Raw genomic sequence first — 114,517 nt, forward strand, 5'->3', positions numbered from 1 at the left:
CGCGCCGCGTCTCGTCAAACTGCAGGCTATTCACTGAAAGGGCGCCAATGTCGGGCAGTAGCCCAAGAGTGTGACGCTCCCATACCTCCGAAGGCCCCGCGATATCAGTATCCACGGCATGAATGCGATACACCGGCGCGTAGTCATCCCGTTCGTCCTCGAACGGACAGTCAAGCACCCAGCGCTTTGATGCGCTATCGGTTACCAGCATCATTCGCGGCAGGTCATGGAATCCGCGATACGCCAGGATGCGGTACTGCCCAGGAAGAAGAACCATCGGAACTCTCGGCAAATTCGCGGTTCAGCGGCCGCGTCCGAACAGTACACCCCGCTTCGCCAGCGACGCCACCCGACGGCTGACCAGCGCGTGCAGCTCCGCCAGTTCCGACGCCCGGCCAGCCGTCATGTTCCCGCCAAACAGCACCCGTGACAACGCCGCCTCGTCGCTGTCGTCCGGGTGCTGCCACCGGTCCCGGTACACCTTCTGGCACACCAGCCAGGCCTGCCGCAGCCCCCCACCGGGCAACGGACGGACCACGCGCTCGTAGACGTGCCAGAACTGGTACTCGGCCTGCAGGTCGATCACAGGCGTCACGGACGGCGCCTGCCGGGGCCGTCCCGGGCCCCGGATGTCGAACAACGGTGATCGCGGGTTGTACTGAGCCATGCCGACAGCATGACCCAGCAACATTGTGGGAACCTTGCGTCGCCGCCAGAAAATCCCTGTTGATTGCGCAAGGCGTGTTTCTGGCAGGGGTCAGCTATCCACGCATGGCGTGGATCTACTCAGAAGGTCATCGAGGTACTGAACATCAGCTGCCGTGGCGCGCTGCGCTGCAGGGTCTGGTAATCCCCAGAGAACGACGAGCCGGCGATGGTGGCGGTGCCGATGTTGTGGCGGTTGAACAGGTTGCTCACGTCCAGCCGCAGCTCCAGGCCGGGCACGGCGCTGTCTGCACCGAAGCGGTAGGCGGCATAGGTGTTGACCTGCCAGAAGGTCGGCACGCGGATGTCGTTCTCGTAGGTGAAAGGCTGGCGCAGGTACGAGGTGCTGGTTGCACCAAAGCGCCAGTCACCGAAGTGCGCGGACAGGTCGCTGACCAGCGAGATCTGCGGGTAGCCCGGCTGGGCATTGCCCTTGATCGGGTACACCGTGTCGCCCACCACGAAATCACTGTCGTAGTACGAACGGGCTACGGCCACGCCCTGATAGAACTGCAGGTGGTCGGTCAGGTCGGCGGTGATGCCGAGGTCGGCACCGATCACATGCATCTTCGGCATCAGCCGCACGGTGTTGATCTGCGCGAACTGGGTACCGATGGCGGCCGACAGCAGGCGGTTGCGGATGTCGTTGTAGAACACGTCGCCGGTGATCGTCAGCCGATCGAAGCGATGCGACGCGCCTACGGTGAGGTTCCAGTTCTTCTCCGGGCGCAGCGTGCCGGCCACACGGTCGAACTCTTCCTGGTCGGTGATGGTCCATGCCGAGGCGGTGTAGCCGATGTTGCCGCGCTGGGCCACGCGGTAGCCGTTCATGGTGTTGGCCAGGTCGATGAAGGCGTCGGTGGATTCGGTCGGGCTCCAGAACAGCGAGACGTGCGGCAGGAAGTTGCTCTTCGCGCGCAGCGTGCCGTTCACCGGCCGGTCCTTGGCATCACCGAGGCCGCCACCGCGGGTGAGGAAGTCCACGGCCTTGAAGCCGACACCCAGCTTCAGCGTGTCGTTCAGCACGATGTCGTCCTGCAGGTAGAACTGGCGCGAGCGGGTCACCCAGCTCGATGCGTTGTCGGTCTTGAACGCGGGGCCGTACACGTCGAACGGGCCGGTGGCCTTCAGCGGCGGGCCCTCGCCCAGCAGCGGCTGCTGGTACCACTCGGTCTTGGCCGCGGCCTTGCTCTTCTCCTGCCAGAAACCGGCAGTGAAGGTGTGCGCGCCGGTCTCGAACTGCAGGTTGACCATGCCGCCCAGGCGGTTGAGGCGCGGCGTCTGTACCTGTTCGGAGAACGGTGCGCCGTTGGGCGACGGTACGGTCGGGTCGGTCAGCGTGGCCTGGGTGTGGCTGTTGGCGTTGTACAGCCGCACGTTGCCACTCAGCGCCGGGGTGATCTGGAAGCGATGGTTGATCGACGACACGCGGTCGCGGGTGGTCTGGCCGGTGTCGTACGGAATCAGTTCGGACAGCTCACTGCAGGTGTAGGCGCCGCAGGATTTGTCCGCGTTTTCCGGCGAGGCCACGTACCACGCCCACGCATAATCGGGATAGAAGATGTCGGCCTTCCAGCCCAGCTTGCGGATCATGTCGAAGGAGATGTTGTTGTAGCCCCAGACCTTGGCCTTGCTGTCGGACAGGAACACGGTGACATCGCCCCAGGCGACGTCCTGCTGCAGCTTCAGGTCGCCGCGCAGGAAGTTCTGCGTGCCCTCGCCCTGGTACTTGTCGGCGGACACGCGCTGCAGGTCGACCAGCACTTTCGGGCCATGCTCACCGAGCTGGCCGCTCTGCCCGGACACGGTGGTGACCAGCGTGTTGTTGCTGCCCACGCCCTGCTTCACGCGCAGGCTGGGCGTGTCCTGCAGCTCGCGCAGGCGGTATTCCAGGCTGCCGCCGTTGACGCTGCTGGAGAACACGCTGACCGGTGCGCCGCCAGGGCTGACCGTGATCGCGCCGATACCATCGGGCACGCCCACGTTCACCACGCTGGTGCCGGTGAGCGAGAGGAAGCCGTTGTCGTTCAGCGGCACGCCTTCGAAGGTGATGCCCATTTCGTTCATGCGGAAGCCGCGCACGAACAGGCTGGTGGCGGAGATATCCAGGCCCAGCCCGTCGGTGGCGGTGTAGCTGGCGCCCGGTACCTGCTTCAGCATGGCCAGGCCGTTGTTGCCGGTGACCATCGCGTCGAGGTCTTCGGCCTTGATGATGTAGCGGTTGGGGCCGATCACCTGGGTCGGTGCCACGGCCGCACCGCGCGGTGTGGCGATGACCTGCAGGGCGTTGAGTGTAGTGGGCGTGTCGTGCGCGGCATCGTGCGTTTCCGCGGCGTACGCAGGTGCGGTGGTGGCCGCGATGATGGCCAGGGCGAGGCGCGTCGTGGGTGGGGTGTTCATGGGCAGATCCAGGATGTAGGGAGAGAGCGGCGCAGGTGCACGGCCAGCGCGTTGCAGCACCGGTGTCGGCGCCCTGGCTGGCGATGCGATTGCGTTGGGGGTGACGGCGCAGTGCGCGCCGGTCAGTGGCAGAGGAGGACGATCCTCTGCCTCAGAATTCGATGGCGTGATTTCGACGTGCGAAATTCTTGCATCGCGCTGCCGCATCCGCCATTGCGCGGTGGTACAGCGCGAATGGCGATAGGGATGGGTGGGTTATACGTGGGTATAGCCCCGGCGTGGTCGGGGCCGACCTTGGTCGGCGCTTGCCGTCTGCGTGTGCCAACCAAGGTTGGCACCTACCGGGGCGGATGAGGTTGGCAGCTACCTGGACAGCTGACCGCGCGGTTACTGCAGGACGAAGCGCTCGATCGCCCGCGCCACACCTTCATCGGCGTTGCTGGTGGTTTCAAACCGCGCCACCGCCTTCACAGCATCAATGGCATTGCCCATCGCCACGCTGGTACCGGCGTACTGCAGCATGGTCAGGTCGTTTTCCTGGTCACCGATGGCCATCACGTTGGCGCGATCGATGCCCAGGTGCTCGGCCAGCTTCTGCAGGCTCGGGCCCTTGCCGGCGCGGCGGTCGAACACTTCCAGGAAGAACGGCGCGCTCTTAAGCACCGCGAAACGCTCGGTCAGTTCGCTGGGCAGGCGCGCGATGGCGGCATCCAGCACGTCGGGCGCGTCGATCATCATCAGCTTGATGAAGGACATCGACGGGTCCATGTCTTCCACGCGGCGGTAGGACAGCGGCATCCGTGAAAGATGCGAGTCGGCCACGGTGTAATAGCTGATGTCCTGGTTGGGCGTGTACATGCGCTGGCTGTCCAGCGCCTGGAAGTGCACGCCCACTTCGCGGGCCACCTGCTCGCAGAACAGGAAGTCGTCGAAGCTGAGCGGATACTCGACCACGGTTTCGCGCGTGCCGATGCGTTGCACCAGGCCGCCATTGCAGGCGATGCAGTAGTCGTCGTCGCCGGTGATGCCCAGCTCGTGCAGGAACGGTGCCAGGCCGGGAACCGGGCGGCCACTGGTCAGCACGATGTGCACCCCCAGCGCGCGCGCCTGCGCGATGGCCTGCTTGGCCCGGGCGGTGAGCGTGTGGCTGGGGTCCAGCAGGGTGCCATCCATGTCGATGGCGACCAGTTCGATGGTCGATTGCCTGCGGCCCATGTCCATTGCGTTCAACTCGTGCGGGGCACGCCAGTTTACCCCCTCATGCCCGGTTCACCTCTTTGCCCACGTTGGCCGGGATACTGCGGGAGCCTGTGCGTCCCCCACCGCAGGACGGCCCGCTGACCGCCCTTCCCTGGAGAACCTTGCGACGCATGACCTACCGTGCCCCCGAAACCAACGACAGTGCGCCTCTGGCCCAGCAGATCGAGCAGATGATCGACGAGCTGCCCGGCGAGCAGGTCAGCGTCGGCACCCTGCTCAGTGCGCTGGGCGATGAAGGCCTGCTGCTGATCGTGATCCTGCTCTCGGCCATCTTCATCATTCCGGTGTCGATTCCCGGGCTGAGCACCGTGTTCGGCGCCTCGATCCTGCTCATCGGCCTGAGCCGGGTGCGCAACCGCCCGCTGTGGGTGCCGCAGAAGCTGGCGCGCCGCGAGATCGCCGCCGACAAGCTGAAGGCCAACCTGGGCCGTGCGCTGAAGTGGGTGCACCGCATGGAGCGGCTGTCGCGGCCGATGCGGCTGGCGGTGATGGTGCGCTCGAAGAAGATGATGCGCCTGAACAACCTGATGCTGGTGTTCGCGACCCTGCTGCTGATGGCGCCCGCCGGACCGATTCCTTTCAGCAACACGCTGCCGGCGCTGGCGCTGATGGCCTTTGCAATCGGCTTCATCCAGCGCGATGGCGCGGCGGTGGCGGCCGGTTACGGCTTCGTGGTGGCCACGGTGGTGTATTTCGGCGTGCTGCTGGGCGGCGTCGGGTTTGCTGCCGAGTCGGTGTTCAGCGGGTTCCGCAGCAGTACTGCGGAACTGTAGAGCCGAGCCCATGCTCGGCTTACGCGCGCACCGCGCGGGTTTCCGTGCACCGAACGAAGAGCAGCCGAGCATAGGCTCGGCTCTACAGAACTACTTGGCCGACACCCGCCACACCACGTCGCCCACGTCGTCGGCGACCAGCAGCGCGCCCTCTGCATCCATGGCCATCCCCACCGGCGCACCCATCAGCGTCTTCTCGTCCTTCGAGGCGAAGCCGCTGACCACGGTCTGTGGCCGCCCGGTCGGCTTGCCGTCCTTGAACGGTACGTAGACCACTTCGTAGCCACTTAGTGGCGAACGGTCCCAGCTGCCGTGTTCGCCGATGAAGGCACCGCCGTGGTACTGCGCCGGCAGTGCCTGGCCGGTGTAGAACAGCAGGCCCAGCGGCGCCACGTGCGAGCCGATGGCGTAGTCCGGCACGATCGCCTTGGCCACCAGGTCCGGCCGCTGCGGCTGCACGCGCTCGTCCACGTGCTGGCCGTAGTAGCTGTAGGGCCAGCCGTAGAAGCCATCTTCCTTCACCGAGGTCAAGTAATCAGGCACCAGGTCGGCACCGATCTCGTCGCGCTCGTTCGCCACCGCCCACAGCTTCCCGGTGCTCGGCTCCCAATCCAGGCCGGTGGGATTGCGGATGCCCGAGGCGAAAATGCGGCTGCCACGGGTGGCCACGTCCACTTCCAGCACCACCGCGCGACGGTATTCCACGGCCAGGCCGTTCTCGGTGATGTTGCTGTTGGAGCCCACGCCTACGTACAGCTTGCTGCCGTCGCGGCTGGCCAGCAGCTCCTTGGTCCAGTGATGGTTGATGGTGCTGGGCAGGTCGGTGAACTCGCGACCCTTGTCGGTCATGCGGGTTTCGCCGGGCACGTAGTGGAACTGCACGATGTTGCCGGTGTTGGCCACGTACAACGTGTCACCGATGAGCTGGATGCCGAACGGCGAATGCAGGCCCTCGATGTAGACGTGCTGGGTCCAGGTGTTCGTTCCCGGCGTGCGGCGCAGCAGGGTAACCCGGTTGCCACCCTTGCCGGCCTTGCCCGAGCGCGCCTTCACCTTGCCAGCGATCCACTGCTTGGGTGTGGTCACCGGTTCTTCGCCGGGGCCGTTGCCTTCCACCACCAGCACATCGCCGTTGGGCAGGGTCAACAGCCGGCGCGGATGCAGCAGGTTGGCGGCGATGCGCTCGATCTTCAGGCCCTCGGCCACCGTGGGCGACTGGCCGTCGGCCCAACCCACGCCACGGGGCACCTGCATCGGCGGCATCAGGAAATTCTTCGGCGCCGGCAGCGGCGGCTTTGCGCCGGACTGGTCGGCGGGGTGATATTCGGCCTTGCCCGCGCAGGCCGAAAGGGTGACGGCCAGTGCCAGCGCGGCCACGGTGGGCAGGATGTGCTTAGCCATGACGACCTCCCTGCAGCACCGGCGGCTGCAGTGACAGCAGGATCAGGCCCAGGGCGATCAAGGCCACGGTCAGCGCCGACAGGATCGTACCCGGCACTGCAACGGCATAAGCATCGCGGCTGTGCACGAAGGCGTTCCAGATGGCCAGCACCACTGCGACCAGATTGAGGAAGAAGTCGATGCGATCGATGCGGGTGGCCGTGCCGTTGCGGCGCCAGACCGTGAACAGGTTGATCAGGCGCGGAATGATGGCGATCAGCAGGCCGAAGGTGATCAGCCAGGCGGCGGCCTTGCCCCACATCACCTCGGCGCTGTTGAGATAGATCGCGTCGAAGATCAGTGCGCCGACGAAGAAGCCGAAAGGTATCGGGTTCAACAGGCTGAACAGCGTGGTGCCAAGGCCGCGATGGGCCTGGGCGAGCGGATTGACCATCATCGTGCTCCGACGCGGAAGGGTGCACGGGCTGTAGTAGCACAGCCGGATGTGAGGGCGCGCGATGACACTGCTTGTGTAGAGCCGAGCCCATGCTCGGCTGCTTTACACACGGGACCGTCCGATCAACCGAGCATGGGCTCGGCTCTACAGGAACGCGCAGTCGTCATTACCCCGCGGCATAAGCGTTTGTGACGCAATCGGCACATCTGCAGATTGGGTGTGTGAAGAGGTAGGGGGTTGTTCGTTGTGTCGCGTTTGGCTCGTTGCGATGGGGCAGTTCCGCCCCGCCGTCCTGCCATGCCGATTCACAACAGAAGGATTCGTGTATGAAGCGACACACGCAACGCTCCGCGCCACCGCGCTCCGCGCGCCTGGCCCTTGCCACTGCCCTGGTGCTGGGCAGCCTGGCCGTCACCGCCCAGGCCCAGCAGGCCGATCCGCTGGCCGGGCGTCAGTGGCATCTGCTCAACACCGGGCAGGCTGTACTGGGCGATACCCTGCCGGTGGCCGGCAACGATCTCAACGTGGATGGCCTGTTCCGCAATGGCATCCGTGGCCAGGGCGTCACCATCGCCATCGTCGATGACGGCCTGCAGATCGCCCACCCGGACCTGGCTGCCAACGTCGCGGCGGTCGCGGGCAAGAATTTCGCCAACCAGAGCAACAACCCTTCACCGTCCAATCCGGACCGCGACAATCACGGCACCATGGTCGGCGGCATCGCCGGTGCGGTGGGCGCCAACAACCTGGGCGTGCGCGGCGTGGCCTCGGCGGCCACACTCAAGGGCTTCAATTTCCTGGCATCCAATGCCCAGGGCAATTCGAACTCCAACATCGAGTACTCGTGGTGGGACGGCGCCGAAGTGGCCGACGTGGGGGTCTTCAACAACAGCTGGGGCTCCAGCCCGGGCAACCCCAACCTGCCGTTGGCCTACAGCCAGAACGACATCACCGCCTATGAGCAGGCCATGTCCGGCACCCGTGGCGGGCGCGGTGGCATCTACGTGAAAGCCGCCGGCAACAACCACAACAACGGCGCACGCTCGGATGGCACCGACATCTGCTCGGCAGACACCAAGAACCGCAACACGGGCTGCATTCCGGCCGGCCGCGATCCGCGCAACAACCTGTTCAACGTGATCACTGTTGCCGCCGTGCGCGCCGATGGCGTGCGCTCGTCCTACTCGTCCACCGGCTCGGCGCTGTGGGTGTCCGGCTTCGGCGGCGAGAATGGCTGGCAGCGGCAGGTCGTGCCGGGGCAGCTGGCGATCCGCTACGATCCGGCCATCCTCACCACCGACGTCACCGGCTGCGCGCAGGGCAGCAACAAGAATACGAGCCTGCGCAACACATTGGACGGCGACCAGTCCGCCATCGACAGCACCTGCAACTACACCGGCAAGATGAACGGTACCTCGGCGGCCACGCCGATGGTGTCGGGCGTGGCGGCACTGCTGCTGGAAACCAATCCAAACCTGTCCTACCGCGATGTGAAGTACATCCTGGCCACCACCGCCACCCGCAATGACCCGAACCGGGCGGCGGTCACGCACTCCGATGGCCGCGTGCTGGTGCCGGGTTGGACGGTGAATGCCGCCGGCCGCGCCTACAGCAACTGGTACGGCTTCGGCGTGGTCAACGCCGCCCGTGCAGTAGAGGTCGCCGAGAACTTCCAGTCGCTGGGTGCATTGGTGGACAGCGGCTGGCGCAACACGACGCGCACCGTAGCCATCGGCAATACCTCGGCCGCTGCTGCTCGCCTGACCTTCCAGCTGGCCAATGGCGCGCGCAACATCGAAAGCGTGCAGCTCGGCTTCCGGGTCAATCACAGCAATACCCGCCAGCTGCAGTTCGTGCTGGTCTCGCCCAGTGGCACGCGCAGCGTGGTGCAGCCGGCATTCACCGCGATCGGCTCTGGCCTCAATGGTGTCCAGCGCAACTTCACCAACTGGGACCTGCTGTCCAGCAATGCCTTCCTGGATGAGAACGCCACGGGCACCTGGACGCTGGAAGTCACCGACCTGGGGCAGGCCGCGAACGCTGCATCGCGTGGCAACCTCGAATTCTTCAAGATCCGCGTTCTGGGGCACTGATGATGAAGACGACCATTCTGTTGAGCACCCTCGCCCTCGCGGCGATGACCACCACCGCCTGGGCACAGAGTTCGGGCCAGACACCTCCGGCGAAGACCTTGTCGACCGTAGACACGCAGCAGTTGAAGGCGGAGGCCACCGGCCGTTCGTTCAATGTGGGCGGCGCGCGCTTCCAGCTGGCGCCGTCGGCAACCGTGCAGCCGGCCAGCGGCGGCCAGTTCCGGATCACGACCGGGGCTGATGCCAGGGCGGCGGCCGTCGGTACCCGCAGCAAGCGGTCCACCGATGCGTCTACCGGTGTGGTCGCACGTGCAGATGCCGGCGCCAGCAAGTTTGCGGCCGCTGTCTCCAACGATGGCGCGCCGGTAGTGGCGACCTCGCGGGTCAAGGTGTTCTTCACCGATGCGGCCTCGGCCCAGCGTGCGGCCACCGCCACCGGCGGCACCGTGGTGAAGGTATCCAAGGCCTCGGGCCGCGCGATTGTGGAGTACCCGTCGGTGAACGCGGCGCTGGATGCGACCACCAAGCTGCTGTCGACCGCCGGCATCAAGGCGGCCGAGCCGGACGTGGTGCAGTGGGAAGAAACCAAGTAAGGCGTTGAGTGGTGCCCCCGGCCGGTTGGCTCTCCTGGCCGGCCGGGGGATGGGTGTGGGGGGATGTGCCGACCAACGGTCGGCACCCACGTGTCGACCAAGGTCGACACCTACCGGGGCAGCGTGCGCGACGAACAGGCGGCATCAGCCGCGCATGGCCCGGGATTACCGGGCGGCGAGTGTGTCGCTGTGCTTGCGGCTGCAGCTGGCCAGTGCGTCGTTGCCGGCGGCTGGATGAGCGGGCTCCAGCAGCAGGCGCTGCACGTCGGAGAACAGCTTGTCCACCGGCATGCCATAGGGCGCGAACAGGCGCAGTCGGCCCTGGCGGTCGAACACGTAGCCACCGGCGATGTGGCTCATGGTGTAGGTCTCCGGCACCTGGCCGGGTTCCTTCTCGTAGAACGCCTTGAAGTCGCTGGCCATCGCGGCCAACTGCGCTTCGTTGCCGACCAGTGCGATCGCCTTGGGGTCGAAGGCTTCCACATAGGTGCGCGCAACCTCCGGCGTATCACGCGCCGGATCGACGCTGACGAACACCACCTGCAGCTGGTCGGCATCCTTGCCCATCAGGTGCTTCACCTGGCTCAACTCGACCATGGTGGTCGGGCACACATCCGGGCAGCTGGTGAAACCGAAGAACAGGTAGGTCACCTGCCCCTGCAGGTCCTTCGGGCCACGCACGGTGCCGTGGCTGTCGGGCATCGACCACTGCTGGCCAAGTTCTTCGCAGGCGATGTCCTTGGAGTAGAAGTCCATGCGCGACTGCGCACTGCAGCCAGCCAGCAGGCCGATGGCCAGGCCTGCCAGCAGCGGCAGGCGGAAACGGGGAGAGAACAACGAACGGACAACAGCAGCAGGACGCTTCACGGGTACCACCAACGCAGATGCGGGCGGGGTCTCGGTCAGGCCTGCCCTTGGGGGAAAAGAGGACTGAGGTGCCGGGGTGATCGCGCGATCCGTGCCGATCACCCCGGCCACGGTCAGTTGATCATCATGTGGTAGTGCATGCTCCAGATGATCCATACCGACAGCGCGACGATGATGAACAGGATCACCAGGGTGAACACGAAGCTGGCCAGGTTCCAGCCACCTTCGGACTTGCGGTCCATGTGCAGGAAGTAGACCAGCTGCACCAGGATCTGCGCCACCGCGAAGCCGACCAGCAGGAACAGCGTGAGCGGCCGCGACAGCACCGGGTTCATCACCAGTGCGAACGGCACCACGGTCAGCAGCGCACACAGCACGAAGCCGATCAGGTAGGACTTGGTGGAGCCGTGCGCATTGCCGGCGCGCGAAGTTTCGACGTGGGCCATGTCAGAAGGCTCCGATCAGGTAGACGAAAGTGAAGACGCAGATCCACACCAGGTCCAGGAAGTGCCAGAACAGGCTCAGGCACGACACGCGGGTGATGTTGGTCGGGGTCAGGCCACGGCGGTAGACCTGGTGCATGACCACCGCCATCCAGATCAGGCCGCTGGCCACGTGCAGGCCGTGGGTGGCGACCAGCGCGAAGAACGCCGACAGGTAGGCACTGGTGCTGGGGCCTGCGCCTTCGTGGATCAGGTGCGAGAACTCATAGATCTCCATGCCGATGAACGAGGCACCGAGCACGAAGGTCACGCCCAGCCAGCGCAGCACCGCCGAGGTGTCGTGGCGGTGCATCGCCAGTACGGCCTGGCCGTAGGTGATGCTGGAGACCAGCAGCAGGAAGGTCTCGGCCATCACGAACGGCAGCGAGAACAGCTCCTTGCCGGTGGGGCCGCCGGCGTAGGCGGTGCTGAGCACCGCGTACGAGGCGAACAGCGAACCGAACAGCACCAGGTCGGACATGAGGTAGACCCACATGCCGAACACCTTCATGCCGCCCTGCTCGTGGCTGTGGTCGTGTTCGTGGTGGTCCTCGTGTGCCTGCGTGCCGGTGGCCAGCTCGGGGCGGGTCAACAGGTTCATGCGCGTACCTCCTTCAGCTTGGCAAGGTTGGCCGCTTCAGTGCGCGCCACCTCTTCGGAACTGACGTAGTAGTCCACGTCCTCGTCGTAGGACCGCACGATCAGGGTCACGATCATCGCGATGAAGCTGGCCGCGGCCATCCACCAGATGTGCCAGACCAGGGCGAAGCACAGCACCAGGATCCAGATGTTGAGGATCAGCGGCACGCCGGTGTTCTTCGGCATGTGGATCGGTGCGTACTTCTTCGGCGGCGGCGGCAGGCCGCGCTTCTTCGCTTCGTGGAAGGCGTCCAGCTCATCGGCCTTGGGCACCACCGCGAAGTTGTAGAACGGTGGCGGCGACGGCGTGGCCCATTCCAGCGTGCGCGCATTCCACGGGTCGCCGGTCAGGTCCAGGTTGCGCTTGCGGTCGCGAACGCTCACGTAGATCTGCACCAGCATCAGGATGATGCCCGCGAACACGAACAGCGCGCCGATGAAGGCGGCGATCAGGTACGGCGTCCACGCCGGGTTGTCGTACTGGTTCATGCGACGGGTCATGCCCATGAAGCCCAGCATGTACAGCGGCATGAAGGCCAGGTAGAAGCCGATCACCCAGCAGGCGAACGACCACTTGCCCAGGCGCTCGTTGAGGGTGAAGCCGAACACCTTCGGGAACCAGTAGGCGAAGCCGGCCAGGTAGCCGAACAGCGCGCCGCCGATGATGGTGTTGTGGAAGTGCGCGACCAGGAACAGGCTGTTGTGCAGCAGGAAGTCCGCGCCCGGGATAGCCAGCAGCACGCCGGTCATGCCACCGATGGTGAAGGTGACCAGGAAGGCGATGGTCCACAGCATCGGCACGCTGAACTCGACGCGGCCGCCATACATGGTGAACAGCCAGGTGAAGATCTTCACGCCGGTGGGAATGGCGATGATCATCGTCATGATGCCGAAGAAGGCATTGACGCTGGCACCGGAACCCATGGTGAAGAAGTGGTGCAGCCAGACGATGAACGACAGGATGCCGATCGCCAGCGTGGCGCCGACCATCGACTTGTAGCCGAACAGCTTCTTGCGCGCGAACGTGGCAGTCACTTCAGAGAAGATGCCGAACGCCGGCAGCACCAGGATGTACACCTCCGGATGGCCCCAGGCCCACACCAGGTTCACGTACATCATCGGGTTGCCACCCAACGTGTTGGTGTAGAAGTTGAAGTCCAGGTAGCGGTCCAGGGTGAGCGCGCCCAGCGCCACGGTCAGGATCGGGAAGGCGGCGATGATGATCACGCTGGTGACCAGCACGGCCCAGGTGAACACCGGCATCTTCATCAACGTCATGCCCGGCGCACGCATGCGCAGGATGGTGATGAACAGGTTGACGCCGGTCAGCAACGTACCGATGCCGGACGCCTGCAAGGCCCAGATGTAGTAGTCGACACCCACGCCTGGACTGAACTCGATGCCCGACAGCGGCGGATAGGCGACCCAGCCGGTCATGGCGAATTCGCCGACGCCCAGCGAGATCATCATCAGCGCTGCGCCGACCACGAAGATCCAGAAGCTGAAGGCGTTGAGGAACGGGAACGCCATGTCGCGCGCGCCGATCTGCAGCGGCACGATGATGTTCATCAGGCCGACCACGAACGGGGTGGCCACGAAGAAGATCATGATCACGCCGTGTGCGGTGAAGATCTGGTCGTAGTGCTCGGGCGGCAGGAAACCATCACTGCCTGGTCCGGCCGCGGCCAGCTGCGCGCGCATCATCAGCGCATCGGCGAAGCCGCGCACCAGCATGACCAGCGCCACCACCACGTACATGATGCCGATCTTCTTGTGGTCCACGGTGGTGAACCAGTCACGCCACAGCGGGCCCCACAGCTTGAAGTACGTCACCGCGCCGAGCAGCGCGAGGCCACCCAGCACCATGGCCGCCAATGTGACCACGACGATCGGCTCGTGCAGCGGCACGGCCTCCCACGTCAATTTACCCAACATGTTCGTTACTCCTGGGAAACCTGGGCACCGCCGGCAGCGCCCGCCGGGGTAGCAGCTGCGGTGTTCTCACCGACGCCGATGAACTGGTCGATGACCTTCTTGAACAGCAGCGGTTCAACACTGGAGAAGTGCTGCACCGGTGCGTTCTTCGACGGCGCGGCCAGCGCCTTGAACTGCGTGAAGCTGAGCGCGTCGGGCGCGCTGCGCACTTCGGCCACCCAGCGCTCGAAGTCTTCGTTGCTGCTGGCAGTGGCGATGAACTTCATGTTCGAGAAGCCATGCCCGCTGTAGTTGCCGGACATGCCACGGAACTGGCCGGGCTCGTTGGCGATCAGGTGCAGCTGCGTGCGCATGCCGGCCATCGCGTAGATCTGCCCACCCAGCTGCGGGATGAAGAAGGTATTCATCGTCGAGTTGGAGGTGATGTTGAATGCCAGCGGACGATTGGCCGGGAAGTTGAGCTGGTTGACCGTGGCGATGCCCAGGTCCGGGTACACGAACACCCACTTCCAGTCGGTGGCGATCACGTCCACGTGCAGCGGTTCGCCAGCCACGTCCAGCGGCTTGTACGGGTCCAGTTCGTGGGTCGACTTCCACACGATCACCGCCAGCACCGCGATGATGATCAGCGGCACGCCCCAGACCACGATCTCCACCTTGGTGGAGTGCGACCAGTCCGGCGTGTATTTCGCTTTGGTGTTGCCGGCGCGGTAGCGCCACGCGAACACGAAGGTCAGCACGATGGCCGGTATCACCACGATCAGCATCAGGCCGATGCAGATCAGGATCAGGTCGCGCTGGGCGAGCCCGACCATGCCCTTCGAATCCAGCAGCACCCAGTCACAGCCCGACAGGCCGACGCAGGCCAGGGCGACCAGCGCCAGGCGGATGCGGTTCCAGCAGATATTCATTGGAGGTCAACCCTGTTGAAGAAGCGCGCTTGACCGGCTCGCCTGCGCGCAGCGCCCGGGCGTGGAGCGGCTACACTGTGGGTACGAGGTCGCCTACAAGCAGGCGAACCAGTCCAATCAAGCCCATACAAGATACAGCATTGTATGGACTTGTGCATCTGCACGTATGGAAAAATCTGATCGATGACGCCACCTGCCGCCGGCCGCCGCCTGAAACACCCCAATCGCACCTGGGTCCGCCCCTTCCGCGAGGGCGCCGGCCCGCTGTACCTGCAGATTGCCCAGCAGGTGCGCGAGGCAGTGGATGACGGCGTGCTGCGCCCGGGCGACCGCCTGCCGCCGCAGCGCGACCTGGCCCAGCAGGTGGGTGTGGACCTGACCACGGTCACCCGCGCCTTTGCCGAACTGCGCCAGGCCGGCCTGCTCGACGCGCAGGGCGCGGGCGGCACCTTCATCGCGCTGTCGGCCGGCAACCGCAGCACCTCGGTCGACCTGAGCATGAACATCCCGCCGCTGCTGGGCAGCGCGCACTTTGCACAGGGCATGGAGGCCGGTTTCCAGCACGTGGGCCAGCAGCTGGGCCAGGGCGAACTGATGAGCTACCACGTTGGCGCCGGCACCCGCGAGGACCGCGCCGCCGCCGTACAGTGGCTGTCACCGATGCTGGGTACGGTCGGCACCGACCAGGTAGTGATCTGCCCCGGCGCGCAGACTGCACTGTGTGCGCTGATCCTGGCCCGCACCCAGCCGGGCGAGCTGATCGCCGCCGAGCAGCTGACCTACCCGGGCCTGCTGGCGGCCGCGCGCGTGCTGCAGCGGGGCGTAGTGCCGGTGGCGATGGACGCCGAAGGCATGCTGCCCGATGCGCTGGAAGAAGCCTGCCAGCTGCGCCGCCCGCGCCTGCTGTATCTGGTGCCGACCATACAGAACCCGACCACGGCGACGATGTCGGCACAACGCCGGCAGGCCCTGCTGGCGGTTGCCAAGCGCCACGATCTGACCGTGATCGAAGACGATCCCTACTGGTTGCTGGCCGGGGACGCCGCGCCGCCGTTGGCCACCCATCGCGACGCCGGCTGCCCGGTCTACTACATCTCCACCCTGTCCAAGTGCCTGGCCCCGGGCCTGCGCACCGCTTACCTGGTGGTGCCGGCCGGCGAGCCGATGGAGCCAGTGCTGGACGCCCTGCGCGCGATCGCGCTGATGCCGACCCAGTCGATGGTGGCAGTAGCCTCGCAGTGGATCCGCAGCGGCCAGGCCCAGGACATGGTGCAGCGCTTCCAGCAGGAACTGCGCGAGCGCCAGGCCATTGCCGCGCAGTACCTGCCGTCCCGTGCCCAGGCGCATCCGGCCGGCCTGCATGTGTGGCTGCCGCTGCCGCCACGGCTTGACCAGTACCGGCTGATCCAGGCCGCGCAGGAACAGGGCCTGGGCATCGCCAGTTCCGACGCCTTCAGCGTGGAAGAACCGCCGCCGGGCAACGCCATCCGACTGTCGCTGGGCGGCGCGGTCGACCAGGGCGCGCTGGCCGGGGCGCTGGCCAAGCTGAACGAGATCCTGTCTGAAGCCCCCGAGGCCCGGCACAGCGCCATCGTCTGAGTCGTCCACGTGACACGACATCCATACAAGATGATATTTTGTATGCAATGTATGGATGAAGGGACGTGCATCGATGCGCGCCGAGAAACTGAAGTTCCACCTGGTGATGGCCGGGTGCGGCGGCTTTGTCGTACTGATGCTGGCCGCGCTGGCCTGGGTCTGCCTGCAGCCACAGACCGTGGACGTACAGGCCGCCGAACGCCATGCCATCGAGCAGTGCCTGCAGCGCAGCGAGGATCCGTCGCGTAGCGAGATCCAGCGTCGCGCGCAGGCCGACTCCTGCCGCGAGATGCGCAAGCAGTACGTGCACAAGTTTGGCGGGGACGCGTCCTGATGGGCGCAGCCGCGCCGCGTCGCCGCTGGCTGCTGCCGACGATGATCGCCCTCGCCTGCCTGTTCATGGCCGGCGTGGCGGCTGCGCTGTGGCAGTACTTCGGCTACAGCGCGCAGTCCACGTTCACCGAACAGGCCATCGTCTTCGACGACTCGCAGCTGCGCCTGCCGGCCGATCTGGCCGGAGATACCGGCCGCATCCGCGTGGTGCATTTCTGGGACCCGGCCTGCGGGGTGTGCAACCGCGAGACCGGTGCCCACCTGAGCTACCTGATCAGCATGTACCGCCGCGCCGGCATCGACTTCTACGCGATCCGTCGCCCTGGCACGCAGGGCGAACTGCCCGAGCCGCTGCGCAACAAGGTGATCAACCTGCCGTCCATCGACGGCATCGAGCACATCCCGGCCAGCCCTGCGGTGGCGATCTGGGACCGGCAGGGCCATCTGGCCTACGCCGGCCCGTACAGCATCGGCATGGTCTGCAACTCGGCCAACAGTTTCGTCGAACCGCTGCTGGACAGACTGGTGCGCGGCGAAACCGTGCGCCCCAAGGGACTGCTTGCCGTGGGCTGCTACTGCCCCTGGCAGGCCAAGCGCTGAGGACGCGCAATGACATCACTGACGCTGGCCGGTGCGACCGCCGCAAACAACAACGGCGGTCACCTGTCCGAACCGACCGATGGTTATGGACAGGCTCCCGCCGTTGGAAGCAACGATACGCCCCGACATGCTCCGTACATGCCGCGACCGGATGTCGCAGCCCGCGAATGGGTGCAGGACGTGCTCGCGCACAGCGGCCCGATCTATCTGCGCATCGTCAATTCACTGGAGCGCACGGTGCGCCGTGGTGGTCTGGCACCGGGACAGCGCCTGCCCTCGCAGCGCGCGTTGGCGCAGCAGCTGGGCATCGACCTGACCACGGTCACCCGCGCCTTCGATGAAGCACGCAAGCGTGGCCTGATCGAAGCGCGTGGACCACAGGGCAGCTTCATCGCACCGCCCAAGGCCGGCTTCGACCAGGTGGTGGACCTGAGCATGAACGTGCCGCCGGTGCCTGATGCCGACGCGCTGGCGGAGACGCTGCGTCGCGGCGCCGCCGCCGTGCTTGCGCGCAGCAACGCACCGAACCTGATGACCTATCACCTGGGGGGCGGCAACCCCACTGATCGCCATGCCGCGGCGCGCTGGCTGCAGCCGATGCTGGGCGTCGTGGCTGACAACTGCCTGCTGCTGACCGAAGGCGCACAGGTGGCGCTGGCCGCGATCCTGGTCAGCCAGGGCCGCGATGGCGATACGATCCTCTGCGATGCGCTGGTCTACCCGGGGCTGCTGCAGGCCGCGGGGGCGCTTGGCCGGCGGCTGGTTCCGGTGGAAGGCGACGAGCACGGCATGTGCCCCGAGGCGCTGGTGCGGCAGGCACGCGAAGGTGGCGCGCGGCTGGTCTATCTCAACCCCACCTGCCAGAACCCGACCGCACTGACATTGCCGTTGCAGCGGCGCGAAGCGCTGGCACGCATATTGGAAAGCGAGGGCCTGCTGGCGATCGAAGATGATCCGTACTGGCATCTTGCCGAAGAGGCACCGATACCGCTGGCAACGCTGGCACCGCGCCATGTGTTCTATGTGGCGACGCTGTCGAAGGTGATCAGCCCTGGCCTGCGCACCGCGTTCGTGCAGTGCCCGAGCGCTGCGCACGCCGAGGCAATGGCATCGGCCCTGCGCGCCACCCGGCTGATGGGGCACCCGTTGGTCTCAGCGCTGGCCAGCCAGCTGCTGCTGGATGGTTCGGCACAGTCACTGCTGGCGCAGGTGCGCACCGAGGCCCGCGAGCGCATGCGCATGGCGCGCTACCTGCTGGCGCCGTCGCTGCTGCTACGCGCCGAAGGCCTGCATGCCTGGTGTCGGGTGCCGGCACCATGGACCGACGCCACGCTGGTGCGTACCGCGCAGTTGCAGGGGCTGGCCATCGCTCCTTCATCGGCGTTTTGCCCGCCCGGGGTGCAGCGTCAGAACGGCGTGCGGTTGTCGCTGGGGCTGGCAGCGGATCGCCGGCAGCTGGAGAGCGCGTTGCGGCGGATTGACCGGTTGTTGTTGTCCGATGCGTTACCGGCGATCGAGCGGTAGCGCCGGGCCATGCCCGGCGAATCGTAGATCCACGCCATGCGTGGACAGGATGTGCCGACCCACGGTCGGCACCCACCAGACCGAGTGCCGGCCGCTGGCCGGCGCAAGATTCCCCGGCACGGTTGGAATGTGCCAACCAAGGTTGGCACCCACCAAAGCAGGGTGATGTGCCGACCAACGGTCGGCACCCACCAGGCTGGAGAAGAGCGGTAGCGCCGGGCCCTGCCCGGCGGAAGATTTCCCGCCACGCTCGAAATGTGCCAACCAAGGTTGGCACCTACCCAAGCAGGGTCAGGCCAGGGCGGAAAGGGCCTGCACCAGCGCATCCATCTGCTGCGGCCGGGTGAACACCGACGGCGTCACCCGCACGCAGGAGCCGGAGTCCAACCCGTCGCGATGGGTGGTGAACACGCGATGCTCGTCCAGCAGGCGCTTCTGCAGCGCCATGTTGTCTGCCACGCTGGTGCGCCCACGCAGACGGAAGCTGGCCAAGGCGCTGGCCAGCGCCGGATCGGGCGAAGACAGCACTTCGATGTGCGCCATCTGCCGCGCTGGCAGCGTCCAGCGCTCGCGCAGGTAGCGCAGGCGCGCCTGCTTGTTGGCCACGCCGATGCGCTGGTGCAGCGCGATCGCTTCCGGCAGTGCCAGGTAGGCGGCGAAGTTGACCGTGCCGGTGTGTACGCGGCTGCCCACGCGGCCGTCGTCGGTCTCGCCCATGTACGGGTCGAGGTCCGCAACGCGGCCCCTGCGCACGTACATCGCGCCGACGCCGACCGGCGCACCGATCCATTTGTGCAGGTTGATGCCAACGAAATCGGCCTTCAGCTGTGGCACCGCGTAGTCGATCTGGCCAAAGCCATGCGCCGCATCGACGATCACGTCGATACCCCGTGCGCGTGCACGCTCGGCGATCTCGGCCACCGGCAGCACCAGCCCATGGCGATGGCTGACCTGGGTCAGCAGCACCAGCTTCAGGCGCGGAAACTGCGCGAATGCGTCCTCATACGCCTGCAGGATCTGCGCGTGGTCGGGCACCGCCGGCAGCGCGATGCGCTCGACCTGCACGCCGCGACGCTGCTGCAGCCAGCGCATCGCGCCGATCATGCTGTCGTAGTCGATGTCGGCATACAGCACCTGGTCGCCGGGCTGCAGGCGGTTGTAGCCGCCAATCAACGCCAGCATCGCCTCGGTGGCGCCCCGAGTCAGTGCGATCTCATCCGCACCCACACCCAGCAGCTCGGCCACCTGCCGCTGTACTGCCAGGTACTGCGCCGGGAATTCACGGCGGCCGTACCAGGCGTTGCCACGGTTCACTTCAGCGGTGTGGCGCTGGTAACTGGCCAGCGTCTCAAGCCCCATCACGCCCCAGTAGCCGTTCTCCAGATGGTTCACTTCGTCGGTGATGTCGAAGTGGCTGGCCACGGCGGTCCAGTAGTTTTCATCGCGGGCCAGCACGTCCGGCGCCACGGTCGTTGCGGGAATCTGCATGGGTGCAGCGTAACGCGCGGCAGCCGTGGCGGGCAGTGAAGACAGTGCAGCTGCAGCCGGCAGCAAGGTGCCTGCACGCAGAAGGGAACGGCGGGCCGGGTCCATCAGAAGCTCAGCCGGTACTGCGCGTACAGATTGGCACCGTCGGTGTCGTACGGCGCGTTGCGCGAGTAGACCAGGCCGCGGCTGGCCTGGAACGTGGCCTCATCCGGGTAGCGGTCGAACACGTTGTCGGCACCCACGCGCAGGCTGTGATGTTCGTTGATGCGATAGCCAACAGCCAGGTCGAGGAAGCTCATCGCGCCGAAGCGCTGGTAGATGTCGCCCACTGCATTGCCGCTGGAGTCGGTCCAGGCACCGTAGTAGCGCATGCGCGCCATCAGCGACCAGGCGCCGATGTCCCAGCTGCCGGTCAGGCTGCCCTTGTGCTCGGGCAGGCGGTCTTCGAACAGCACGCGCTGGGTTTCGTTGGTCGCCACCGAGGTGCTGCCGTTGTCCACGCGGGTGCGGTTGTAGTTGTAGGCCAGGTTAGCGTCATGCGGCCTGCGCCGAGGTCGCGCAGGTAATTGCCGACCACGTCGACGCCGGTGGTGGTGGTGTCGAAGTCGTTGGTGAAGTAGTTCACCGAGGTATAGCCCAGCGGATTGGGCGTACCGGCCGGAATGGCGAAGCTGGCCGACTGGCTGAAGCGGTCGGTGAGCCTGATCTGGTAGACATCCACCGAACCGGACAGGCCCAGGTCGGTGCGCCAGGTCAGGCCCAGCGAGGCGGTGCGCGATTCTTCGGGCTTCAGCGGCCTGGCACCGAGCAGCTGCGCCAGTGGATCGTTCGGCGACAGGCGGCCACTGGTGAAGATCTGCAGGGTGCGCGTGTCCAGGCCCTGGGTGGTACTGGTGGTGTTGAGCTGCGCCGGCGTCGGTGCACGGAAGCCGGTGGACACGGTACCGCGCAGGGCTACGTCCGGCGTGATCGCGAAGCGCGCCGACAGCTTGCCGTCCAGCGTGCTGCCGAAGCTGGAGAAGTCCTCGTAGCGGCTGGCCGCACCGATGCTCCAGCGCTCGCCCAGCGGCACTTCCATATCCACGTAGGCGGCCTTGCTGCGCTGGCTCCACTGCCCGGCCTGGCTGGCGGAGAAGCCCGGTGCGCCATTGGAATTGGCTTCCAGGCCCGCGACCGCGCCCGGGCCCACCGCGTACGAGGCCGGATCACCGGCGCGCACCTGGTAGGTCTCCTGGCGGAACTCGCCGCCGAAGGCGACGTTGATCGGCTTGGACAGCGCGCCCACCTCCCACTCGTAGTTGACGTCAGCGTTGGCGTTCTTCTCGGTCTGGGTCAGGCGGCCGAGGTCGAACGCGGTCGGGCTGGCCGGACCCAGCGAGGCATTGATCGAGTTCTTCAGGCTGTAGTCGATGGCGTTGCGACCATACGAAGCACTGACATCCCAGCGCAGCTTCGGCGTGATCTCGCCACGCAGGCCGCCGACCAGCTGCAGATCGTTCTGGACGTTGCCGTACTGCGGGCTGAAGCCCACCGGGTACAGCGAACGCAGGTTCCAGCCCGGGAAGATCGACGTGGTGCGGTAGGCACCGGTGGTGGTGTCCGGGTTGCGCCAGTTGAAATCGCTGACGCCATCACTGTGGCTGTAAAGACCGAACGCGTACAGCTCCAGCGTCTCGCTGGCGTTGGCCTTCACGTTGAAGCCAACGCGGCGGCTTTCCAGGTCCGGCTGGCCCCAGCGCTGCACCGGGTTGGGCACGTCCAGCTCCGGATGGGCCGCCTGGAAGGCGATGGCATCGGGGCGCTGGCGGGTGCGCGAGGTGGCGTCGGAGTTGGACGACTCAGCGAACAGCACCAGGCTGCCATAGTCGCCCAGCGACCAGCCGGTGCGCGCACTGAAGTCGCGCGAGGCACCGTCCCCCTGCGCGTACTGCGAATAGCCGGCGGTGATCTCGGTGCCCGGACCATCCTCGAGGATGATGTTGATGACACCGGCGATGGCGTCCGAGCCGTACTGCGCAGACGCACCATCACGCAGTACTTCGATGCGCTTGATTGCACTGGTCGGAATCTGCGCCAGGTCGGCGGCCTGCGCGCCACGGTTGCCGAGCAGCGCGCTGCGGTGGAAGCGACGACCGTTGACCAGCACCAGGGTCTGGTCCGGCGACAGGCCACGCAGGGTGGCCGGGCGCACGAACACTTGGCCGTCCGCCATCGGCAGGCGCTGCACCACGAACGACGGCACCAGCTGGGCCAGCACATCCTTCAGGTCGGTGGATTCAACGGACGTGATGTCTTCCTTGGTGAACACGTCTACCGGCGCCAGCGTTTCGAACTGGGTGCGGTTGGAGGCACGGGTACCGGTGACCAGCATCGCATCGAGCTGGGTGGGCACGGCACGGCTACCGCCTGCGGCGTCGATCGCATCGGCCTCCGCTGCGATCGCGCCTCCTGCGCTGGCCATGGAAAGGGCAAGGAGGATGGAACGCGAAAGCTTCGAACGATGCACAGCAGGGCTCCGGGAGGACGCGACAGGGCCAGCACCTGTGCGGACACAACAGGCCTGGACAAGGCGCGCAGTCTCGGCCCGATGTGTGAAGGAGGCATGACGTCAGTACGACAGCTTGATGCCGCACAGGCGCAAGAACTGCTAAGCGCCGCGCCTGCCGATCCGCTACTGTGCCGGCATTGGATTCGGGGAAAGGCAGATGAGCGCGGCGGGCAAGGCGTTGTGGTACATCGAAACCCATGCGGACCGGCCATTGGCACTGGCCGATATCGCCGCTGCGGCGGGACTGTCACCCTTCCATCTTTCACGCCTGTTCCAGGCCCGCACCGGTACCTCGGTGGTGCGCTACCTGCGGGGACGGCGCCTGACCGCTGCCGCGCAACGATTGGCCAACGGTGCGGGCGACATCCTGCAGGTCGCGCTGGGGGCCGGCTATACCACCCATGCCGCGTTCACCCGCGCCTTCAGTGAACAGTTCGGGCAGACGCCCGAGCGGGTGCGCGAGCAGGGCACCGATGGACTGGCACTGGTGCAGGCGATCCGCGTGGACGATGCGCCGGCGCCCTGCGGTGAAGCGCCGCGGCTGCTCGACACGCCCGCTTTCCAGGTGGTGGGCATCGGCATGCGGCATACCCGCGACAGTGGCGGCGCGATTCCCGGCCAATGGGCGCAGCTCAACCGCGAATGGCCGACGCCCGCGCCGATCAGCTTCGGTGTGTGCTGCAACAGCGACAACGATGGCGGCTTCGATTACATCGCCGCACTGCCGGCAAGCGTGGTGCCGAGCGTGCCTGCGCACTGGCAAAGTGTGCACATTCCGCCGCGTCGCTATCTGGTGGCCTGGCACGGCGCGCACATCTCGACCATCCGCTCGACCTGGTTCTGGCTGCTGGATCATTATCTTCCTGCGTCCAACCTCAGCCTTGCCGATGCACCGGATCTGGAATGCTACGACGCCCGATTCGATGAGCACACCGGCAACGGCGGCGTGGAGATCTGGCTGCCAGTCGACGAACGTCCCAACTGACAAGGAACTGAAGATGCGCATGACGGTTGCTGTGCTGGGAATGATCCTCATGGTCTCCGCTGCCGTGGCCGATGCCAGCGAGACGCAGGCAGCCGGCGAGCGCCACGGCGCCACCACGGTGGCCAGCGCGGCTGTGCGCGATGCGCAGCACCACGACGCGCTGCGCTACACGGTCTGGTATCCAGCGCTGGCCGGCAGCCGGGAAACCGCCCTGACCATCGGCCCGCCCGACGCGCCGCTGTTCGACGTCGGACGTGCCGCGATGGAGGCTCCCGTCGCAGGTGATCGCCTGCCAACGCTGCTGCTCTCGCATGGCAACGGCGGCAGTGCGCGCATGATGGGCTGGCTGGGCACCTCGCTGGCGCGGGCCGGGTATCTGGTGATCGCGGTCGATCATCCTGGCAACAACGGTATTGACACGATGACCCTGCCCGGCAGCATCCTGAGCTGGTTGCGTGCGGATGACCTGCGCGCCGCCCTGGCGGCCGTGCGGGCCGATCCAGTGCTGGGCCCGCACGTCGATCCTGAACGCCTGGGTGTTGCCGGGTTCTCGGCCGGTGGCTACACGGCGCTGCTGGCCGCTGGCGCACGCCCCGACCTGCAACGACTGCTGGCGTTCTGCCGCGCGCATCCAGACGACGGCGTCTGCCGGCCCCAACAGGAAGCCGCCACTCATACGATGGAGGCGCGACAGGCCGCGGCAGCATCACCGGCATTGTCGCCGTGGGTCGCCCACGCCAACGACGCGCGCCCGATTCCCGGCGTGCGCGCGGTGTTCCTGCTGGCGCCGGCCATCGTGCAGGCATTCGCGCCGGAACAGCTTTCATCGCTGCGCCAGCCGGTGTCGATCGTACTGGGCGAGGCGGATGCGGTTGCGCCGCCGCAGAGCAATGGCGAGGCGGCGCAGGCGTTGATTCCGGGCGCGGTACTGATGCGCCTGCCGGAGGTGGGCCACTACGATTTCCTGGCCGCGTGTGCGCCTGCGGGCCTGCAGCGGCTGCCGGAGCTGTGCACCAGCAGGAAACCGAAGGTGGACACCCATGCGCAGGTGGTGGATGCAGCGGTGCGATTCTTCGCCGACGCGCTGCAGTAGTGGCCGTCGGGCAGGGCGCGGCGCTACAGTGGACGTGTTCAAGGAGGATCGATCATGCGCCTGCTGCACCTCACTCTGCCGGTATCCGATGTCGGCGCCGTCGCCGCGTACTTCCACGACGTGCTGCAGCAGCGCGTGGTCGGCAACCATGTGCACATCGGCTGGAGCACGATTGAACTGCAGCCCGCTGAAGGACGTCCGCTCGGTGGCGTGCACCTGGCGTTCAACGTGCCGGACAACCGCTTCGGCGAGGCGATGACCTGGTTGCGCGAACGCACGCCACTGCAGCGCAATCCGGCCGGACTGGACTACTTCGCGCTGGAGAGCAGCTGGCAGTCGCAGTCGGTGTACTTCACCGGCCCCGATGGCTTGATTCTGGAACTGATCGGCCGCCGCCGCTTGCCGGCCAGTGCGCATCAGGGCGCCTTCCACGGCAGCGAGCTGACCTGCCTGAGCGAGGTCGGCCTGCCCAGCCACGATGTCGACGCTGTGCGCGAACAGTCCAGCCTGCGGTTCGGCCTGCAACCGATCAGCCCGCCTTCGCCGCAGTTCGCGCCGATGGGCGACGACGAGGGCCTGCTGATCGTGGTCGCCGCGGATCGGCGCTGGTTCCCCGAGCAGAAGGACCTGCCCAATGCGCAGGGGCTGTTGCTGCAGGTCGGCGACGTGGCCGGCCCGGGCGTTGTGGAGGACGCGGCACTCGGCTGGCGGGTGCAGGCGACCTGATCTACCAGCTGCCCGACGCACCGCCTCCGCCGCTGCGGCCGCCGCCTCCGGACCAGCTGCTGGAGCTGCTCGACGACGCACTGCTGGATGACGAACTGGACGCGCTGCGTTCGCGGCGTGACGAAACCCGGCCACGTGCGCGCTCGCCCGGCAACATGGTGAACAACCCTACGAAGTACAGCAGCACGCCACACACACCTGACACAATCATCGCCAGCAGCCGTGGATCGTCACCTTCGGCACGATGGATCGCCAGCAACGCGCCCGCAGCATAACCGAGGGTCAACAGCACCAGCACCGTCATGCGCACGACGAAGCTGCTGCGATTCTTCTTCCAGCGTGCGCGACAGGCCTGCACCAGCAGGAACACCATCAGGGTGACAACACCCGCGGCGGCCTGCAGCAGCAGGTGCCGGGCCAGGCTCGGCGGCAGCTGGCCACGAAGCAGCGCCTGTACCAGCAAGACCATGCTGAGTGCCAGCATGCCGCACAGGACGATGCGCACCCCCTGGCTGCGACGCCAGCACCAGCCGAGCAGGGCCGCCACCGGCACGCCCAGCACCATCACAAAGCACAGGCCCGCCAGCAGGTGGCGTGGCAGCAGCAACGCCACGGACAGCACCCCTGCGGCAACCACCGCTGTCAGCAGCATCGGACGCCCCCAGGCCGGCAAGGTCAGCCAGCTCGGCCTCGGTGCCGACGCATTGGCGGCCAGTGCCTTGCGCCGCCGCTCCCGACGGCTGCCGCTGAAATCGTCCTCGGTCTTCGCTGGCGGGAGGGGCGGCGGCGAGCGCCACAGCCCGGCCAGGAAGCCGGCCAGCAGGGTCAACGCCACCACCGAGTCTGCGCGGCGCCAGTCCGCAGGCAGCACATTGCTGGCCGACGGCGCTTCCCATGCAGGCAGGTCCTCGCCTTCGATCAGCGCCACCATGATCGTCGTGCCATCAAGCACGCCCTGGTCGAAATCACCCTCACGGAAGCGCGGCACGATCGCATTGTCGATGATGCGAGCGGCGTACGCGTCCGGTAGCGCACCTTCCAGGCCATAGCCGGTCTGGATGCGTACGCGGCGGTCCTGCACCGCCACCAGCAACAGCACACCGTCGTCGACACCGGCGCGACCCAGCTGCCACTGATCGAACACCCGCTGTGCGTAGGCCTCGATGCCCTCGTTGCCCACGCTGGGTACCACCAGTACCTGCAGCTGCGCACCTTTCTGCACCTGCAGCTGCAGCGCCTGCCTGCGCAGGGTGGCGCGGGTTTCAGCGGACAGCGCGTTGGCAGTGTCCACCACGGGATCGTCCAGCGCCGGGACCGGGATTGCCGCCAGCGCCGCCATCGGCAGCAGGCACAGCAGCAACAACAGCCACCTCATGGCTGCAGTCCGCTGTCCTGCGCGCAGCATGCTCACGTACCCTGCCCTGCCTCGATCCGCGCATGCAGCGCCTGCAGCTGTGCCACCGCCTGGTTGAACACCTGCAGATCGGCATCCACCAGGGCCGCCCAGTCTGGCGCGTGCCCCAGCAGCTGCGCCACCTGCTCGTCCGGCGCGCGATCGAAGCCTTCGCCAAGCACGGCAAGATAACGCTCACGGAACCCGTCGGGGTCGCGCTGGTCCTGCACATACAGCTGCACGGCCAGCAGCCCCGCATACAGGTAGTTCACCAGATAGTTCGGGTCTTCATACATCAGGCGCTTGCCGATCCAGGTGTTGCGCAGCTGCGGGTAGCGCTCCGGTTGCTGGCCGAAGCGCGCCAGCACCTGCCCGGTCAGCGCGTCCAGATCATCGGCGGTGCCCAGCGTACCGGCGGCAACGCCCTGGTAGATCGACTGCTCCAGCTGCGCTTCCTCGGAGGAGGTGAACAGCTGCAGCACCATGTCGTCCAGCAGCGATTTCAGGTAATAGGCCTTGGCACGCGGGTCCTGTGCCTGCTGGTACAGCTGGTCGCGGAAGCGCAGCTCGTTGTAGATCGCGAACGCCTCGGTCAGCCACTGGCTGCCATTGCGCTGCAGCGGCGACGCATGACCGCGCTGCATCCACTCGCCATGCACGGCATGACCCGCTTCATGCGCGATTTCGACATCGCTTTCCAGATCGCCACGGCGCACGCCAACGAACAGCATTGCCGGCACACCGGGAGCGCTCACCGGGAACGCGTCCTGGCTGCGGTCACCGCGTTCGGTGGCCAGATCCATACGCTGGTTGGCCGGATCGAGCAGCGCGCGCAGTTCAGCGACGTACGCTGGCCCCAGATGCTGCATGGCATCGGCGGCGTTGTCGCGCAGCTGCGCCAGCGTCAGCACTGGTGGCGTGTAGCCGGCATCGGGCACCGTGGTATCCCAGATCTGCGGCGCATCGATGCCGGAACGTGCGGCGTGGCGCAGCAGCATGTCCTGGTAGGCGCGGCGATCCCCTGCGTGATGTTCGATGGCTACCAGCGTCGCATCCACTGCCGCTGTATCCAGGCCCATGCGCTGATAGCCGTGTGCCGGCGCCGAGCCATCGCCCTGCAGGCGTGCGGCGGCGTCATTCACCTGCACCAGCCCCAGCAGCACCGAAGCCATCGGCTCACGACGCGAGTGCAGCCCCTGCCAGTAGCCCTTCCAGCCTGCCTCGCGCAGGGCACGGTCGGGCTGCTGGGCCAGCGCCTGCTTGTCGCGCCCCGTGTCCCAGTGCCGGCCGCCGTGCTCGATCTGCGGGTACTCGGCGCTGCGCAGGATCTGCCCGCGCAGGCGCGCGAAGCTGTCCAGCGCCGGATCGGCCAGTGCCTCCACGGCCTCATCCAGCGCGGCGTTGGCCGGGGTGGCAGCTTCCTTCAGCGCGCGTGCGCGCAGGAAGCCATACGGTGCTGCCCACGCTGCATCTGCGGGTGCCTCGCGCAGTGCGGCGCGACCACTGCGAGCGATACGGCTGCACAGCCCCGCTGCCTGCTCCATCGCCTGTGCCGGGCGAAGATCGCGTGCGTTGCGGGCGGACTGCAGGTGCAGGTAGCCGAGATGACGCAGGCACTGCGCTTCCAGTACCTCGGCCTGCTGGAAGCGTTCCGCCGGTGCAAGGGCGGACGCCTGCTGCAGGGCCTCGACGCGCTTGCCCAAGGTGACACGCGCGGCCTGTTCGGCGGTGGTATTGGCGAAGTAGGCGCGGTCATCGGCATGCACCGACTGTGCCTGGGCGCCGCTGAAGTGGGCTATCGCCAATACGGCGACGACGGCGGCGGTGGTGGTGCGCTTCCTGAAAGCCTGCATCGGCGTCTCCCTGCCTGGACCAGGGATCGAGCCTAGCAGCCACTGGCCCGCCGCGCCTGTGCCGGATAAGGCCTCAGATCGACTCGTCTTCACGCTTGACCAGCGTCCAGCAAGGCGTCTGCGCGAAGGTATAGGTCTGCTGGTCGCTGCTGTCCGGCGTACGGATCTGCACCTGCCGCTGCCCATCGGCCAGGGGGCTGACCTGCATTTCACGGCCCTGCCCGGCCAACGCAGCAGGATCGGGCATTACCGGCCACTCGACATCGGCCAGCGCCAACCGGCTTTCCACCTTGCGCGGTTCCGGCTCGGCCTCCGCATCGATGTAGCTGTCCAGCAGTGGATCGGCAGTGGCCTTTTCCTGCAGCGTGATCTCGTTGCCGAAATGCTTCAGGAACGTATCGAATTCCGGGTAGGCGCATTCACTGCGGGCAGGGACCGGCGCGGACTCGACCGTTGCGGCGGTGGTTGCTGGCGCCGCGGGGGGAGCCGGCGTCGTGGCAGGCGCGGCGTCGGCGGGCATCGCCTGCGGCGCAGGCGTGCACCCCACCAAGCCGATGCCACACACGAGCATCAGCAGTGCAGCAGAAGGGTATCGACGCATGGGCTCATCCTGAATCCGGTCCGGTCGCTCCATGCTACCGCGCACCCTACAATTCCGGCATTCCGCCTGTCCGAGAGTCCTCATGCATCGCCTCCTGCTCCTGATCGGCCTGCTGCTGCCCGCCCTGTGGCCGGCCGTGGCGTTGGCCGTCGATGTCCACGAAGGCGACCTGCTGTTCGTCACTGCCGGCCGCAGCGGCCTGAGCGCGGCCATCGACGATGCCACCGGCACGCAGGGCGCACCCAGCTTCGATCACGTCGCCCTGGTCGCCTCGGCGCCGAAGGGCTGGGAGGTGCTGCACGCCGACGAGAAGGGATCACGCCGGCAATCGCTGACCGAGTTCCAGCAGGACGCCCAAGCCAAGCAGCGGCAGATCGTGGTCTATCGCCTGCGCGCGCCGCAGCAGGCGGCCATCAAGGATGCGGTCGCCACCGCGCGCACGATGCTGGGCAAGCCCTACAACACGTCGTATGTGTTGAACGAGGACAGCTATTACTGCTCGGACTTCATCGAGCGTGCGTTCCGTGCGCACCACGTGTTCGCATTGCAGCCGATGAATTTCCGCAACCCGCAGACCGGGCAGATCGCCCAGCACTGGGTCGATCTTTACCGCGGCATGGGCATGGACGTGCCGCAGGATCAGCCGGGCACCAATCCGAACGACATGTCGGCGGCGCCGGTGCTGCAGCGTATAGGCGTGCTGGAATAAGCAAAGCCCCGCACGGGGCGGGGCTTCGCCGGTCACGTTGCACGCGCAACGCGATCATTCTTCTTCGTCGTGGCCGCCCTGCTGCTGGTTCTGGTTGCGCTTCTGCTGTTCCTGCTGCTGTTGCTGCTGCTGGTCGCGGCCACGGCCCTGCTGCTGATCCTGCTGGTTCTGCTGGTTCTGCTGGCCCTGCTGCTTCTGGTTCGGGTTCTGGTTCTGCTGTGCCATGTCCGATCTCCAAAGCCACTCGCGGAATGCGGTGGACGTGGCCATCGTCTGCAGCGAATGGTTAATCACGCGTGGGTGGGCGGCTACATCTGTGTGTACGCCTGTGAATGAACGCGCAGAAGCCCTTGTGGCACAAGCGGCTGAAGGATTCATGCGGGTTCGGCATGTGCTCATGCCGACATCGGCGTTGCACGCATTCATGGCGCTCGCAGCCGGAAACACGCGCTGAACGAGGCTGGCTTCCCGGCTCACGCAGGGAAGCCAACGCTGCATTCAGGGCATCACCGGCGGCACGTACGCCAGGGTCATCCCCAGCAGCCACAACAGGCCCAGCACCAGCGGAATGTGCACCAGCAGCTGGATGAAGGTGAAGCCGACGATGTCGCGTGCCTTCAGCCCCAGCACGCCCAGCAGCGGCAGCATCCAGAACGGATTGATCAGGTTCGGCAGCGCTTCGGCCGCGTTGTAGACCTGCACCGCCCAGCCCAGGTGCGCCTTCAGTTCGTTGGCGGCCTGCATCACGTACGGCGCCTCGATGATCCACTTGCCACCACCGGAGGGCACGAAGAAGCCCAGCACGGCCGAATAGACGCCCATCACCAGCGCGAAGGTATCGGTGCTGGCCACGTGCACGAACAGGCTCGACAGCCGGTGCGCCAACGTCTGCCCATCGCCACCGACAGCGTGGGTGAGGATCATCGCGATGCCACCGTACAGCGGGAACTGGATCAGTACGCCGGTGGTACTCGGTACCGCCTTGGCCACCGCGTTGAGGAAGCTGCGCGGGCGCCAGTGCAGCAGCAGGCCCAGCGAAATGAACAGGAAGTTGTAGGTATTGAGGTTGGCGATGGCGGTGACCACCGGCTTGTTGGCGAACTCGTTGAACAGCCAACCGAACGCCAGCAACGAGAGCAGCACGGTCAGCAGCGGGCTGTATTCCAGCCACTCGCCCGGGCGCGTGCGTCGCTGCAGCGGCTCCGGCTCGGCCTGCGCGGCGCCGGGGAAGTCTTCAGCGGTGCGGGCACTGCCGGCGGCCGGTGCGGTCAGCCAGGCGATCAGCAGCGAAACCAGGATCAGCACTGAGGTCAGCGCGATCGACTGCCACAGGAAGATGGTTTCGGTGAACGGCAGTACGCCGGTGATCTCGACCAGCCCCGGCGGCATGCTGGCCGGGTTGGCCTGCAGCTGTGCAGCCGACGAACTCAGCCCCATCGCCCACACCGCGCCCAGCCCCAGATAGGCCGAAGCACCGGCCGCGCGGTAGTCCATGCGCAGCTCGGTGCGGCGTGCCAGCGCACGCACCAGCAGGCCGCCGAACACCAGCGAGAACCCCCAGCTGAGCAGCGAGGCCAGCATGCTGACCAGGCCCACGTACACCACCGCACCACGACCGGTGCGCGGCACCCGGGCCAGGAAGTCGATGAAGCGCGCGACCACCGGCGCGGTCGCCACGGCATAGCCACCGATGACCACGAAGGCCATCTGCATGGTGAAGGGAATCAGGCTCCAGAAGCCGTCGCCGAAGGCGCTGGCGGTGGCCTGGGGGGTCGAGCCGAAGCCCATCGCCGCCAGCGCGACGATGACCACGCCCAGCACCGCGAACACGTACGCATCGGGGAACCACTTTTCCGCCCAGGCGGCCGAGCGCAGTGCTGCGCGCGCCATCCAGCCGTCCTGTACTGCTGCCGTCGAGGCCATCGCCTACCCTCCCAGGTTCGATGGCCCGATTCTGGGCGGTGGGGTGCGGGCTGTCTGCCACCTATTGGTCGTAGGTGGCGGAAGGCCCGGCGCCGTGCGCCGCCGCCCGAGCATGGGCTCGGGCGCTACGGATATCCGGTTTCGGGGTTGCCACCTGTAGAGCCGAGCCCACGCTCGGCTGCGCGTCTCAGCGCAGCGCCAGATCCACGGCAATGCCGGCAAACAGCGCGGCACCCACCCAGTTGTTGTGCAGGAACGCCTTGAAGCAGGGGCCGCGCTCGCGGTTGCGGCAGATCCAGAATTCGTAGACCACCAGCACCGTGGCCACGGCCACGCCGGCCAGGTAGTAGCCGCCCAGCCCGCCGCGTACGCCCACCAGCGCCATGGTGGCCAGGAACAGCGCGTACAGCACGCCCTGGATGACCAGATCCAGGTCGCCGAACAGGATCGCGGTGGAGTGCGAGCCCATCTTCAGGTCGTCTTCGCGGTCGACCATGGCGTACCAGGTGTCGTAAGCGGTGGACCACAGGATGTTGCCGGCATACAGCAGCCAACCCAGCATCGGCACTTCGCCCTGCACGGCGGCGAACGCCATCGGGATGCCCCAGCCGAACGACATGCCCAGGTAGACCTGTGGGAGATGGGTGTAGCGCTTCAGGTACGGGTAGCTGGCGGCAAGGAACACGCCGATGAAGCTCAGGCCGATGGTCAGTCCGTTCAGGGTCAGTACCAGGCCGAACGCCACCAGCATCAGCACCGCGAACAACGCCAGCGCGGCGCGGCCACTGATCGCACCGGTGGCCAACGGGCGCGCCTTGGTGCGCTCCACGTGCGGGTCGAGCCAGCGGTCAGCGTAATCGTTGATGACGCAACCGGCCGAGCGGGTCAGCCACACACCGGCGGTGAACACGAACAGGGTCCACAGCGGCGGCAGGCCGCCTGCGGCCAGCCACAGCGCCCACCAGGTGGGCCACAGCAGCAGCAGCGTGCCGATCGGGCGATCAGCGCGCATCAGACTCCAGTAATGCCGCCAACGCGGCGTCGCCGGCGACTGCGGCGAAGTGAGGGGGGTATCAGCCATGGCGATAGGATACTCCTGCCCCTCCGGCAGGGCTTTGCCCATGGGGGGAGATTTGTTCGGCGAAACTGGATAGAATGCCCGTCCCGCATCGCCTCATGGCGCTGCGATGCCCGCCCCGGCACTGGCCGACGGCGCGGCGGTTCTACAACGCGCCCGTAGCTCAGCCGGATAGAGTAGTGGCTTCCGAAGCCATTGGTCGGGGGTTCGAATCCCTCCGGGCGCGCCATCTTCCCCTGTGTTGCCTGCACGCTGCCAGCCCGCGGTGGACGTTGCCGGTGCCTGGAACTGCGCGGTCCGCCGCATCACCAGCTAATTGCACTTGCCCGTCAATCCGGCTCCGGAACGAAGGGCAACGAGCGATGCTCGCAGCCCTGAAGATCGCGCACGACGATCGACAGCGTCTGCCCTTCGCGCACCGCACCGGCCATGAGGCCCCTCGCCTTGATACAGAAAGTTGCCCACCTTGTCGGGTGCCACTACCAGGCGAGCATCGGACGGTTCGACTTCTTCCAGGACCGCATTGAAGAGACGCCAGCCCCTCTCATCCGCACCCCGAATCTCTGTCGTTGCCGCGCGCGCGTGCAGGAGACGGTCCACACTTGCGAGAGGCAACTGTAGCTGCCGTGCTTCTTCGAGCTGATCTGAAACCGGCCGAGCGTCATATCCTTCACAACGGCAGTACCGAGGTACGTGATCGGGGCGTGCGGAGAACGTACAGCACCTGCCGAGTGCGATGCGCACGCGGCCAAGCCTGCGGTCAGGAAGGGAGTGATCAGCAGGATCATGGACTGGCACTCGGGGTATCACTGCCCTGTGCAGGCGCTGCAGCCACGTTCTTACTCGAAACACCCGGCCTGCGCGCATAGCTGCGATTGGGATCCAGCGTGGCACGGACGATCTGGCTTCGCGCGTGCCTGATCGCGCCGGGCAGCCAGCACAGCACCAGCACCAGCACCACCACACAGATCATTCCCAGCCGCGCCCATTCACCCGCGACACTGGCCCCGATCAGCGGCAATGCCGACACCAGGATGATGACCTGTGTGTACAGAAGATAGAGCGAGTACGTGCCCAACCGCGGATCTGAACGAAGCTCGACGCGACACCCTCGGCAGGACATCTTCGCTTGACGCTTTCGAGCAAATCGCAGCGGAAAGCGCTGCCCGCTAGTGCCACAAACTGGGCAGATGGAGGTCATCAGGCGCATCGGTAGAACCTCTTTTCAGAAAATTCCATCAGCAGGTTCCATCTGCGGCGTCGAACCTACGCACCACATCATCAAACCTCGGGTCCTGGCACATCATTTCCAGTGGTGTCCGATCTAGCTCATTTCCTGCGTGTGGGTCTGCATCGCACCAGAGGAGTTAGGCCGCTGCCGCGACGCTGCCATGTGCCACCGCGCTTGCCAGCGGCACAAGCTCCTTCTCTTTGGCCAATGCTACAAGCCGCTCAACCACTGCAATCCATGCCCCCGTCCGCAAGCACACCAACAGAGCACTCGCAAATGAAATTCCCACTTTCCTATTCCCACCTCAGACCCACTCACATAAGAATCTTCAAAGCGCCCCTGAGCACCCTCCGAAGACTTTGGCAGGCCTCTTATTCAGGCTCACAGCAACCACTCGATGCACTTGCTCCCCACAACTTCCCATTACCCCGTACAAGATGAGAATCCCATTGTCATTTATGTAGCCGACAAAACTCCCGCCTCCTACACCCGAGGCAGCTCTGACGAGATAAACAGCCTCCCCCTCTGCCGGCACTAACCCATTCAACTGTAGTGGCGCGAATTTCTCAGCAGCATCCGATGCTTGGATGATGCTCAAGTTCTGATCGAGCATCCACTGAGCAATCAACTTTTCGCTCTGCGAATTCAAGGTGGCCAAGCGGTCACTTCGAAGTATCGTCGAGTTCCCAGGAATGATCTCATCTGATGAAACATCCACCCAATCTGAGTTCCATTCAGTGTGTTTGATCTGGCTAGTACCACAGCCTCCCAGCAATGGAAGAAGCAGCGCAGCCACGCGTAGACTCACCATCATTTGCACCTCAACCGCTTCTTGATAGCGTCCCGAACCCTATCGTCTGGAACGCCAAGATGCTCTGCCATAATGTTTCCCTCCCACCCCGGAACGGGCTTGGTAGAACGAGATGGCGCCTGCGACACCACATCGTACATATCAAAACGACCATCGTACTTGAATTTCATCAAATGCCCTGCTTCGTGCGCAGCCGTCCACTCAGTGTTTCCTGCATACCATTTACCGACACTGCCTCCGGTTACGGTCGACACCCCCTTCCCCAGCGGAACCTCAACACGGTTTAACCGACCTTTCTCCGGCTGGCTAACAGTCACTGTAAATCCGGGCGCAGACCAGGTCGATTCAATTGCATTTATCATTTTGCTCAAAGTCTCAGGAGTAGCTCCCTCACCACTGAAGCGAATAGGGATGTCGATATGAACTCCACCATCCACGCAAGTGCAATTGGCCAGCAATCCGAGCGGATCAGCTGCCTGCACTGGATCGGCTGATACATAGGAGAAGGTGGACACCCCCCCGTCGAATCCAATCGGATCACTCTGCAAGTACCGCCCCACCGACGGGTCGTATTCCCGCTGGTAGTTGTAGAACAACCCGCTCGCATCCGTCGCCTGCTGGCCCGGGAAGCGCAGCGCCAGTTCGAACGCCACACCATCCCCGTCCGGGTCTGCACTCGGAATCTGGTTGCCGAATACTTCGCTCTTGTTGCTCCACTCCCACATCGTGACATCCCGCACCGGATCAATCACTACACGTGGCGTACCCAGATGATCCGGCTGGACGTAGGCCAGCTCCGGCACGCCGGTACTCGGCACATTGATCAGCGCCACCGGGTAGTTGTCCAGCCAGATGGCCTGCTGCTGCGCCTGGCCAGTGGCTGAGTAGTTGCCCAGCCACTGCCCTGCTTCGTCGTACAGCGTGATCTGGGCAGTTCCACCGGTCGGGGTGCGCAGCACGCGCTGCCCACGATGGTTGTAGGCGTAGCTTTCAAGTACGGCATTGCCCTGCTTCACCGCGTTCATGCGGTTGGCATCGTTGTAGGTGAAGGTCTTGCTGCCGATGCTGGTGGTGTTGCCCACAGCGTCATGGTTGCGCGCTTCGCCATCCACTGCGGTCAGCCGGTGGCTGGTTGCGGGATAAGTGTAGCTGGCGGTGCCTGCCGAGGTGGTCAGCGCAGTGCGATTGCCGGTGGCGTCGTAGGCATAGGTTTCAATCGGCGTGCCGGTCGTGCCGTCCTGGGTCTGGGTCAGGCGGCCTAGCGTGTCGTAGGCGTACTTGGCCAGCACCGTCGAGCCTGTGCCGTTCTTCAGTTCGGTGATCGAACCGACCGGGTCGTAGCCATAGCCCAGCGACAGGCCGCCTGCGGCCGGGTCATGCACCGCCTGCGGGCGATAGTCCAGATCCAGCGGACGCTGCAACTGGCGGCCATTGCCGTAGGTCCAGCCAGTGGCCGGGCCGAAGGCCGCGTAGGTCACGTTGTTCACCACGATCTGGCGCGCCTGGCCGGTTCGGGTCAGGCCGACCTGGCTGATGCGGCCCTGAATATCGCGCACGTAGTCGGCCACGGTGCCGTCGGGGTAGGTCAACGCGGTCAGGCGACCCGACTTGCTGTAGGCATAGCGCAGCGTGCTGGCGACACCATTAACGGTCTGCACCTTGCGGGTGACCTGCCCGAAGCGGTCATGGCAGTACTGGGTGCTGCCATTGGCATGCAGCACCTGCCCCAGACGCCCCTTGGCAAAGCGCTCGTCGGCGGCACAGGCCGCTGGCGCCACGTCGTAGTTGTAGCCCACGTCCAGATTGGGGTCCGGGTAGGCGATGCCGATCAGGCGGTTGAGCGCATCGTAGTGATAGGTGGCGGTGACGCCGCGCGCATCGGTGGCCGTCTTGCGGTTGCCAGCGGCGTCCACGGTGAAGCTGCTGGCGCCACTGTCCGGGCTGACCTGCCCGGTCAGGTCACCGAAACCGTTGTAGGCGTAGGTGGTATGCAGGCCCTTCGGGTCGGTGATCTGGGTGACCTGGTCCAGCGCGTTGTACTGACTGCGGATCTCCGCCGCGACGCCGCCGACGTCCTGCAGAGTCTGCGCCAGGCGGTTCAGCGGGTCGTACTGCTGGCTGGTCACGCGCTGCAGTGCGTCGGTCACCGTCTGCGGGTTTCCGTTCGCATCGTAGGCGAAGCCGGTGGCGTGATTGCCCGCGTCCTTCAGTGCGGTCAGCTGGCCGAGCGTGTTGAACGTCCGTGCCAGGGTACGGCGGAGGGTGCCGCTGGTATCCAGCGTGTCTTCCTTGAGGCGGTTGCCGGCGTTGTCCAACGCATAGTGGATCGTATTGCCGCTGCTGTCCGCAATGTCGGTCAGGCGCTGCGCTGCGTCGTAGACATAGGTGACGCTGCTGCCGTCAGGCTCGGTGACCTGTTGCACCTGGCCGGTCGGCCAGTAGCTGATCTGGGTAACCCGATTCTCGGCTGTGGTGGCACCGCGCACGGTGACCGAGGTTGGCCAGCCGCGGGCATGGTAGGTGTAGTCAGTGACCACGCCGTTGGCGTCCTTCACCGCCAACGGCCGTCCCAACGCGTCGTAGGCCAGGGTCTCAACCGTCTGGCCGAGCGCATTGGTCACACTGCGCAGATCGCCCTTGCGATAGCTGCAGGCACCATTGGCCGCGCATCCCGGGTCGTCCGCTGTGTAGTAGGCATAGGCGGAGACATCCGCCACATCGCTTCGCGGGCCATCCACACTGCGCAGCAGTCCCACCAGCGGGCACTCCGGCCCTTCGGCCTCGCAGTAGGTCTGCGTGGTGACGCGGGTGTCACCGGTCACCATGTCGCGCACGGTAATGGTGGTTGGCTGAAGGCGCGCATTGCGTGTGATGCGGATCTCACGGTTACCGACGGTCTGCTGCACCAGCCGATTGCTGTCCATGGCCACGCGCGTTTCGCTGATGCGCTGATCCGGAGTACCGACCGCTTCGGTGGTGGTGGTCACGCTGACGGCGCCTACGGCAGCATCGCTGGCCTCGGCATAGGCGTAGCTGGTGACGACACCACGGCGATCAGTCACCGACTGCAGCCGGCGCCGGAAATCGGTGCCCTCGGGCAGATAGGTGCGGCTTATGCTGCCGTTGCTCTCGGTGATGCCATTGACCTTGCGCGGAAGTCCACTGGAGCCGATGGCGGTCAAGGCGTAGGTGCTCTGCTTGCCCAGTGCGTCGGTGACGATGGTGGTTCCTGCCGGGGTGTACTCCAGGCGCACGCCATCAATGCCTACGTCGGCCTGACTGCAGTCACCGGAATGGCGGCTGCAGGTAACTCGCCCCTTGGCGTCATAGCCAAACCAGCTGTAGCGCCGGGTGTCTTCGGCGGTCACGCCCGTCAGGTAGCCCGGGAAGCGTGTGTCCTCATAGTGGTAAGTACGACTGGCGCCGTCTGCGTAGGTCGCAGTGGCCAGCTCGCCAGCAGGAGAGTACGTGTAGCTCACCACAGGCTGGCCGGCGACCACCAGGGCCGAGATCAGCGAATCGTCGCCCGGCGCGAGGTACTGGACATCAACGCGTCGACCGGTTGAATGGGTGATGCTGAGCAGGCGGCCGCGGCCGTCGTGTGCATAGGTCAGCGACGTTCCGTCTTCGAAATCGCGGCGCTGCATCAAGCCAGCGGCATCAAAATGAATGCGCTCTCCGGCACGTGAAAGTTGCCAGTTGGTGCCCTGCTGGACAGCGCGATCACCGCTTCCGTCCATGGCTTCGTAGCTTGCCCCCACTTTCTGGAACGCGGTCTGCCCGCCATCGGCGCCGATCAACCCAACTTTCAGTTCGGGGCTGGGAGGGAAGGTGGAATCGTCTACGCCTGCGGTAAGCCGCAGATTGTGGGAATGGGTCCAGCCCGTACCCAACGCGCCGCCCGCCGTGCTTGTCAGGGAATGATAGTGGCGTTGGAAGCTCACCCATCCAAAGTTGAAATCCGGCTCAGGCTGGGATTTATCGCCAGTGGTCGGATCACATGGGTTGCCAACAGGACATTGCTGCGGCGGCAGCGGCGTGCTTGTATAGGACAGCATGGGCGCCATGTGCGGCTCGTCCTGCTGGACCAGTGAGCACATCTGCAAGGCGTCATTCCACGTCAGGGACGGTCGATTCGGGCAAAGCGCCGTTCTGGCCCGGCGCACATGCTCCCACCCCACTATCGACGAGCATTGTTGAGTGCTCTGATGATAGAAGTTCAAGGTGTAATGGAAATCCTTCTCCTCGTTGGTGACACTACCGTCATCGCCCCTTCCAAGCCCAAGGAGCTCGACCCACGGATCCTCCGTGAGGGAAGTCGCCGGGCACTGCGGGTCGCTGACGCGGGTGGCGAGGATCACGCTCCGAATCTGATCTTCGGAAGAGTACTCCTGCCCTGAGTGGGTGTAGACCCAGTCGGTAGTAACGATCTTCTCGGGTTTCACCCGGTAATCGTAGATGACCTTCTTTCCAAGGACGCGTTGGCGTTTGACATGCCAATCGAAGGGTTTGTCCTCCTCGTACTGGGAAAAGAGCGACTTGATGTCCTTCTGCACCGCCGCTTCCGTGGCTCGCGGCTGGCCCATCGACAGGTAGCTTTCCCACTTCTTCTGCACCTCCTGCGCCTGCGCAGCCCCGGGAGCCAAGCTCGCCAGCGCAATCATCGCCAGTGCGGCACACGAAATGGACTTCAATCGCTTCAACATCCCTGTTCTCCTTCCTGGACGAACACTGCACCGGCGGGAACGAGAACGTGGGGCAGCTGCCTCACCACTTCATGCTTCGGATCGTCCCTGGTCCGGAATGCGGGCTGACCGCACGGGGAACGTTATCTCCGATGTGGTTTACACATTCAAGTCAGAAACTGTGGAATGCGTCGGATTTCAGAGTTTTCTGATAAAGCGGGCGGCCGACCGAACAGGCGGCCGGGCGTGGGCTGGGCACTGCAGGGGCCAATCCGCCACAAACAGCAACGCCGGGCAGTGCCCGGCGTCGGGTTCAAACCAGTCGAGCATGGCTCAACTCTACACAGAGCGGATCAGTACTTCCCATCAAACGCAAAAATCGGCTTGCGCTGCTTCCACGCACCAGCGGTGAAGTCCGGGAACTCCAACGTCTGGAAACCGTTGGCGATGGACTGCTCGCTCAGCGGCGTGATCGCACTCCAGGTCACCGCATCGTAGATGTCGATCGGCATCGGCGCCTTGGCCTTCAGCGCTTCCACAAACGCGTGGATGACGAACCAATCCATGCCACCGTGGCCGGCGCTGGCAGCGGTCTCGGCATTCTGCTTCCACAGCGGGTGCTCATACTCGTCCTGGTACTTCTTGAACTCTTCCCACTGGTGCGGCGGGCTGCGGCCTTCGATGTGGATCGAATGGTTTACATCCATCCACAGGCCCTTGGTGCCCTGCACGCGGAAGCCCATCGAGTACGGGCGCGGCAGCGAGGTGTCGTGCTGCAGCAGGATGGTCTCGCCGTTCTCGCAGGCCAGCGTGGTGGTGACGATATCGCCGAGCTTGAACTTCACCTTGGTGCTGGGGTGGGTGGTGCCACCACTCTTGGCCACGGTGTATTCGTGCAGGCCGCGTGCCTTGGTCGCGAACGCGTTGATGTGGGTGAAGCGGTTGCCGCGGTTGATGCCGGTGTACATCGCGCACGGGCCGATGCCGTGGCTGGGGTACAACTCGCCATTGCGCTCCACCGAATGCTCGGTGCGCCAGCGTGCTTCGCTCCAGCCCTCGGGGCCGAATTCCACGCCGCTGTCGTAGGGCTGGTTCGGGTCGCCGGAGTTGAACTTCACGCCGCGCAGATCGTGCTGGTAGCCGGCCTGCAGGTGCACCAGTTCGCCGAACAGGCCCTGCCGGACCATCTGCAGGGCGGCCATCACATCGCGGCGGTAGCAGACGTTTTCCAGCAGCATGTACGGGGTGCCGGTGGACAGCTGCGTCTTCAGCACGTCCCAGTGGTCCTGCAGGGTGATGCCGGCCACCACTTCACAGCCCACGGCCACGCCGGCCTGCATCGCGGCAATCGCCATCGGCGCGTGGTATTCCCACGGCGTGGCGATGATCACGCCATCGATGCCCTTCTGTTCCAGCAGGCGCTTCCACGCATTGGTGTCGCGGTCCTGACCATAGGTCTTCGGGGCAGGTTTGCCAGCCTTGGTCACCATCTCCACGGCGCGACCGAGCATGATCGGCTCGATATCGCACACGGCGACCACCTCGACATCGTCGCGGCGCACCAGTTCCTTCAGCAGCACCAGCCCGCGCATGCCGGTACCGATCATGGCCAGGCGCACCTTGCGCCCGCGTGCCCATACCGGGGTCTGCGGCAGCAGGCTGCTGGCGGCGACAGCGGCACTGGCCGCGATGAATTCCCTACGCTTCATGGCAAACATCTCTCCTCTTGGCAGCGTGCCGGCCGCAGCCGGCACGCCAGGTCACGCAAACGGAATTACTTGAACCGGTAGCCGATGGTCACACTGTAACCACGGCCGAAGATGGTTGCGTAGTCACTGGAGTCACCCAGGAAGCTGTTCGGATCGTAGAACGGCAGGCGATCGAACAGGTTCTTGACGGTGAAGCTCAGGTTCCACGCATCATCCGGGCGCCAGGTGACACTCATGTTGGCGGTCCACCACGACGGCGCACCGTCGCACTTGCTCTTCTGCAGGGCCAGGTAGCCGCCGGTGCAGGTTTCCTTGTTGTTGCTCACCTCATCAACCTGGTCGGTGGCCCACTTGGTGCCGCCCACGTAGTTGACGAACATGCTGGTGGTGACCTGCTTGTAGGTCCAGTCGGCATTGAGCGTGGCACGCAGGCGCGGGTTGTTGTAGTAGCCCACCACGTCGCCGTAGTACCAGCCGTTGGCTTCATCCATGTAGAAGCGGTTGCGGTTGGCGATGGTGGCAGCCAGGCCGATGTTCAGGTTGCCCCAGTCACCCAGCGAGAAGCGGCTGCGCGCATCGATGTCGAAGCCGTCGATCAGGGTCTTGCCACGGTTCTTGTACTGGCCCACCACGCTGGCCACGTTGCCGGCGGAGTAGCCCGGCAGCACCGACGGGCAGCTCACGCCACTGGCCGGGTCGGCACACATCGCCGCCAGCTGTGCCAGGTTGGCGCGGTCACTGTCGGTAATCGGCGAGCGCGACGAGGAGATGATGTCTTCCATGCGGCGGTAGTCCGGCGCGACGATTTCATTGTCGCGATAGATGAACCAGTAGTCGGCCGACACCGACAGCCAGGTCGCCGGCTCGTAGACGAAGCCGAGGGTGGCGATCTTCGCCTTCTCCGGCTTCAGGTTCTTGTTCGGCTGGGTCATGCGGGCCACAGTGCGGCTGCAATCGACGTTCAGCAGGTTCTTGCCCAGGTCGACATCGCCCGGACGCTGCGAGCGCAACAGCAGGTTGGCGATGGCGTTGGTCTCGTTGCAGCGCAGCTCGTCACGGTAACCACCCAGCTGTGCGAACACGCCGCCGTTACCGGATTCGGCCAGGCTCGGTGCACGGAAACCGGTGGAGTAGGTGCCACGCAGCATCAGCTGGTCGAACGCCTGGTACTTGAAGCCGATCTTCGGCGCGACGTTGGCGCTGAAGTTCGGGTACTTGTCCACGCGCACCGCCGCATCCAGTTCCAGCTTGTCGGTGATCGGTGCCACGGTCTCGGCAAACAGCGCGTAGGTGTTGCGCTTGCCGTCGAACCAGGAGCCGCCCTGCTGGGAGATCAGGCCGTTGGCCGCATCGGCGTTGCCCGGGGTGTAGAAGGTCTCGCGGCTGGCGTTGAAGCCGAACGCGGCGCGCATTTCACCGGCCGGCAGCTGGAACAGCGGGCCTTCAATCTTGCCGTCCAGGGTGTGCAGGCGGGTCCACGACTGGATGTCGAAGGTCGGGAACGCTTCACGGATCAATGCAGCGTTGGCTTCGCTGATCTCACCGAACTTGTATGCCGGGTGGTCGGAGATGATCACGCGGCCGGTGGTCGGATCGACCGCGTACGGGCCGAACGCCTTCTCGAAGCCCTTGATGTTGACGTTGATCGTCTGGTACGTGGTGGAGTGGGTACCGGCGCTGGCGAAGGCGGTCTCCCAGTTCCAGTCACCCCGGTTGCCACGCGCACCGGCCAGCACGCGGTAGCTCTTGTCGGTATTGCGCTGGCCGAAGTAGTTCGGGCCGGCATCCTGCAGCAGGTAGTTCAGGCCGACCACGCCGCCCATCATTGCCTTCATCTGCGGGCTGGCGTGGTTGTACTCGTTGTTCGGGCCCAGGAACGGGTACAGGAACTGGTTGACGGTGTTGCCGGTGTTGCGCGAGAACCAGCTGGTCGGGTTGCCGGTGGTGGTGCCGTAGGTGCGCGGCGTGCCGCCGTTGGCGCGCAGGTCGATGTCGGTGTAGGTCGCCTCGGCGAAGATCTCGGTGCTGTCACCCACCAGGAAGGTGCCGTTGAGGTAGGCGGTATTGCGCTCGGACTTGGCGCCGGCATCGATCTCGTTGTTCATCCAGGTTTCCCAGACGCAACGCGGGCCGGCCGCTTCACTGGTCAGCACGTTCTTGCAGCCGGGCGCAGCTTCCTGCACGCGGCGGCCGGTCACCGGATCGAAGGCGAAGTAGCTGCCCGGGTTGAACTCGCCCGGCTTGCTGCCCACGCCCAGGCGCAGGTTGTTGAGGTAGTTCGGATTGTTGACGTAGTACTGGTCGGGCCGCTTGTCGTAGAAGTCGCTCAGCGGAATCGCGTCGCGGCGGTACATGTTCACCGCGCCGTAGATGTTGAAGCGGTTTTCGGCCAGGTCACCGAAACCGGCGGTGATGCTGGCCTGGCGCTCGCCATAGGAGTCGATGCGCGAGGAGGTGTCGTTGGTGAAGCTGACCTCGGCGCCCTGGAAGTTGCGCTTGGTGATCACGTTGATCACACCGGCCACTGCGTCGGTGCCGTACACCGCCGAAGCGCCGTCGGTCAGCACTTCCATGCGTTCGATGGCCGCAGCCGGGATCGCGTCGATGTTGACGAACTGGGTCTGGAAGCCGGCCGGCGCGCCGTAGTACGACAGGCGACGGCCGTTCAGCAGCACCAGCGTGCCCTGCGCGCCCAGACCACGCAGGTTGGCCTGCGAGGCGCCGTCGGAACCGGTGAACAGCGAGCGCGCATCCTGCTGCGCCGGGCGTGCGGCCGGCAGGTTGTCGAGCACCTGCAGCAGCGTGCGCGCACCCATGTTCTGGATGTCCTGCTTGCTGATCACCTGCACCGGCGACGCGGTTTCCACGTCGGTGCGGCGGATGTTGGAGCCGGTGACCTCGATGCGGGCCAGGTCGGTGGCCTTGTCCTTGCTCTCCTGGGCGAAGGCAGGAACGGCGACCGACAGCAGCACGCCGGCAATGGCCAGCGACAGCGGAGCGATCGAACGACAGGGGGGGCGGTGGTGGCGGGCGGGCAACATCGGGGTTCTCTCCTGGCAGGGGTGCGGCGCGAATGGTGAGCGCGTGGGCGTTCGGCGGGCAAAACGCTCCCGGGCCACGGCCATGAGGGCCGTAGTCGGAATGGGCGGGGGAGGAGCGGTGTTACGAGGGGGTCATGGGGCGACGATGCTGGCGGAGTCGCCCTCCTGGCCGATCAGCACGGCGTTGGCCCAGTTGGCACAGACCTGGGCGGGTTGGCTGCCCTGCGCACCCAGCGTGCGCAGGCTCAGGCTGGAAAGGCCACGGATGTCCAGCTCCGGCTTGACCACGCCGGGTGCCTTCACCAGGCCGCTGTCGTACAGCAGGCGGTTGTCACCCCAGACCTGGAACTGCAGGCCACCGGCGTTGCGGCAGGCGTCGTCGATGCCGAGGTCGGCACGCAGCAGGTGCCAGCCGCCCTGCAGGCGCAGGTCGATGCGGCTGTTGGCGCCGACGCCCAGGCCACGGCGGAACTGCAGGCCGTTCATGCGCATGCCGGCATCGCCACGGAACGACTGGTCGGCGCGCACCTGGCTGGCCAGCGCGGCCGGCACCGGCAGCTCGGAGAGATAGCGCTGCCGGGCCGGTCGCTCCGGTTCCTGGTGTTCGAGAATGTGGAAGGTGGACAGTGCGATCGGGCCGACGTCGCGCGGCTGGAGCGCATCAAAGGCGCGGGCACTGCCCTGTGCGGCGGTGACCATCGGGTCGGTGCTGCTGGCACCGTCGCCTTCGGGGTTCTGCACGCTCAGCACGCGGAAGCGCAGCAGGCGGCCGGCGTGGGCCGGGAAGTCGATGCGCTGCACGCCTTCCTTCAGCTGCAGGCGGCCACGGGCGATCGGCTCGCCCCACTCGCCATTGCTGTCGCCCAGGTAGACCTCGTAGTCGCGTACCTGGCCGTGCTTCCAGTTCTTGTCGTTGCGTGGCGCGATGTCGATGCCATCGATCATCTTCCGCTCGCCGAAGCCCACCACCCATTCGTGGGCACCGGTGCGCACGGCCTGGTTGCGCACACTGCGGAACCAGGTAGCCGGATCGTCGTCGAAGGCATTTTCCAGCGCATGGCCAGGCTCTTCGGCCGGGCGGTTGACCACCAGCAGGCTGTCGGCCGGCAGTTCGCGGCCGAGTACGGGTGCTGCCGGATAGGTATCGTCGGCGACCGCCGCAGCCACCGCGAAGTCCAGCTGTAGCTGCAGCGGCTGGCGGATGTCCTGGGTGGCGGTGCGCACATGCAGCGTGCCGCGGCGTTCGGCGGCATCGAAGTACCATCCTTCAGCAGCAGCGTTGAACGCAGCGGCATCAGCCAGCGCCGGCAGCGCGCGGCCAGCGGCCTGCACCGCACGCGGCGCCTGGCGGCTGAGCACGCGCAGGCCGTAGCGGCGCTGCGGCAGCTGGCCGTTGTACTGGCCCTGCACCGCATCGATCTGCACCTGCACCGGGCCACTGCCCTGCGCCGGCGCCTGCACGCGGATCACCTGCGTGCTCGACTCGCCCTGCTGGTAGCGGCGCGTGTTGCCATCGTCTTCGTACAGCGTGTAGTGCGACTCGCCCTGCGGGTACAGGTCGAAGGTCACTTCATCGAGCGGCTTCTCACCGTCGAACAGCATCGATGGGTACATCGGCAGGATCGCTCCGGCACGCACGAACACCGGCAGCGTGGCCAGGTCCACCTGGCGGTCGAGCTGGCGGCCGTCGGCGCCAGCCTGCACGCGGCGGCCATCCCAGTAGTCGATCCAGCCGCCGGCCGGCAGGTGAATGTCGCGGCGCCAGCCACGGCTGGCGGCCTGGCTGCGGTACACCGGCGCCACCAGCAGATCGCGGCCGAGCAGGAACTGGTACTTGTAGGTTTCATCCTGCGCATGCGGATCGCGCGGGTTGTCCCACATCAGGCCACGCACCGGCGGCGCGCCGGTCTGCGCGGCCTCGTGCACCAGGCCGTACATGTACGGGGTCAGGCGCATCTTCAACTTCAGGTAATCGCGGTTGATGCTGCGGTAGGGCTCGTCGTACCACCACGGATGCTTGCGTGCGTTCGACGACCAGCCGCTCATGCCCATCAGTACCGGCGTGAACGCCTTCCACTGCAGGTCGCGGGTGAAGGTCTCGGCGCTGCCGCCGAAGATCGCATCCACGTCGCCGCTGGCGTAGGCCATGCCGGACAGGCCCGACCCGACCAGGGTCGGCACGTGCCAGCGGATGTAATCCCAGCTGCTGCTCTGGTCGCCGGTCCACGCGACGGCGTAGCGCTGGATGCCGGCCCAGCCCATCACCGTCCACAGGAACGGGCGCGAATCGGAATTGTCGAGGATGCCGTTGAACGCCTGGCGGTTGGCGTCCATCGCGAACTGGTAGCCCTTGCCGGTCCAGGCCACGTCCAGCTTCTGCACGCGGCTGCCGGCCTTGCCGACTTCCCAGGCGATCTTGTCGACACCGTTCTCGGTCCACAGGCCGGTGCGGAAGCCGTAACCGGCCAGCCCCTTCACGGTTTCCGGCAGCTGCTTGTAGCCACAGCCATAGCCATCGTTGGGCAGGATCCAGCCACCGGGCATGTCGTGGGCGCGGTACTGCTTGGCCACGCTGTCGATCACATCGGGGGTGGTGCCGGTCGGGCCGTCGCTCCAGCCTTCGGGCACGGTGCCGGGCTTCTTGCTGTTGTCGCCATCGTTGTAGCAATCGGCGTCGCCGTAGGACAGCGCCCAGCGCGCGACCATGTTCGGGCGGCCAGTCAGCTGGGTGTAGCGCTCGATCAGTTTCGGCAGGTCGGCGCCGACGAAGTAATAGGCATCGAAGCGGTCTTCGCGATGCAGCAGCGTGGCCTGGTCGCTCTGGCGCAGATCGTAGCTGCCATCGCTCCAGGTATTGCGCAGCATGCCCCAGCCACGGCTGCTCAGCAGCATCGGTGCTGGGCTGGGGCGGTCGCCCTCTTCCCAACCGCCGGAATAGGACACCTCCAGCTCGCGGCCCTTGAACTGGTAGCGGCCGTTCTGCTGGCCGCCACCGAAATAGCCTTCATCGGCCTGCGAGGACAGCACCTGCACGCTCTGCGCAGCATCCAGGTCCAGCGGCTGCAGTTCCTGCCACAGCGCGGTGGGCTGGCCGTTGTCCAGCCGTTCCAGGCGCATGCGCAGCGGCTGCCGCTGTACATGCAGCACCAGTGCATCAGTGCGCACGCGGATTTCCTGCGCGTCTTCTTCCAGCTGCGCCTGCACGTTCGCCTTGGGCTGCGGCAGCACGATCGGTGCAGCCTTGTCGCCGGCACCGGTCAGCGTGCCGTTGCGGCCAGCCTGCACGCGGATGATGTCGGTGGCCGGCAGTTCGATGCGGATGCGCGCGCCCTTGTCGGTCTGCAGGTCCCAGCCCTGCACGCCGTCGCGGCTGGCGCTGGCGGCAACCGAACGCAGGTTGCCCACCGGCTCGGCCTGGGCCGGCATGGACGCCAACATCAATGCCGGCAACAGGGCCAGCATCAGCGGCGAGCGACGAACGCAGATTTCCACACGGACTCCCAACCCGTTCACCGGGCGTTTCGAAAGCGGTTGGGCCGACTCTAGGGCAGCGATTCGAAAGATGTCAACAAATTGAAAGTAAAAAGGAAGATATATTCCATTGAAACGAAAGTTGGTGCATTGCAATACTTTGTGTAAGCGCTTGCAGTCGCCTGTTAAGCATTGTGCGATACGGCATTTGACCCATCCTTTCGTTTTCCTGGTCATGCCGCGACTGGGAAAGCCACTCGGCCATTTTCTTTCTTTTTACTTTCGATGTTTGACATTTCGAAAGAAAACACAGATGGTGCGCTGGCCCAACTGGAACCTCCGAATGGACGTCACCCTGCTTTCCGATGTGTCCGCCTGGCAGCGCCTTGGCGGAGCCGATACCGCAACCGAAATCGCCCAGCAGCCTGCGCTGTGGGAAGCACTCGCACAGGACCTGTCGCGTGCCCGCGACCGCCTGCAGGCCTTCCTCGGCGACAGCCTCAACGATCCCAACCAGCGCGTGCTGTTCACCGGCGCCGGCAGCTCCGGCTTCATCGCCGAGATGGTGGCCGATGCGATCAACGCGCAGTGGCCGGCCGAGGTGCGCGTGGTGCACACCACCAGCCTGCTGACCCATCCGGCGCTGTACCTGCAGCGCGACCGCCCCACCCTGCTGGTCTCGTTTGGCCGCAGTGGTTCCAGTCCGGAAAGCGTGGCCGCGGTGGACCGCGTGCGTGCCGATGTGGATGAGGCACGCTTCCTCGACATCACCTGCAACGCCGATGGCGAACTCGCCCGTCGTGGTGCCGGCCGTGCCGATACCTGCACGCTGCTGATGCCGTCGGCCAGCTGCGATCGCGCCTTCGCCATGACCAGCAGCCTGACCTGCATGCTGCTGGCCGCACTGACCGTGTTCGATCGTTCGCCGTGGGATGCGCGCGTGGCGCGCCTGAAGCAGATCGCCGCGCTGGCCCGCGAAGGCCAGGCGCAGTGGGATGCACCGGTGGCGGTGCTGGCGCAGCGCCCGTTCAACCGCATCATCTACCTCGGTAGCGGCCCGCTGGAAGCGCTGGCGCGCGAATGCGCGCTGAAGGTGCTGGAGCTGACCGCCGGCCGCGTGCTGGCGCTGGCCAACACACCGCTGGGCTTCCGCCATGGCCCGAAGTCGACGCTGGACGGCAACACCCTGGTGGTGGTGCTGCGCAGCGTGCAGCCGCTGGCGCGCCGCTACGAGCAGGACCTGCTGGAAGAACTGCGCCGCGACGGCGTGGCCGGCCAGGTGCTGGCGATCGGCCCGCATTCGGACATCGGCGCCGATGACGAATACACCCTCACCGTGCCGGCACTGGACGATCCGTGGCTGGCACCGGTGTGGCTGGGCTTCGCGCAGCTGTTCGCGCTGCAGCGCTCGGCCGCGCTGGGCCTGACCCCGGACAACCCGTTCCCGGACGGCACCGTCAACCGCGTCGTCAAGGGCGTCACCATCCACCATGGCTGAGCTGATCGCCCACGCCTGCTACGGCATCGACATCGGCGGCACCAAGATCGAGCTGGTGGCGTGCGATGCGGCGATGCAGGTCACCTGGCGCCGCCGCGTGGCCACCCCACAGGGTGACTACGACGGCTTCCTGAAGGCGGTGGTGGCGCTGGTGGCCGAGGCCGACGCGGCGCTGGGCCGCGGTGATGCCGCCATCGGCATCGCCCTGCCCGGCGTGCGCGACCGCCGCAGCGGCCGCCAGCTCAGCGCGAACGTGCCGGCACTGACCGGCCAATGCGTGGCGCAGGATCTGCAGGCACGCCTGCAACGCCCGCTGCACTTCGGCAACGACCTGCAGTGCTTTGCCCTGTCGGAAGCGCATGGCGGGGCCGCCGACGGCTACCCCAGCATGTTCGGCGCCATCCTCGGCACTGGTGCCGGCGGCGGCTTCTGCCTGCAGGGCCGCCTGCTATCCGGCTTCAACGGCCTGGCCGGCGAATGGGGCCACTGGAGCGTGCCCGGCCACCTGCTGCAGCGACATGGCCTGCCGCTGATCGACTGCGCCTGTGGCCTGCAGGGCTGCGTGGAGCGCTACGTGTCCGGCAGCGGGCTGGCAATGATCGAGCGCCACCTTGGTGGCAGTGCCGCGGACGCCAGCGCCGTGATCGCCCTGGCCGAAGCCGGCGATGTACATGCGCGCAAGGCGCTGGACATCCACCGCGATCTGCTTGGCCACAGCCTGGCCGCGCTGGTGCTGGCGCTGGACCCGCACGTGATCGTGCTCGGCGGTGGCCTCTCGCAGTACGCGCCGCTGTACCAGCAGCTGCCGGCGGCCATCGCCGCTCATCTGTTCAACGGCGTGCAGGTTCCGCCGATCGTGCCGCCGCGCTTCGGCGATGCTGGTGGCGCACGTGGTGCCGCCCTGCTCGCCTGCCAACCCTCGTTTTCCTGATTGACCGGAGCCTGACCATGTCCCCGTTGCAGACCCTGCTTGCCTCCCACCGCGCCGGTGCCAACGTCGGCCTGTACAGCGTCTGCTGCAGCAACGAGCAGGTGCTGCGTGCGGCCATGCACGTGGCGCTGGCGAACGGCACCGTGCTGCTGATCGAGGCCACCTCCAACCAGGTCGACCAGTTCGGCGGCTACACCGGGATGACTCCGCCGCAGTACCGCGATTACGTCAGCACGCTGGCCGATGAAGAAGGTTTCCCGCGCGAGCGGCTGATCCTGGGTGGCGACCACCTCGGCCCGAATGCCTGGCAGAAGCGCCCGGCTGCCGAAGCGATGACCCACGCGCGCGTGCTGATCGAAGCCTACGTCGCCGCCGGTTTCCACAAGATCCACCTCGATTGCAGCATGTCCTGCGCCGATGACCCGGTGCCGCTGCCCGACGCCATCGTCGCCGCGCGCTCGGCCGAGCTGGCCGAGATCGCCGAACGCACCGCCGCCGATCATGGCCTGCCGCCGCCGGTCTACGTGATCGGTACCGAAGTGCCGATTCCCGGTGGCGAAGCCTCGCTGGCCGAAGGCCTGCAGGTGACCACGCCCGCTGCTGCCGCGCAGACCCTGGCGATTCATCAGCAGGCGTTCGATACGCCGCAGCTGCGCGATGCGTGGCAGCGCGTGATCGCCATGGTGGTGCAACCGGGCGTGGACTTCGACCACAGCAGTGTGCACGAGTACGACCCGGCCGCCGCCAGCACGCTGGCCGCCTTCCTCGAACAGCAGCCGCGCATCGTGTTCGAAGCGCATTCCACCGACTACCAGCGCGAAAGTGGCCTGCACGCCTTGGTGCGCGACCACTTCGCCATCCTCAAGGTCGGCCCGGCGGCGACCTTCGCCTACCGCGAAGCGCTGTTCGCGCTGGCCGCGATCGAGGCCGAACTGCTGCCGGCCGCACAGTGCTCGCGCCTGCCGCAGGTGCTGGATGAAGTGATGGTGGCGCAGCCGAAGTACTGGCAGTCCTACTACCAGGGCGATGAGGCAGCGCTGCGCCTGCTGCGCAGCTATTCCTTCAGCGACCGCTGCCGCTACTACTGGGGCGAGCCGGCGCTGGTACAGGCGGTGCAGACCCTGTTCGCCAACCTGGAACAGCACGCGCCGCCGCTGGTACTGCTCAGCCAGTACCTGCCGGAGCAGTACCGCGCCGTGCGCGAGGGCACCCTGGCCAATACGCCTACCGCGCTGGCACGGCATCGCGTCGGCCTGTGCCTGGGCGAGTACGCCCGTGCGTGCAGCGCCAACCAGGCCGGAACCCGCACGCATCACGCAGACGCGGCTGCCGCCGTTGCTGCGAACGGCTAATCTCTACCTTTCCCCGCGACACCGAGAATGGCCATGCGCAACACCCGCTCCCGCCGGCAACAGATCCTGCAGCTGCTGATCGAGCACGGCTCGGTGCAGGTGGCCGATCTGGTCGAGCGCTTCGGCGTGTCGGCGGTGACCATCCGTGCCGACCTGACCCACTTCGAATCGCAAGGCCTGGCCAACCGTACCCACGGTGGCGCCACGCTGGTACGCACGCCGCCGCAGGAACAGGACATCCACGAAAAGGACGCACTGAACCTGCCGCTGAAGGAATCGATCGGCGCGTGTGCCGCGCGCCTGGTGCGGCCCGGTGACAACATCATCATCGACTCCGGCTCGACCACGATGACCCTGGCCCGTCACTTGCGCACCCAGCGCGACGTGACGGTGATGACCAATGGGTTGAACATCGCCTGGGAACTGGCCAACGCGCCCGGCATCAACGTGCTGCTGACCGGTGGACTGCTGCGCCAGCAGTCGTTGTCGCTGCAGGGCAGCCAGGCCGAAGCCAGCCTCAACTCCTACAGCTTCGACACCCTGTTCCTGGGCGTGGACGGCCTGGACCTGCAGTTCGGCCTGACCACCCACGATGAAGCCGAAGCCCGCCTCAACCACCGCATGGTCGAGCGCGCGCGCCGCATCGTGGTGCTGACCGACGCCTCCAAGTTCGGCCGCGTCAGCCTGCACCGCATCGCACTTCTCGATCAGATCCACGCCATCATCACCGACGCCGGCATCGACGACGCAACCCGTGAAGGGCTGCAGCGGCTGGGCATCGAGGTGATCATCGCCGAGCCCACTGCATGACCGACACCCGCACCCTGCATGGCCGCATCCTCACGCCGCTGGGTTGGCGGCGTGGCCACGTCCACTTCGATTCGCACATCCGCCAGCTGCAGGTGGACGACCACAGCGGCGCTGACGACCTGCAGCTGCCGGTGATCCTGCCCGGCTTCATCGACCTGCACGTGCATGGTGCGGCCGGCGTCGACCTGATGCAGGGCGGCGACGTGGCCCGCACCATTGCCCGCACCCACCTGCGCTTCGGTACCACCACACTGCTGGCGACCACCATGACCGCCGGCCTGGATGAGATCGAGCACGCGCTGCACGGCGTGGCCGCGACCATGGCAGCGCCCGATGCCGACGCCGCCTGCATTGCCGGCGTACATCTGGAAGGGCCGTTCATCAGCCCGCAGCGCCTGGGCGCACAACCCAACCGCACCATCGAGGCGACGCTGGCGCTGGTGCAGCAACTGCATGCACTTGCACCGATCCGGGTGATGACACTGGCGCCGGAAATCGGCGAGCACACCGCGCTGATTCCCGCGCTTTCGGCAATGGGCATCCGTGTGCAGCTTGGCCACAGCGCTGGCACTTACGAAGAAGGTGTGGCTGCGCTGCAGGCCGGGGCTTCCGGCTTCACCCATCTGTTCAACGGCATGACCGGCGTCGACCACTACCGGCCTGGCATCGCCGCGGCGGCGCTGGCACATGCGCAGTACGCCGAGATCATTCCCGACCTGCAGCACATCCATCCCGGCGTGATCCGCCTGGCCGCGCGCGCGATCCCGCGCCTGTATGCGGTGACCGACGCGACTGCCGCCACCGGCATGCCCGATGGCGAGTACGCCCTGGGCGAACAGCGCGTGCACAAGTGCGGCGGCTGCGTGCGCCTGGCCACCGGTTCGCTGGCCGGCAGCGCACTGACCATGGACCAGGCGCTGCGCAACCTGGTGCGTGTGGGACTGGAACTGGCCGATGCCTCGCATCGCGTGTCCACCTTCCCCGCCGATTACCTGGGCCTGGATGATCGCGGTCGCATTGCGCCCGACGCCCGTGCCGACCTGGTGGTACTGGATGCCGGATTGCGCCTGCAGCAGGTGGTGATCGGCGGGCGCGTCGTCGATCTGACCTGACGCAAGCGATGCGGCCCGGATGCCGCGCGGGCTCCCTGTAGAGCCGAGCCATGCTCGGCTCGCCGCGCGAAGCGCGGCATGGGGAACCTCGATATCGGAACGGAAAGCAGCCGAGCATGGCTCGGCTCTACAGAATGCACTCTGCGACGAACCGCCGCCGGGCCTGGCCCGGCGCTACCACAGGAACTGCCGATGACTGCAAGCACCGCCCCGCGCTGGCCCGTACGCTACCTGCTCTTCATCGGCGGCCTGGGGGGCCTGCTGTACGGCATCGACATCGGCATCATCGCCGGTGCCCTGCCCTATCTTGAAGCGACCGCCAGTCACGCCTGGCAGCTCAGCAGCCAGCAGCTCGGCTTCGTGGTGGCAGCCGTACTGCTGGGCAGCGTGCTGTCCTCGCTGTTCGCCGGCATGATCGCCGATCTGATTGGCCGCCGCGGCGCGATGCTGCTGGCCGGCCTGCTGTTCACCGCCTCGATTCCGATCATGGCACTGGCCTCCGGCTACACGCCGCTGCTGCTGGGACGCCTGCTGCAGGGCATCAGTGGCGGTCTGATCGGCGTCGTGATTCCGCTGTACCTGGCCGAAGTGCTCAGCCCCGAACGGCGCGGGCGCGGCGCGGCCATGTTCCAGCTGCTGCTGACCGTTGGCCTGGTGCTGGCAGCCCTGATCGGCCTGTACCACGCCCATGCCGTGGATGCCGCCGCCGAGGCCGTGCGCTCGCTGCCGGTCGCGCAGCAGGCGCAGGAACTGTTCACGGTGAAGGACCACGCCTGGCGCACCATCTTCTGGACCTGCCTGGCGCCCGGCCTGCTGTTCTGCGCCGGTATCTTCTGGCTGTCCGAATCACCACGCTGGCTGGTGCGCCGCGGCCGCATCGATGAAGCCCGCCGCAGCCTTCAGCGCGTCCTCCCCGCCGCAGACGTCGAGCCCACGCTGGCCCAGATCCAGGCGCCGGAATCGAGCAGCAGCGACGGCAAGCGCGATCCGCTGCTCAGCCGCCGCTACGTGGTGCCGTTCGTGCTCGCGTGCGTGGTGCTGGCCTGCACCCAGGCCACCGGCATCAACTCGGTGCTGGCCTACGCGGTCAACATCCTCAACCAGGCCGGCCTGTCCGGTTCGGTGGCCAACGGTGCCGACGTGGCGATCAAGCTGCTCAACGCGGTGATGACCGTGGTCGCGCTGCTGCTGGTCGACCGCAAGGGCCGCAAGTTCCTGCTGATGCTGGGCAGCGGTGGCATCTGCGTGGCCCTGCTGGCGGCGGCCACGCTGTTCTTCCAGGCCGAGCGCGGACGCGCCGATGTGCAGCCTCAGCTGCAGGCGGCGGTCAGCGGCGACGGCCTGCAGCTGGTGCTGGATGACGCGCAGTGGCAACGCCTGAGCAATGGCATCGACAGCCAGGGCCGACCGATGCAGCTGACCGTGTCGTACGCCTATGGTGATTTCACCAATGTGCGCGCCCTGCGCAGCGACAACCTGATTGATCGCGAACTGCGCATCGAGCGCACCGGCACCGTGCAGCCGGACAGCGTGATCGGTGCGTTCTTCCGCAAACTCCACCTGAATCCATTTGCCGACCCGGCCAGCGCCAGCCAGGCGCCATTGCGCATCGAGCAGGCCCGCATTGGCCCGGTGCCGCCACCGGCACACGGCTGGGCCGTGGCCACCTGCATCCTGGTGTTCGTCGCGTTCTTCGCCGTCGGCCCCGGCGTGTGCGTGTGGCTGGCACTGTCGGAGCTGATGCCGAACCGCATCCGTTCCAATGGCATGAGCATCGCGCTGCTGATCAACCAGTTCGTGTCCACCACCATCGCCGCCATCTTCCTGCCCACGGTGGGCCACTACGGCTACGCCAGCATGTTCGTGTTCTGGGCGGCGTGCACCTTTGTGTTCTTCCTGGTGGCCGCGTTCTGGCTACCGGAGACCAAGGGCAAGTCGCTGGAAGAGATCGAGGCACGGTTCGCCCGGTAGCGGTCGACCTTGGTCGACCTCCATGCGCAGCGTGGGGGTGTTGGCACGTCCGTCAGTCGCCCGTGATGTGCTTGGCCAGCGCCTGCGCCTCGGCAACGCTGGGCAACCCGCTCAGCATCATCGATTCGCCGAACGGTCCCTGCACCGTCGCCACCAACAGGACGCGGCCATCCACGCTGAGCGCCGCACGCTGACCGACCAGTGCTGCCGTGCCATCGTGGATGCGCTGGTGCGCTTCGGGCCGATAGCGGATCTGCAGGCCGGGCTGCTTGGCCTCGTCCAGTACGTAGCGCACATCGGCGATGTCGGCACTGCCGGCAATCGGCGGCTCGCGCAGGGCCAGGGTTTCGCCCTGCCACTGCACCGGTCTGCCCTTGCCGGCTGCATCGACCGCGCTCAGGCGCACATCCACGCCGGGGCGTGGCGCATGATCCTTGCATGCCAAGGCACCGGGTGTGGCGCCCGGCATGCATCCGGTCAGGGTCAACGCCACGCCCAGCAACAGGGGAAGCACAGCCCTCACTTCAGCTTCCGCAGCTTGAAGGCCACCAGTACCTGCAGCAGCCCATACAGCAAGCTGCCGATACCGATCCACAGCGTGGTCACCGCCACGCCCGCATAGGGATTTGCGGCAAACAGCAGGCCCAGCACCACCGCCAGCACGCCACTGAGGATCAGCAGCCACTCGCCCTGGATCTGCTTGCGCACGCGGATCGCGAACACGATGCGATAGATGCCGGCCACCAGCAGCCACGCGGCCAGGAACAGCACCAGCACGCTGGCGGTGGCCAGCGGGTTGATCACCGCAAGGATGCCGAAGCCCAGCGAGGCGATGGCATACAGCGCCAACCAGCCACGCGAGGCACCACTGCCGCCGCTGACCAGTGCGAACAGGCTGATGACGCCTTCAACGATGGCCATCACGCCCAGTGTCCACGCCAGTGCCATCGCTGCGGACAGCGGCCAGCCAATGGCAACGATGCCAAAACCCAGTGCGACGAGCCCGTACAGCAGCAGGATCCACCAGCTGCGCCCAACCGCCGACAACAAGGGAGACAAGGGGGAATTCATGGCCACTCCTTCGATCCGGAACCGGCCTCATCCTAGCCCCTGTGGATGAAGAGGGCGATCACGGCGCCCGCGCACAGACCCACACGCGCACCTCCCCAGCGCCGACCAGGCGCAACGTCTCGGCGACCTCCATCACCGTGCTGCCGGTGGTCATCACGTCATCGACCACGGTCAATCGCGTTGGCACGGAACCACGCACGTCGAACGCATCGAACAGGTTTTCCCTGCGCTGTTCGGCCGTGCGTTCGGACTGCGGCGCGGTGTGTCGACGCCGGTATAGCCCCTGCCAGACCGGCATCGGCAGCAACCGGCACAGTTCGGCGGCCTGGTTGTAGCCGCGCTGCCGCAGCCGACGGTTGTGAAGCGGCACCGGCACCAGCGGCGTGCACGACCACGGCGGCGGTGCGCGCTGCATCAGCTGCGCGAGCAGGCGTCCGGCGGCGAGATCCTGATGGAACTTGTAGCGGACCAGCAACTGGTCAACCGGCGGCAGGTACAGCAGGCTGGCATGCGTGGCGGCCTGTGGCGGCACCTCTTCGCGGCAGGTGCCGCAGACGATCAACGCGGTGTCCGGCAACGGCAGCGCGCAGCGCAGGCAGGCCCGGCCGGCCCAGGGCAGTCCGGCCAGGCAGGCATCGCAGAGATCGAGTCCATCGTGGCCCGGGTCACCGCAGACCAGGCAACGGAGCGGTAGCAGCACACGAAGTGCGGCCTGCACGTGGCGGCCCGGGTCGAAGAAGGCAGACATGCGCTTCAGCCTGACGGCGCCGTCAGTGCGTTGCCATCGGGGGGGCCCTCAACGAGCCGTAGGGGTTTTGTCGCCCACCCGCTGCCCCGATCACCTCACCGCGTTGGCGCAGGCTTCGCATCCACCCGGGTGCGATACACCATGTACGGCGCCTGCCGGCGATCAACGCCGCCATTGAATCCGGCCTGCCGATGCAGCTGGTTGGCAGTGAAGTACAAGTAGCCATCCGGCCCCATCGACAAGGTATCCGGCCACAGGATGCGCGGGTCGTGCACCACGGTCGTCCAGCGCCCCTGCGCATCACGGGCATGAATGGCGTTGTGCTCGTAGTCGCTGGCGTACAGCCGCCCGTTGGCATCCATCTCCATGCCATCGGAGGCGCCCTTCTCGCCGAGGTCAACGACCGCAGCAGCCAGCGCCGCCTCGCTCACCTTCGGGTCGCGCAACAGTGCGGTGGGCACGCTGTACAGATGGCGGCTGGACAGTGGCGTGTAGAACAGCGTACTTCCATCCGGCGAAAGCGCGATGCCATCGGCGGCAACGGTGAACGGTGCCGACGAACCGTCGGCCTTGCGCAACCGCATCTGCCGGCCCTCCACGATCGGCACGAACGCGGGATCGGCCGAGGTGGATACATGACCGATCAGACGCTTGGATGCCGCCCCCGTAGCGAGGTCGATGACGATGATGCCGCCAATGCCGCTCAGTGACGAGTCGGTCACGTAGGCCACGCCCTCGCGGCCGACACGGAAATCGAAGCGCACATCGTTGACGTAGGTGCGCGCGTCGATGACGTTGGCCGGGAACACCAGGGTCTTGGCCACGGTATTGGTGGCCAGATCGATCGCCACCAGCTTGGCGCCGCCGGCCTGCGGCGCTGAAAAGCCCGGTGCGGCGGTGTCCAGTACCCACAGCCGGCCCTGGCCATCGTCCACCACGCTCTGCACGCTGATGAAGTGTGCTGCCGGGTCGGGATCGTCCTTGCGGTTGATGCGCGCATCCGGATAGGGCACGGCACGGCCATCGCGCCACTCGGCCACACTGTAGGCCACTTCATCGCCCCAGCGCGGGAAGTTGACGAAGATCCGCCCGGTCCCGGACACCGCCACGCTGGTGGGCATCGCACCTTCGAAACACGCCACCGGCTCGATGACACCGACGCTGCGTTCGCTGGGAAGCACAGGCGTGCCTGCCAGCGCCAGCGCGGGGGAACTGGCCAGGGCCAGGACGGCAGCCGCCAGGCTGCGGATACGGCAGTTGATCATGGTTGCTCTCGATGCAGGTCCGGGTACAGCCCCGGTGTCGACGCATCTTCAGCGGCGCACCCGGCATCGGGTAGACGGTGCAACGGGGAATCAGCTTCACTGCAAAAGTGAAGATTTCGACCTGATTGATCCTGTTGATCAAGGTAATCAGTGATGCCTATCCGCTGGCTCTGCTTTCGGCACCATCAACAACTCCGCCAACCCACGGTAGATCGGCACCCGGCAGACCAGCCCGGACACGCCACGCGCGATCAGCACCGTGGCCAGGATCGGCAGCAGCAGATCACCACTGTCGGTCAGCTCCAGCGAGATCACCGCCGAAGTCAGTGGCGCCTGAGTGACGCCGGTGAGGTACGCACACATGCCCAGCAGCACGAACGCGCGCGGGTCCACGCCGGGCATCAGCACCGCCAGGTTGTGGCCCAGTCCCGCACCGACCGCCAGCGCGGGCGAGAACAAGCCTCCGGGAATACCGGCCACGTACGATGCGAGGTTGGCCAGCAGCTTCATCAACCCGAACTCGTGGCCGACCACCGCCTGCCCCTGCACCAGGCTGCGCGCCTGCTCGTAGCCGGTGCCGAACGCGCCTTCACCGAAGACCAGGGCGAGCAGTACCACCACCAGACCGCAGCCTGCGGCCAACAGAACCGGATGCCGCTGCCGCAGTTGCCCGAGCCAGCGCGGGCGGCCCGCCGCACTGGCCAGCACCGCACGCGCGAACAGGCCGCCCAGCAGGCCCGCCACCACGCCGCACAGCAGGATTGCCAGCCAGCCCTGGCCGAGCGGCAGGCGTGCGCTCACATGGCCGAAATAGGTGTAGTTGCCCAACAGGCCCAGCGACACCACGCCACCGACGATCACCGCAGTCAACAGGGTGCCGGAGAAGCGATGCTCGAAACGGCCGCTGAGCTCCTCGATGGCAAAGACGATACCGGCCAGCGGCGTGTTGAATGCCGCCGCGATGCCGGCCGCGCCACCGGCCAACAGGAAGTGCGAGAGTTCGCGCGGGTCCTTGAAGCCGAACCAGCGGCCGAACAGGTACATCAAGCTGGCGCCTACGTGCACAGTCGGGCCCTCGCGGCCCACCGAGGCGCCACCCAGCAGTGACAGCGAGGTCAGCAGCAGCTTGCCGGCCGAAACCGCGGGTGAAAGGTTGGTCTTCCGGAACGGCTCATCGGCCTTGTCCAACGCGGCGATGACCTGCGGAATGCCGCTGCCGCGCGTGGGCTTGAGCACACCGGCGGTCAACCAGGCCAGCAGCGCGAAGATGCCCGGCGTCAGCAGCAGGGCCCACCACGGCGAGTGCGACGTGATGCGCTGGAACAGATGGAACGCCGCGTCGCTGGCCTTGGCGAACAGGATCGCCACCAGCGCCACGGCCACGGCGCCGCCCCAGAGCGCGGCGCGGCGGCGCCAGGCTTCGCTGAGAACCAGCGCGGTGATGCGGCCGCGGAGGCGATGGAGATCGGTCATGAGTCAAAGTCTGCGCGCCAGCGCTTTGATTAGACAGCGGCCACTGTGGCCGAAGGCCTTGCAGGATGCGGTGAAATGCACGTATGCCGCCAGAAGAGCGTCCTGAACTCGGGCAGATGCAGCGATCTGCGAGATCTGATGCTCAGATCACCAAACGATGGAGAATGTGGGTCAGCGTCAGCTGAGAACAACCTTGGTTCGGCAACACACCATCCTCTCCCGGCGTGCCCACCTCGAATCCTTCCTCAACGTCCTCGTAGTACAGCAACCCGTCGGGCAGTTGTGCGACCGCCCAGACCCACTCAATCATGCCCAGCCTGTGCAACCGAACCGCATGGAATGGCACGCGCAGGGATTCGAAGGTGGCTCGTTGGACAGGTGAGCAATCCTGCAACTGCCGTGCGACCAGGGTTTCCAGTTCTTCCCGGGTGATCGGCTGCCAGTTGTCCGGATTGTCCATTGCAGCGCTGCCCGATTGAACGTGTGTGCTTGAGGTTACGTCCAACGCGCTGCGCGGGTCGATCCTGACGATGTTCGGGCCAAGCTCACCGCGCAGGCTGCCCCCGCTCCCGGCACGAGGACGGGGTTCGCCGCGGCAGCAGCGATGCCCGCAATCGATGCAGCGCCATGGCCATCGCTTGTATGGGATTCCATTTCAGTCACGGCAAAGTAAACCAAAACATCAAACTAAAAGTTGACAGCCCGTGCCCCCCCACCCACACTGCCGCCCTCGCTCCACTCGTACCCAAGGTCCCGCCATGGCTGCTGCCATCCGCCACGACTGGCAACACGACGAACTGCAGGCGCTGTTCGATCTGCCGTTCCCCGAGCTGCTGTTCCGCGCCGCAGCGGTCCATCGCGAGCACTTCGACCCGTCGCAGGTGCAGGTGTCCACGCTGCTGTCGGTGAAGACCGGCGGCTGCCCGGAAGACTGCGCGTACTGCCCGCAGGCGCAGCGCTACAGCACCGGGGTGAACGCGCAGAAGCTGATGGAGACCGACGCGGTGCTGGCCAAGGCACGCCAGGCCAAGGCCGCCGGTGCATCGCGCTTCTGCATGGGTGCCGCATGGCGTTCGCCGAAGGATCGAGACATTCCGAAGGTCGCGGCGATGATCGCCGGGGTGAAGGCACTGGGTCTGGAGACCTGCGCCACGCTGGGCATGCTCAGCGGCGAGCAGGCGCGTGCGCTGAAGGACGCCGGCCTGGACTACTACAACCACAACCTCGACACCGCGCCGGACTACTACGATTCGATCATCCACACGCGCCAGTACCAGGACCGCCTGGATACGCTGGAACACGTGCGCGATGCCGGCCTGAAGACCTGCTGCGGCGGCATCGTCGGCATGGGCGAGACGCGCGCGCAGCGCGTCGGCCTGCTGCTGGCGCTGGCCACGCTGCCGGCGCATCCGGATTCGGTGCCGATCAACAAGCTGGTGCAGGTGGCGGGTACGCCGCTGCATGGCAGCGCCGAACTGGACCCATTCGAGTTCGTGCGCATGATCGCGGTGGCCCGCATCGCCATGCCGCGCTCGATGGTGCGGCTGTCGGCCGGGCGCGAGGCGATGAGTGACGAACTGCAGGCGCTGTGTTTCCTGGCCGGCGCCAACTCCATCTTCTACGGCGACAAGCTGCTGACCACCGGCAACCCGGAAAGCGAGCGCGACCTGGCCCTGTTCGCTCGGCTGGGGTTGCAGCCGATGGCGGTGCAGGTGGATGCCGAAGGCCACGACCACGGCGGTACCGTGCACGCCGATATCAGTGCCGATACGCCCGGCTGTGGCTGCGCTCACGCGGCCTGAGACGGGCCGCAAGCAGGCGCCGCGGCAACGCGCTACCCTAGCCGCCCCGTCGACGCATTCAGCCACCATGGCCCGCCCCGACCTGACCGCCCGCCTCCACGCCCAGCGCGCTCTGCGCGATGCCCAAGGCCGTCGCCGCCCGCGACGCACGGTCACCCGTCGTGATGGCGTGCGCCTGGAAGTGGACGGCCAGTGGCTGACCGGCTTCTGCAGCAACGACTACCTGGGCCTGGCGCAGCAGTTCAGCGTGGTCAACGCGCTGCAGGACGCCGCTGCGCGCGAAGGCGCCGGTGCCGGTGCCTCGCACCTGGTCTGCGGCCATCATGCCTTGCATGAGGCGCTGGAACGCGAGGTGGCCGAGTGGCTGGGCTACCCGCGCGCACTGCTGTTCGGCAGTGGCTTCGCCGCCAATCTGGCGGTGCAGCAGGCACTGCTGAGCGAAGAGAACGATGTCTGCGTACAAGACAAGCTCAACCACGCCAGCCTGCTCGATGCGACCCGGTTGGCCGGTGCACGTCTGCGCCGCTATCCGCACCTGGATCCGGAAGGCGCAATGCGTCAGCTCAAGCACGCGCCCGATGGCGCGGCCATGCTGGCCACCGATGGTGTCTTCAGCATGGATGGCGACATCGCACCGCTGCGTGCATTGTCGCTTGTGGCACGCCTGCAGCAGGCGCTGTTCTATGTGGATGATGCGCACGGTGTCGGCGTGGTCGGTGATGGCCGTGGTGCCGTGGCCGCCGCCGGGCTGGGCGTGGACGACGTACCGCTGCAGCTGGTCACACTGGGCAAGGCACTGGGCGGTTCCGGTGCGCTGGTGCTGGGCCGCGACGACCTGATCGAGCATCTGGCCGAAACCGCGCGCCCGTACATCTACACCACCGCCGTGCCACCGGCGATGGCCGCTGCTGCGCTTGAAGCAGTGCGCCTGGCGCGCCGCGACCACTGGCGTCGCACAAAGCTGACCGACCTGATCGCGCTGTTCCGCACTGAAGCGCGTCGCCATGGCCTGGACCTGATGGCTTCGGAAACACCGATCCAGCCGCTGCTGTGCGGCGATGACCGCACCGCCGTGGCGATGTCCACGGCGCTGGAACAGGCCGGCTGGCTGGTCGGTGCAATCCGCCCGCCGACGGTGCCGGAAGGCAAGGCACGCCTGCGCGTGACACTGTCCGCGCTGCATACGCCGGAACAGGTGCGTGGCCTGGTGGAGGCCATCGCCAGCGCGCGCGATCGCGTGACCCTGGCCGTGCGTGAAGCCGCGCCACCGCCGCTGCCCGCTTTTGCCTGAGTTCCGTGTCGTTGCCCATGCATATTGACGTCACCGGCCGTGGGCCGGACCTGGTACTGATCCACGGCTGGGCCCTGCAGGGCGGTGTATTCGCGCCGCTGGTGCAGCGCCTGGCAGACCAGTTCACCCTGCACCTGGTCGACCTGCCCGGCCATGGCCACAGCCGCGACGACACCACGCCGCTGCGCCTGCCGTTCGTGGTCAGTGCCATTGCCGCGGCCACACCGCCGGCGGTGTGGTGCGGCTGGTCGCTGGGTGGCCTGTTCGCACTGCATGCGGCGGCCACGCTGCCGAAGGTCCGCGGCCTCGCGATGATCGCCGCCACGCCGCGCTTCGTGCGTGGCGAGGATTGGCCGCACGCGGTCGAACCGGCAGTATTCGAGCAGTTCGGGCGTGAGCTGGCGACCGACTTCGGCGGCACGCTGGAACGCTTCCTCGCGCTGGACGTGATGGGCTCGGCGCATGCCCGCGAGGAACTGCGCACCCTGCGCCAGCGCCTGGTCGAGCGCGGTGCGCCCACCGAACGCGCCCTGCTGGAAGGCCTGCGCCTGCTGGAGAGCACCGACCTGCGCGGGGCACTGCCGACGCTGGGCAAGCCCAGCCTGTGGATCGCCGGCCAGCGCGACCGCCTGGTGTCACCGGTCGCCATGGAGGCCGCTGCGGCGCTGGCCCCGGGTGCGCAGGCGCTGACCATCGCCCACGGCGGCCATGCGCCCTTCCTCGGCCATGCCGACGAAGTGGCTGCCGCCCTGCAACACTTCGTTGCCGGCCTGTCACCGGCCGATGGCGGACAATGAGCCCCCTCCGAATTCCGCAGGATTGACGCATGGATCTGGGTATCAACGGCCGCTGGGCACTGGTCTGCGGCGCAAGCAAGGGGCTGGGCCTGGGCTGCGCGCGTGCGCTCATACGCGAGGGCGTGAACGTGGTGATCGTGGCGCGTGGCGAGGCTGCACTGAAGGTCGCCGCCGACGAACTGCGTGCACTGCCCGGTGCCGGTGAGGTGCGCGCCGTCGCCGCCGACGTCACCACCGAGGCCGGCCGCACTGCGGCGCTGGCCGCCTGCCCGCAGGTGGACATCCTGGTCAACAATGCCGGTGGTCCGCCGCCCGGTGATTTCCGCAATTTCGAACGCGACGACTGGATTGCCGCGCTGGACGCCAACATGCTGGCGCCAATCGCGCTGATCCGCGCCACCGTCGACGCGATGATCGAGCGCGGCTTCGGCCGCATCGTCAACATCACCTCGTCGGCGGTGAAAGCCCCGATCGACATCCTGGCGTTGTCCAACGGCGCGCGCAGTGGCCTGACCGGTTTCGTCGCCGGCCTGGCGCGCCGCACGGTGGCCCACAACGTCACCATCAACAACCTGCTGCCCGGCCAGTTCGACACCGACCGCCTGCGCGCCAACTTCGCCCACAGTGCGGGCAAGGACGGCGATGCCGGCGAAGTCGCCGAACGCCGCCGCCAGCAGATTCCCGCCGGCCGCTTCGGCACGCCTGACGAATTCGGCGCCGCCTGCGCCTTCCTGTGCAGTGCACAGGCCGGTTACCTCACCGGACAGAACCTGCTGATCGACGGCGGCGCCTACCCCGGTACGTTCTAAGAGACTTTCGCAATGCCGTCCCACTTCGATGCCCGCCATGTCCGCCGCGCGTTCGCGCGTGCCGCCAGCAGCTATGACGCCGCCGCCGCCCTGCAGCGCGAGGTGCAGTCGCGGCTGATCGAATCGCTGGACTACCTGGAGGCACGCAAGCCCGAGGTGGTGCTGGACATCGGTGCCGGCACCGGCCACGCCAGCGCGTTGATGAAGAAGCGCTGGCCGAAGGCGCAGGTGATCGCGCTGGACGTGGCGCTGCCGATGCTGGACCAGGCCAAGCGCCAGGCCGGCTGGTGGAAGCCGTTCCAGCGCCTGTGCGGCGACGCCGCCGCATTGCCGTTGGCGGACAACAGCGTGGATGTGATCTTCAGCAACCTGTGCCTGCAGTGGGTGGACGACCTGCCGGCGGTGTTCGCAGGCTTCCGTCGCGTGCTCAAGCCCGGTGGCCTGCTGCTGTGTTCCACCTTCGGCCCGGAAACCCTGATCGAACTCAATGAGGCGTTTGCCGCCGCCGATGACCGCCCGCACGTGAGCCGCTTCGCGCAGATCGCCCAGTTCGGCGATGCGTTGATGATGGCGGGCTTCCGCGACCCGGTGCTGGACCGCGATCTGTTCACCCTGACCTACGACGACCTGCCCTCGTTGATGCGCGAACTGCGCGCGATGGGCGCGACCAACGCGCGGGTGGACCGCCGCCACACACTGACCGGGCGTAGCCGTTTCGCGGCGGCGGCAGCGGCGTATGAACCGATGCGGCGCGCCGACGGCAAGCTGCCCAGCAGCTGGGAAGTGATCTATGCCCATGCCTGGGCACCGGACCCCGGCGCACCAATCCGCGAAGGCGGGCATGACGTGGCCTCGGTGCCGGTGTCGGCGATTCCGATCCGACGCAAGCAGACCTGATCGAGCGACCGCAGGTCATGCGCCAACCACGGTCGGCGACTACCGATTCATGCACGGAACCCGCTCCGGTAGGTGCCGACCTTGGTCGGCACAGTGCCGGCGGCATCGCGATCTGACAGATTGTGCCGACCAAGGTCGGCACCCACCCAATGCAGGCTTCCGCCTCAGGTATTGGCCGGCGAACTCAGCGGCGGGCGCACCAGGTCGCGGTGGAAGAAGTAGATCTCCTGCACCAGGAAACGCCAGCTGGTGTGGAAGCTACGGAAGCGCGTGCTGGGCGTGGACGAGGCCAGCGCATCGATGCCCAGTGCCTTGCTCAGTCGCAGCGCGCGCGCCATGTGCAGCGGGTCGCTGACAATGATCACCCGGTGCAGGTCGCGCTGGTCCATCAGTCGCTTGGCTTCGACCAGGTTCTGCACGGTGTTGCGCGAAGCGGTCTCGATCAGGATCGCATCGTCCGGCACGCCATGCTTGAGCGCGTAGCGGCGCGCCACCTGCGATTCGGAGAAGCGCGCACCGGTGCCGCCATAGCCGCCGGTGAAGATCAGCAGCGGCGCGTACTGGGCCTCGTACAGGTCCAGTCCATGCCGGATACGTTCTTCGAACACCGGAGATGGCTTGGCGTCATAGGCGGCCGCACCCAGCACGATGATGGCATCGGCCTTGGCGGCCTGGTCGCGCTCGCCGACCCAGACGATCCAGGCAGTCACACCCAGCAGCCAGATCACCAGCAGGACAAACAGCCGCCACAGCCAGCCCAGCAGGCCGGTGCGAGGCCGATGCCGGTCGCGGCTCATGGCGCCCCCCAGCGCAACGCGGGCAGGTCGACGTTGCCGCCGGACAGCACCAGGCCCACGCGCAGGCCGGCAAAACGTTGCGGCTGTGCCAGCACCGCGGCCAGTACGGTGGCCGAGGATGGCTCGACCACCTGCTTGAGCACCTCCCACAGCAGGCGCATTGCGGCCATGGTCGCAGTGTCATCGACCACGATCACCTCGGCACCGGCCGCGCGCAGCAGTTCGAAATTGGGCGCGCCGATCAGGGTACGCAGTCCATCGCAGATCGTGTCCGGGGTGAACGCGCCCTGCCGCTCGCCAGCGGCCAGCGAGCGCGCGGTATCGTCGGCTCCGGCTGGCTCGGCCAGCACCAGGCGGGTCTGCGGGCTGGCGTGCTGCAGCGCCAGCGCAGTACCGCTGGCCAGGCCACCACCACCCACCGGCACTACCAGCACATCGAACGGGCCGTCGCTGTGCAGCAGTTCCAGGGCGGCAGTGCCCTGCCCGGCCATCACCGCCGGGTTCGTATAGGGATGCACCAGGGTCGCGCCGGTATCGGCCTGCACCCTGGCACAGGTGGCCTCACGGTCGGCAATGGTCGGCGGGCAGCGCCAGAGCGTCGCGCCATGGCGGGCAATATTGGCCAACTTCGCCGCCACCGCGCCTTCCGGCACCACCACATGACAGGGAATGCCACGCGTGCGCGCGGCCAGCGCCAAGGCGGCGCCATGATTGCCGGAGGAGTGGGTCACCACACCGGCACTGGCGCGATCGCCCTCCAGCGACCACACCGCGTTGCAGGCACCACGGAACTTGAATGCGCCACCGCGCTGCAGGTGCTCGGCCTTGAACGCCAGCTGTGCGCCGGCCAGCGCATCGAGCGTGCGCGAGCGCAGCACCGGCGTCACGCTGGCGTGCGGGGCGATCCTCGCTGCAGCAAGCAGGACGTCATCGGCGCGGGGCAACAGTGAATCGCTCATGACGCAAGATTAACGTATGGCTTCGCGCTGGCGACCGGGACACAGGTCATGCCAGCATGCAGCCCTACGCCTCCATTCATCCTGGCCGGCGGAATTAAGGGCCGATTCAACGCTGGCGCCCGAAGCTGACTGCACACCCGTCCTCTGGGGGGACCCACCATGAAAATGCGCCTGATGCTTGCCGGTGGCCTGCTGCTGGCCCTGACCGGCTGCACCACCTACGACTATGTCGGCGGCGGCCGCAGCGGCAGCTACTACCACGGTGCGCCGTCGGTGGAGTACCGCTACCCGGCCGGCTATCCCTACAACTACGGCCCCTACTACGGTGGCTATGGCGGCTACTACGGCGGCTACGGCAATCCGTATTACTCGCGCCCGATCTACCGCCCGCCGCACAACCATCGCCCGCCGCCGCGCCCGGGCAATGGTGGCGAGCACCGTCCGCCGCCGCCGTCGCGACCGTCGTACAACGGTGGTTCGCCGTGGCGGAACATGGACTCCATGCGCCGCCCGCCGCAGTCGAACGCGCAGCCGTCGGCGCCCCCGCCGCAGGCCCGTCCGGCACCGGCACCGAGTGCGCCGAGGATGAACGGTTCCCCCTGGCGCAACATGGATCGTGCGACGCAGCGCACAGTTGAGCGCTGAACCGTCTTGCATTTCACACGGTCTAAGCCGCACTCTACGCGGACAGTGACGGCCCGCGTCACAAAGTGACAAAAACGACACGGGCCGCCGCAAAAAGCTCTACGTCGATATCCGACAGGAACATCTGGATCCCCCCTGTTCCGGCCCTGTCGGATGTCGGCACCTCTGAAGGCAGACGGCCCCGCAATGCGGGGCCGTTTGTTTTGTCAGGTCGCCAACCGGCGAAGGCCCCAGCTTCAGTAGATCCACGCCATGCGTGGATGGCGCCTTCCCGACAGCCCCAAAAAAACAGGGCCGGACAGTCCCCCGACTGCCGGCCCTCTGCTCCCCCACCGTGCGCCTGTACCGGCCCCTGTTCCAATTCCGGTCACGGGCGCCTACGGCGCCAGCCACGATGGGTGCTATTGGGTTATCTGCAAAAATCCTGCCAACTTTAGGGCCGATTTCGCCGCCAACTGGCCGGCGCCGGCGTCCGGACCCCGAATGGCGCTAAAATCGCCACCCCGGCGGCGCCCCCGGCCGCGCCTGCCCCAAGCTGAACAGCCCCCATGAACCCGTCCTTCCATCGTTACGACGTCATCGTCATCGGCGGTGGCCACGCCGGCACCGAAGCCGCGCTGGCCGCGGCCCGCACCGGCGTGCGCACCCTGCTGCTGACCCACAACATCGAAACGGTGGGCGCGATGAGCTGCAACCCGGCTATCGGCGGCATCGGCAAGGGCCACCTGGTCAAGGAGATCGACGCCCTGGGCGGTGCGATGGCGCATGCCGCCGACCGCGCCGGCATCCAGTGGCGCACGCTCAACGCCTCCAAGGGCCCGGCCGTGCGCGCCACCCGCTGCCAGGCCGACCGCAACCTGTACCGCATGGCGATCCGCGCCATCGTCGAAGGCCAGGACAACCTGACGGTGTTCCAGGCCGCGGTCGATGACCTGGTCATCGAAGGCGATGCCGTGCGTGGGGTCATCACCCAGACCGGCCTGCGCTTCGACGCCGAGGCCGTGGTGCTGACCGCCGGCACCTTCCTGGCCGGCAAGATCCATGTCGGCCCGACCCAGTATGCCGCCGGCCGCATGGGCGACCCGCCGGCCACCACGCTGGCCGCGCGCCTGCGCGAGCGCCCGTTCCAGGTCGACCGCCTGAAGACCGGCACGCCGCCGCGCATCGATGGCCGCTCGCTGGACTACAGCGTGATGGACGAGCAGCCGGGTGACACGCCGCGCCCGGTGATGTCCTTCCTCGGCTCGGTGGACGAGCATCCGCAGCAGGTCAGCTGCTGGATCACCCACACCACCGAACAGACCCACCAGATCATCCGCGACGCGTTGCACCGCTCGCCGCTGTACAGCGGCCAGATCGAAGGCATCGGCCCGCGCTACTGCCCGTCCATCGAGGACAAGGTGGTGCGCTTCGCCGAAAAGGCCAGCCACCAGATCTTCGTCGAACCCGAAGGCCTGGGCATCGTCGAGATCTACCCCAACGGCATCTCCACCTCGCTGCCGTTCGACGTGCAGCTGGAGATGGTGCGCAGCATCCGCGGTTTCGGGAACGCGCACATCACCCGCCCCGGCTACGCCATCGAATACGACTTCTTCGATCCGCGCGGGCTGAAGGCCTCGCTGGAAACCAAGCTGGTCAACGGCCTGTTCTTCGCCGGCCAGATCAACGGTACCACCGGTTATGAAGAAGCCGCCGCGCAGGGCCTGCTGGCCGGCCTCAACGCCGCACGCCAGGTGCGCGGGCTGGACGGCTGGTGCCCGCGCCGCGACGAGGCGTACCTGGGCGTGCTGGTGGATGACCTGATCACCCACGGCACCAACGAGCCGTACCGCATGTTCACCAGCCGCGCCGAGTACCGCCTGCAGCTGCGCGAGGACAATGCCGACCAGCGCCTGACTCCGGCCGGCCGTGAGATGGGCCTGGTGGATGACCGCCGCTGGAACGCGTTCGAGACCAAGCAGGCCGCCGTCGCCGCCGAGCGCGCACGCCTGGGTGCACTGTGGGCAACCCCGGCCAATGCGCTGGGCCGCGAAGTGCAGGACACGCTGGGCGTGGCGGTCAGCCGCGAAACCAACGTGCTGGACCTGATCAAGCGCCCGGAGCTGGACTACGCGCAGCTGATGCAGGTGCCGTCGCTGGGCCCGGCGGTAGCCGACGCCAAAGTGGCCGAGCAGGTGGAAATCGGCGTGAAGTACGCCGGCTATCTGGATCGCCAGCGCGAGGAAATCGAGCGCCAGCAGCGGCACGAAGCTACGCCGATCGCTGAAGCCTTCGATTACGCGACGGTGCGCGGGCTGTCGGCCGAAGCACTGCAGAAGCTGGAGCGCGTACGCCCGCAGACCATCGGCCAGGCACAGCGGATTCCCGGCATGACGCCGGCGGCGATCTCGCTGCTGCTGGTGCATCTGGAACGCGCACGCCGCGGCCGCGTGGCGTAAGCGGTCGCACCTGCCTCTGGTGGGTGCCGACCTTGGTCGGCACATGAGTCTGCCTTGGTGGGTGCCGACCTTGGTCGGCACGGAAGCATGGAGTGTCGCGATCTGATGATCCGTGCCGACCAAGGTCGGCACCTACCAGAGCAGTTCGCGTTACCGCGCGTCCGCGCCACCACCCAGCACCTTGAACAAGGTCACCCGGTTGCCCGCCTCCTGCTGCTGCAACGCGATCAGGTCCTGCTGCGCGGCATACAGGTTGCGCTGTGCGTCCAGCGACTGCAGGTAGCCGTCCAGCCCGGTGCGGTAACGCGCATCGGCCAGCGTGTAGCTGCGCTGGCTGGCAGCGACCAGCGCGCGTTGCGCGTCCATCTGCGCGGTCAGGTGATCACGCGTGGCCAGCGCATCGGCCACTTCGCTGAAAGCCTGCTGGATCGCCTTCTCGTACTGCGCGACGCTGATGTCCTTGCCGATCTTCGAGGCATCCAGCGACGCCTTCAGTGCGCCGGCATGGAAGATCGGAGCGGTGATACTGGGCGCGAACGACCAGCCACGGGTACCAGCCGAGAACAGCGTCGACAACGCGGTGGAGCTGTGGCCGTAGTTGGCAGTCAATGTCAGCGTCGGGAAGAACGCGGCGCGCGCGGCGCCTATATCGGCATTGGCCGCCTGCAGCGCGTGTTCGGCGGACAACACGTCCGGGCGCTGCAGCAGCACGCTTGAGGGCAGGTCGGCCGGCAACGGCGCCAGTGCCACGCTGCCCTCCAGCGCCTGCGCGGTCGGCAGCAGGGCCGGGTCCAGCGGCGCCCCCACCAACAGCTGCAATGCATCGCGATCCTGCGCCTGCTGCGTCTGCAGCTTGGCAAGCGCGCCGCGCGCGGCTTCCACGCTGGTCTGCACCTGCGACAGGTCCAGCCCCGAGGCCAGCCCCTGCGCATGGCGGGCCTCGGTGCGCTGCAGGGTCTGCTGCTGGCTGTCCAGGGTCTGTTGCGTGAATGCCAGCGACTGCCCATCGGCGGCCAGCGCCAGCCACGCCGTCGCCACTTCGGCGACCAGACTGGTGCGCGCCGCACGCTGGTTCTCGGCACTGGCCAGCCAGTTCTGCAGGGCTTCGCTCTTCAGGCTGCGGATGCGCCCGAACAGGTCCAGCTCCCAGCTGCTGATGCCGACCTGCAGCGCGTCGGACTCGGTCACCTGGGTGGCCCCGGTCTCACTGTTGGCGTCACTGACCCGCGAACGGGTGACGCTGCCGCTGGCATCCACCGACGGCAGCAGCGCCGCACGCTGGATGCGGTACTGCGCCCGCTCCTTCTCCACCTGCAGCACGGCCACGCGCAGGTCGCGGTTGTTCTGCAGCGCCAGCGCGATCACCTGCTGCAGGCGTGGTTCCAGGAACACCTCACGCCATGCCGGCATCGCCGGCGCAGGATCAGCCTCGCCGGTGGCCGCATTGCCGAACTGCACCGGCACCTGTGCCCCGGGCCGCTGGTAATGCGGCGCCATGCTCACGCAGCCACCGAGCACGGTGGTCATCGTCGCGGCCGCCAGGGCGCGCAGCAGCATCGGCTTCATGGGTGTGCCTCCGGGACAGTGGCTTCGGTCGGTGCGCGGCCCGGGAACATGCGGCGAACCAACAGGTAGAACAACGGCACGAAGAACATGCCCAGCACCATCGAGGCGACCGTGCCGCCGGCCACGCCGGTACCCAGCGATCGGCGCGCGGCTGAACCGGCACCGGTGGCGAACACCAGCGGCAGCACGCCCATCAGGAAGGCCAGCGAGGTCATCACGATCGGCCGCAGCCGCAGGTAGACCGCCTGCAGGATCGCCTCGCGGGTGCTCTTGCCCTGCTGTTCGAGGATGCGCGCGAACTCGACGATCAGGATGCCGTTCTTGGCCGCCAGGCCAATCGTGGTCAACAGGCCGACCTGGAAGTACACGTCGTTGTTGAGGCCGCGCAGGTTCATCATCAGCACCGCACCGAACACGCCTACCGGCACCGCCAGCATCACCGCGAACGGCACCGCCCAGCTTTCATACAGCGCGGCCAGGCACAGGAACACGAACAGCAGCGAGATGGCGTACAGCATCGGCGCCTGGTTGCCCGACAGCTGTTCCTGGTAGGCCATGTCCGACCACGCGTGGCTGAAGCCTTCCGGCAGCGTATCGGCCAGGCGCGCGATCTCGGCCATCGCCTCGCCGGAGCTGACGCCCGGCGCCGGCTGGCCGGTGATCTCCATCGCCGAGATGCCGTTGTAGCGCTGCAGCGCGGCCGGTGCGCTGGACCAGTGCGCGCTGACCAGCGATGACAGCGGCACCATCTGCCCAGCCTGGTTGCGCACGCTCCAGCGCTCGATGTCCTGCGGCTGCATTCGTGCTTCGGCAGCGCCTTGGATGAACACCTTCTTGATGCGGCCCTTGTAGATGAAGTTGTTGACGAAGTCGCCGCCCAGCGCCGCGTTCAAGGTGTCATTGATGTCCTGCGGATTCACGCCCATCGCCTGCGCCTTGGCGTCGTCCACCTTGACCGCATACACCGGTGCATCTTCCAGGCTGGCATAGCGCACGTTGACCAGCTTCGGATCCTTGGCAGCTTCCTTCAGCAATGTGTTGCGTGCAGCCACGGCGGCGGCATGGCCGGCACCGCCTTCGTCCTGCAGTTCCAGGGTGAATCCGCCCGCATCGCCCAGGCCGAGGATGGCCGGCGGCGAGGTGATGAACACCTGCGCATCGGGCACGCTGGCCATGGCCTTGGTCAACCGTGCGGCGATGGTATCGGCATCATCCTTGCGGTCATCCCAGTCCTTCAGGCGGATGAAGGCCTGGCCGACATTCTGGCCGCTGCCTGTCACGCTGAAGCCGGCGGTGGCCTGGATCGACAGCACGCTGTCGTCTTTTACTGCGGCGGCACTGAGGCGATCCATCACAGCACGGGTCTGTTCCAGCGTGGCGCCGGCCGGCAGCTTCACCAGCGCGTTGAGCATGCCCTGGTCCTCGTCGGGCAGGAACGCGCCAGGCAGGTGCCACAGCAGCAGGCCGGTGACCACGCTCAGCACCAGGTAGAACACTACGCCGAGCGTGCGCCGACCGAGGAAACCATCCACCCGACGACGCAGGCCGTTGGAGGTGCGCTCGAAACGGTGGTTGAACCAGATGAAGAACTTGCCCAGCAGGCTCGGTTCGCCGCCGTGGTCGCCGTGCGGATGGCCGCCCTTGGGAATCTGGTGCAGGATGCTGCCGCACAGCGCCGGGGTGATGGTCATCGCCACCAGCACCGACAGGATCATCGCTGCCGCAATCGTCACCGAGAACTGGCGGTAGATCACGCCGGTGACACCGCTGAAGAACGCCATCGGCAGGAACACTGCGGTCAGCACCAGCACGATACCGACCAGCGCGCCGGTGATCTGGCCCATCGCCTTCAGCGTCGCCGGCTTCGGCGCCAGCCCTTCGAAGGTCATCACCCGTTCCACGTTCTCCACCACCACGATGGCATCGTCTACCAGCAGGCCGATGGCCAATACCAGCGCGAACATGGTCAGCGTGTTGATCGAATAACCGAACGCGGCCAGCACGCCGAACGTGCCCAGCAGCACCACCGGCACTGCGATGGTCGGGATCAGGGTGGCGCGCCAGTTCTGCAGGAACAGGTACATCACCAGCACCACCAGGATGATCGCCTCGATCAGGGTGATCACCACTTCCTTCAGCGAGATGGTCACGAACGGCGTGGTGGTGAACGCCACGTGGGCGGTGTAGCCATGCGGCCAGTACTTCTGCAGCTGCTGAAGCCGTGCATCGATGGCCTTGGACACGGCGATGGCGTTGGCACCGGCATTGAGCTCGATACCCAGCGATGCAGACGGCTTGCCGTTGAAGGTGCTGATGCTGTCGTAGCTCTCCGGGCCCAGGCCGATCTTCGCCACCTCACCCAGATGCACCACGCTGCCGTTGGCATCGGCCTTCAGCACCACCTGCGCGAACTGTTCGGGCGTGTGCAGGCGGCTGCGCGCGGTCACCGTGGCGTCGAGCTGCTGGCCCTTCAGCGCCGGCTGGCCGCCGAGTTCACCGGCCGAGACGTCGGTGTTCTGTGCCTGCAGCGCGGTCTCGATGTCCGACGGCATCAGCGCGTACTGGCGCATCTTCTCCGGGTCCAGCCAGATGCGCATGGCGTACTCCTGGCCGATCGGCTGGATGTTGCCGACACCGCTGACGCGGCTGATCTGGTCATCGATGCGCGCTTCCATGAAGTTGGCGACATCGAAGTTGTCCATGCTGCCGTCTTCGCTGGTGAACGACAGCACCTCGAAGATCGAACCACTGGACTTGGTGATGGTCAGGCCGTTCTGCTGCACCGCCTGCGGCAGCGTGGCCATGGCCGCCTGCAGCTGGTTCTGCACCTGCACCTGCGCGGTGTCCGGATTGGTGCCGGTGGCGAACACCAGGTTGACCTGCGCCGAGCCGTCGGAGGCACTGGTCGAGGTCATGTACATCAGGTGATCGAGGCTCTGCTGCGACTGCTCGATGACCTGGGTGACCGCATTTTCCACGGTCTGCGACGAGGCACCGGTGTAGGTGGCACGGATGGTGATGGTGGGCGGGGCGATCTGCGGGTAGCGGTCCACCGGCAGGATCAGGATCGCAAGCAGGCCGAGCAGGCTGACCGCAATGGCGATCACCCAGGCGAAGATCGGCCGGTCGATGAAGAAACGAACCATGCGCGGCAGGCCTCAGTGCGACTTTTCGTCGGTGTTGCCGTTCGGGTCGATCGCCGGCATCGCCGCCAGCTGCGCCGTGGTGGCCGCCACCGCCTTGACCTGCTGGCCCAGTGATACCGCACTGCCGTTGCTGACGATCACCCGTTCGCCGGTCTTGAGACCATCGGTGATCTGCCACTGGTTGCCGACCACCTGGCCGGTGCTGACCCGGCGCTCGACCACATGATCCTTGGCGTCGAGCAGGCGCAGCAGCGGCTCGCCGCGTTCGTTGCGCGTCACCGCCTTCTGCGGCACCAGCAGCGCGCGCGCGTCGGTAGCCATCGGCAGCACCGCCTTCAGGTACATGCCGGGCAGCAACAGGCCGTCCGGGTTCGGGATGACCGCACGCAGCACCACATTGCCGGTACCCGGATCGACCGCGCTGCCGACGAACTCCAGCGTGCCTTCGTGCGCATAGGTGCTGCCGTCCTCCAACAGCACCTTCACCTGTGCCTTGCCATCGATGGCCTTCACCAGGCCGGCATCGAGCTGCTTGCGCAGTGCCAGCATCTGCGTGCTGGACTGGGTGACATCCAGGTACACCGGGTCCAGCCGCTGGATGGTGGTCAGCGCGGCGTCCTGCCCGGCCGCGACCAACGCACCAGCGGTCACGCTGGAGGTGCCGATGCGACCGTCGATGGGCGCGGTCACCCGGGTGTAGTCGAGGTTGATGCGGGCGGCCTGCAATGCAGCGCGCGCGGCAATCACGTTGGCCTGCGCCTGCTTCAGCGCCGAGGTGGCGTCGTCGGCATCCTGCTTGCTGGCCGCATCCATGCTCACCAGCGCGCGGGTGCGCTCGGCCTTCGGCTGTGCCGACAACACGGTGGCCTCGGCCTGCGCCAGCTGCCCGCGGGCGGTATCGAAGGCCGCCTGGTATGGCGCCGGATCGACCTGGTACAGCAGCTGCCCCGCCTTGACCTGCTGGCCTTCGGTGAACAACCGCTGGCGGATCAGGCCGCCGATCTGCGGCCGCACCTCGGAGATCTCGAACGGCACGGCGCGGCCGGGCAGCGTCTGCTGTAGTGCCAGCGGCTGCGCGCTGGCCGTGATGACGCCCACTTCGGGCATGGCCGGTGCTTCAGTCCTGCCCACCGAACAGGCCGCCAGGGCCAACAGCAGGGGCAGCAGCAGGGGACGCGGGGAACAGGACAGCGGGCGCAGGAGTGACATGGGGGACGTGGGGGCCTTGCGTTGACCCGTGCACGCTGCCGTGGAACTGTGCAGAGAATATGGAGATTGTGCGACCGGCTCAGCTGGCGCTTGCTTTCGGCGCCGCTTGCGCCGCTAATGGCCTCCGCGATGGCGAAGATTCGACTCAAATTCGGCCTGACCGCGAAGACCTTCCTCGCGATCTTCACCGCCTGCCTGCTGGTGCTGGCAGTGAACGGTATTGCCAGCCGCGTGGCCTTCCAGACCGGATTCCTGGACTACCTCAACGACCAGGGCGACCTGCGCATGCAGCGGCTGATGCCCCACCTGCAGCGCGAGTACCGCGAGCACGGTGGCTGGGGACATCTGCATGGTGATGGCGACCGCTGGGCGCGGTTGCTGCGCCCGGATCTGGCCCATGGGCACGAAGGACCGGTGCCGCCGCTGTCCGACCAGACCGGCGTGCCGTCGCGTCTGGGCCTGTTCGATGCGCAGCACCACTTCGTGGCCGGCAACCCCGACGCCACCAGCGATGACGAGCCGCATGCGGTGCAGGTGGACGGGCAGACCGTAGGTTGGCTGGGCATGGTGCCGTTCCAGACCGTCATCGCCACCAACGACCTGAATTTCTACAACACCCAGGTGCGCGCCTGGTGGGTGATCGGCATCGCCCTACTGCTGGTGACGGTACTGCTGGCCTGGCTGGTATCGCGGGCGCTGCGCCAGCGCCTGGCCAAGCTGGCCGCAGCCACGCACCGGCTGGCGGCCGGTGACTACGCCACCCGCATCGAGCGCACCAGCGACGATGAGCTGGACGCGCTGGTCAACGACTTCAACCGGATGGCGCAGGCGCTGGACGATACCGAGCGCAACCGCCGCGCCTTCATCGCCGACATCTCGCATGAGCTGCGCACGCCATTGGCGGTGGTGCGCGCCGAGCTGGAGGCGATCGAAGATGGCATCCGTCCGCTGGACCGCGCCAACCTGGTGGGCCTGCAGGGCGAGATCCGCCAGCTGGGCAAGCTGATCGACGACCTGCACGACTTGTCGATGACCCAGTCTGGCGGCCTGGCGTACCGCTTCGCGCCACTGGACTTGGCGGCACTGCTGCGCAGCGAACTCAACGGCATGCGCGTGCGCTTCGCCAATGCAGGCCTGGCGCTGGAGAAAGATCTGCCCGCCATGCCGTTGCAGGTGTCCGGTGACGAACGGCGCCTGCAGCAGGTGCTGGCCAACCTGCTGGAGAATGCACTGCGCTACACCCACGCCGGTGGCCGCGTACTCGTGCAGGCAGCGCACGTGCGTGCCGGCGTGCAGCTGATCGTGGAAGACACCGCGCCGGGCGTGCCGGCCGACAAGTGCGCGCTGTTGTTCGAACGCTTCTACCGCGTGGAGAGTTCGCGCAATCGTGCCAGTGGTGGCAGCGGGCTGGGCCTGGCTATCAGCCACAACATCATCCTCGCCCACCACGGCGTCATCCACGCCGAGCCCTCGCCACTGGGCGGGCTGCGCGTGGTCATCACCCTGCCGGAGCCTGCATGAGCACGTCGCCCGCCACGTCCGCGAAGATCCTGATCGTCGAGGACGAGCCACGCCTGGCCTCGGTACTGCGCGACTACCTGGCCGCTGCCGGCATGGCCAGCGAGTGGGTGGACGACGGTGGCCAGGTGATCGACGCGTTCGCGCGCTACCAGCCCGATCTGGTGCTGCTGGACCTGATGCTGCCGCAGCGCGACGGCGTGGACCTGTGCCGCGAACTGCGCGCCAGCAGCGATGTGCCGGTCATCATGGTCACCGCACGGGTGGAAGAGATCGACCGCCTGCTGGGCCTGGAGATCGGTGCCGACGACTACATCTGCAAGCCGTTCAGTCCGCGCGAAGTGGTCGCTCGGGTAATGGCGGTGCTGCGCCGCTACCGCCCAGACCCCGGTGCGCGCGCCAACGGCGGCCTGCACATCGACGAGCCGGCCGCACGCGCCACCTGGAACGGCAAGGGCCTGGACCTGACGCCGGTGGAATACCGCCTGCTGCGCACGCTGCTGGCCACGCCAGGCCGGATCTGGGCGCGCGATGAACTGCTCGACCGGCTGTACCTGGACCATCGCGTGGTGGTCGACCGCACTGTCGACAGCCATGTGCGCAACCTGCGCCGCAAGCTGGCCGACGCCGGCATGGAAGGCGAGCCGATCCGTTCGGTGTACGGCATGGGCTACAGCTACGAACCCTGAGCTCCCTGTAGAGCCGAGCCCATGCTCGGCTGCGTAGGGAGCCGAACATGGGCTCGGCTCTACAACGCACCGCCCAGGTATCATCGTCGCGAACGCCCTGATTTCCGGAGACTTCGATGAACCCGCTGCGCCCCTTCCGCGACAAGATGCCCGTCCTCGGCGAGCGCGTGTACATCGACCCGGCCTGCACCGTCATCGGTGACGTGGAGCTGGCCGACGACGTGTCGGTGTGGCCGGGCACGGTCATCCGCGGCGATGTCAACTACGTGCGCATCGGTGCGCGCACCAACGTGCAGGACGGCACCATCATCCATGTCAGCCACCACAGCCCGTACAACAAGGCCGGCTACCCGACCCTGATCGGCGAAGGCGTGACCGTCGGCCACGGCTGCATCATCCACGCCTGCACGATCGGCGATTACAGCCTGATCGGCATGGGCGCCTGCATCCTCGACGGCGCCCGCGTGGAGCGCCATGGCTTCGTCGGCGCCGGTGCGGTGGTCGGCCCGGGCAAGGTGGTGGGCGAAGGCGAGCTGTGGGTCGGCAACCCGGCCCGGCCGGCGCGCACGCTGAGCGACAAGGAGATCGAGTCGCTGCACTACTCGGCCGACCACTACGTGCGGTTGAAGGACGAATACCGGGGCTGAGCAGCCAACGCCGCCACGCGGCTCTGCTAAAGTCTGGGCCCGACCAGGACCTGTCGAGACCCCCATGCCTGTGGCTGCCTGCCGGAGAGGACTCCGGCGCCCACAACGAAGGCCATCGCGCTGATGGCCGCACCGATGCTCGATACCTACCGCGAGGTGGTGACGCCAGAGGGTGTGCCGCTGCAGTTGCCTGCCGCCGGCCCGGTACCGCGGGCGATGGCCTGGCTGGTCGATCTCGGCGTGCGCGTCGCGGCACTGGTGTTGGTGTCCATTCCGCTGGCGCTGCTGGACAAGTTCGGCTCCGGCCTCTACCTGGTGCTGATGTTCCTGGTCTACTGGGCCTACCCGATCGTCTGCGAAGCAGTGTGGGGACGCACCCTGGGCAAGCGTGCGCTGGGGCTGCGCGTGCTGTCCCGCGATGGCGCGCCGGTAGGCTGGATGGCGGCGATCACCCGCAACCTGCTGCGCACGGTGGACATGCTGCCCTTCGGCTATGCGCTGGGCCTGATCAGCAGCCTGTTCGATCCGCATGGCCGCCGCCTCGGCGACCTGGTGGCCGGCACCGTGGTGGTGCATGCACCCGCGCTGTATCTGCCACCGCCGCCGACCATCGACAGCGTGCTGGCCCCGCCGCAGCCCCTGCGACCAGAGGAACAGGCCGCGCTGATGGCCTTCGCCGAGCGCGCGCCACGCTTGTCGGCGGCGCGCCAGCAGGAGCTGGCCGGTATTGCCGAGCCACTGACCGGCACCCACGGCCAGGTCGGCGTTCTGCGCCTGTATGCGATGGCCAACTGGCTGCTGGGGCGACGATGAAACAGGAGCAGTTCGTCGCCCGCTACCAGCGGGAATGGCAGGACCTGGAGCAGTGGCTGCTGCTGCGTGCCGGCGCCTCACGCCGCACGCGCCGCAAGGCAAGCGGCCTGGCACTGGACGACACTACCTTCCCGCAGCGCTACCGGCGGCTGTGCCAGCAGCTGGCGCTGGCCCGCGAGCGCGGCTACAGCCCGCAGCTGGTGCAGCGCCTGCAGCAGCTGATGCAGCAGGGCCACAGCGTGCTGTACCGCACGCCGCCGACACGTTGGCGGGGTGCCCTGGAGTTCCTGGTGGCCGACTTCCCGCTGCTGGTGCGCAGCCAGGCGCGCAGCATGTGGGTAGCGCTGGCGATGTTCGCGCTGCCGGCGGTGGCCTGCTTCGTGCTGGTGCAGGTCTATCCGGACCTGATCCACATGCTGATGGACAACCGCCAGATCGCAGAGATGGAGCGCATGTACGATCCCGCTGCCGAGCGCCTGGGGCGTGACAGCGGCACCGACTGGATGATGTTCGGCCACTACATCATGAACAACATCAGCATCGCCCTGCGCACCTTCGCCAGCGGACTGCTGGCCGGGCTGGGCACGCTGCTGGTGCTGCTGTTCAACGGCGTGATCATCGGTTCAGTGGCCGGCCACCTGCAGCACATCGGCCATGGCGACCCGTTCTGGCGCTTCGTGGTCGGCCACGGCGCCTTCGAGCTGACTGCGATCGTGATCGCTGGCGGTGCCGGCCTGCAGCTGGGCATGAAGCTGCTGGCGCCGGGCCGGCGCAGCCGCCTGGACGCACTGGTCGACGGCGGCCGCATCGGCGCGCGGCTGTGCCTCGGCGTCGCCTTCATGCTGTTGGTGGCCGCCTTCATCGAAGCCTTCTGGTCATCGATCGCCGAAGTACCTGCATGGGGCAAGTTCAGCGTGGCCGGTGTGTTGTGGGCCGGCGTGCTGCTGTGGCTGTGGCGCGGCGGACGTGGAGCTGGCCATGCGCATTGACCACCTGGACGTGGCGCTGCGTGCCCGCAGTGGCTGGGAAGCGATGGAGCTGGGCACCGCGCTGTCCCGCCGTCACGCGCGCGCGCTGTGGGGCAGCTGGCTGCTGGCCAGTGCACCGCTGTTCGTGATCTTCAACGCGCTGGGCTGGTGGCTGGATGCCTTCGGCTGGGCCTGGCTGGCGATGTGGTGGTGCAAACCGCTGTTCGAACGTGCGCCGCTGTATGTGCTGTCGCGCGGCATCTTCGGTGAACCAGTCGGCACGCTGGCCGCGCTGCGTGCGCAACGTCACTGGGGCAACAGCGGCTTCTGGGGCTACCTGGGTTGGCGTCGTTTCAGCGTGCTGCGCAGCCTGTGCCTGTCGGTGAACCTGCTGGAAGGCAACACACCGGGCCAGCGCGGCCCACGTCGTCGTGCAGTGGCAGCCGGCGCAGTGGGCGCGGCACTGGTACTGACCGTGACCTGCATGGCGTTCGAAGCCGTGCTGGTGTCCGGCGCGATCGGTGCGGTGTTCATGTTCATGCCACTGGAGCTGATGTCCGAATCATGGCGCGCCGCATGGGACATGATCGGCCAGGACACCCCCGCATGGGCACGGCTGGGCTTCAACCTGGCGTGCTGGCTGGCCTCGGTGCTGATCGGCCCGTTCTTCGTCGGTGCGGGCTTTGGCCTGTACTTGAACCGGCGCACGCAGATGGAAGCCTGGGATGTGGAGATCGCCCTGCGCCGCCTGCGCGAGCGGCTGCTGCCGGCGGCATCGACGCTGGCCCTGCTGCTGTGCCTGGCACTGCCGCTGGTCTCCGCACCGGTGCATGCGCAGGACACAGACGCCGAGCCCGAACGCGCCATGGGCAAGCCCAACGACCGTGGCATCGACGCCGAGGAAAGCGACGAAGCACCGACCATCGACCCGGCCAACACCCCGGCAATGATCTTCGGCGGTACGCCGGTGGACACCGCCGGTTTCCGTCAGGCAGTGAACCGCGCCTATGAAGACCCGCTGCAGCGCCCGACCCGCCAGGTCACCCGCTGGAAGCCGATCGAACAGGCCGAGGAAGAGAAGAAGGAAGACAAGCAGCTGCAGCGTGACACCAACAGCAACGGTGAACGCAAAGCGCGCAAGGACGGCATCGCCTGGCTGGCGCGGCTGGCCGAATGGGGCCTGTGGGGGCTGCTCGGCGTCCTGCTGCTGGTGCTGCTGCTGACCGCACGGCTGTGGCTGCCGTGGCTGCGGGGCAGTGGCCGACGCAAGGCCGAGGCCGCACCGCCGGTGGTGGAGGAACAGGTGGAGTTGCCGGTGGTGCTGCCGCCGGACGTGGCCACCCAGGCCGGCCTGCTCTGGGACCAGGGCCGGCCGCGGCAGGCGCTGGCCCTTCTGTACCGCGCCAGCGTGCGCACGGTGGGCGAGCGCAGCGGTATCGCGCTTCCACCCGGTGCCACCGAAGCGCAATGCCTGCGCGCGTCGCGGCGCATGCCCGAGGCCAGCGACCGTGACCTGTTCGCGCGCATCGTGCGCATGTGGCAGTACGCCGCCTACGGTGGCCGCCTGCCCAGCCGCGCCGATTTCGATGCATTGGCCGATACGCTGCGCCAGCAGTACCGGTGGCAGGCATGAGCCCGCGCCTGTTCTGGTCGCTGCTGCTCGGTGCAGTGGTGCTGTTCGGTGTACCGCTGACGATCCTTTACCTGCGCACGCATGAGCGGGTGACCGAGACCGTGCAGCTGCCGCCGCAGGGCGAAGCTGGCTACAACCCGCTGTACGTGCTCGGCCAGGCCCTGCGCGCCGACGGCATTGACGTGCACTCGCGGCCACGGCTGGAACTGCGGCAAATGACGCTGGGGCCGCAGGACACGGTGGTGCTGCTGCAGGACAGCAGCGAACTGCCGCCGCCCGTCGCCAGCGCGCTGCTGGACTGGGTCGACGGGGGCGGCCACCTGCTGGTGCGGACGCCGCCACCGGCCGAGGACGATGCCGGCAGCACGCAGGGGCCCCTGCTGGATCAGCTGGGCGTGGACAGCCTGTTCCAGCGCAGCGACTGCCAGCCGTTCCATGTCGACGACGATCCTGGTCACGTTGAGTTCTGTGGAGGCCGCCGCTTCACCCTGGGTTTTGCCGCCAGTGCACAGGCCGAACGTCGCTGGGGCACGGATCGCGACCTGGTGTTTGCGCGCCTGCGCCATGGCCAGGGCAAGGTGAGCGTGCTGGCCGACATGGAGTTCATGCGCAGCGAGGTGGACTCACCGGCAGCGCGCCTGGCATCGGCAGGGGGCAAGGCCAGCGACGGCCTGCACGACGCGTCGCACCGCGACCTGACCCGCTATCTGCTCGATCCGAACTACGGCAAGGGTGCGGTCTGGCTGATCTACGCCAGCCGCCCGCCGTCGCTGTGGTCGCGCATGTTCTACCAGGGCTGGCCACTGTGGGCGCCACTGCTGCTGGCCCTGCTGGGCTGGTTGTGGGGCCGCTCGCAGCGCTTCGGCAGCCTGCTGCCGTCACCGGTACTGGAACGCCGTTCGCTGCTGGAACACGTGCGTGCCAGTGGTGAACTGCTGCTGCGTTTCGGCCACGGTACGCGCCTGTACGAGGCCGTACTCGCCCTGTTCCTGCACCGCCTGCGCCTGCGCGCACCGGTTGCGGCCGCACTGGAGGGTGCGCCACGCGATCAGGCCATCGCCGAGCTGCTGAAGTGGCCTCAAGGCCGCGTTGCCAGCGCGCTCACGCCCCCTCCGCCGCACGATTCCTCCGCCCTGCGCGAGCGCATCCGCTTGCTGCTCCAGATGAGATCCCTGCTATGACCGAAGTCCCCGAGCTGCCGGCGGCCGCCAACGCCCGCCTGATCGAACGCGTCGATGCCATCCGCACCGCCGTCGGACACGCCTTCATCGGCCAGGCCGATGTGCTGGACCAGATTCTGGTGGCCCTGCTGGCCGGCGGCCACGTGCTGATCGAAGGCGTGCCCGGGCTTGGCAAGACGCTGCTGGTGCGCGCGCTGGCCCAGGCCCTGGAGCTGGACTACGGTCGCGTGCAGTTCACCCCCGACCTGATGCCCAGCGATGTCAGCGGCCACGCGGTGTACGACCCGAAGAGCGAGAGCTTCAAGATCCGCCGCGGCCCGGTGTTCACCAATCTGCTGCTGGCCGATGAGATCAACCGTGCACCGGCCAAGACCCAGTCGGCGCTGCTGGAAGTGATGCAGGAAGGCCAGGTGACCATCGAAGGCAAGGCCTTCACCCTGGCGCCGCCGTTCATGGCGCTGGCCACGCAGAACCCGCTGGAGCAGGAGGGCACCTACCCGCTGCCGGAAGCGCAGCTGGACCGTTTCCTGCTGAAGGTGCTGATCGACTATCCGCAGCTGGAGGACGAGAAGCGCATGGTGACCGCGATCACCAGTGGTCGTGCTGCCAGCGATTTCGACCTGAGTCAGGTGCCGCGCGTGCTCGGTGCCGGCGAGTTGCTGGAACTGCAGCGTGCCACTGCGGCGATCACCGTCGATGACGAAGTGATCGACTACGCGGTGCGCATCGTTGCCGCCACCCGGCAGTGGCCGGGTATCGCGGTCGGTGCCGGCCCCCGTGGCAGCATCGCGCTGGTGCGTGCTTCGCGCGCGCAGGCGGTGCTGGCCGGCCGTGATTTCGTCACTCCGGATGATGTGCGCGACATCGCACGCCCGGCGCTGCGCCACCGCATCGCGCTGGCCCCGGAACTGCAGATCGAAGGCCAGGACGCCGACGACGTGCTGGGCGCGCTGCTGGCCAAGGTGGAAGCGCCGCGCCGATGAGGCCGGCCCCGCTGCTGCTGGCGCTGCTGCTGGCCTGGGCCGCCTTGGGTGGCCTGGTGCTGGGCGGGTTGCTGCCGCGCTGGAGCTGGGCGCTGGCGGCACTGGCGATTGCCGTGCCGGCGTTGATGGATCTGTGGCGGCAGTCGCGGCGTCCGTCGCCGCAGGTGCAACGCGAACTGCCCGAAGCGCTGGCACTGGGCGTGCGCCGCGAGGCCGCGCTGCGGCTGCAGGCAGACACGTCGATGACGGTGCAGGTGTTCGACCTGGTGCCCGGCGGCTGGCCGCTGGAATCGCTGCCGCAGCGCGTGCGCCTGCAGGCCGGCAGCGCCTCCACCCTGCACTATCACCTGCAGCCGCTGCAGCGTGGGCACTTCCGCTTTGAAGGCGTGCACCTGCGCATGCGCTCGCCGTGGCGCCTGTGGTGGCAGCAACGCACGCTGCCTCCCGCGCTGGACGTGCGGGTCTATCCGAACTTCGTGCCGCTCACCCGCTTCGCATTGTTCAGTGCCGACCAGGCCTCGCGGCTGGTCGGTGCGCACGTGAAGCGCCGCCGCGGTGAGGGCACCGACTTCCACCAGATGCGCGAGTACCGCATCGGCGACAGCCTGCGCCAGCTCGACTGGAAGGCCACCGCGCGTGCACGCAAGCTGATCTCGCGCGAGTACCAGGACGAGAAGAACCAGCAGCTGCTGCTGATGCTCGACAGTGGCCGGCGCATGCTGGCCAGCGAAGGCGGGCTCTCGCACTTCGACCACGCCTTGAACGCTTCGCTGGTGGTGGCGTACCTGGCGCTGCGCCAGGGTGACGCCGCCGGCCTGTTTGCTGCCGGTGGTGAACGCCGCTGGGTGGCACCGCAGCGTGGCATGGGCACGGTCGAGCACCTGCTGCGCGCCAGCTACGACCTGCAGCCGCGCGCGGTGGCCACCGACTACCTGGCTGCGGCCACCGAGGTATCGCTGCGCCAGCGCCGGCGCGCGCTGGTGATGCTGGTCAGCAACGTGCGCGACGAGGACATCGAAGACCTGCTGGCGGCAGTGCGCCTGCTGCAGCGGCGCCACCTGGTATGCGTGGCCAGCCTGCGCGAGCGCGAGCTGGACGGCGTGCTGGACAGCGAAGTGCAGACACTGGAAGACGCCACCCAGGCCGGTGCCGCCGCACTCTACCTGCAGCAGCGCGCGAAGACGCACGACGCACTGCGCAGCGAGAAGGTGATGGTGCTGGACGTGACCGCCGATGCCCTGCCCGGCGCGCTGGTGGAGCGCTACCTGGCGGTGAAGCGCGAAGGATTGCTCTGATACCAACGATCGCGCTGGTGGGTGCCAACCTTGGTTGGCACGAAACCCACAGCGCCGACCAATGTCGGCATCTACCAACGGCGATTGCCGGCCAGCGGCCGGCACTACCCCTGCAGCAATCGCCGCTGCAACCGCTCCACCGCACGCTGCAGCAACACCCGGTTGCGGGCCAGCTTCATCCACTGCGGCAGGCGCGAGAACATGGATCGGTGATGGCCGCTGCCTTCGCGCAGTCTGGCCGCGGCGTAGTCGTGCAATGCCTGCAGGTGCTCGGCGTTATACGCCCACAGCAGGCCAGCCGAGGTTTTTTCCACCAACCTCAAAGGCAGGCCGAAGTCCGGGTCGATGGCTTCGTTGCCAAGCCACCGCGACCGGGTGACCTCGACGTCGCTGCTGCGCCCACATTGGCTGCAGTCCGCAGCCATGGTCCGCAGCGGCGTGGTGGCACGGGCACGACGTACCTCGATGCGTACCCACTGGTGGCCGCAATAACCACACGGCCGGTAACCGCTGTAGCGCACCGGTCCTACCCAGTCTCCGGAGCCACAGCGGCTGCAACCGCAGCCGCCGTTCAATGCCTGGCTGCAACCCAGGCACCGGAAGCGGCGTGAATCAGGCGTACCTACCACCCAACCCGGCGTGTCACATCGATTGCAACGCACCGCCACCCGGTCTGCATAGCGCAGCAGGGAGTGACCGTCGTCCCGGTGGCGCCCTGCGACCATCAGACGTAGATCCGCGTCGGCGCCTCATCAACGATCGCGTGCGGCACGAAGCGCGCACTGTCGCGGGTGATCGCGCTGTCGTCCTCGCGGATACCGATGCCGCAGGCGTGGTCACCCACCACCCAGCTGCCGATCAGCGGGTAGCCGCCTTCGATGCGGGTCAGCGGATGCGCGCGCTGGATGATCGCCGGGCCATCATAGGGACCGTCGCTGCGCTGGGTGCTGCCATCGGCCAGGTGCATCTCGATGTTCGCGCCTTCGCGCGAGAACAGCGGCTTGCGCACCCAGCCCGAGGCCAGTGCACTGCCGTCATCGAAGTGCGCTTCCAGCAGGTTCGGATGGCCCACGTTGCGCTGCCACAGCAGCGGCAGGATGCCCTTGTTGCTCAATACTGCCTTCCAGGCCGGTTCCAGCAGCTGCACGCCCGAGCCGGGCAGCGCGCGACCGAATTCCTCGGCCATCAGGTCTTCCAGCGGATACAGCTTGAACAGCGTGCCGATCACCGAATCATCCAGCGCGGTGAAGCGGCCGTCCTCGGACAGACCGATATCCTCGATGGCGATGGCCTGGCCATGCAGGCCGGCCTGCGAGGCGCAGTCGCGCAGGTAGTCAACCGTGCCACGGTCTTCTTCGGAACTGCCCACCGCGCTGAAGTACAGCGGCGGCGGCAGCTGCGTGGCCAGTTCGCCGAAGCGTTCAACCAGCGCCTCGTGGATGGCGTTGAACTGATCAGCATGCTGCGGCAGGCGGCCGGCGTTGCGCTGGTCTTCCAGCCACTGCCATTGGAAGAAGCTGGCCTCGAACAGCGAGGTCGGCGTGTCGTAGTTCAGTTCGTACAGCTTGGCCGGGCCGGTACCGTCGTAGGCCAGGTCCAGGCGCCCGTACAGGTGTGGCTGGCGCTGGCGCCAGCTGTCGGCGATCCAGTCGCGGTAGTGCGACGGAATCGCCAGCTGGTCCATCAACCGTTCACTGGCGATGACATCGCCCACCAGGTCCAGCGCCATCTGGTGCAGCTCGGCGCTGGGGTCTTCGATGTCCTGTTCGATCTGGCGCAGGGTGAAGGCGTAGTACGCGCTTTCATCCCAGTACGGCTGGCCGTCGATGGTGTGGAAGCGGAAACCCGCCTCTTCCGCGCGTACCCGCCACTGGGCACGCTCGGCAATCCGGATGCGCTGCATGGGTCGATCAGCCGCCGTAGCTGCCGCTGGTGCTGCGGCGTGCGCTGGTGTTGCCGAAGCCACCACGGCTGGCAGTGACCGCACGGTTCGGCTCGCTGGTGACCGGCGCCAGGCCAGCCTTGCCGGCACCGATGCCGCTGGCGGTGTTCAGGCCACCGGTGCCGCCCGGTGCCGGGCGCGCCCAGCCAGCGTTCTTGTCCTGGTAAGCCGGTGCCGACGCCGGCGCCTGCGGGGCGAGGCCGCCGCGGTTGCTCAGCATCTGCGACATGAAGAAGCCCATCATCATCGGGCCGATGAACGAGGTACCCGCCGACGTGTGCTGCTGCACGCACTGTTCCGGCTTGTAGTCCTTCTCGCAGGCTTCCTTGCTGGCGTACTTCGGCGCCGCATCGGCGGCCTGCTTCTGCGCTTCGGCGAAGGCATTGCGGCACGACGACGGATCGCCGGTGGCCTCGGTGCAGGCTTCCACCGAGGTGTACAGGCCTTCCTGCACCTTCACCTCCGGCTCCTTCTGGCAGGCGGTGAACAGCAGCGGCGCGGCGCTCATCAGCAGCAGCGCGGTGGTGCGGGAACGTTTCATGGCCTCATGCCCTGTCGACGGATCAATGCCCCAATGATGCCAAATCCGGGCCAGCAACCGGAATCGGCAAAGTGGGAAAGATGAACGGCCTTTCATTTTCGTCGTTCCCCATCATCCACGCGTGGCGTGGATCCATCGTGTCGACCAAGGTCGACACCTACCACGAGCAACGCAGAGCGCCGGCCCCGACAGATCGCGGGAAACTGTCGAAGGCGGGGTGGGTCCGCTGGCGGGGGTGTCCGCGGCATGGATGCCGCGGTCAAGCCCCCAAGGAAGGGTTTACGGCGTCCCCCGCCAGCGGACCCACCCCGCCTCCCGCAGGAAGCCCGCTGTTGCTTCGGCCGTTGCTTCGGCGGGTGCCGGGCGCAGCCCGGCCGGACCACCTCCGGTGGTTGCAGCAGCAACCGAAAAAATTGGCCATGATCGGCTGACTCCCACGTCGTACGGCCCGCCCGTTCCGCCAGCCATGCCCGAATACCGTTCCCGTACCTCCACCGCCGGCCGCAACATGGCCGGCGCCCGCGCCCTGTGGCGTGCCACCGGCATGAAGGACGGCGACTTCCACAAGCCGATCATCGCCATCGCCAACTCCTTCACCCAGTTCGTGCCCGGCCACGTGCACCTGAAGGACCTCGGCCAGCTGGTCGCGCGCGAGATCGAACAGGTCGGCGGCGTCGCCAAGGAATTCAACACCATCGCCGTGGACGACGGCATCGCGATGGGCCACGACGGCATGCTGTATTCGCTGCCCAGCCGCGAGATCATCGCCGACGCCGTGGAGTACATGGTCAACGCGCACTGTGCCGACGCACTGGTGTGCATCAGCAACTGCGACAAGATCACCCCCGGCATGCTGATGGCCGCGCTGCGCCTGAACATCCCGGTGGTGTTCGTGTCCGGCGGGCCGATGGAAGCGGGCAAGACCAAGCTGTCCGAGCACAAGCTGGACCTGGTCGATGCAATGGTGGTGGCCGCCGATGACAGCGCCTCCGACGAGAAGGTGGCCGCATTCGAGCGCAGCGCCTGCCCTACCTGCGGCTCCTGCTCGGGCATGTTCACCGCCAACTCGATGAACTGCCTGACCGAGGCGCTGGGCCTGTCGCTGCCCGGCAACGGCACCACGCTGGCCACCCACGCCGACCGTGAGGCGCTGTTCCGCCGTGCCGGGCGCCTGATCGTCGAACTCTGCCATCGCTGGTATGGCGGCGAAGACCCGAGCGCGCTGCCGCGCGGCATCGCCACCCAGGCCGCGTTCGCCAATGCAATGACCCTGGATATCGCCATGGGCGGTTCCACCAACACCATCCTGCACCTGCTGGCCGCCGCGCAGGAAGCGGAGGTCGACTTCGACCTGACCCATATCGACGCGCTGTCGCGGCGCGTACCGCAGCTGTGCAAGGTGGCGCCGAACACACCGAAGTACCACGTCGAGGACGTGCATCGCGCCGGCGGCGTGTTCGGCATCCTCGGCGAGCTGGACCGCGCCGGCCTGCTCAATACCTCGGTGCCGACCGTACACAGCACCAGCCTAGCCGAAGCGCTGGAACGCTGGGACGTGGTGCGCAGTGACAACGACACCCTGCACACCTTCTTCAAGGCGGGCCCGGCCGGCATTCCCACCCAGGAAGCCTTCAGCCAGGCCACGCGCTGGCCGACGCTGGACATCGACCGCGCTGAAGGCTGCATCCGCTCGCTGCAGCACGCGTACTCACTGGAAGGCGGCCTCGCCGTGCTGCGCGGCAACCTGGCCGTGGATGGCTGCGTGGTGAAGACCGCCGGCGTGGACGAGTCGATCCACGTGTTCGAAGGCCCTGCGCGCGTCTATGAAAGCCAGGACGCGGCCGTCGCCGGCATCCTCGCCGACGAAGTGCAACCCGGCGAGGTGGTGGTGATCCGCTACGAAGGCCCGAAGGGTGGCCCGGGCATGCAGGAAATGCTGTACCCGACCAGCTATCTGAAGTCGAAGGGGCTGGGCAAACAGTGCGCGCTGCTCACGGATGGCCGCTTCTCCGGCGGCACCTCGGGCCTGTCGATCGGCCACGTCTCGCCGGAAGCGGCCAGCGGCGGCGCGATCGGCCTGGTGGAAGATGGCGACCGCATCCGCATCGACATTCCGGCCCGCCGCATTGATCTGCTGCTGGATGAGGCCACCCTGGCGCAACGCCGCGCCGACGCCGATGCCCGCGGCTGGAAGCCGCGTGCGCCGCGCCCGCGCAAGGTCACCAGCGCCCTGAAGGCCTACGCCCTGCTTGCCACCAGCGCAGACAAGGGCGCCGTGCGCAACGCCGCGCTTCTGGGCGATTGACCGGCATACGGTAGTGCCGGCCGCTGGCCGGCATCTGTACTGCGACGCTCCACATCAATGAGGTTGCCGGCCGGCGGCCGGCGCTCCCCATCCTGATCCGTTATGGTGGTCCAGGAAGTCACCAACACGGAGGTTGAGATGATGTTGCTTTCCTTTGCGCTGGCCGCTGCCATGGGTGCAGCAGCCGAACCGCCAAAAGCACCCGACTGCAGCTACGACCGTGCAGCGATGCTGGCGATGGAACCTGGCCGGTTCGATCAGGACCTGGAAGGTGGCTGGCGCCCGTTGGCCGACCGCGGCTGTACCCGCGAAGCGGCCGACCTGCTGTCCGCCTACGGCGCACTGCCCAAAGCGGAAGGCAATGTCATCATCACGTGGCACGAGGGCCAGCTGCGCGCGGAGCTGGGGCAGACCGCGCAGGCGATTGCGCTGATGGAACGCAGCCACAAGCCAGTAAACGGGAGCGACCCGGGTTACTGGAATGCCTACGTGGACGGCATGGTCGCGTTCCTGCGCCAGGACCGCAGCGCCCTGGAGAAGGCTCGTGCGAGGCTGGTCGCGATACCGACGCCCACCGCGATGGCGGAGAACATCAAGGACGGCCGCTACCACTTCACCACCGAGGGCGGGCAGCAGGTGCAGATGCCGTGGCCGCCGAACCTGGACGTGCTTGATGGACTGCTGCGCTGCTTCGGCAAACCCTACGTGAAGGCCTATGGGCCAGGCTGCCGGAATCCGGAAGGCCGTTGAGGCCCTCCGCCGGGCATGGCCTGCGCTACCAGCACCCGTCAACCAATCACGCGCTTGAACGGCGGCAGGGCGTCGATGATGCGCTTGCCGTAGCGGCGGGTCAGCAGCCGCGAATCGAGGATGACCACGCGGCCGGTGTCGGTGGAGGTGCGGATCAGCCGGCCGGCGAACTGGGTCAGCGTGCGCAGCGCGTGCGGAATGGCGATCAGGTTGAACGCATTGAGCCCACGCCCCTCGAACCATTCGCTGAGGGTGGCGGTCTGCGGGTCGGTCGGCACCGCGAACGGCACCTGGGTGATCACCACCGTGGTGCAGGCTTCACCGGGCAGGTCGAGGCCTTCGCCGAACGAGTTCAGGCCGAACAGTACCGAGCCTTCACCCGCTGCGACGCGGCGCAGGTGTTCATCGATCAGCCGTGTCTTGGACATCTCGCCCTGCACCAGCACCTGCTTGCGGCGCGCGGCCGACATCAGGCCAGCCACCTTTTCCATCTTCCAGCGCGAGGTGAACAGCACCATCGAGCCCTTGGCCCAATCCAGCTCGGTGTCGAGGTAGCGTGCCACTTCGCGCGGATGGCCTTCGCGGTCATCCGGCGTGACCGGGAACTTCGGCACGATCAGCTCGGCCTGGTTGGGCAGGTCGAACGGCGACGACAGCGAAACCATCTCGGCCTCTTCGGGAATGCCGTTGTCGATCGCCAGCGATTGGAAATCGCCACCGCCGGTCAGCGTCGCCGAGGTCATCACCACCGAATCCACTTCATCCCACAGCAGCTTGCGCAGTACGTGCGCGGCCGACACCGGCGAGCCGTGCAGTACCAGGTCGCCGTCGCGGGTGGCGGTGACCCAGCGCGCCATCGGCGGCGCGCCGTCCTTGTCCTCGCGGCGCCAGGCCTGCCACAGGTTGTACTGCTGCTCGATCATTTCCAGCGCCATGCCCAGGTTGCGCTGCAGGCGCTCGCGCGCGGCATCGTCCGGCTTGCCCTTGGCGACCTGCGCGGTGGCGGCATGCGCCCAGTTGTAGAGGCTGCGGGTATCGTCAGCCAGCGCCTCGATCGGCTCGCGCCAGGCCTCGGGCAGTCGCCCATTGGCCGCGCGCCACATCGGCTCTTCGTCCGCCGGCGCCAGCATCCACACGCGCTCGATATGATCGCGGAACGCGCGCAACTGCTTGGCCACGTTGCTGGCCACTTCGATCGCTTCGTTCGGCAGCAGGTTGCCGAGGCGGTCCTTGTCGACCGCGCGGTAGGCACCGGCGATCAGGATCTGCAGGCGGCCGGTGCGCTTGGCCATTTCATCCAGCGCCAGGCTGGCCGCGCCCTGGTCGATCGCCACGTTGCCGATGTGATGGCCTTCGTCCAGCACCAGCAGCATGTCCGACGGCGGCGCGATCAACGGCTGGCCGTTGTCGCTGTCGCCGATCGACAGCGCCGACAGCAGCAGCGCGTGGTTGGTAACGACGATCTGCGCATCACGCACGGTGTTGCGCGAACGCAGCACCGCACACTGCGCCGAATAGGCACAGCGGCGCCCGGCGCAGCCCGAGGCCGGCGTGGTGATGCGGCTGCGCAGGCCGGGGCTGATGGTCTCCGGTGCGTTGTCGATGTCGCCATCCCAGCTGCCGCTGGTGAAGGCATCGGTCAGGCGCTTGGCGATGTCCATTTCGATCGGCGCCAGCGGCCGATCAAACAGCGGCGCGTCATCCTCGAACATGCCGCCCTGCGAGCCCTCACCCTGTGCCTCGGCAGCATTGCGCGTGCACAGATAGCGGGTGCGGCCTTTGGCCAGCGCCACGGTCGCTTCCAGGCCGGTGGCCTTGAGGAAATTCGGGATATCGCGCTCCACCAGCTGCGACTGCAGCGCCACGGTGCCGGTACTGATCACCAGCTTCTTCTTGCTGGCCAGCGCAATGGGTACGCCCGCGGTGAGGTAGCCCAGGCTCTTGCCGACGCCGGTGGGCGCCTCGACCACGCCGACGCCGCCACTTTTCGACAGCGCACGCGACACCACGCCGATCATCTGGCTCTGCGAGCGGCGGGTGGAGAAGCCGGGGGTATTGGCCTGCAGCGTGGTGTACGCCTTGCGGATCGCGTCCTTCAAGGCGTCATCAAGCGTGCGCGGAGCGGCGACGGTTTCGGTCACGCCGGGAAGTACCGTGGCTGGATCAGGCCGGTCATTGTCGCATGGCCGGCCACGTTCACCGCCGCTGGTACCCTGAACGGGCCAGCGACGACGCCTGGCGGCGGTCACGGTCCGGTGGCCGGACCTCTCAGGGGCCAGATACGCCGGGCATGGCCCGGCGCGACCGGTCAGGCCGCCGGGATCGTACGGCTCCGCAGCAGGCGCACCAGTGCCCACACCAGCAGCACCACGCCAATGGCCTCCACCATCGCCAGCGCGAAATGCAGCACGCCGAGGATGGCGCCCATGCCCGAGATGGCGCTGAAGTTTCCACTGCTGACCAGCCACATCGGCAGGATGCCCGCCGCCAGACCACCCAGGCTGGACAGCAGCAACAGCCCCAGGCCGACCAGGGCGCCGGTGCGGGTGGCATCGCGCGGTGCGCCGATCACCCAGACCAGGCCGATGCACAGCGCGATCAGTACCGGCAGGCGCACGCCGACCATGCTCAGCACGGTCACCATCAACGTTGTGCTGTCCATCGATCAGTCCTCGCCGGCCAGCACGGCCGAGCCCTGGCGCAGCGACTGGTAGACCTCGTCGGTCTGCGGTCGCACGCCATGCCACTGCAGGAAGCTCTCGGCCGCCTGTTCGACCAGCATGCCCAGGCCATCCACGGTATTGCGGCAGTTCGCCGCACGTGCCCAGGCCAGGAAGGCGATGGCGGCCTCGCCGTAGTTCAGGTCGACGGCGGTGGTCATCGAATTGACCAGCGACAGCGGCAGCTTGAACTCGACGTCGCGGTCGCGGCCGGCCGAGGTGGCATTGACGATCAGTTCGAAGTCGCCCAGATCACGCAGGTCTTCCCAGTAGCGGCTGATCGCGCGGCCCGGTTCGCCCATCGCGTCGATCAGTTCATCGGCGCGTTCCGGCGTGCGGTTGACCACCACCAGCTCGGTGATGCCGGCATCGAGGAAGGCCGGGGCGACGCTGCGCGCGGAGCCACCGGCACCGATCAGCAGCATGCGGCGGCCACGCAGGTCCAGGCCATGACGGTCGGTCAGGTCACGCACCAGGCCGATGCCATCGGTGGTGTCGCCATGCCAGCGGCCGCCCTTGCGCAGCAGCGTGTTCACCGAGCCGGCGCGGCGCGCACGTGCGGTCAGGGTGGAGCACACCGAGAACGCAGCCTCCTTGTGCGGCGAGGTGACGTTGGCGCCGACACCGCCTTCGGCGGCGAAGGCTTCCAGGCCGGCCAGGAACGCATCCGGCGCCAGGTCGATCGCGCGGTAATCCACCGCGATGCCTTCCTGGCGACCGAACGTCGCGTGGATCTGCGGCGACTTCGAGTGGGCAACGGGGTGTCCGAAGACGGCGTAACGGTCGGTCATGGAATCCTCAAGCTGGCTAGACTGATGCTCTTTCGTGCACGGACCCGGATGATGCGCATCACCCCGCCCCTGCTGGTGCTTGCCGCCAGTCTACTCTCTGCCCCCGTGGCGATGGCGTTGAACGAGTACGGCATCGAAGGCATGGGCGTGGTCTCCACCCGTGCCGACGAGGGCCGCGCCACGATCAGCGCCGATGGCCAGCGCATCGTGTTCGCACGCCGCGGCGAGGCGGGCTGGGGCCTGTGGCAGGCGCGCGTGGTCGAGGGCCGCTGGCAGCAGGCGCAGGCGCTGCCGGTGGGCGTGGCCGGCGAGGCCCGCGATCCCTACTTCAGCCGTGATGGCCGCTGGCTGCTGTTCGCGGCCGGCCGCGAGGGGGCGCTGGCGCTGTACCGGGCCACGGTGGAAGCCGACGGCCAGCTCGGGAAGGCGCAGCCCTTGGCGGGCGATGGTGGGCGCCGGGAAGAGCGCGGGCCGGCCCTGAGTGCGGACGGCAAGCGGCTGTTGTTCGCCCGCGAGCAGGGTCGCGGCGCGGGCTGGGACCTGTTCGTGGCGTCACTGGACGCGCAGGGCGTGCGTGGCCCAGCCACCGCGTTGGCCGCGTTGAACAGCGCCGACGACGAGACCGACGGCGACTGGCTGGGCAACGACGGCGCCGTGGTGTTCAGTCGTGGCAGCGGCGCGACCGCGCAGGTGTGGAGCAGCGGCTGTGCGTGGACCCGCGCGGCGCTGCAGCCATTGGGGCTGTCATTCAACCAGGCCGGCGGCTGGACCGGCGCGCCGGTGATCGACAACGCCAAGCCGGGCGAGATGATGGTTGCCAGCAGTGCGGCGAAGGCGCCACGTGCCGGTGGCGTGGATGTGTACCGGTTGGCGGTGCCGAAGGTGGCGGCGGTTGCGGGGTGCGTGCCTGCCGCCCGGTAGATGCCAACCTTGGTTGGCATGCGGGAAAGTGCCAACCAAGGTTGGCACCCACCCGTCAGCGCGACAACACCTTCGCGCGCTGCTGCTCGTACTCGACTTCGCTCAACTGGCCGTTGTCCTTGCGCTGGTTCAGCGCGGCCAGCTCGGCCTGCACGCTCTCCGGCAGGGCCTGCTCACGGGCCACGTGGCGGGCGGCGGAGAGCTGCTCCGGCGGGCGCTTGCCCGCGCGCCATGCGGCGATGAAGACACCGACGATGATGGCGCCGAACACCAGCGTACCGATGCCCCAGATCAACCATTGCATCCATCCCAGTTCGGGTCCCATCGCACAGTCCTCCGTCTATCGTGGCGCTATTGTCAGCGCTCGCGCAGCCATCGCGCCACCTGCGGCGCGAAATAGGTCAGCACACCGTCGGCACCGGCCCGCTTGAAGCCCAGCAGCGACTCCAGCACGCAGGCGCGCTCGTCCAGCCAGCCGTTGGCGAAGGCGGCCTTCATCATCGCGTACTCGCCACTCACCTGATAGGCGAAGGTCGGCACGCCGAACGTCTCCTTCACCCGGCGCACCAGGTCCAGGTACGGCATGCCCGGCTTGACCATCACCATGTCGGCACCCTCTTCCAGGTCCAGCGCGATCTCGCGCAGGGCCTCGTCGCCGTTGGCCGGGTCCATCTGGTAGGTCTTCTTGTCGGCCTTGCCGAGGCTGGCCGCGCTGCCCACTGCATCACGGAACGGACCGTAGAACGCCGAGGCGTACTTGGCCGAGTACGCCATGATGCGCACATTGATGTGGTTGCCGGCATCCAGCGCACGGCGGATCGCGCCGATGCGGCCGTCCATCATGTCCGACGGCGAGACGATGTCCACACCGGCCTCGGCGTGCGACACCGACTGCTTGACCAGCGCTTCGACCGTGATGTCGTTCAGCACATAGCCCTTGTCATCGATGATGCCGTCCTGGCCGTGGGTGGTGTACGGGTCCAGCGCCACGTCGGTCATCACTCCCAGCTCCGGGAAGCGTGACTTCAGCGCGCGGATCGCACGCTGCGCCAGACCGTCCTCGGCCCACGCCGCCGATGCATCCAGCGACTTCAGCGACGGGTCGATCACCGGGAACAGGTCGATCACCGGAATGCCCAGCTCCAGCGCTTCTTCGGCCACCTTCAGCAGCTCTTCGATCGACAGCCGCTCCACGCCCGGCATCGACGGCACTGCGGTGCGGCCGGCCAGTTCGTGCACGAACACCGGGTAGATCAGGTCGTCGGTGGTCAGCGTGTTCTCGCGCATCAGGCGGCGCGAGAACTCGTCATGGCGCATGCGGCGCGGGCGGTAAAGCGGGTGGGACATGGCAGGCTCCGAGGAGTGGCTATTGCAACAGGTAGCCCTGCGGCAGCAGGGGTTCGGGCAATGGGCGTTCGCCGAGCGCGTCGAGCTGGTCGATCTCGATCGTGCGCACCAGCGCGTCCAGCGGCAGGTCGTTCGGCTCCAGGCCGAACGGGTCTTCCATTTCTTCGCCCAGCTGGTCCAGGCCGAAGAAGGCATAGGCCAGCACCGCCGACAGCACCGGCGTGCCCCAGCCCAGCGAACTGGCCAGGCCGAACGGCAGCAGCACGCAGAACATCCACGCGCAGCGGTGCAGCAGCAGGGTGTACGCGAACGGCAGCGGGGTGGTGAGGATGCGCTCGCAGCCGGCCTGGATCGACGACATCGCGTGCAGGCGCTCTTCCAGCTGGGTGTAGAGGATCGGGTCGAGGTCACCGGCGCGCAGGGCCTGGGCCAGCTCGGCCGCGATCATCGACAGCAGCGCGTCGGGCACGTTCTCACGCTGCCCGAGTTGTTCGCGTTGGCGCTTGTCCAGCCACGGCAGGGCCATCAGCGCCACGATGCGCCCGCGCAGGCGACCGGCCAATGCATGGGCGAAGGCGGTGGTGAGATAGGCGATGCGGCGACGGCGGCCGGTGTCATCGGCCAGCAGCAGGTTCACCTGGCGGGCCAGCGAACGCGATTCGTAGACCAGCTGGCCCCACAGCTTGCGGCCTTCCCACCAGCGCTCGTAGCAGGCGCTGTTGCGGAAGCTGAGGAAGATCGACAGCACCAGGCCAAGCAGGGTGAACGGCGTGACCGACACGCGTTCGATGCCGGTGGGCGGCGCCAGCTCGACCACCGCGGCCACGGCGATGGACAGGATCAGGATGGCCAGCACCTTGGGCGCGATCGCTTTGACGATCGAACCGCGCAGGATGTACAGCAGTTGCCAGCCGTGGGGACGGGGTCGGATGATCATGGGGCAGCCGCGCCGGGCGCGGATTCACAGGCACGCGGGGGGCTCGCGCAGCCATTCATTGTACGCCCCTGCCCGGCCATCGGCCGTGCGCCTGCGACGCCCTGTCGCACCCGGGCGCGGGCTCAGATCACGCCGCCACCCAGGCCGAGGCGGAGGATGCCCACCACCACCACGATGCCGTTCAGGACCAGGCCTGCCCAGGCCCGGCCACGCTTGCTCGGGTGGGTGAACAGGATGCCCAGCGCGGCGATGACCGCGCCCACCGCAGCGAACGGGATCAGGAACCAGTTGCCCCAGCCGAGCAGTGGAATCAGCGCCAGGATCATCCACAACAGCGCCAGTACGCCCCACAACAGACTGATCACACCCATGCCGCTCTCCCGCAGTTGGTTCCTGCCCCAACCATAGACGTTCCCGCTGCCGCCGCCTACTGCCATTGGCGGGGCTGTCACCCGCACCGTGCTAGCGTGCTGCCGTGCGTGCCCTGGCCCGGGTGTTGGCGCCGATTCAGAGTGGCCCGCCGATGATCGCAACCAGTCCTACAGGGGTCGTGCCATGAACATCCGTTGGGCCGCGTTGGCGGCCATCCTGCTGGTCGCCGCTGGCTGTGCCAGCACCTCCAAGGTGATGCTGGGCCGCGCCCGCGCACCGATCGATCCGGCGCTGGTGCAGATCTACTCGACGCCACCGGCCGGCTCCCAGGAAATCGCCCAGCTGGAATCGGCCTCCGCCGTCGGCTTCGGCACCCAGGGCCAGACCGATGCCGCGGTGGCCCGCCTGAAGCGCGAGGCCGCCGCGCTCGGCGCCAATGGCGTGGTGCTGATGGGTGTGGGCAGCAGCGGCTCGCCGGTGGGCATGTCGGTGGGCGCCGGCACGTTCGGTTCGCACGTCGGTGGCGGCGTCGGCATCGGTATTCCGACGACGCAGAAGCGCGCCGCCGGCGTCGCCATCTGGGTGCCGAATCCGGCACCGCCAGCGCGGTTGCCGACACAGGTGATCACCCCGCAGCGGTGACGCGGCAGCGTCACCGCGGGTAGTGCCGGGCCATGCCCGGCGTCTCTCCCGCTGCGCTCGCCGGGCATGGCCCGGCGCTACCGATTATTTCTGCCGGTACTTCGGCACGAACACCTTGTTCACCGCATCGGCGAGCTGGTCCGGCGGCAGCAGGCCCTGGTCGAGCAGGAAGTTGTTGAACGCCAGGCGGTCAAACTTCGCGCCCAGTGCCAGCTCGGTCTGCATGCGCAGCTCCAGGATGCGGGTGTAGCCGTAGAAGTAGCTGCCGGCCTGGCCCGGCATGCGCACCATGTAGCGGTCCAGTTCCTGGGTGGCCATCGCCTTGGACAGGCCGACCTGCTCCATCAGCACGCGCTCGCCGTTGGCGCGGTCGGTCAGGCCGAGGTTGAGCATCGGGTCCAGCATCGCGCGCGCGGCCCGCAGCAGGCGGAACTGCAGGGCGATCATCTGACCGTCCAGCGGTTCGTACGGCACCATCTCGGCCTCGGCATACAGCGCCCAGCCTTCCACGTTCACCGAATTGAACGCGAACATGGTGCGTGCCAGCGAGATGCCACGCTCGACCATGGCGGTGAACTGCAGCTCGTGGCCGGGGCGGCCTTCATGCGCGCTCAGCGTCCATGCCGCCGCACCGAAGTTGAAGTCGTCGTACTGCGCGCCCGGGCCCGCTGCCGGGTTGCCCAGCGGCAGCACGAAGGTGCCCTGCTGCCCGGTGTTGTTGACCAGCGGTGCCGGCAGGAAGTGCGGGGCCGGGCTGGCCGCGCTCTCGGCGGCCGAGCCCAGGCGCATCTGCATGGCGCGCTGGGGCACGTCGACGATGGCGTGTTCGCGGATCAGCGGATCGATCGCGTCGATCACCTTGCGATAGTGGCCTTCCAGATGATCGTCGGCGATCTTGTCGGCCTTCAGTGCGCGGATCACCGCTACCGGGTCGCTCGGGTCGGCCACCTTCAGGCCCTTGTCCTTCACCACCAGCGGCGCCAGCTGCTGCATCGCCGAGCGGGTTTCCATGAACTCCAGCTGCGCGCGCTGCATCAGCAGCTTCGGATCGATGTCAATGCCGACCTGCTTGAGCTGGTAGGCGTACAACGGCGCCGGCAGGCGCGCATCGGTGCGTGCCTTCGGCAGCACTTCCTTGCGGGTCCAGGCGGCGTAGTCCTTCATCTGCCCGGCCAGCGCCTTCATCGCCTCATCGGCGCCGGCGATCTGGTACTTCTTCAGCAGCGACTCGATGCCGGTGATGTAGGTCTCGACGTTGTCCAGCGACTGCTGCACTTCGATCTTCGTCGGCTGCAGCAGGCTGCTGTCCTTCAGGCGTTCTTCGTAGCGCTGGCGGGCCAGCGTGGTGAACGCGGTGCCGCCCGGCTGCAGGCCGGCATAGGCCTTGAGGCGGTCAAGCGCCTTGGCCCGGCGCTCGGCCGGCACCTGGTCGGACAGCAGCAGGTTGAGGCCGCTGAACACGGTCTGCGGCGCATCACTCCACGGCAGCAGGTATTTCTCGTTGAGCTCGCTGCCTTCGATGTTCTGGCTGGCGGCATGGATCATGATCTCCAGGTCCTGGCGGACGTTGGGATCCTTCTCGGTGGCCAGCTTTGCCTTGAGTTCATCGCGGGCTTTGGCCATCGCGGCGCGATAGCGCTTGCCGTTGTCCGGGCCAAGGTCTGCGACCTTGTCGTCGTAGCCGGGAACGCCGAAGAAGCCGGTTTCCTCCGGCTGGAACGGGCCTTGTGCATCAAGCAGGATCTGCGCCAGTGCATTGCTGCGGGCAACCCAGGCCGGGCTGGCCGGAGTAGTGGCCTTGGCAGCCGGCGCGGCCAGGGCTGGCGGTGCGGACAGCAACGGGGCGGCGGTCAGGGCCAGGGCAACGGCCAATGCAATCGGCTTCATGGTGCACTCCAGGACAGGGTTGCCCGCACCCTACGCGCTCACGGCGATGGCGACAATCGGCTGGAGGTCATGGGCGGACCGGCATGAATGCGCCCGCCCGCTCGGGTATCCGGTCATGGCTCAGGGTAGAAATTGGCAATCACCCCTCGGGTCTCATTCAACACTCTGACGTTGTGATGGGTCTCTTTCGTCCCTGCGGGCAAACCGTTATGACTGAGGTCAGGCGACGACCAGAGATTTATCCGTCCACATGGTGCTCCGGAGCATTCATAGGACATCAGTGTCCTCCATCGTCCAGGCGCATTTTCCGGCGCCTTATAGCCATGGCCATAAGAAAATCTCGGGGGACGTACGGTGGCGTTCGCGGGCTCATGATCTGCACCGAACAGGTGCCCGATCTCGTGGGCAAGGCTGCTGGTCGTGGCACCGAGACAATTCCGTTCCACTACCGCGAATGCGGTTTCCTTCGTCGCAAGCACGCGCTGCGATTGCCCACAGACCGACCGTGACGGACCGGTATCAATGATCATCAGCACGATGTCTGCCTTCTCAATATCACGAACCTGATGCATGACGCCGAGTGCGCCTCTTCTTCCGGCAACCAGATCGTCAAGCGTCTGAGTAACACCGGTTTCCTGATAGCCGGAAAGGACGTTGGCGGCGCGCTCGAGTTCAACCTTGATTCCGCTATGAGAGAAACTCTCGTTGGCTAAACAGACGGCCTCCCGCATTTCTGCGAAGACCACCTCGCGGTCATCGCCGAGGGCCGTAGTTCCGTAGCCAAACAGAACACGTACTGTCGATTTCGCCTCTTGCTCAACGTCGTCAGAACTGACCGCATCGAGTGCATCCGGGCTGACATCGCGAACCGGTGCCTCGCGTGGAAGCCGGCGAAAATCCTTTCGAATCAGCACACCGTCTTGCAGTTCGTATCGAAAGCTCCCAATGTCAAAGATGGCCCTTAGTTGTCCGTCAGCAGCCTCGGTGATCCGAACCGCTCTCTCCGCATCCACGCACGAAGACGGTGCCTTAGATGTAGAAGTAGATGTAGATGTAGATGTAGATGCCATCGTTCCGGTCCAACGAAGCCGGGCAGAGGGCATCGCGGCCACTGCTCCTGCATCCGTGCCCGCCGGGACATAGACCGGGTCTGGAGCCGCATTCAATCGCGGGCCTGCAGTGCGCTTCAATCGCACGATTGCATCGAAGAGATCCACTTCGATCACATTGTCGGACAATGCCTCTGGGTGAACGTCGACACGGCGAATCCAGTCGACAATGCTATCCTCGTGCTGCTTACGAATCTGCATACCGGGATCCCATCCGCCGACAGGAATCTCAATGAACTTGGATGCCGCCTGCGCAGGCCAGGATGCGCTACTGAATAGCACGACGGCCAGAGAGAATAGAGCTGTTTTCATGATCTACTCGTAGTATCGGTGCCACATGGCATGACGAACGCTACGGCCTTGCTACTGACCACTTGGAGACTTTCGTCACATAGGCTGTGGGAGACAGCGATGTCGAGTAGCATGCGACAAAATCTCCCTATGCAAGCTCAGGATTGGTCAGATCTGAAGCGCTGAAATTCGGCCTCGCCATGCCAGCGATACTCAAATAACTGGCGCTTGCGACACCTGATAGTCTGGCCGCCGGTCCCTCACATCATTGCGCTCATTGAACACAGCGCGGCGCGTATCGCGCTTCACCAGCTGATCATCGTTGAGGGTATAGCGCCAGACGCCGTGCCTGAACCCCGCGCGTGCGCCCGAGGCACTCAATCTGATGCTTATGCGCTGCGGCTGGCTGAGCTTGGGTTTGCATCCGGGGACGTGCTTTTCGCCGTTCCCGTCCATTGCACGCTGGACATCGTGACAACTTCGCGATGGACGCCCTGCGCACCATCAGGGGGGTACATGACCTCTTCCGCGGTTTCGAACAAAGGGACGGAAGGATCGCGGACAAGGTGGAGAACAACGTCATACAGGTTGACGGTAATCTCGTCTGCGGCCGACGCAAGCTCATTCACTCGAACCAGACGCACCCATTCCACGGTGTCGCCACTCGCACGCAGGCGCTGCTCTGCCTGTACCACCGATGTATCGGCAAGCGCCTCCACGAATGGCTCAGCGGCCATGGTCTGCGAGAGCCATACCGGCGTGTAGAGCTGCAACGCCGCCAGCATCCTGATCGCTTCTATTCGAATTGCATGGACCTCCGGGACAGGACCGACGTCGGCTGCCTGGGGCAGCACGATACGTTTCGATCAATCTCTAGAGGAATGCGGGCAAGGTCGCAATGGTCAACCGCGACAGCCCCAGCCAAGCATGTGTGGCAGGGCATTCTCACGGCTCAGCACCCCGATGTAGGAGGTCCCGCTTACGACACGGCGACCAAGCCAAAGCCCCGCGCTGCGCGCGACAGTCGACTGACGGTCGGCGCTACTCCCGCCGCTTCAAGCGGAGGTCACAACGCCGCGGTCAGCGGGCATTCGCCGCGATCACGGCAGGCCTGCAACTCGCACTCTCCCGCAGCCTCGTCGTCATCCAGTGCGGTCAGATCGAAGGTCTGCTTGTCTTCGGCCAATACATACATCACCGGGTAATCCCAGACTTCATCGCGACGGCTGCCCTGCACGAACAATCGCCCGTGCGCATGCGGTCCTTCCAGCGCAACGGTCAGGCCGACATCGCGCTGGCCATTGATCGCGGTCTGCATGCTGCCCAGCGGCATCGATTCGATATGCAGCGGCTCGCCGAAGGCTTCCACCAGTTCGATGCTGCAGCCCGCGCGACGCAGCGCTTCGCGCATCGGCGGGCTCTCGCGTGCCGCCTCGCTCCAGCGCAGCACGCTCCAGGTCACCACGCCACCTGCGCCGCCCAGCACCAGCACCACCGTCAGCGGCATTGCCCAGCGCCAATGGCGGCACCACCAACCGGCGGACGTCTGTCGATGGGCGGGAATCGGTGGTGGCAGGGTCATCGGCGGGCTCCTTCCCGGCTGCGGATCAGGGCTTCAGGCAACGTCCCAGGAAGGCTTCGGCCACGCGGTAGCGATGCAGGGCATCGGCGCCGGACAGGCCATGCTTGGCACCCGGGTAGGTCATCAGCTCGAACGGCTGTGCACGCTTCTGCAACGCGCTCATCAGGCTGGTCGAATTGGTGAACAGCACGTTGTCGTCAGCCATGCCGTGGATCAGCAGCAGCGGCGAGCGCAGGCCGTCGATATGGGTCAGCACGCGCGCTTCGCGGTAACCCGCTTCATTGCGCGCCGGCAGATCCATGTAGCGTTCGGTGTAATGGCTGTCATACAGGCCCCAGTCGGTCACCGGCGCACCGGCCACGCCACAAGCGTACTGGTTCGAGGCCTTGGCCAGCAGCATCAGGGTCATGTAGCCACCGTTGGACCAGCCCTGCACGCCGATGCGCGCCGGGTCCACCCACGGTTGCTGCTTCAGCCAGGTCACGCCGCGCAGCTGGTCGGTCACTTCCACCGTGCCCTGCTTGCCATACAGCGCACCACCGAAGTCACGGCCACGTCGCGGGGTGCCACGGTTGTCCAGCGAGAACACCACGTAGCCCTGCTGGGCCAGATACTGGTTGAACAGGTGGTCGCCACGGCCGGGCCAGCTGTCGGTGACGGTCTGGCTGGCCGGGCCGCCGTAGACGTACACCGCCACCGGGTAGCGCTTGGACGGATCGAAGCCGGCCGGCTTGATCAGGCTGTAGTTCAGCGGGGTCTTGCCATCGGCAGCCGTCAACGTGCCGAACTCGACCGGGCGCTGCGCATCGCGGTAGCGCGCATACGGGTGCTTGGGATCGGCCAGGTCGTTCTCCACCAGCGTAGCGATCTTCTCGCCGTTGGCGCGGAACAGTTCAATCTGCGGCGGCGTAGTGCTGTTGGACCAGCTGTCAACGTAGACGCTGGCATTGCGGGCGAACGTGGCGCTGTGCATGCCCGGCGCCCTGGACAGGCGCTGCGGCTCGCCGCCCTGCAGCGACACCGCGTAGATCTGGCTTTCGCGCGAGGTCTCGATGCCGGCACGGAAGTAGGCCTTGCCGGCCTTTTCATCGACCGCCAGCAGTTCGTCCACCGGCCAGTTGCCGTGGGTCAGCGCGGTGCTCTTGCCCTTGCTGTCGATGCGGTACAGGTGCTGGAAGCCGGTGCGCTCGGACGACCACAGCACGCTGCCGTCGTCGAGGAAGCGCAGGCTGTTGTGCAGCGGCACCCAGGTCGGGCTGGTCTCGTGGGCGAGCACGCGCTGGCGGTTGGAATCGAGCGCCACTTCCACCAGGTCCAGCTGCTTCTGGTCGCGCGACTGGCGCTGGAAGCTCAGGTGCTGTGCATCGCGCCAATCGACGCGGGCCAGGTAGATGTCCTGCTCCTTGCCCAGGTCGACCCAGCGCGGCTGCGCGTCGGCGGCCGGTGCGATCACGCCCAGCTGCACGCGCACGTTGGCATCGCCGGCGGCCGGATAACGCTGCTCGATCACGTCGGTGCGGTCGGCGTAGACCTCGTAGCGCTTCTGCACCGGCACCGGTGCCTCGTCGATGCGGGCAAAGGCAATGGCCGAATCATCCGGCGCCCACCAGTAGCCCGTGTGGCGGTCCATCTCCTCATCGGCGACGAACTCGGCCACGCCGTTGCCGATGGTGGTGCTGCCATCACGGGTCAGCTGCAGCTGCTTGCCACTGGCCAGGTCGATCACCCACAGGTTGCGGCCGCGGATGAAGCTGACGAAGCCGCCCTCGGGCGACAGCTTGGCGTCGGTGGCGAATCCTTCACCGTGGGTCAGCTGGCGTACCGCGGCTTGGCCCTGCTGCTTGAGGTCGTACAGGTACAGCTCGCCGCCCAACGGGAACAGCAGGCGCTGCGCGTCCGGCGACCACTGGTAATCGACGATGCCGGTCATCGCGGCGATGCGCTGGCGTTCGCGGCGTGCCTTTTCCTCATCGCTGAGGGTTTCGGTGCCGGGCAGCACCACCTTGGAATCGACCAGCAGCCGGGTCTGGCCGCTGCCGATGTCGTAGGTCCACAGGTCCAGCTGGTTGCGGTCGCTGTCCTTGCCGCGCAGGAAACTGACCTGCGAACCGTCCGGCGCCACCTTCGGCTTCATCAGGGTCGGGCCGGACAACGGCAACGGGCCGGTGATGGCTTCCAGGGTCAGCTTTTCAGCGTGGGCGGCGGTTGTGGTGGCGAGCATGAGGGCGAGCGAAGCGAACAGGTGGCGCATGGAGGATCCCGGCAAACGGCAGGTCCACCCCGGCTCGGAGCACGGGGCGGTCGTTCCCCATCCTAACCAAGCCCGTGCAGGAAGGCAGCATGACCTTTTGCCCATAAGGAATGCTGACGAGTGCCGACCAACGGCCGGCACCCACCGTCCTGGGTCAACGCTGGCCGAACAGGTGCTTGCGCTCTTCGTCGCTGAGCGGCTTGCCGGCGTTGGGGTTCACCTGCTGGCGCAGGGCATAGGCGCGCTGGGTGGCCGGGCGTGCGGCGATGGCGTCGTGCCAGCGCTTGAGGTTCGGGAACGCGGCGAAATCCACCGGCAGCTTGTCGTAGGCGCCGATCCACGGATAGCTGGCCATGTCGGCGATGGTGTACGCGTCGCCGGCAAGGAAGGCGTGCTGGGCCAGGCGCTTGTCCATCACCCCGTGCAGTCGGCGCACCTCGTTGTCGTAGCGCTCGATGGCATACGGGATCTTGTCCGGCGCATACACGTTGAAGTGGCCCATCTGGCCGCTCATCGGGCCCAGGCCGGCCATCTGCCAGAACAGCCATTCCAGGGTGGTGACGCGGCCGCGCGGGTCGCTGGGCAGGAACTGGCCGGTCTTTTCGGCCAGGTACAGCAGGATCGCGCCGGACTCGAACACGCTCAGCGGGGCGCCGCCATCGGCCGGGGCGTGGTCGACAATCGCCGGCATCTTGTTGTTCGGCGAGATCGCGAGGAATTCCGGCTTGAACTGGTCGCCCGAGCCGATGTTGACCGGGTGGATGCGGTACTCCAGGCCGGCTTCTTCCAGCAGCAGGGTCACTTTGTGGCCGTTCGGGGTGGGCCAGTAATACAGGTCGATCATGGCGGCGGCTCGGGGTGCGGAAAGGAACCTGAAGTCTAGTGCGTGAGTTGGGTTGGCACCGTCATGGCGGGCCGGTAACCTCGCGGCTCCCCCGAAACGCACTGTCCTGCATGAGCCACAGTCCTCGCCCCCTGTCCCCGTTGTCCACGCTGATCTTCGCCTCACGCTGGCTGCAGCTGCCGCTGTACCTGGGCCTGATCGTGGCGCAGTGCGTCTATGTGTTCCTGTTCGGCAAGGAACTGTGGCACCTGATCTCGCATTCGGCCTCGATGGGTGAACAGCAGATCATGCTGATCGTGCTGGGCCTGATCGACGTGGTGATGATCTCCAACCTGCTGGTGATGGTGATCGTCGGCGGCTACGAGACCTTCGTCTCGCGCCTGCGCCTGGAAGGCCACCCGGACCAGCCGGAATGGCTGAGCCACGTCAACGCCAGCGTGCTGAAGGTGAAGCTGGCGATGGCGATCATCGGCATCTCCTCAATCCACCTGTTGAAGACGTTCATCGCCAGCGGTGCGCTGGGCGGCATCCCGCTGTGCACGCCGGAGCAGATGAGCGTGGCCGCTGCCAACATCGGTGTCGCCCGCTGCTCGATGCTGACCCAGGACGGCGTGCTGTGGCAGACCATCATCCACTGCGTGTTCATCCTGTCGGCGATCGGCATCGCCTGGACCGACAAGCTGATGTCCAACGGCCACAGCAAGTCGCACGACAAGGCGCACGACCACTGAGGTCGTTGCCAGCAGCGGCATGACGCCGTTGCCCGTCCCGGCCACCGCCCCTTGTACGCGGCGGTGGCCGGGATGCTAGATTGCACCCTCGCCGTTGCCGGCGGTGGCGTCGGGAAACGTCACCCTGCCGCGCCCGGACCCCAGGTCCCGGCCATGCGTATCAATGATTTACGTCACGTCGTCTTCTAGAGGGGAGCAGGATGTCGCACGTCTCAACGATCACCGCCGCGCGCCGGTGGCTGCCGGTTGCCCTGGCACTGGCACTGGCCGCCTGCTCGGGCAAGGAAGAATCCGCAGCGCCTGCTGCCGCCACGGCGCCTGCCGCTGCTGCACCCGCCGCACCGGTGGTCGCTGCCAAGGTGCAGTCGATGGGTACCGAGCAGCTGCGTGAGTCGGCCAGCCAGGCGTTGCGCGAGAACCGCATGTATGCACCGGCCGGCGACAACGCCATCGAGTACTACCTCGCCCTGCGTGACAAGACGCCGGACGACGCCTCGGTGAAGAGCGCGCTGACCGATCTGCTGCCCTACACCCTGATCGCCGCCGAGCAGCACCTGGGCCGCGAGGACTACACCGAGGCGCAGCGCCTGGTGGCACTGATCGAGAAGGTGGATGCCTCCGCCCCCGCACTTCCGCGCCTGAAGGAAGGCCTGGCCAAGGGCGTGGAAAACGCCGCCAAGCGCACCGAGACCGAAGCCGAGAAAGCAAAGAAGGACGCCGAGGACCGCAGCAAGCAGCAGATCGAACAGCAGCGCCTGGCCGAACAGCGCACCAAGGAAGCCGACGCGGCCAAGCAGATCGCCGCGCAGCAGGATGCCGCACGCCGCGACAACGAGCGCCAGGAGGCCGAGCGCCAGGCCGCGGCCCGTCGCGATGCCGAACAGAAGCAGCAGCAGGCCGCCGCCCAGCAGGCCAGCGCCGCGCGCCAGGCAGCCGCCGCCGCAGCTCCCACCCTGCGCCCGGTCAGTACGCCAGCGCCGCGCTATCCGGCCGAAGCCCTGCGTTCGGGAACGTCGGGGGAAGTACTGGTGGAGATCACCGTGGGCACCGACGGCTCAGTGGTCAGCGCCCGCGTGCTGCGCGCAACGTCCGGACGGACCTTCGACCGCGAAGCCCTGAACGCGGTCAAGCGCTGGCGCTTCGAGCCGGTCAACGCGCCGGTCACCACCCGCCGCACCCTGGTGTTCGCGCCGGGCGGCTGACCGCAGAAAAGGGGACGGACGGGATCAAGTCGTTTCTGCCGCCTCCATGACGCCAAGGCCCGGTCCGTCCGGGCCTTGTCCGTTTCAGGCCGCGCCATCAATCAGGTGCTGCAGGGCAGGATCGCGCGCGACCAGCACCTGGAACAGGCCCAGCGCATGCAGGCCCGGCAGCAACGCACGCAGGTCAGCTTCGGCAGTGGCGCGGAAGGCGGGATCGATGGACGGATCCTGCCAGTCACGAACGCTGGCCAGGAAAGCACCCACGCTGCCCTTGCGCACGGTGACGCCGTTCACCTGCACGTCGTTCTGATGGTCGGGAAGAATGTCCTGTGGCTGCATGGGGAAGCGCTCCGTTGAAGTAGGCTCCAGTGTCGGGACGCGGAGGCGACGTTTCTGCCGTATAACTGCCAACTAATATGGCAGATCAGACAACCAGCGGATTGCTCGACCCCGCGTTGGCCGATACCGCCGACGGACCGGTGGTGCTGGCGGCCGGGCTGCGCCAACGCGGTATGCGTCGCACAGCCCGCCACCGGCATGCCCGTGGGCAGCTGCTGGGTGCGCATCAGGGGCTGCTGCGGATCGCCGCCGACGACCTGCACTGGCTGCTGCCCGCAGGTCACGTCGCCTGGATACCGCCCTTGCTGCCCCACGCGCTGCTGAGCGCAGACGGGTTCGATGGCTGGAGCCTGTACTTCAACGCCCAGGCCTGCCTGGGCCTGCCCGCCACACCGCGCATTTTCCAGCCCAATGCACTGCTGCGGGCGGCGACAACACGTGCGCTGCGATGGCCCCACCAGCCACTGGATGCTGCGCAGGCACGACTGGCCGGTGTGATCGCCGATGAGATCGCCGCCAGCACGCCTCTGCCGCTTGCCCTGGCACAACCGCGTGACCGGCGACTGCAGAAGATCGCCGCCGCACTGGCGCACGCACCCGAAGACGGCCGCAGCATCGAGGACTGGGCCGCCAGCAGCGGCCTGTCCGGCCGCAGCCTTGCCCGCCGTTGGCAGGCCGAAACAGGCATGACCTTGAGCCAGTGGCGGCAGCGCCTGCGCGTGCTGCTGGCGCTGCCACGCCTGCTGGCGGGCGAGCCGGTGATCAGCGTCGCGCTGTCGATGGGCTACGACACGCCCAGTGCGTTCATCGCCGTGTTCAAGCGCGAGATGGGCGTGACGCCTGCGCGGTACGGGGAGGACTGACGTATCCAGTACTCCCTCTAGCCTTCCTTGCGACCTAAGCTGCTTGCTGATTTCAGGAGCGCAACAGATGAAGTACGACGACGCCAGCTGGCATTCCGGGGGTGACTTCCCTTCGGATCTTCCTGCAGAGGCCGGTGCTACTCACATTGGCATGTAACTGGCGTGGCTGCTGCTACAGGGAATGGCAAGCGCGGAACTCGCCGAGGACGCAGAAGAAGACCTGCAGGCGCTGCTGGAACGCAGAACGACGCCAGGCCTGTTCCTGCTGGAGTGCAGCGACGGCAAATTCGTCGACGATCTGATCAGTGATGAAGCCAACACGTTCACCGCTGCGTACTACGACCTCGAGAATGGCCAGTACCTGGACGACTATGAGGGACAGCTGGGCGCCAATGTCCCGGATCTGTACCACGTCGCCGATACCTGGGAGAACTTCGATCGACTGGCACCGGTGATTGCCCAGCGTTTCGCCATTTGGCAGGCAACGCAGTCCTGAAATCAACGAGGCCCGGAATGACCGGGCCTCGTTTCAGATCCCGCACTTAGCCGGAGATGGCCAGGCGCTCGTTGTGGTACCGGCGCACCGCGGCGAACCACAGCAGTGCGGCCAGGCCGAGGCTGGCGCCCAGGTAGATGGCCCAGACTGCCGGCGTGATCGGCTCGTGGCGGATCACCTTCAGCAGCATCTGGTTCTGCGACAGGAACGGCACGGCGTACTGCCACAGCTCGCTCTTCAACGGGTAGGCCACCAGCGCGTAACCGGGCATCATCGGCAGCAGCATCAGCCATGTCATGTGGCTCTGCGCCTCCTTCATGCTCTTGGCTGCGGCCGACAGGAAGGTCAGCAGCGAGGTGCCGATCATCAGCATCGGCAACATCACCAGCAGCATCTGCAGCATCGAACCGACATTCATGTTGAACTGGCGGCCGATGTTGCCGGGCGCGATCTGTGCGCTCACCTTGAACGCCACCAGGGTCAGCAGCAGCGACACGAACCCGACCACGCAGGCGGCGGCGATCTTGCCGCTGACGATCGCGCTGCGCGAACCCGGCGTGGCCAGCAGCGGCTCCAGCGACTGCCGCTCGCGCTCACCAGCGGTAGCGTCCATCACCAGGTAGGCGCCACCGATGAACGAGGTGAGTGTGAGAAGCACCGGCAGCAGCATCGACAGGATCATGCCGCGCTTGGCTTCGGCACTGGCCAGGTCCTGGCGCGCCACGTCCAGCGGCCGCGCGACCTGTGCGTCGATGCCACGCGCCATCAGGCGCAGCGCACCGATCTGGCCATTGTAGGTCGCCAGTGCCGCCTCCAGCCGCGCGCTGGGCACTTCTGCGGCGCGACGGGTACTGTCCTTGATCACCTCCACCAGCGCCGGCTTGCCATCGGCCCAGTCCTTGCCGAAGTCATCGCTGATGCGCAGTGCCACGTCGATCTGCTGGCTGCGGATGGCCTCGGCCAGGTCCTTCGGTGCCGGCGCGGCGTTCAGCCCCTGCGCGGCGAGGAAACGCACCAGATTGGGGGCGTTGTCCGCACCGATGGTCGGAATCTGCAGCGGTTGTTCAATCTGGGTGCGCACCCGGCTCTCGGCCAGCTTGCCCATGCCCAGCAGCAGCACCGGGTACAGCAGCGGCCCGAACAGCAGGGTCAGCAGCAGCGTGCGGCGATCACGGGAAAGGTCGCGCAGTTCCTTGCGCATCACCGTCATCAGGGTCGACATCATGCTCATGCGTGCAGGCCCTCTTCGCTGCCGATCAGTTTCACGAACGCATCTTCCAGGTTGGATTCGCCGGCCTGCGCACGCAGTTCATCGGCGCTGCCGGCAGCCATCACCGTGCCCTTGGCAATGATCACGATGTGATCGCACAGCGCGGCCACCTCCTGCATGATGTGGCTGGACAGGATCACGCAGCGGCCCTCTTCGCGCAGACCCAGCAGGAAGCGGCGCAGTGCGCGCGTGGTCATCACGTCCAGGCCATTGGTCGGCTCATCGAGAATGACGTTGCGTGGGTCGTGCACCAGCGCGCGGGCAATCGCGGTCTTGGTGCGCTGGCCCTGCGAGAAGCCATCGGTCTGGCGGTCGAGGATATCGCCCATGTCGAGTGCATGTGACAGCACCTCGATGCGCTCGCGGATGCGCTCGGCCGAGAGACCATGCAGTTCGCCGAAGTAGGCGATGTTCTCGCGCGCGGTCAGGCGCTTGTAGACACCGCGCGCGTCGGGCAGCACGCCAAGGTGGCGGCGTACTTCCACCGGATTGCGCGCAGCATCGACACCATCGACGCTGATGCTGCCCTGGTCGGGGGTCATCAGCGTGTACAGCATGCGCATGGTGGTGGTCTTGCCGGCGCCATTGGGCCCCAGCAGACCGGTGATGCGACCATCCTCGGCGCGGAAGCCAACGTTGGCGACCGCCTGGATGCGGCCCGTGCGGGTGTCGAAAGCCTTGTGCAGGTTGTCGGCGACGATCATGGTTCCCATCCGTTGAACGAGGTGAACGCCGGCACGTAGCTCAGCGTGTCCAGGCAGCCGGCATCCAGCGCCTTGGCATCGGTCTTGTCGATGAACTGGCCGAGCAGGCGCGGCATGCAGCCGGCGGTCAGCGTGCCGTGGCCCTGGCCGCGGGCGACCAGCGCGCGGCCATTGGGCAGGCCCCTGAGCACCTGCTCGGCATAGCGCGGCGGCGTCACCGGGTCCAGCTCACCGGACAGCAGCAGCGCCGGTACGTCACTGCGCAGCGGCACGGCATTGCCTGCCGGTGCCGGCCGGTGCGGCCATACCGGGCAGGCGGCGAAGAAGGCACTGGCCACGTCGTTGCCGAACAGGCGCTCGGGATCTTCGGCCGGTGCGTGGTAGCGCGGCGCATCTTCGCTGCAGATCACCGACCACTGCATGCCACGATTGATCTGGAAATCCATGCTGCGGTTCGCACCACGTGCCAGCGACGCCAGCGGTGCATAGCGGCCATGCGCGGCTTCATCGAGAACCAGCGGCAGCAGCGAGGAATACTGCGGCACATAGGAGAAGGCGAACGCCAGGCCGATCACGCTGTCCGGACTCAGTACATCCTGCCGGGTCTGGTTGGTGCCGGGGTCGCGATACTCCACCGAGACCGGCGCACGGCGCAGGGTCTCGACCACGCTGCGCAGCTGCGCGCGGGTGTCGGTCGGGAAGCGCTTGCTGCAGGCGGCATCCTTGCGGCACTGCGCCGATTGCAGGGCGATCGCATCCTCGAACGTCGTGGCGAAATCACCGCCCACCACCAGCTCATTCGGCACTACGCCATCGATGACGATGCTGCGCGTGTGCTGTGGATAGGCACCTGCATAGCGCTGGGCCACGCGCGTACCGTAGGAGCCGCCGACCAGGTTGATGCGCTCGACGCCCAGCGCCTGACGCACCGCATCCAGATCAGCAATGGCCTCGGTGGTGGTGTAGAAGCGCGCATCGGCCCGCCCCTGCAGCGAAGCGGCGCAGCGCTCGGCGTAATCGCGCAGCGATGCTTCAGTGGGTGCGGCATCCTCGTCCATGGCCAGTTCCTTGCCATCCGCGCCACGGCAGTTGAGCGGGTTGGAGCCGCCGGTACCGCGCTGGTCGACGAGGAAGATGTCGCGCTGCTTGCGCACCTGACGCAGGGCGGTATCGACAATGACGGCCACCTCGCTGGCTGCCTGGCCAGGACCACCGGCCAGGAAGAACACCGGATCGGGCTGGCTGCTGCCGCCATCGCCCGATTCCAGCCAGGCGATGCGCAGGCCGACGCGTCGGCCATCGGGCCGGGCCCGGTCCTCAGGCACCTGCAGGGTGGCGCACTGCGCTTCCACGTTGGCGCTGGCGCCTTCGGTGGACAGCGTGCAGGGCTGGAAATCGATGCTGCCGAAGCGGCGGCTGGGTGCATCGCTGGCGCCTTCGGCGCCGGGTGACGGTGACTGGCTGCAACCG

Annotated in this window: 97 protein-coding genes, 1 tRNA gene and 1 pseudogene (2 of these 99 cut by a window edge); 42 read left to right on the forward strand and 57 right to left on the reverse strand. The window is 66.9% G+C overall.

What is annotated here, in order from left to right; translation table 11 throughout:
* The 4 genes from M1L61_RS21655 to yidA all read right to left on the reverse strand — a co-directional run.
* Positions 1–277 carry the 5' portion of a hypothetical protein gene (locus M1L61_RS21655; RefSeq protein ID WP_031269210.1) on the reverse strand. 20 nt of this gene lie to the left of the window's left edge, so only the first 277 of its 297 coding nucleotides appear in the window; the start codon lies at positions 275–277; the stop codon falls past the left edge of the window.
* Between the two features lie 24 nt (positions 278–301).
* The gene (locus M1L61_RS21660) at positions 302–691 is read right to left on the reverse strand and encodes a hypothetical protein (RefSeq protein WP_049411955.1); all 390 of its coding nucleotides are present in this window, start codon (positions 689–691) and stop codon (positions 302–304) included.
* A gap of 95 nt (positions 692–786) precedes the next feature.
* Positions 787–3,105 carry a TonB-dependent receptor gene (locus M1L61_RS21665; RefSeq protein WP_248854088.1) on the reverse strand — a complete coding sequence of 773 codons (2,319 nt, stop codon included), beginning with the start codon at positions 3,103–3,105 and terminating at the stop codon, positions 787–789.
* Between the two features lie 387 nt (positions 3,106–3,492).
* Positions 3,493–4,326 (reverse strand): sugar-phosphatase, encoded by an 834-nt coding sequence (gene yidA, locus M1L61_RS21670; protein WP_049453999.1) that lies wholly within the window; start codon positions 4,324–4,326, stop codon positions 3,493–3,495.
* A 149-nt stretch (positions 4,327–4,475) separates the two neighbouring features.
* Between yidA and M1L61_RS21675 the strand changes: the two genes are divergently transcribed.
* The gene (locus M1L61_RS21675) at positions 4,476–5,138 is read left to right on the forward strand and encodes an exopolysaccharide biosynthesis protein (protein ID WP_248854089.1); all 663 of its coding nucleotides are present in this window, start codon (positions 4,476–4,478) and stop codon (positions 5,136–5,138) included.
* 90 nt (positions 5,139–5,228) lie between these two features.
* Here the strand turns inward: M1L61_RS21675 and M1L61_RS21680 are convergent, their stop codons facing one another.
* The gene (locus M1L61_RS21680; RefSeq protein ID WP_248854090.1) at positions 5,229–6,539 is read right to left on the reverse strand and encodes a sorbosone dehydrogenase family protein; all 1,311 of its coding nucleotides are present in this window, start codon (positions 6,537–6,539) and stop codon (positions 5,229–5,231) included.
* Positions 6,532–6,972: a DUF2231 domain-containing protein gene (locus M1L61_RS21685; RefSeq protein ID WP_010482106.1), complete on the reverse strand. Its 441-nt coding sequence runs from the start codon at positions 6,970–6,972 to the stop codon at positions 6,532–6,534. The genes M1L61_RS21680 and M1L61_RS21685 overlap by 8 nt, the downstream gene beginning before the upstream one ends.
* Positions 6,973–7,301: 329 nt before the next feature.
* Here M1L61_RS21685 and M1L61_RS21690 point away from each other — a divergent pair, with 329 nt between their 5' ends.
* Together M1L61_RS21690 and M1L61_RS21695 are read left to right on the forward strand one after the other, a co-directional pair.
* Positions 7,302–9,068 carry a S8 family serine peptidase gene (locus M1L61_RS21690; RefSeq protein ID WP_010482107.1) on the forward strand — a complete coding sequence of 589 codons (1,767 nt, stop codon included), beginning with the start codon at positions 7,302–7,304 and terminating at the stop codon, positions 9,066–9,068.
* Positions 9,068–9,661 (forward strand): hypothetical protein, encoded by a 594-nt coding sequence (locus M1L61_RS21695; RefSeq protein ID WP_010482108.1) that lies wholly within the window; start codon positions 9,068–9,070, stop codon positions 9,659–9,661. Before M1L61_RS21690 ends, M1L61_RS21695 begins: the two co-directional genes overlap by 1 nt.
* A gap of 165 nt (positions 9,662–9,826) precedes the next feature.
* Here the strand turns inward: M1L61_RS21695 and M1L61_RS21700 are convergent, their stop codons facing one another.
* The 5 genes from M1L61_RS21700 to cyoA form a co-directional block, all read right to left on the reverse strand.
* Positions 9,827–10,498 carry an SCO family protein gene (locus M1L61_RS21700; protein ID WP_010482109.1) on the reverse strand — a complete coding sequence of 224 codons (672 nt, stop codon included), beginning with the start codon at positions 10,496–10,498 and terminating at the stop codon, positions 9,827–9,829.
* 143 nt (positions 10,499–10,641) lie between these two features.
* A complete protein-coding gene (cyoD, locus tag M1L61_RS21705) occupies positions 10,642–10,974 on the reverse strand; it encodes a cytochrome o ubiquinol oxidase subunit IV (protein WP_005411473.1) in 333 nt (110 codons plus the stop codon).
* Position 10,975: 1 nt separating this feature from the next.
* Positions 10,976–11,611, reverse strand: a complete 636-nt coding sequence (cyoC, locus tag M1L61_RS21710) for a cytochrome o ubiquinol oxidase subunit III (RefSeq protein ID WP_010482111.1) — start codon at positions 11,609–11,611, stop codon at positions 10,976–10,978.
* Positions 11,608–13,584 (reverse strand): cytochrome o ubiquinol oxidase subunit I, encoded by a 1,977-nt coding sequence (gene cyoB / locus M1L61_RS21715; RefSeq protein ID WP_248854091.1) that lies wholly within the window; start codon positions 13,582–13,584, stop codon positions 11,608–11,610. The genes cyoC and cyoB overlap by 4 nt, the downstream gene beginning before the upstream one ends.
* 5 nt (positions 13,585–13,589) lie before the next feature.
* Positions 13,590–14,495 carry a ubiquinol oxidase subunit II gene (cyoA, locus tag M1L61_RS21720; protein ID WP_010482114.1) on the reverse strand — a complete coding sequence of 302 codons (906 nt, stop codon included), beginning with the start codon at positions 14,493–14,495 and terminating at the stop codon, positions 13,590–13,592.
* A gap of 183 nt (positions 14,496–14,678) precedes the next feature.
* On the opposite strand from cyoA, the gene M1L61_RS21725 reads away from it, so the two are divergent.
* Genes M1L61_RS21725 through M1L61_RS21740 form a run of 4 tightly spaced genes read left to right on the forward strand, consistent with a single transcriptional unit; the run spans position 14,679 to position 18,551 of the window.
* On the forward strand, positions 14,679–16,094 hold the full coding sequence (locus M1L61_RS21725) for a PLP-dependent aminotransferase family protein (protein ID WP_248854092.1): 1,416 nt from the start codon (positions 14,679–14,681) through the stop codon (positions 16,092–16,094).
* Positions 16,095–16,149: 55 nt separating this feature from the next.
* Positions 16,150–16,428, forward strand: a complete 279-nt coding sequence (locus M1L61_RS21730; protein WP_227852303.1) for a hypothetical protein — start codon at positions 16,150–16,152, stop codon at positions 16,426–16,428.
* Positions 16,428–17,027, forward strand: a complete 600-nt coding sequence (locus M1L61_RS21735; RefSeq protein ID WP_010482120.1) for a DUF6436 domain-containing protein — start codon at positions 16,428–16,430, stop codon at positions 17,025–17,027. The genes M1L61_RS21730 and M1L61_RS21735 overlap by 1 nt, the downstream gene beginning before the upstream one ends.
* Positions 17,028–17,036: 9 nt before the next feature.
* Entirely contained in the window at positions 17,037–18,551 is a 1,515-nt protein-coding gene (locus M1L61_RS21740) for a PLP-dependent aminotransferase family protein (protein ID WP_248854093.1), read from the forward strand.
* Between the two features lie 291 nt (positions 18,552–18,842).
* Here the strand turns inward: M1L61_RS21740 and M1L61_RS21745 are convergent, their stop codons facing one another.
* Together M1L61_RS21745 and M1L61_RS21750 are read right to left on the reverse strand one after the other, a co-directional pair.
* Positions 18,843–20,144: an aminotransferase class V-fold PLP-dependent enzyme gene (locus tag M1L61_RS21745; RefSeq protein ID WP_248854094.1), complete on the reverse strand. Its 1,302-nt coding sequence runs from the start codon at positions 20,142–20,144 to the stop codon at positions 18,843–18,845.
* Positions 20,144–22,545: pseudogene (locus M1L61_RS21750) on the reverse strand (TonB-dependent receptor). Before M1L61_RS21750 ends, M1L61_RS21745 begins: the two are co-directional and overlap by 1 nt.
* Positions 22,546–22,744: 199 nt before the next feature.
* On the opposite strand from M1L61_RS21750, the gene M1L61_RS21755 reads away from it, so the two are divergent.
* The 3 genes from M1L61_RS21755 to M1L61_RS21765 are packed head-to-tail and all read left to right on the forward strand — an operon-like array spanning position 22,745 to position 25,391.
* Positions 22,745–23,572: an AraC family transcriptional regulator gene (locus M1L61_RS21755; RefSeq protein WP_010482125.1), complete on the forward strand. Its 828-nt coding sequence runs from the start codon at positions 22,745–22,747 to the stop codon at positions 23,570–23,572.
* A gap of 13 nt (positions 23,573–23,585) precedes the next feature.
* Complete coding sequence (locus M1L61_RS21760) at positions 23,586–24,665, forward strand: alpha/beta hydrolase (protein WP_248854095.1); 1,080 nt, start codon at positions 23,586–23,588, stop codon at positions 24,663–24,665.
* Positions 24,666–24,719: 54 nt separating this feature from the next.
* A complete protein-coding gene (locus M1L61_RS21765; protein WP_248854096.1) occupies positions 24,720–25,391 on the forward strand; it encodes a VOC family protein in 672 nt (223 codons plus the stop codon).
* Position 25,392: 1 nt separating this feature from the next.
* On the opposite strand, the gene M1L61_RS21770 is transcribed toward M1L61_RS21765, so the two are convergent.
* The 3 genes from M1L61_RS21770 to M1L61_RS21780 form a co-directional block, all read right to left on the reverse strand.
* Positions 25,393–26,796, reverse strand: a complete 1,404-nt coding sequence (locus M1L61_RS21770) for a TPM domain-containing protein (RefSeq protein WP_312661572.1) — start codon at positions 26,794–26,796, stop codon at positions 25,393–25,395.
* Positions 26,797–26,798: 2 nt separating this feature from the next.
* Positions 26,799–28,637 (reverse strand): M3 family metallopeptidase, encoded by a 1,839-nt coding sequence (locus M1L61_RS21775; protein WP_248854098.1) that lies wholly within the window; start codon positions 28,635–28,637, stop codon positions 26,799–26,801.
* A gap of 73 nt (positions 28,638–28,710) precedes the next feature.
* Positions 28,711–29,238 (reverse strand): hypothetical protein, encoded by a 528-nt coding sequence (locus M1L61_RS21780; RefSeq protein ID WP_054172710.1) that lies wholly within the window; start codon positions 29,236–29,238, stop codon positions 28,711–28,713.
* A gap of 82 nt (positions 29,239–29,320) precedes the next feature.
* On the opposite strand from M1L61_RS21780, the gene M1L61_RS21785 reads away from it, so the two are divergent.
* A complete protein-coding gene (locus tag M1L61_RS21785) occupies positions 29,321–29,947 on the forward strand; it encodes a YiiX/YebB-like N1pC/P60 family cysteine hydrolase (RefSeq protein ID WP_248854099.1) in 627 nt (208 codons plus the stop codon).
* A 54-nt stretch (positions 29,948–30,001) separates the two neighbouring features.
* Here the strand turns inward: M1L61_RS21785 and M1L61_RS21790 are convergent, their stop codons facing one another.
* The 3 genes from M1L61_RS21790 to ubiA form a co-directional block, all read right to left on the reverse strand.
* A complete protein-coding gene (locus M1L61_RS21790) occupies positions 30,002–30,172 on the reverse strand; it encodes a hypothetical protein (RefSeq protein WP_171954913.1) in 171 nt (56 codons plus the stop codon).
* A 273-nt stretch (positions 30,173–30,445) separates the two neighbouring features.
* Positions 30,446–31,870: a TIGR00366 family protein gene (locus M1L61_RS21795; protein WP_192840211.1), complete on the reverse strand. Its 1,425-nt coding sequence runs from the start codon at positions 31,868–31,870 to the stop codon at positions 30,446–30,448.
* Positions 31,871–32,057: 187 nt separating this feature from the next.
* On the reverse strand, positions 32,058–32,951 hold the full coding sequence (ubiA, locus tag M1L61_RS21800; protein ID WP_049461703.1) for a 4-hydroxybenzoate octaprenyltransferase: 894 nt from the start codon (positions 32,949–32,951) through the stop codon (positions 32,058–32,060).
* A gap of 149 nt (positions 32,952–33,100) precedes the next feature.
* On the opposite strand from ubiA, the gene M1L61_RS21805 reads away from it, so the two are divergent.
* A tRNA-Arg gene (locus M1L61_RS21805) sits at positions 33,101–33,177 on the forward strand.
* Between the two features lie 250 nt (positions 33,178–33,427).
* On the opposite strand, the gene M1L61_RS21810 is transcribed toward M1L61_RS21805, so the two are convergent.
* The 7 genes from M1L61_RS21810 to M1L61_RS21840 all read right to left on the reverse strand — a co-directional run bounded on the left by M1L61_RS21810 (position 33,428) and on the right by M1L61_RS21840 (position 47,917).
* Positions 33,428–33,736 carry a hypothetical protein gene (locus M1L61_RS21810; RefSeq protein ID WP_248854100.1) on the reverse strand — a complete coding sequence of 103 codons (309 nt, stop codon included), beginning with the start codon at positions 33,734–33,736 and terminating at the stop codon, positions 33,428–33,430.
* Positions 33,733–34,158, reverse strand: a complete 426-nt coding sequence (locus M1L61_RS21815; RefSeq protein WP_197654059.1) for a hypothetical protein — start codon at positions 34,156–34,158, stop codon at positions 33,733–33,735. The genes M1L61_RS21810 and M1L61_RS21815 overlap by 4 nt, the downstream gene beginning before the upstream one ends.
* Before the next feature lie 349 nt (positions 34,159–34,507).
* Positions 34,508–34,975 carry a hypothetical protein gene (locus M1L61_RS21820; RefSeq protein WP_248854101.1) on the reverse strand — a complete coding sequence of 156 codons (468 nt, stop codon included), beginning with the start codon at positions 34,973–34,975 and terminating at the stop codon, positions 34,508–34,510.
* Between the two features lie 14 nt (positions 34,976–34,989).
* Positions 34,990–39,696 carry an RHS repeat-associated core domain-containing protein gene (locus M1L61_RS21825; protein WP_248854102.1) on the reverse strand — a complete coding sequence of 1,569 codons (4,707 nt, stop codon included), beginning with the start codon at positions 39,694–39,696 and terminating at the stop codon, positions 34,990–34,992.
* A 332-nt stretch (positions 39,697–40,028) separates the two neighbouring features.
* Positions 40,029–41,384 (reverse strand): Gfo/Idh/MocA family oxidoreductase, encoded by a 1,356-nt coding sequence (locus M1L61_RS21830; protein ID WP_248854103.1) that lies wholly within the window; start codon positions 41,382–41,384, stop codon positions 40,029–40,031.
* 65 nt (positions 41,385–41,449) lie between these two features.
* Positions 41,450–44,425: a TonB-dependent receptor gene (locus tag M1L61_RS21835; RefSeq protein ID WP_248854104.1), complete on the reverse strand. Its 2,976-nt coding sequence runs from the start codon at positions 44,423–44,425 to the stop codon at positions 41,450–41,452.
* 132 nt (positions 44,426–44,557) lie between these two features.
* Entirely contained in the window at positions 44,558–47,917 is a 3,360-nt protein-coding gene (locus tag M1L61_RS21840) for a TIM-barrel domain-containing protein (RefSeq protein ID WP_248854105.1), read from the reverse strand.
* Positions 47,918–48,239: 322 nt separating this feature from the next.
* Between M1L61_RS21840 and M1L61_RS21845 the strand changes: the two genes are divergently transcribed.
* The 6 genes from M1L61_RS21845 to M1L61_RS21870 all read left to right on the forward strand — a co-directional run bounded on the left by M1L61_RS21845 (position 48,240) and on the right by M1L61_RS21870 (position 55,570).
* Positions 48,240–49,394, forward strand: coding sequence for an SIS domain-containing protein (locus tag M1L61_RS21845; protein ID WP_248854106.1), 1,155 nt, complete (start codon positions 48,240–48,242; stop codon positions 49,392–49,394).
* On the forward strand, positions 49,387–50,325 hold the full coding sequence (locus M1L61_RS21850) for an ROK family protein (protein WP_171954898.1): 939 nt from the start codon (positions 49,387–49,389) through the stop codon (positions 50,323–50,325). Before M1L61_RS21845 ends, M1L61_RS21850 begins: the two co-directional genes overlap by 8 nt.
* A 17-nt stretch (positions 50,326–50,342) precedes the next feature.
* Positions 50,343–51,677, forward strand: a complete 1,335-nt coding sequence (locus M1L61_RS21855; RefSeq protein ID WP_241874711.1) for a D-tagatose-bisphosphate aldolase, class II, non-catalytic subunit — start codon at positions 50,343–50,345, stop codon at positions 51,675–51,677.
* 33 nt (positions 51,678–51,710) lie between these two features.
* Positions 51,711–52,487 carry a DeoR family transcriptional regulator gene (locus M1L61_RS21860; RefSeq protein ID WP_010482152.1) on the forward strand — a complete coding sequence of 259 codons (777 nt, stop codon included), beginning with the start codon at positions 51,711–51,713 and terminating at the stop codon, positions 52,485–52,487.
* The gene (locus tag M1L61_RS21865) at positions 52,484–53,599 is read left to right on the forward strand and encodes an amidohydrolase family protein (RefSeq protein WP_010482153.1); all 1,116 of its coding nucleotides are present in this window, start codon (positions 52,484–52,486) and stop codon (positions 53,597–53,599) included. The genes M1L61_RS21860 and M1L61_RS21865 overlap by 4 nt, the downstream gene beginning before the upstream one ends.
* Before the next feature lie 192 nt (positions 53,600–53,791).
* Positions 53,792–55,570, forward strand: a complete 1,779-nt coding sequence (locus M1L61_RS21870; protein ID WP_071305540.1) for an MFS transporter — start codon at positions 53,792–53,794, stop codon at positions 55,568–55,570.
* Positions 55,571–55,622: 52 nt separating this feature from the next.
* On the opposite strand, the gene M1L61_RS21875 is transcribed toward M1L61_RS21870, so the two are convergent.
* The 6 genes from M1L61_RS21875 to M1L61_RS21900 all read right to left on the reverse strand — a co-directional run bounded on the left by M1L61_RS21875 (position 55,623) and on the right by M1L61_RS21900 (position 60,587).
* Positions 55,623–56,093 (reverse strand): hypothetical protein, encoded by a 471-nt coding sequence (locus M1L61_RS21875; RefSeq protein WP_248854107.1) that lies wholly within the window; start codon positions 56,091–56,093, stop codon positions 55,623–55,625.
* Positions 56,090–56,641: an HdeD family acid-resistance protein gene (locus tag M1L61_RS21880; protein ID WP_006399985.1), complete on the reverse strand. Its 552-nt coding sequence runs from the start codon at positions 56,639–56,641 to the stop codon at positions 56,090–56,092. The genes M1L61_RS21875 and M1L61_RS21880 overlap by 4 nt, the downstream gene beginning before the upstream one ends.
* A 58-nt stretch (positions 56,642–56,699) precedes the next feature.
* Positions 56,700–57,389 (reverse strand): ComF family protein, encoded by a 690-nt coding sequence (locus tag M1L61_RS21885; RefSeq protein WP_248854108.1) that lies wholly within the window; start codon positions 57,387–57,389, stop codon positions 56,700–56,702.
* A gap of 95 nt (positions 57,390–57,484) precedes the next feature.
* Positions 57,485–58,654 (reverse strand): major royal jelly family protein, encoded by a 1,170-nt coding sequence (locus tag M1L61_RS21890; RefSeq protein ID WP_248854109.1) that lies wholly within the window; start codon positions 58,652–58,654, stop codon positions 57,485–57,487.
* 147 nt (positions 58,655–58,801) lie between these two features.
* Entirely contained in the window at positions 58,802–60,127 is a 1,326-nt protein-coding gene (locus tag M1L61_RS21895; RefSeq protein WP_010482166.1) for a chloride channel protein, read from the reverse strand.
* A 142-nt stretch (positions 60,128–60,269) separates the two neighbouring features.
* Positions 60,270–60,587 carry a hypothetical protein gene (locus M1L61_RS21900; RefSeq protein ID WP_109814779.1) on the reverse strand — a complete coding sequence of 106 codons (318 nt, stop codon included), beginning with the start codon at positions 60,585–60,587 and terminating at the stop codon, positions 60,270–60,272.
* Between the two features lie 298 nt (positions 60,588–60,885).
* Between M1L61_RS21900 and bioB the strand changes: the two genes are divergently transcribed.
* The 5 genes from bioB to bioC all read left to right on the forward strand — a co-directional run bounded on the left by bioB (position 60,886) and on the right by bioC (position 65,723).
* A complete protein-coding gene (bioB, locus tag M1L61_RS21905; protein ID WP_049412416.1) occupies positions 60,886–61,929 on the forward strand; it encodes a biotin synthase BioB in 1,044 nt (347 codons plus the stop codon).
* A gap of 67 nt (positions 61,930–61,996) precedes the next feature.
* Positions 61,997–63,220: an 8-amino-7-oxononanoate synthase gene (bioF, locus tag M1L61_RS21910; RefSeq protein ID WP_049480069.1), complete on the forward strand. Its 1,224-nt coding sequence runs from the start codon at positions 61,997–61,999 to the stop codon at positions 63,218–63,220.
* 17 nt (positions 63,221–63,237) lie between these two features.
* Positions 63,238–64,017 (forward strand): pimeloyl-ACP methyl ester esterase BioH, encoded by a 780-nt coding sequence (gene bioH / locus M1L61_RS21915; protein ID WP_071305544.1) that lies wholly within the window; start codon positions 63,238–63,240, stop codon positions 64,015–64,017.
* A 29-nt stretch (positions 64,018–64,046) separates the two neighbouring features.
* Positions 64,047–64,826 (forward strand): SDR family oxidoreductase, encoded by a 780-nt coding sequence (locus M1L61_RS21920; RefSeq protein WP_049480070.1) that lies wholly within the window; start codon positions 64,047–64,049, stop codon positions 64,824–64,826.
* Between the two features lie 12 nt (positions 64,827–64,838).
* A complete protein-coding gene (gene bioC / locus M1L61_RS21925; protein ID WP_010482174.1) occupies positions 64,839–65,723 on the forward strand; it encodes a malonyl-ACP O-methyltransferase BioC in 885 nt (294 codons plus the stop codon).
* Between the two features lie 164 nt (positions 65,724–65,887).
* On the opposite strand, the gene M1L61_RS21930 is transcribed toward bioC, so the two are convergent.
* On the reverse strand, positions 65,888–66,532 hold the full coding sequence (locus M1L61_RS21930; protein WP_049480113.1) for a YdcF family protein: 645 nt from the start codon (positions 66,530–66,532) through the stop codon (positions 65,888–65,890).
* Positions 66,517–67,479: a pyridoxal-phosphate dependent enzyme gene (locus M1L61_RS21935; protein WP_248854110.1), complete on the reverse strand. Its 963-nt coding sequence runs from the start codon at positions 67,477–67,479 to the stop codon at positions 66,517–66,519. The genes M1L61_RS21930 and M1L61_RS21935 overlap by 16 nt, the downstream gene beginning before the upstream one ends.
* Before the next feature lie 159 nt (positions 67,480–67,638).
* On the opposite strand from M1L61_RS21935, the gene M1L61_RS21940 reads away from it, so the two are divergent.
* Positions 67,639–68,124 carry a hypothetical protein gene (locus M1L61_RS21940; RefSeq protein WP_019337023.1) on the forward strand — a complete coding sequence of 162 codons (486 nt, stop codon included), beginning with the start codon at positions 67,639–67,641 and terminating at the stop codon, positions 68,122–68,124.
* A gap of 548 nt (positions 68,125–68,672) precedes the next feature.
* On the forward strand, positions 68,673–70,562 hold the full coding sequence (gene mnmG, locus M1L61_RS21945) for a tRNA uridine-5-carboxymethylaminomethyl(34) synthesis enzyme MnmG (protein ID WP_248854111.1): 1,890 nt from the start codon (positions 68,673–68,675) through the stop codon (positions 70,560–70,562).
* 150 nt (positions 70,563–70,712) lie between these two features.
* Here the strand turns inward: mnmG and smeC are convergent, their stop codons facing one another.
* Genes smeC through smeA form a run of 3 tightly spaced genes read right to left on the reverse strand, consistent with a single transcriptional unit; the run spans position 70,713 to position 76,483 of the window.
* On the reverse strand, positions 70,713–72,128 hold the full coding sequence (gene smeC / locus M1L61_RS21950; protein ID WP_248854112.1) for a multidrug efflux transporter outer membrane subunit SmeC: 1,416 nt from the start codon (positions 72,126–72,128) through the stop codon (positions 70,713–70,715).
* Entirely contained in the window at positions 72,125–75,274 is a 3,150-nt protein-coding gene (smeB, locus tag M1L61_RS21955) for a multidrug efflux RND transporter permease subunit SmeB (protein WP_197602198.1), read from the reverse strand. Before smeB ends, smeC begins: the two co-directional genes overlap by 4 nt.
* 12 nt (positions 75,275–75,286) lie before the next feature.
* Positions 75,287–76,483: a multidrug efflux RND transporter periplasmic adaptor subunit SmeA gene (gene smeA / locus M1L61_RS21960; RefSeq protein WP_248854113.1), complete on the reverse strand. Its 1,197-nt coding sequence runs from the start codon at positions 76,481–76,483 to the stop codon at positions 75,287–75,289.
* A gap of 117 nt (positions 76,484–76,600) precedes the next feature.
* On the opposite strand from smeA, the gene baeS reads away from it, so the two are divergent.
* The 9 genes from baeS (at position 76,601) to M1L61_RS22005 (ending at position 86,210) form a co-directional block, all read left to right on the forward strand.
* Positions 76,601–78,004 (forward strand): sensor histidine kinase efflux regulator BaeS, encoded by a 1,404-nt coding sequence (gene baeS / locus M1L61_RS21965; protein WP_248854114.1) that lies wholly within the window; start codon positions 76,601–76,603, stop codon positions 78,002–78,004.
* Entirely contained in the window at positions 78,001–78,690 is a 690-nt protein-coding gene (locus M1L61_RS21970) for a response regulator (RefSeq protein ID WP_019337017.1), read from the forward strand. Before baeS ends, M1L61_RS21970 begins: the two co-directional genes overlap by 4 nt.
* 116 nt (positions 78,691–78,806) lie before the next feature.
* Entirely contained in the window at positions 78,807–79,337 is a 531-nt protein-coding gene (locus M1L61_RS21975; RefSeq protein ID WP_010482194.1) for a gamma carbonic anhydrase family protein, read from the forward strand.
* Positions 79,338–79,460: 123 nt separating this feature from the next.
* Positions 79,461–80,150 (forward strand): RDD family protein, encoded by a 690-nt coding sequence (locus M1L61_RS21980; RefSeq protein ID WP_248854115.1) that lies wholly within the window; start codon positions 79,461–79,463, stop codon positions 80,148–80,150.
* Entirely contained in the window at positions 80,147–81,139 is a 993-nt protein-coding gene (locus M1L61_RS21985) for a stage II sporulation protein M (protein WP_010482197.1), read from the forward strand. Before M1L61_RS21980 ends, M1L61_RS21985 begins: the two co-directional genes overlap by 4 nt.
* Positions 81,129–82,751 (forward strand): DUF4129 domain-containing protein, encoded by a 1,623-nt coding sequence (locus M1L61_RS21990; RefSeq protein ID WP_248854116.1) that lies wholly within the window; start codon positions 81,129–81,131, stop codon positions 82,749–82,751. The genes M1L61_RS21985 and M1L61_RS21990 overlap by 11 nt, the downstream gene beginning before the upstream one ends.
* Positions 82,748–83,932, forward strand: a complete 1,185-nt coding sequence (locus tag M1L61_RS21995; RefSeq protein WP_164191643.1) for a DUF4350 domain-containing protein — start codon at positions 82,748–82,750, stop codon at positions 83,930–83,932. The genes M1L61_RS21990 and M1L61_RS21995 overlap by 4 nt, the downstream gene beginning before the upstream one ends.
* Positions 83,929–84,915: a MoxR family ATPase gene (locus M1L61_RS22000; protein WP_014648782.1), complete on the forward strand. Its 987-nt coding sequence runs from the start codon at positions 83,929–83,931 to the stop codon at positions 84,913–84,915. The genes M1L61_RS21995 and M1L61_RS22000 overlap by 4 nt, the downstream gene beginning before the upstream one ends.
* A complete protein-coding gene (locus tag M1L61_RS22005; protein ID WP_248854117.1) occupies positions 84,912–86,210 on the forward strand; it encodes a DUF58 domain-containing protein in 1,299 nt (432 codons plus the stop codon). Before M1L61_RS22000 ends, M1L61_RS22005 begins: the two co-directional genes overlap by 4 nt.
* Before the next feature lie 104 nt (positions 86,211–86,314).
* Here M1L61_RS22005 and M1L61_RS22010 read toward each other — a convergent pair whose 3' ends face one another.
* The 3 genes from M1L61_RS22010 to M1L61_RS22020 form a co-directional block, all read right to left on the reverse strand.
* Positions 86,315–86,731: a hypothetical protein gene (locus M1L61_RS22010; protein ID WP_010482202.1), complete on the reverse strand. Its 417-nt coding sequence runs from the start codon at positions 86,729–86,731 to the stop codon at positions 86,315–86,317.
* Positions 86,732–86,934: 203 nt separating this feature from the next.
* The gene (locus tag M1L61_RS22015) at positions 86,935–88,113 is read right to left on the reverse strand and encodes a glutathionylspermidine synthase family protein (protein ID WP_010482203.1); all 1,179 of its coding nucleotides are present in this window, start codon (positions 88,111–88,113) and stop codon (positions 86,935–86,937) included.
* Positions 88,114–88,120: 7 nt separating this feature from the next.
* Positions 88,121–88,693 (reverse strand): DUF1190 domain-containing protein, encoded by a 573-nt coding sequence (locus M1L61_RS22020; protein WP_005420172.1) that lies wholly within the window; start codon positions 88,691–88,693, stop codon positions 88,121–88,123.
* Positions 88,694–89,159: 466 nt separating this feature from the next.
* Here M1L61_RS22020 and ilvD point away from each other — a divergent pair, with 466 nt between their 5' ends.
* The gene (gene ilvD / locus M1L61_RS22025) at positions 89,160–90,998 is read left to right on the forward strand and encodes a dihydroxy-acid dehydratase (RefSeq protein WP_248854118.1); all 1,839 of its coding nucleotides are present in this window, start codon (positions 89,160–89,162) and stop codon (positions 90,996–90,998) included.
* Positions 90,999–91,136: 138 nt separating this feature from the next.
* Positions 91,137–91,748, forward strand: a complete 612-nt coding sequence (locus M1L61_RS22030; protein WP_197616636.1) for a hypothetical protein — start codon at positions 91,137–91,139, stop codon at positions 91,746–91,748.
* Between the two features lie 38 nt (positions 91,749–91,786).
* Here M1L61_RS22030 and dinG read toward each other — a convergent pair whose 3' ends face one another.
* The 3 genes from dinG to aroE all read right to left on the reverse strand — a co-directional run bounded on the left by dinG (position 91,787) and on the right by aroE (position 95,259).
* Positions 91,787–93,889: an ATP-dependent DNA helicase DinG gene (dinG, locus tag M1L61_RS22035; RefSeq protein ID WP_248854119.1), complete on the reverse strand. Its 2,103-nt coding sequence runs from the start codon at positions 93,887–93,889 to the stop codon at positions 91,787–91,789.
* A 167-nt stretch (positions 93,890–94,056) separates the two neighbouring features.
* The gene (locus M1L61_RS22040) at positions 94,057–94,410 is read right to left on the reverse strand and encodes a hypothetical protein (RefSeq protein WP_029379808.1); all 354 of its coding nucleotides are present in this window, start codon (positions 94,408–94,410) and stop codon (positions 94,057–94,059) included.
* Positions 94,411–94,413: 3 nt separating this feature from the next.
* Entirely contained in the window at positions 94,414–95,259 is an 846-nt protein-coding gene (aroE, locus tag M1L61_RS22045; RefSeq protein WP_248854120.1) for a shikimate dehydrogenase, read from the reverse strand.
* Positions 95,260–95,307: 48 nt separating this feature from the next.
* On the opposite strand from aroE, the gene M1L61_RS22050 reads away from it, so the two are divergent.
* A complete protein-coding gene (locus M1L61_RS22050) occupies positions 95,308–96,180 on the forward strand; it encodes a hypothetical protein (RefSeq protein WP_248854803.1) in 873 nt (290 codons plus the stop codon).
* A 55-nt stretch (positions 96,181–96,235) separates the two neighbouring features.
* Here the strand turns inward: M1L61_RS22050 and M1L61_RS22055 are convergent, their stop codons facing one another.
* The 4 genes from M1L61_RS22055 to M1L61_RS22070 form a co-directional block, all read right to left on the reverse strand.
* Positions 96,236–96,505, reverse strand: a complete 270-nt coding sequence (locus M1L61_RS22055; protein ID WP_010482214.1) for a hypothetical protein — start codon at positions 96,503–96,505, stop codon at positions 96,236–96,238.
* A gap of 32 nt (positions 96,506–96,537) precedes the next feature.
* On the reverse strand, positions 96,538–97,527 hold the full coding sequence (gene hemB, locus M1L61_RS22060) for a porphobilinogen synthase (protein ID WP_010482215.1): 990 nt from the start codon (positions 97,525–97,527) through the stop codon (positions 96,538–96,540).
* A 19-nt stretch (positions 97,528–97,546) separates the two neighbouring features.
* Entirely contained in the window at positions 97,547–98,464 is a 918-nt protein-coding gene (locus tag M1L61_RS22065) for a bestrophin family ion channel (RefSeq protein WP_010482217.1), read from the reverse strand.
* Positions 98,465–98,586: 122 nt separating this feature from the next.
* A complete protein-coding gene (locus M1L61_RS22070; protein WP_006475755.1) occupies positions 98,587–98,835 on the reverse strand; it encodes a hypothetical protein in 249 nt (82 codons plus the stop codon).
* Between the two features lie 184 nt (positions 98,836–99,019).
* On the opposite strand from M1L61_RS22070, the gene M1L61_RS22075 reads away from it, so the two are divergent.
* Positions 99,020–99,478: a hypothetical protein gene (locus M1L61_RS22075; protein WP_010482223.1), complete on the forward strand. Its 459-nt coding sequence runs from the start codon at positions 99,020–99,022 to the stop codon at positions 99,476–99,478.
* Positions 99,479–99,562: 84 nt separating this feature from the next.
* On the opposite strand, the gene M1L61_RS22080 is transcribed toward M1L61_RS22075, so the two are convergent.
* The 6 genes from M1L61_RS22080 to M1L61_RS22105 all read right to left on the reverse strand — a co-directional run bounded on the left by M1L61_RS22080 (position 99,563) and on the right by M1L61_RS22105 (position 107,442).
* Positions 99,563–101,365: a DUF885 domain-containing protein gene (locus M1L61_RS22080; RefSeq protein WP_248854121.1), complete on the reverse strand. Its 1,803-nt coding sequence runs from the start codon at positions 101,363–101,365 to the stop codon at positions 99,563–99,565.
* A 113-nt stretch (positions 101,366–101,478) separates the two neighbouring features.
* Entirely contained in the window at positions 101,479–102,786 is a 1,308-nt protein-coding gene (locus M1L61_RS22085) for a reprolysin-like metallopeptidase (RefSeq protein ID WP_248854122.1), read from the reverse strand.
* Between the two features lie 368 nt (positions 102,787–103,154).
* Entirely contained in the window at positions 103,155–103,619 is a 465-nt protein-coding gene (locus M1L61_RS22090; protein WP_248854123.1) for a hypothetical protein, read from the reverse strand.
* Between the two features lie 212 nt (positions 103,620–103,831).
* On the reverse strand, positions 103,832–104,347 hold the full coding sequence (locus tag M1L61_RS22095) for a cytochrome c oxidase assembly factor Coa1 family protein (RefSeq protein WP_029379809.1): 516 nt from the start codon (positions 104,345–104,347) through the stop codon (positions 103,832–103,834).
* Positions 104,348–104,372: 25 nt separating this feature from the next.
* Positions 104,373–106,598 carry a S9 family peptidase gene (locus M1L61_RS22100; RefSeq protein ID WP_197577069.1) on the reverse strand — a complete coding sequence of 742 codons (2,226 nt, stop codon included), beginning with the start codon at positions 106,596–106,598 and terminating at the stop codon, positions 104,373–104,375.
* A 154-nt stretch (positions 106,599–106,752) separates the two neighbouring features.
* Complete coding sequence (locus M1L61_RS22105) at positions 106,753–107,442, reverse strand: glutathione binding-like protein (protein ID WP_248854124.1); 690 nt, start codon at positions 107,440–107,442, stop codon at positions 106,753–106,755.
* A gap of 110 nt (positions 107,443–107,552) precedes the next feature.
* Between M1L61_RS22105 and M1L61_RS22110 the strand changes: the two genes are divergently transcribed.
* Together M1L61_RS22110 and M1L61_RS22115 are read left to right on the forward strand one after the other, a co-directional pair.
* The gene (locus M1L61_RS22110) at positions 107,553–108,173 is read left to right on the forward strand and encodes a TIGR00645 family protein (RefSeq protein WP_248854125.1); all 621 of its coding nucleotides are present in this window, start codon (positions 107,553–107,555) and stop codon (positions 108,171–108,173) included.
* Between the two features lie 200 nt (positions 108,174–108,373).
* Complete coding sequence (locus M1L61_RS22115; protein ID WP_043399467.1) at positions 108,374–109,375, forward strand: energy transducer TonB; 1,002 nt, start codon at positions 108,374–108,376, stop codon at positions 109,373–109,375.
* 84 nt (positions 109,376–109,459) lie between these two features.
* Here M1L61_RS22115 and M1L61_RS22120 read toward each other — a convergent pair whose 3' ends face one another.
* Positions 109,460–109,714 carry a hypothetical protein gene (locus M1L61_RS22120; RefSeq protein ID WP_248854126.1) on the reverse strand — a complete coding sequence of 85 codons (255 nt, stop codon included), beginning with the start codon at positions 109,712–109,714 and terminating at the stop codon, positions 109,460–109,462.
* A gap of 77 nt (positions 109,715–109,791) precedes the next feature.
* Here M1L61_RS22120 and M1L61_RS22125 point away from each other — a divergent pair, with 77 nt between their 5' ends.
* On the forward strand, positions 109,792–110,577 hold the full coding sequence (locus M1L61_RS22125) for a helix-turn-helix transcriptional regulator (RefSeq protein WP_248854127.1): 786 nt from the start codon (positions 109,792–109,794) through the stop codon (positions 110,575–110,577).
* A 181-nt stretch (positions 110,578–110,758) separates the two neighbouring features.
* Positions 110,759–111,073, forward strand: a complete 315-nt coding sequence (locus M1L61_RS22130) for a hypothetical protein (protein WP_248854128.1) — start codon at positions 110,759–110,761, stop codon at positions 111,071–111,073.
* A 46-nt stretch (positions 111,074–111,119) separates the two neighbouring features.
* On the opposite strand, the gene M1L61_RS22135 is transcribed toward M1L61_RS22130, so the two are convergent.
* The 3 genes in view from M1L61_RS22135 to M1L61_RS22145 are tightly spaced (each overlapping or abutting the next) and all read right to left on the reverse strand, a layout consistent with a single transcriptional unit that may run on beyond the window.
* Positions 111,120–112,304: an ABC transporter permease gene (locus tag M1L61_RS22135; protein WP_019336744.1), complete on the reverse strand. Its 1,185-nt coding sequence runs from the start codon at positions 112,302–112,304 to the stop codon at positions 111,120–111,122.
* Positions 112,301–113,047 carry an ATP-binding cassette domain-containing protein gene (locus M1L61_RS22140; RefSeq protein WP_135275498.1) on the reverse strand — a complete coding sequence of 249 codons (747 nt, stop codon included), beginning with the start codon at positions 113,045–113,047 and terminating at the stop codon, positions 112,301–112,303. Before M1L61_RS22140 ends, M1L61_RS22135 begins: the two co-directional genes overlap by 4 nt.
* Positions 113,044–114,517, reverse strand: partial view of an alpha/beta hydrolase gene (locus M1L61_RS22145; protein WP_248854129.1) — the 3' portion only. 53 nt of this gene lie beyond the right edge of the window; the window shows 1,474 of its 1,527 coding nt (coding positions 54–1,527); the start codon falls outside the window, past its right edge; the stop codon is at positions 113,044–113,046. Before M1L61_RS22145 ends, M1L61_RS22140 begins: the two co-directional genes overlap by 4 nt.

The sequence above is a fragment of the Stenotrophomonas sp. NY11291 genome (genome assembly GCF_023277365.1).
Taxonomy (GTDB): domain Bacteria; phylum Pseudomonadota; class Gammaproteobacteria; order Xanthomonadales; family Xanthomonadaceae; genus Stenotrophomonas; species Stenotrophomonas geniculata.

What these genes read in the sequence shown, in the direction of transcription:
- M1L61_RS21660 (WP_049411955.1), bottom strand. Translation starts at nt 691, where the DNA reads ATGTTGCTGGGTCATGCTGTCGGCATGGCTCAGTACAACCCGCGATCA.
- M1L61_RS21665 (WP_248854088.1), bottom strand. Translation starts at nt 3,105, where the DNA reads ATGAACACCCCACCCACGACGCGCCTCGCCCTGGCCATCATCGCGGCC.
- yidA (WP_049453999.1), bottom strand. Translation starts at nt 4,326, where the DNA reads ATGGACATGGGCCGCAGGCAATCGACCATCGAACTGGTCGCCATCGAC.
- M1L61_RS21675 (WP_248854089.1), top strand. Translation starts at nt 4,476, where the DNA reads ATGACCTACCGTGCCCCCGAAACCAACGACAGTGCGCCTCTGGCCCAG.
- M1L61_RS21680 (WP_248854090.1), bottom strand. Translation starts at nt 6,539, where the DNA reads ATGGCTAAGCACATCCTGCCCACCGTGGCCGCGCTGGCACTGGCCGTC.
- M1L61_RS21685 (WP_010482106.1), bottom strand. Translation starts at nt 6,972, where the DNA reads ATGGTCAATCCGCTCGCCCAGGCCCATCGCGGCCTTGGCACCACGCTG.
- M1L61_RS21690 (WP_010482107.1), top strand. Translation starts at nt 7,302, where the DNA reads ATGAAGCGACACACGCAACGCTCCGCGCCACCGCGCTCCGCGCGCCTG.
- M1L61_RS21695 (WP_010482108.1), top strand. Translation starts at nt 9,068, where the DNA reads ATGATGAAGACGACCATTCTGTTGAGCACCCTCGCCCTCGCGGCGATG.
- cyoD (WP_005411473.1), bottom strand. Translation starts at nt 10,974, where the DNA reads ATGGCCCACGTCGAAACTTCGCGCGCCGGCAATGCGCACGGCTCCACC.
- cyoC (WP_010482111.1), bottom strand. Translation starts at nt 11,611, where the DNA reads ATGAACCTGTTGACCCGCCCCGAGCTGGCCACCGGCACGCAGGCACAC.
- cyoB (WP_248854091.1), bottom strand. Translation starts at nt 13,584, where the DNA reads ATGTTGGGTAAATTGACGTGGGAGGCCGTGCCGCTGCACGAGCCGATC.
- cyoA (WP_010482114.1), bottom strand. Translation starts at nt 14,495, where the DNA reads ATGAATATCTGCTGGAACCGCATCCGCCTGGCGCTGGTCGCCCTGGCC.
- M1L61_RS21725 (WP_248854092.1), top strand. Translation starts at nt 14,679, where the DNA reads ATGACGCCACCTGCCGCCGGCCGCCGCCTGAAACACCCCAATCGCACC.
- M1L61_RS21730 (WP_227852303.1), top strand. Translation starts at nt 16,150, where the DNA reads ATGAAGGGACGTGCATCGATGCGCGCCGAGAAACTGAAGTTCCACCTG.
- M1L61_RS21735 (WP_010482120.1), top strand. Translation starts at nt 16,428, where the DNA reads ATGGGCGCAGCCGCGCCGCGTCGCCGCTGGCTGCTGCCGACGATGATC.
- M1L61_RS21740 (WP_248854093.1), top strand. Translation starts at nt 17,037, where the DNA reads ATGACATCACTGACGCTGGCCGGTGCGACCGCCGCAAACAACAACGGC.
- M1L61_RS21745 (WP_248854094.1), bottom strand. Translation starts at nt 20,144, where the DNA reads ATGGACCCGGCCCGCCGTTCCCTTCTGCGTGCAGGCACCTTGCTGCCG.
- M1L61_RS21755 (WP_010482125.1), top strand. Translation starts at nt 22,745, where the DNA reads ATGAGCGCGGCGGGCAAGGCGTTGTGGTACATCGAAACCCATGCGGAC.
- M1L61_RS21760 (WP_248854095.1), top strand. Translation starts at nt 23,586, where the DNA reads ATGCGCATGACGGTTGCTGTGCTGGGAATGATCCTCATGGTCTCCGCT.
- M1L61_RS21765 (WP_248854096.1), top strand. Translation starts at nt 24,720, where the DNA reads ATGCGCCTGCTGCACCTCACTCTGCCGGTATCCGATGTCGGCGCCGTC.
- M1L61_RS21770 (WP_312661572.1), bottom strand. Translation starts at nt 26,796, where the DNA reads ATGCTGCGCGCAGGACAGCGGACTGCAGCCATGAGGTGGCTGTTGTTG.
- M1L61_RS21775 (WP_248854098.1), bottom strand. Translation starts at nt 28,637, where the DNA reads ATGCAGGCTTTCAGGAAGCGCACCACCACCGCCGCCGTCGTCGCCGTA.
- M1L61_RS21780 (WP_054172710.1), bottom strand. Translation starts at nt 29,238, where the DNA reads ATGCGTCGATACCCTTCTGCTGCACTGCTGATGCTCGTGTGTGGCATC.
- M1L61_RS21785 (WP_248854099.1), top strand. Translation starts at nt 29,321, where the DNA reads ATGCATCGCCTCCTGCTCCTGATCGGCCTGCTGCTGCCCGCCCTGTGG.
- M1L61_RS21790 (WP_171954913.1), bottom strand. Translation starts at nt 30,172, where the DNA reads ATGGCACAGCAGAACCAGAACCCGAACCAGAAGCAGCAGGGCCAGCAG.
- M1L61_RS21795 (WP_192840211.1), bottom strand. Translation starts at nt 31,870, where the DNA reads ATGGCCTCGACGGCAGCAGTACAGGACGGCTGGATGGCGCGCGCAGCA.
- ubiA (WP_049461703.1), bottom strand. Translation starts at nt 32,951, where the DNA reads ATGGCTGATACCCCCCTCACTTCGCCGCAGTCGCCGGCGACGCCGCGT.
- M1L61_RS21810 (WP_248854100.1), bottom strand. Translation starts at nt 33,736, where the DNA reads ATGATCCTGCTGATCACTCCCTTCCTGACCGCAGGCTTGGCCGCGTGC.
- M1L61_RS21815 (WP_197654059.1), bottom strand. Translation starts at nt 34,158, where the DNA reads ATGCGCCTGATGACCTCCATCTGCCCAGTTTGTGGCACTAGCGGGCAG.
- M1L61_RS21825 (WP_248854102.1), bottom strand. Translation starts at nt 39,696, where the DNA reads ATGTTGAAGCGATTGAAGTCCATTTCGTGTGCCGCACTGGCGATGATT.
- M1L61_RS21830 (WP_248854103.1), bottom strand. Translation starts at nt 41,384, where the DNA reads ATGAAGCGTAGGGAATTCATCGCGGCCAGTGCCGCTGTCGCCGCCAGC.
- M1L61_RS21835 (WP_248854104.1), bottom strand. Translation starts at nt 44,425, where the DNA reads ATGTTGCCCGCCCGCCACCACCGCCCCCCCTGTCGTTCGATCGCTCCG.
- M1L61_RS21845 (WP_248854106.1), top strand. Translation starts at nt 48,240, where the DNA reads ATGGACGTCACCCTGCTTTCCGATGTGTCCGCCTGGCAGCGCCTTGGC.
- M1L61_RS21850 (WP_171954898.1), top strand. Translation starts at nt 49,387, where the DNA reads ATGGCTGAGCTGATCGCCCACGCCTGCTACGGCATCGACATCGGCGGC.
- M1L61_RS21855 (WP_241874711.1), top strand. Translation starts at nt 50,343, where the DNA reads ATGTCCCCGTTGCAGACCCTGCTTGCCTCCCACCGCGCCGGTGCCAAC.
- M1L61_RS21860 (WP_010482152.1), top strand. Translation starts at nt 51,711, where the DNA reads ATGCGCAACACCCGCTCCCGCCGGCAACAGATCCTGCAGCTGCTGATC.
- M1L61_RS21865 (WP_010482153.1), top strand. Translation starts at nt 52,484, where the DNA reads ATGACCGACACCCGCACCCTGCATGGCCGCATCCTCACGCCGCTGGGT.
- M1L61_RS21870 (WP_071305540.1), top strand. Translation starts at nt 53,792, where the DNA reads ATGACTGCAAGCACCGCCCCGCGCTGGCCCGTACGCTACCTGCTCTTC.
- M1L61_RS21880 (WP_006399985.1), bottom strand. Translation starts at nt 56,641, where the DNA reads ATGAATTCCCCCTTGTCTCCCTTGTTGTCGGCGGTTGGGCGCAGCTGG.
- M1L61_RS21885 (WP_248854108.1), bottom strand. Translation starts at nt 57,389, where the DNA reads ATGTCTGCCTTCTTCGACCCGGGCCGCCACGTGCAGGCCGCACTTCGT.
- M1L61_RS21890 (WP_248854109.1), bottom strand. Translation starts at nt 58,654, where the DNA reads ATGATCAACTGCCGTATCCGCAGCCTGGCGGCTGCCGTCCTGGCCCTG.
- M1L61_RS21895 (WP_010482166.1), bottom strand. Translation starts at nt 60,127, where the DNA reads ATGACCGATCTCCATCGCCTCCGCGGCCGCATCACCGCGCTGGTTCTC.
- M1L61_RS21900 (WP_109814779.1), bottom strand. Translation starts at nt 60,587, where the DNA reads ATGGACAATCCGGACAACTGGCAGCCGATCACCCGGGAAGAACTGGAA.
- bioB (WP_049412416.1), top strand. Translation starts at nt 60,886, where the DNA reads ATGGCTGCTGCCATCCGCCACGACTGGCAACACGACGAACTGCAGGCG.
- bioF (WP_049480069.1), top strand. Translation starts at nt 61,997, where the DNA reads ATGGCCCGCCCCGACCTGACCGCCCGCCTCCACGCCCAGCGCGCTCTG.
- bioH (WP_071305544.1), top strand. Translation starts at nt 63,238, where the DNA reads ATGCATATTGACGTCACCGGCCGTGGGCCGGACCTGGTACTGATCCAC.
- M1L61_RS21920 (WP_049480070.1), top strand. Translation starts at nt 64,047, where the DNA reads ATGGATCTGGGTATCAACGGCCGCTGGGCACTGGTCTGCGGCGCAAGC.
- bioC (WP_010482174.1), top strand. Translation starts at nt 64,839, where the DNA reads ATGCCGTCCCACTTCGATGCCCGCCATGTCCGCCGCGCGTTCGCGCGT.
- M1L61_RS21935 (WP_248854110.1), bottom strand. Translation starts at nt 67,479, where the DNA reads ATGAGCGATTCACTGTTGCCCCGCGCCGATGACGTCCTGCTTGCTGCA.
- M1L61_RS21940 (WP_019337023.1), top strand. Translation starts at nt 67,639, where the DNA reads ATGAAAATGCGCCTGATGCTTGCCGGTGGCCTGCTGCTGGCCCTGACC.
- mnmG (WP_248854111.1), top strand. Translation starts at nt 68,673, where the DNA reads ATGAACCCGTCCTTCCATCGTTACGACGTCATCGTCATCGGCGGTGGC.
- smeC (WP_248854112.1), bottom strand. Translation starts at nt 72,128, where the DNA reads ATGAAGCCGATGCTGCTGCGCGCCCTGGCGGCCGCGACGATGACCACC.
- smeB (WP_197602198.1), bottom strand. Translation starts at nt 75,274, where the DNA reads ATGGTTCGTTTCTTCATCGACCGGCCGATCTTCGCCTGGGTGATCGCC.
- smeA (WP_248854113.1), bottom strand. Translation starts at nt 76,483, where the DNA reads ATGTCACTCCTGCGCCCGCTGTCCTGTTCCCCGCGTCCCCTGCTGCTG.
- baeS (WP_248854114.1), top strand. Translation starts at nt 76,601, where the DNA reads ATGGCCTCCGCGATGGCGAAGATTCGACTCAAATTCGGCCTGACCGCG.
- M1L61_RS21970 (WP_019337017.1), top strand. Translation starts at nt 78,001, where the DNA reads ATGAGCACGTCGCCCGCCACGTCCGCGAAGATCCTGATCGTCGAGGAC.
- M1L61_RS21975 (WP_010482194.1), top strand. Translation starts at nt 78,807, where the DNA reads ATGAACCCGCTGCGCCCCTTCCGCGACAAGATGCCCGTCCTCGGCGAG.
- M1L61_RS21980 (WP_248854115.1), top strand. Translation starts at nt 79,461, where the DNA reads ATGGCCGCACCGATGCTCGATACCTACCGCGAGGTGGTGACGCCAGAG.
- M1L61_RS21985 (WP_010482197.1), top strand. Translation starts at nt 80,147, where the DNA reads ATGAAACAGGAGCAGTTCGTCGCCCGCTACCAGCGGGAATGGCAGGAC.
- M1L61_RS21990 (WP_248854116.1), top strand. Translation starts at nt 81,129, where the DNA reads ATGCGCATTGACCACCTGGACGTGGCGCTGCGTGCCCGCAGTGGCTGG.
- M1L61_RS21995 (WP_164191643.1), top strand. Translation starts at nt 82,748, where the DNA reads ATGAGCCCGCGCCTGTTCTGGTCGCTGCTGCTCGGTGCAGTGGTGCTG.
- M1L61_RS22000 (WP_014648782.1), top strand. Translation starts at nt 83,929, where the DNA reads ATGACCGAAGTCCCCGAGCTGCCGGCGGCCGCCAACGCCCGCCTGATC.
- M1L61_RS22005 (WP_248854117.1), top strand. Translation starts at nt 84,912, where the DNA reads ATGAGGCCGGCCCCGCTGCTGCTGGCGCTGCTGCTGGCCTGGGCCGCC.
- M1L61_RS22015 (WP_010482203.1), bottom strand. Translation starts at nt 88,113, where the DNA reads ATGCAGCGCATCCGGATTGCCGAGCGTGCCCAGTGGCGGGTACGCGCG.
- M1L61_RS22020 (WP_005420172.1), bottom strand. Translation starts at nt 88,693, where the DNA reads ATGAAACGTTCCCGCACCACCGCGCTGCTGCTGATGAGCGCCGCGCCG.
- ilvD (WP_248854118.1), top strand. Translation starts at nt 89,160, where the DNA reads ATGCCCGAATACCGTTCCCGTACCTCCACCGCCGGCCGCAACATGGCC.
- M1L61_RS22030 (WP_197616636.1), top strand. Translation starts at nt 91,137, where the DNA reads ATGATGTTGCTTTCCTTTGCGCTGGCCGCTGCCATGGGTGCAGCAGCC.
- M1L61_RS22040 (WP_029379808.1), bottom strand. Translation starts at nt 94,410, where the DNA reads ATGGACAGCACAACGTTGATGGTGACCGTGCTGAGCATGGTCGGCGTG.
- aroE (WP_248854120.1), bottom strand. Translation starts at nt 95,259, where the DNA reads ATGACCGACCGTTACGCCGTCTTCGGACACCCCGTTGCCCACTCGAAG.
- M1L61_RS22050 (WP_248854803.1), top strand. Translation starts at nt 95,308, where the DNA reads ATGATGCGCATCACCCCGCCCCTGCTGGTGCTTGCCGCCAGTCTACTC.
- M1L61_RS22055 (WP_010482214.1), bottom strand. Translation starts at nt 96,505, where the DNA reads ATGGGACCCGAACTGGGATGGATGCAATGGTTGATCTGGGGCATCGGT.
- hemB (WP_010482215.1), bottom strand. Translation starts at nt 97,527, where the DNA reads ATGTCCCACCCGCTTTACCGCCCGCGCCGCATGCGCCATGACGAGTTC.
- M1L61_RS22065 (WP_010482217.1), bottom strand. Translation starts at nt 98,464, where the DNA reads ATGATCATCCGACCCCGTCCCCACGGCTGGCAACTGCTGTACATCCTG.
- M1L61_RS22070 (WP_006475755.1), bottom strand. Translation starts at nt 98,835, where the DNA reads ATGGGTGTGATCAGTCTGTTGTGGGGCGTACTGGCGCTGTTGTGGATG.
- M1L61_RS22075 (WP_010482223.1), top strand. Translation starts at nt 99,020, where the DNA reads ATGAACATCCGTTGGGCCGCGTTGGCGGCCATCCTGCTGGTCGCCGCT.
- M1L61_RS22080 (WP_248854121.1), bottom strand. Translation starts at nt 101,365, where the DNA reads ATGAAGCCGATTGCATTGGCCGTTGCCCTGGCCCTGACCGCCGCCCCG.
- M1L61_RS22085 (WP_248854122.1), bottom strand. Translation starts at nt 102,786, where the DNA reads ATGAAAACAGCTCTATTCTCTCTGGCCGTCGTGCTATTCAGTAGCGCA.
- M1L61_RS22095 (WP_029379809.1), bottom strand. Translation starts at nt 104,347, where the DNA reads ATGACCCTGCCACCACCGATTCCCGCCCATCGACAGACGTCCGCCGGT.
- M1L61_RS22100 (WP_197577069.1), bottom strand. Translation starts at nt 106,598, where the DNA reads ATGCGCCACCTGTTCGCTTCGCTCGCCCTCATGCTCGCCACCACAACC.
- M1L61_RS22105 (WP_248854124.1), bottom strand. Translation starts at nt 107,442, where the DNA reads ATGATCGACCTGTATTACTGGCCCACCCCGAACGGCCACAAAGTGACC.
- M1L61_RS22110 (WP_248854125.1), top strand. Translation starts at nt 107,553, where the DNA reads ATGAGCCACAGTCCTCGCCCCCTGTCCCCGTTGTCCACGCTGATCTTC.
- M1L61_RS22115 (WP_043399467.1), top strand. Translation starts at nt 108,374, where the DNA reads ATGTCGCACGTCTCAACGATCACCGCCGCGCGCCGGTGGCTGCCGGTT.
- M1L61_RS22120 (WP_248854126.1), bottom strand. Translation starts at nt 109,714, where the DNA reads ATGCAGCCACAGGACATTCTTCCCGACCATCAGAACGACGTGCAGGTG.
- M1L61_RS22125 (WP_248854127.1), top strand. Translation starts at nt 109,792, where the DNA reads ATGGCAGATCAGACAACCAGCGGATTGCTCGACCCCGCGTTGGCCGAT.
- M1L61_RS22130 (WP_248854128.1), top strand. Translation starts at nt 110,759, where the DNA reads ATGGCAAGCGCGGAACTCGCCGAGGACGCAGAAGAAGACCTGCAGGCG.
- M1L61_RS22135 (WP_019336744.1), bottom strand. Translation starts at nt 112,304, where the DNA reads ATGAGCATGATGTCGACCCTGATGACGGTGATGCGCAAGGAACTGCGC.
- M1L61_RS22140 (WP_135275498.1), bottom strand. Translation starts at nt 113,047, where the DNA reads ATGATCGTCGCCGACAACCTGCACAAGGCTTTCGACACCCGCACGGGC.